Source organism: Pseudomonas sp. PS01298 (genome assembly GCF_029959745.1).
Classification (GTDB): Bacteria; Pseudomonadota; Gammaproteobacteria; order Pseudomonadales; family Pseudomonadaceae; genus Aquipseudomonas; species Aquipseudomonas aylmerensis.
The window spans coordinates 1-115,343 of record NZ_JASCPP010000001.1 but is presented as its reverse complement, the minus strand read 5'-3'; the positions used below and the strand labels follow the sequence as shown (position 1 = coordinate 115,343).

Below are 115,343 nucleotides of genomic sequence, written 5' to 3'. Positions count from 1 at the left end.
CGTCATCAATATGCCGCACATCCACGACACTCTGTCGCCGATTCTCTACACCATCCCGTTACAGCTGCTGTCGTACTACGTCGCCGTGCTCAAGGGCACCGACGTCGACCAGCCGCGCAACCTGGCGAAATCGGTGACCGTGGAGTAAGCCGCCATACCCTGGAGGCCCGCCCGGGTCTCCAGGTCCCCGCGAAAGGATGCGACCTCGATGCACACGCCCTCCCAGATCCATCCACGTCTGCACAACCGCCGATTCACTGTCGCCAACAACGCCCAAGGGCTGTCGGGTACGGGTACGGTGTTTCATTACCTTGTCGAAGGTGATGCCATCTCCAGCACCTACCAAGGCGGTCGCATCCGGCTGGGTACGCAAGTGGGACGCGTGACAGGCCCCGATACCATCGAGTTGCTGTATCAGTGCCTGACGCTGGACGGTCAGCTGCTGTCCGGTTGGTCGCGTGGGACGGTCGCTGTAGACCCTGTCGGACGCACTACGCTGAGCTTCGAGTGGGGCTGGTTGTCAGGTGCCGCTGGCGGTGGCGAGTCGAGCTACGTGGAGCTTTCCTCGGGTTAAGCACCTCTTGTCGGTTCTGTGGGCCAGTGCCCGTCGCGTGACGCCGTTTTCCCCCTAGAATGCGACCCTGTGGATAACTCAGCCAGGGAACGCCTTCACCATGAATATCGAACTGCTAATCGCCGGCATCGTTGCGCTGATCATTGTCGTGGGCGTCGTCGGCTGGATGGTGGGGGTCTACAACGGGCTGGTGATGCGGCGTAACGATGTGGACAAGGCTTTCGCCAACATCGACGTATTGCTCAAGCAGCGGGCCGATCAGATCCCGGACCTGATGCGCGTGGTCCAGACCGCCATGAACCATGAGAACGCGCTGTTCACCCGCTTGAGCGACGCGCGTACGCAATACCTCAACGCCAGCAGCCTCAACGACAAGGTCGACGCCTCCAACCAGCTCAATGCTGCGCTGAAGTCGGTGATTGCGGTGGCGGAGAACTACCCCGCGCTGATCTCGGGGCCCAACATGGTCGCGTTGCAGCAGGCGATTTCGGCGGTGGAGGAGCGGATTGCCGACCGGCGTGAATTCTTCAATGAGTCGGTCAACCTCTACAACATCGCGATTGCGGTGTTTCCCGACCTGTTCTTTGCGCGAATGCTCAGTTATCAGCGTATTCCGTTGCTGGCCATCAGTGCTGAAGAAACCCGCTACGAAGGCGTGAAGCTCGAAGTGCCGGGCACATGAAGACCACCCAGGCTGGCGCCATCAAGAAAAAGCAGGCATGGAAAACCCTGCTGGCGCTGCTGATGCTCGCAGGCTTTATTGGCTTGATGGTCTATGCGCCGAACATCCTGATCGCGTTGTTTTTCCCGACGTTGATCCTGCTCGGCCTGTTGGCCAGCTTCGGCCCCAATTTCTACAAGACGGAACAGCGGCTGGCCACCAGCCAGATCCGCTCGCTGGCGATGGGGTTGGTGGAACTGCGCGGCAAGGTGGTTGTGGATAAGCCGCTGCTGTCGCCGGTGTATGGCAAGCCCTGCGCGGGCTACGTGTTGATCATCGAAGACGGCAAGAAGGACGACGACGGGCATTGGAGCTGGAGCCGGGCTTCGGGCGAGGCGCGCTGCAATGACTTCAGCCTGCAGGACGCCAGCGGCGAAATCCGGGTGATTGCCGAGGGTATTGATCTGTTCGGCAACAAGTCGCCTGACGATTACCAGCCGATGGGCAGCTCCCGCCGCCAGGGTGAAATACTGCTCAGCCAGGACCTTGATGTGATGCTTATCGGCGATGCCTGCGAACGCGACGGCCTGCGCGTGATTGCCCAGGGCAAACAGCCCAAGGCGGTGTTCGGTGTAGCGCTGACTGAGGATGTGGAAAACCGTCGGGTCCTCGCGCCGCTGTGGCGCGCCGCTGGCTTCTACGCGGCCTGCGTGGGGCTGATCGGCGTGGGCATCATGGCCCTCACGCCCGAACACATTGCCCAACTGCATTTGCCGGGGCCGGACACTTATCAACAGATGGTCGAGCTTGGCCCTGTGTATAAATTGCTGGCCTGGTTATATCGCGAGGGCGGTTTCCAGATTCCGTTCATGGCGGCCTTTGGCTTCTTCCTGGCGATGATCGTGGTGCTGATGGCGACCCGCCTGGTGCTGCCCAAGGGCATCCGCATGGCCGTGGCCCGGGTGTTGGGTGCGTGGACCGGGCTGGGCATGGTGATTGGCGGCGTGGTCACCTTGCTGCTGTTCGTGGCCCAGGTGGATACGCTGAAGTTGTTTCTGGTGTGGATGCTGATCTTGGTCGGCACCCTGGTGTTCTCGATCTTCGAGCAGCGCAAGCTGGGCGCGGCGTACAACCATTTTGCCAAACGCGTGGGCAAAGCCAGTTTCGGCGACGAAGACGCCTGATCAGGGCACAAACTCCACTTTTAGCCCGCGACTCGCGCTGCGGCCCTGATCATCACTGACCCGCAGCCGGTATTCCCCCGACTTGCCCGGTCGCCAATTCAGTGTGGTTTGCGGCGGGCCCTGGCCGATCAGGGTCTGGTCGACGAACCAGTACAGGGTCGCCGCATCGCTGGCGGCGTTGGCGTTCAGTGGGATGCTTTCCTGAGGCTGTGACAGGCGTAACTGGTAGCTTACCTGGGTCAGGGGCGAGCGAATCTGCGGCGCTTCGCTCTGGTCGCTGAGGCGGTTGGGCTGGCAGTTTTTCATCACCGTGGGCGGCGTGCGGCGCGGCAGGCCGGCGGCGTGGTACAGGCGTTGTATGTCGCTGGGCCAGAACTCGAAGACTTCCTCGCGGGTGTACTGTGCCTCGAACGGCGGGCACGCGGCCTTGCCGGTGCGGGTGTCGATCAGCACCGGGCGGTGCAGGTTGGAGACGCGTATCGGTGAGACGCCGGGGATGTACCAGGTCTTGCGGGTCTGTGGACACCAGCGGTTGGGCAGCTCGCCGGAGGCTGCGCACACGTCGATACGCACCAGCCCGGCGGGCGGCTTGTCAGGCTTGATCAGCACATTGGGCAAGGCCAGGGGCAGGGCGTCGGCGATACGGAAGAACAGTGGCGCGGCGGTTTTGGCGCCGATGAACGCCGGGTTCGGCCGCCCATCGAAGTTGCCCACCCACACCACCAGCACATACGGGCCGACCAAACCGGCACTCCAGGCATCGTGAAAGCCCCAGGAGGTGCCGGTTTTCCAGGCGGTGCGCCAATGGCGGCCGGGCAAGCCATCCGGACGCGGATTGCGGCGCAGCATGTCGCGCACCATAAACGCGGCCTGGGGGGTAAGCAGTTGCGCACCGGTGGTCTGTGGTTGCTCCTGCAGATAGCGCAATGGCCGTAGATGCCCATCGCCGGCCAGCATTACATACAGCCCCGCGAGTTCTTCCGGGGTCATCTCACCGCCACCCAGGGCCAGGGCCAGGCCGTAATGGCTTTCACCCCGCAGGCCCTTGATACCGGCCCGTTGCAACAAGCCATACAGCGAAGGCGACCTCACCTGGCTGGCCAGCCACACCGCCGGAATATTGCGACTACGGATCAAGGCATCCCGCGCCGTCAGCGGCCCGACAAAACTGCCGTCGAAATTTTCCGGCTGGAAGTAGCCAAAATTACTCGGCAGATCTTTGAGGATACTCATCGGATGAATCACCCCCTGATCCAGCGCCAGCCCATACAGGAACGGCTTGAGGGTCGAGCCCGGCGAGCGCCGCGCCAGCACGCCGTTGACCTGGCCATGCAGGCTTGTGGATAAGTAATCCGCCGAGCCCACCAGGGCCTTGACGCTCTGGTCGCGGCTATCGATCAGGATCGCGGTGGCGTTCTCCACCCCGGTGCTGCGGCGCTCGGCGATAAAGCCGGTGATCAAGCGTTCCAGCAATTGCTGAAGTGGCAGGTTAAGGGTGCTGTTCAGCTCATTACCGGTCTGGGATGCCAGCAGTTGCTCGCTCAGGTGCGGTGCCAGAAACGGGATCTGCTGGCGGTTGCGCGCTTCCAGGGGCAGGTCGAGCAAACTGGCGTTGCGCGCGTCCTGTGGATAAGTTTCACGCCAGTCGGCCATCAGCCTCAGCCGCGCGTTTTGCAGCGACGGCCCGAAGCGCGCACGCCGCCCCGGTTGCTGGGGGATCACCGCCAACGCCAGGGCTTCGGACAGCGACAACTGCGCCGCCGACTTGCCGAAATAAATCCGGCTGGCCGCCTCGGCGCCTTCAATATTGCCGCCCATCGGTGCCAGGTTCAGGTACGCCTCGAGGATGTCGTGCTTGCTGTAGCGTGCTTCCAGCCACAGGGCCAGGGCGATCTGCTGCAGTTTGCCCGGTACTTGCCGGGTGTTGAGATCCCACAGGCGCCGCGCCAGTTGCATGCTCAGGGTCGAGCCGCCCTGGCGCTGGCCACCGGTGTAGGTCGCCATGGCTGCGCGCAGCAACGCCGGAGGATTGACCCCCAGGTGCCAGTAGAAATTACGGTCTTCCTTGAGCAGCAGGGCCTCGACCAGTGATGGCGACATGCGCTCCAGCGGCAGCCATAAACGGTATTGGCCGTCCTGCGCGAGGGTCATGCGCAACAGCGAGCCGTCGTCGGCCAATACCACCCGTGATGAGGTCACGGCCTGCTCCAGCGGGGCATGGGGCCACAGCCGCAACCCCGCCAGCACCAGCGCCGCTGCCAGCAGCGGCGTCAGGCGTTTAAGGCTTGGTAATTTCAAGCTGGCCTACTTTGCCGCGCCCTTGCAGGGTGGTTTCGTACATGCCTTCGGCGTAGGCCGGAGGTGTATTGAAGGTGCCTGCGTTGGTGGCGCGCACGCGGTAAACGAAAGTACCTACGTCGCGCAGCGCAGTGCCGTACAACACCACCCGATCATCGCGGACATCCACGTACTCCGGCTGCCAGTTACTAAGCTCGGTTTCGCCGATCGGCGCCTGCCAGATGTCGGCCTCTTCGTCGCTGGCTTCCACGTACTCGGATTCCTCTCCTTCACTTTCCTCGGCACTGGCGGCTTCCGGCTCCGGCGGCAAGTTATACACAGGCTCGACGCCACCCGGCAGCAAGTCGACCACGGCGACTTGCTGCACTTGGTCACGGTCGGTGGCGCGCAGGCGCAAGCGCACCAGGAACTCGTCGCCCACCGCCACTTTACTTACCGGCTCGCCCTTGAGGTCGAGGTATTCGTGGATGATCTCCAGGCCATTGGTGATTGGCTTGAGCTTGGCGCCCTTGTCGAAACCGGCCTCGCTGAGCATGTAGAACGCCGCCGGGCCGTCAGATTTTTCCATCACCAGCTTTTGCGTGGCACCCGGCACGGCAGCGCGTGGCGGCTGGCCGGCCATTTCCAGCAATTGTTGCTGTTTGTCGCCCAGCCAGGCGGTGGCCTTCAGGGTCATGTCGCTTTGCGCGCGCTGGCCATAGTTGTCCAGAGCGCGCAGCAACAGGGCGGCCGACAGCGAGTTGTAACGTTGCTCGTTGAGGCGCTTACCGAGTTTATCCAGCAACGCTACCGGCACATCGTCCAGCAGTTCGGGGAAGTGCCGCGCCAGCAGGTGCAGATGCTCGGCGTCATGCACCAGCGGGTCGTAGTACAGGCCATCGCTTTCCCACTTATCCACAAGCGAACGCCATGGGATCTCGCGGAACAACGTATCGGCCTGGCGATCCTGCTTGAGCAGCTTGTAACTGGCGGCCAGGTAAGCGGCGCCGAGGTCGTTCTGCCAGGTGTCCTTGAAGTAGCTTTCGTAGCGTTCGCGGATATCGCTCAAGGCGCCGCTGACGAGAATCCCCTGACGGCTCAGCAGGTAACTGGCGTAGGCACGGTTGCGCAATTCCGACAGGCCTTCGCTCGGGCCGTTGGCCAGGTCTGTCAGATAGGCATTCGAGCGCACCAGCAGGTCTTCGGGAACCGGCAGCCCACGTTCCCGGGCTTCAATCAGGAAGTCGGTGGCGTACAGGCTGGCATACGGCGCCACGTCCGGGTTGGCCGCCCACAAACCGAAGCCGCCGGCCTGGTTCTGGCGCTGGCGCAGCATGCGTACCGCGCTGCCGAAGGCCTGTTCGGCCTCTGGTGCATTGCCGCCCCAGATCAATGCCGGCATGGCCTTGGACACCAGTTGCTCGGTGCAGGCATAGCCGTAGTCATCCAGGTAATGCTTGAGGCCGTTGGCCCACACCAATGGCGAGGCCGCCACACCCAGTTGCACGTCGCGCAATTGACTGAACAGTTCGCGGGTGGGCTTGAGCTCTTTGCTGGCGCTGTCGAAGCGGCCCAGGCTCAGGGCCACGCGATGCTCGCTCAATGGGCGGATCGAGGTAGTTTCGGCGACCTGGATACGTTTGCCATCCGGCAGCACCGCGACAAAACGCAGGTCCGCCGAACCGAGGGTGTCGCCGACCTTGATCTTGAACTCGGCGGTGCCTTCCTTGCGCGGTTGCAGGGACAAGGTGCTGCCCTTGTCGCCCTGTACCACCAGGCCGGCGCTGGTCTGCACTTCAAACTTCACGTCCGCCGCCGCGTCGAGGTTACTGAACACCCCGGCACTGACGTTGAACACATCGCCCGGGGCCACGAAGGCCGGCACGTTCGGGGTGATCACAATCGGCCCGCGCACCTCGGTGTTGGCCTCGCTGACGCCGACGCTGTCGGCATCCACCGCCACCGCAAACAGGTGCAACTTGCCGTTGAAGCTGTCCGGCACCTGGTAATGCAGCACGGTTTCACCCGCCGGCAGGTCCACCAGGCCCGACCACCAGGCCACTGGCGGCTGGTGTTTGCGCTTGAAGGGGTTGAGGTGGTTGGCCAGGGCGCCTTCGGTATCGCCACCCGGCGCTGCCCCACTGAGCAGGCGGCTGAATTCCGGCAGGATCAGGTCAAGGATCTGACTGGTGCCGACCTCCAGCGCCCGCTTCTGGAAGAAGAAGCCCAGCGGGTCCGGCGTCTGGTAGCGCGCCACTTGCAGGATGCCTTCGTCCACCACGTACACCACCGCGCGGCCCGGACGGTCGGCGTTGACCTTGATGTCCAGGGTCTGCCCCGGTTCGATCTTCGCCGGGCCTTCGACCTTCAGTGCCATGCGCCGCGCATCCAGGTTGATGCTGAAGGGCACCACACCGTAGGACAGCGGGCTCATATAGACCTCGGACGAACCGATGTCCCGCACGAACTGCACGTTGACGTAGGCATTGCCCTCAAGCCCTGCCGGAACGCGGATATGTTGCACGCTGTTGGTGCTGTCGGCCTTGAACCACTGCTGGGTGTAGACCTTGTCGCGCTCGATGGTGATCAAGCCGGCGCCGGTGTACGGCGCGCGGATGCTGATCGCGATCTCCTCGCCGGTGGCGTAGCTGCGTTTATCCAGGCGCAATTGCAGCTCGGCGTTGCGTTCCAGCGAGCGCGAAGTGTTGCCACGGCCGGCCACGCTGTAGTCGATCTGGTTGAGCAGGTTGCCGTTGGCGTCTTTGAGTTGCAGGGTGAAATCACCCGGCGTGCCGGTGTTCAGCGTCTGCTTGGCGCCTTCCTGGGTCATCACCAGCGGTGAGGCGGGTTGGCTGATGTTCTTGATGCGCGACTCGTATTTGTAGGTGCCGTTGGACTGTTTCACCAGTACCGACACGTAGCGGTGCTCGACCACTTCGCTGGTCAGGCCGTCCACTGCCAGTGGCGTGAGGTCCGGCGCGACGGCCAGCCATTGCACCTGGCGTGGGGCGTCCTTGGCGACGTACGACAGCGAATCCTGACTTTTCACACCCACCAGGTAGGGCGCGGATGACACCAGCACGGCACTTTGCGCGGCCACGTTGCGGCCGCCTTCAGCCTCGAACACCTGGGTCATCACCTGCAGGCGATAGGTGCTGTTGGCGAAGCGTTGCAGGTTGAGGTCGAGCACGGCCTGGCCGTTGTCGTCGACGGTGGTCTCGGCCAGGTCTTCGGTGCTGGCTTCCTCCAAGGCATCGTTGAGGCGGAAGCGGTAATCGGGGTAACGGTCGAAGGCCGCGAGCGTGGGGCTCAGGGACATTTTTGCGGTGACACGCCGACCGGATGCCGGGGCACCGAACAAGTGCATCGCAGTGACTTTGGCCACCACCTGGTCAGGTGGGATCCAGCCCTGCACCGGGGTGTCGTGCAGGCTCAGGCTGACCTTCATGCGGTCCGGCTCGAAGTCGCGGACTTTGAAACTGACACTGCCCAGGTCGGTGCGGGTCTGCTTCTCGCCGATCAACTGCAAGGTCGCGGTGTAGTCGCCGGCGGGGGCTACTTCGCTGCTGGGGAAATCAAAGGTTTCAAAACCGCTGGCGGACAGCTTCAGCGGCTGGCGAATCACTTCCAGGCCACGTGGGTCGGTGATTTGCAGCTCCACCGGCAGGCCTTGCAGGGCGCCTTTCCAGTTGCCGCTGCGCACGATCATGCCCAGGTGCGCGGTTTCGCCGGGCCGGTACAGCCCACGGTCGGTGAACAGGTAGGCGCTGAGACGATCAACCGCACCGTCTTCTTCCAGACCGCCGACGTCGAAGCGCGATAAATCCAGTTGTTGGGACTGACGGGCAATCGGCAGGAACGACTGGTCATTGCCGCGAGTGACCACATACATCAGCGGCGTTTTCTCACGGCGCAGTTCATCCAGCTTGGCGAAATGCACGTGGCCTTCGGCGTCGGTATGGCCGCTGCTCACCGGCAAACCGTTGCGGCCAATGATGTCGACTTGCGCATCCGCCACCGGCGAACCGCTGCCGATGGACTGCACGTACACATCATGGCTGCCGTCGCTGGAGCGCTTGGCGATGATCCCAAGGTCGGTCACCACGATAAAACGCAGATCGCTGGTGCTGCTGCGCTCGTACTCGAATGTGCGCGTTGCGGGGTCATCCTGCGGGCTGAGCTTGAGTACGAAAATGCCGCGACGGCCGCCATTGGCGGTGAGGTAGTGACTGAGATCGACGTTGTCGTAGACAGTTTTCGCAGGGTCCGAGGACGACAGCGGAATATCCAGTGCCTGACGCTCGACCATACGGTCGAAGTATTCGTTGCCGAAGTTAGGCCGCGCAAAGCTGCCGCTGCTCTGGTCCACCAGGTGTTGCAATTGGTTGGGCAGCAGGCGGGCGATTTCCACATGCGCGCCGGGCACGCCGCGAGCCATGAAGCCCAGGCGTTTTTCGCCATTGAGGCTGAGCAGCGCGCCGTCGGACAGGAACTGCAAGGTGCGCGGATACGCGGGCATGCTGAGCAGCGACGCTGTCGGATTTTTCGCCAGGTAGCCACCGATGGCTTCGAGGTTGGCGGGCACGCGCACATACACGGCGCGACCGGCCGGGGCCTTGAATTTGAAGGCGTGCAGGGTGTTCAACGGTTCGACGCTGGGCACGTGGGTCAAGGTGATTTTGCTGCTGCGGGCGAGCAGGGCGTCGTCGATGTCGTTGCTGTTGTAGGGGCGCGTGTCGTCCTGGGCTTTTTCCGGCAACAGCCAGGCCTGCACCTTACCGGCGATGGTGTCATCGGCTACGGCGCTGGAGCTGCTGAACATCAGCACCGGCTCGGGCTCGCCGCGCGCGTTATCCACAAAGCTGACGTCGGCGCCGGTAAAGGTCAGGCGGTAGCGGCCGGGCACGGTGACTTCCGCCACCAGCGCTGCGGCGCTGGCGTTACCGCCGTCGCGCGCCTTGATGCCTTCGTCGAGCTTGGCGCTGACCGGCGTGCTTTCCAGCGGTGTGGCCAGGGCGGCGGAGCGTACGTAGGCGTTGAGTTTTTTCTCGTCGAAGGTGATTTCCGGGCGGTTGGGCAATTGGGCGTCGCGGTAGGCCAGGCCTTTGCCGAGGGTCACCGAGACACGCTTGCGCAGGCTGTCTTCATCAACGGGGTGGGAAAAATGGAAGGTTGCCACCAGCTGTTTCAGCGTCGGGTTGGACGGGTCCTGGTACAGCTCGTTTTGCGCCAGGGTGGCGCGGAACGGTTGGGTGGAAAACTGGCTGCTGTATTGGCTGAGGAGCACGCCATCGGCCAGCAGGTTTTTCTTGGCCAGGTCGAGGGTGTAATGGGCGTCTACCGGCCAGTCCTTTTCCGGCACGAACAGCAAGGTGCGGTCATCGGACCAGCGCCAGGCACCGGCCACGGAGGGGTTCAGGGTGATGCCTTCGGTCACCGGCTTGCCAATGGCGGCCAGCGGGGCCACGGATTCGGCGAAGCGTACTTGCAGGTTATCCACAACCGGCGGCTGCTGGGTGTAGTCGGTCAGGTTGGGCTTGTGCAGCGAATACCCCACGGTGTGGGGCTGCGGCAGGTTGGAATACCAGTGCCAGCCGTAGAACCCCGCGGCCGCCAGCAACACCAGGCCCACTACGCCGGCGCCAGCCTGACGCGGATAGGCACGGGCCTTGTGCCCCAGGTTCGCCACGCCACGGCCGATCGCACGGAGCCAGAGCGGCGGATGCCATTGGCCGAAAACGGCCCCCACCACAGTCAACAACACAGCGCTGATACGGCGGCTGATCGCTTTGAACGAATCGAACATGGTGAGCATCCCTGGCTAAGTGCGGCGTATCTTACACGCGTCTTTGATACAAAAGATGACGCCGATACGCCGTACCGCTAGGCGTGTTGCACAAAAGTGAGGCGCACCGCAAAACCGATCAGAAGACTGCCGAACAACCACTGCTGCATACGCTGCGCCGAGCGATTACGCGCCAGCCAATGGCCGATGCGCGCACCCGTCAGGGCATAACAACAGTCGAAGGCGAAACCGACGCTCACCAGCATCACCCCCAACCACGCAAACTGCATTGCCACCGGCCCAGCCTGCGGGTTGATGAATTGCGGCAGCAATACCGAGCAGAACAACAGCGCCTTGGGGTTGAGCAGGTTGGTGAGCAGGCCGCGTTGAAACGCCGTGCGCCAGGCATGCAGCGTTGGCGGCGTGTTCGCGTTGGCGAGGGACGGCAGCATATTCGCGCGCAAGCATTGAACCCCCAGCCATAGCAGATAGGCCGCGCCGCCCAGGCGCACCACATCGAATGTCCACGGCGCCACTTTGAACAAGGTCGCCAGGCCCATGCCTGCCAGCGCCACATGGCACGCCCGGGCAATCCCCAGCCCGATCGCCGTGGTCAGCGCGAGGGCCTTGCCCTGGCGTGCGCCGGTCTGCAGCAACAGGATCATGTCCGGCCCCGGCAACAGATACGCCACCGACAGGGCCATCAAAAACAACCAGAGTTCCGCCATGTTCCACCCCCGTATTTGGTCGACTGATTCTAGGGCGCGAGGGCGGGGCAGGTGCTTGCGTAATACGCCAGAAAAGCGTCTAGTCTTGGCATTCTCTGCCACTGAATAAGCTACCGGCCATTCACTTATGCCAACTCTCAAACTCGATACGTTTGATCGCAAGATTCTCGAGGCCCTGCAACGCGACGGCCGCCTGAGCAACGTGCAACTGGCCGACGAAATCGGCCTGTCTGCCTCACCGTGTCTGCGGCGTGTGCGCCTGCTCGAAGAGGCCGGCGTGATTCGCGGCTACCAGGCCACGCTCGACCGCGATGAAGTGGGGCTGGGCATGATGGTATTTGTCGGGGTGAAAGTGGAGCGGCATAACGACACCGAGGCCAACGCCTTTCGCGAGGCGGTCACTGCGCTGCCCGAGGTGATCTCGGCATTCCTGGTCTCGGGCGAGTCGGACTTTCTGCTGCAGGTGGTGGTACCGGACTTGCGTGGCTATGAGCGGTTCGTCACCGGCAGCCTGCTGAAGCTGCCGGGCGTGAGGGATATCCGCAGCAACTTCGCGATCCAGACCGTGAAAACGCCGGGGGCGTTGCCGCTCGGGCATTTGCCAGGCTAATGATCCGTAGGCGTCGGGGTGCCAGCGATGAGGCCTGCGAATTTCATGCAGTGTTCAAGACCGTCATCGCCGGCAAGCCGGCTCCTTAGGATTTTTCAGGTCCACCAGTAGCGCACGAGGTGGAAGAAGATCGGCGCGGCAAAACACACCGAATCCAGCCGATCCAGCATGCCGCCGTGCCCTTCGATCATGTGCCCCCAGTCTTTCACGCCGCGGTCGCGCTTGATCGCCGACATCACGATGCCGCCGGCAAAGCCCAGCAGGTTGATCAGCAATGCGATCAAAAACGACTGCCACGGGTTGAACGGCGTGGTCCACCACAGCGCGGCGCCGATCAGCGAGGAGAGCAAAACCCCGCCGATAAACCCTTCAACGGTCTTGGACGGCGACAGGTTGGGCGCGATCTTGTGCTTGCCGAACAGCTTGCCGCACACGTACTGCAGCACGTCCGAGAGTTGCACCACGATCACCAGGTAGGCGATCAGCAAGAGGTTGCGGCCCTCATAGCCAGGGATGTCGAGGGTCAGCAGGGCCGGAACGAACGACACGCAGAACACCGCGATCATCAGGCCCCACTGCACCTTCGAGGCGCGCTCCAGGAAGTGCGTGGTGTCGCCGCCAAGGGAGGCGAGGATCGGCAGCAGCAGGAACACGTACACCGGGATGAAGATCGAGAACAGCCCGTACCAGTCCGAGTAGATCAACAGGTATTGCAGCGGCAGGGCCAGGTAGAACGCGGCCACCAGGGCCGGGTAGTCGCTGCGGCGGGTAGGCGTGAGGGTGAGGAATTCGCGCAGGGCGTAGAACGAGACCGCGTAGAACAGCAGGATCACCGCGCCGGTACCGAGCCAGAAGGCGATGCCGATCACGACCACCATCACCCACCAGGCGTTGATGCGCGCGTTGAGGTTCTCGATCACCGCATTCGGCGTGCCACGCGTGCGCAGTTTGAGGACCAGGCCGATCAGCGAGGCGAGTACCAGGATCGCGCCGATCCCGCCGAACAACATCAGGGTTTGGCTATCCATCTCAGGAATGCTCCGGGGCAAGGGCGAGCAGAGCATCGCGGGTACGGGCGAGGAACGCGGCTTTGTCTTCGCCTTCGGCCAATTGCAGCGGGGCGCCGAAGCTGGTGGTGCACAGCAGAGGCAGCGGCAGCACGCGGCCCTTGGGCATGACGCGGTTGAGGTTGGCGATCCACACCGGGATCAACTCGGCCTGTGGGTAACTTTTCGCCAAGTGATACAGGCCGCTTTTGAACGGCAACAGGCCGTCTTCCAGATTGCGTGTGCCTTCGGGGAAGATGATCAACGAGTCTCCACCCTCCAGCGCATCGAGCATGGGCTGCAAGGGGTTATCCACAGGGTCCTTGCGCTCGCGGTCGATCAGCACGCCATTGAACACGCGGTTGATGATGTAGCGGCGTACTGCGCTTTTGTTCCAGTAATCGCTGCCGGCTACCGGGCGCGTGAATTTGCGCAGGTTTTGCGGCAACGACGCCCACAACAGCACGAAATCGCCGTGGCTGCTGTGGTTGGCGAAGTAAATGCGCTGCACCGGCACCGGCGCGCAGCCCAGCCACAGGCTGCGGGCGCCGGTGACGGTGCGGGCCATGGAGGTAATCAGCGTGGCGACCACGGGTTCGAACATGGGGATTCCTTATCCGGCGAAGGGCAGCCAGGGGCTGGCGAGGATCACGGCGAGGGTCAGCAGCGCTTGCGCGCCCAGCAGCCAGGCTTGTTTGCGCAGCAGTTTGAGGGCGCCGCGACGGCGCTCGGTCCAGGGGCGGCCCGCGCGCTTGGCCGATTGCAGGCCAAGGGTTTGCAGGGCGTGGTCGAGGTCTGCGGTGCGATCGGTGTCGCGGGCGAGCAGCGCGAAGAGGTCGGCATCAAAGGCCACGCGCAGTGCCCAGTACTTTTGCAGCAGCCCGAGGATAATCATCCACAGGCTGAGCAGCAGGCAGATGGTCGAAATACTCGCCATCAACAACTGGGCCAAGCCGAATAACACACCGACCACGGTCAGGCCTGTGGATAACTGATCCAGCGAACGACCACGGCGTAGCAGGCTGGCGACGACCTGCAATTCCATATCAGCGGGCATGGGGCAAACCCTCCAGAGCTTTACGGTGAGCGGGGTGCAGGACTACACGGGTACGCGCTGCACGAATAATAGCCAGCGCGTCATCCACCGTGGCCGCGCGGCCGCTGTGCAGCAGCCAGGCAGCGACGGCGGTGGCGCTGCGTGAGTAGCCGAGGGCGCAGCACACCAGCAGCGGCCCGTTCTGGCGCAGACGTTCGATGGCGTGTGCGGCTTGCAGGCATTGTTCGGGCGTCGGTGCGATCAGGTCCAGCACGGGCACATTCTGATAAGCGCGGCTCTGTGGATTAATCGGCAATTCGGCGCACAGGTCGACAATGGCCTTGAACGACTCTTGCTCGTCGGTGCTGGGAATCCTGCCGAGCCAGACGTTATCCACAATCAGATCAGGCTGTGGATGTTTGCGTGTCCACAGTCGTGAATTGACCCACGCGCCCGCGAGGTAAGGCGCGTACAGCCAGCGGGCGGCGGGTGTGAGCCGGCCATCGGCGCGTTTCTGGAAGCCTGCAGCACCGAGCACGAAGTAATTGGCCTTGACCAGGGCTAATGAAACCGCTGGCCACAGCAGCCACAACCAACCGCCGCCCAGCCCAAAGGCCAGGATGACCAACACCAGGGCGCCGAGGCCGTAGCGCGCGCCCAACCGCCAGCGCTTCGGGTCTCGCGTCAGCCGCGCATTCAATAGCGGGCTGGGGTGCTCCAGCGGCCACAACCACACGCACAGCCAACCGGCGAGGGCGCCTGTGGGTAAGTCGATAAAGTGGTGTTGATAAGTGGTCAGCACTGAAATCCCGATCAACGCGAACCAGCCATGCACCACCCAGCGCCAGAAGCCCTGCGTATGGCGTTGGTACATGACCCACAGGATCACCAGCAGCGCGATGTGCAGCGAGGGCGCCTGGTTGAACGGCTTGTCGAACCCCGCCAGCACGGCGAACAGCCAGCCAAACACGCCGTCCAGTTCCGGGCGTTCGAAGGTGAAGCGCAGCGGCCAGATCAGGAAGCAACTCACCGCGATGACCTGCGCCGTCAACAGGCGCAGGGCATGTTGCTTGAGTTCGTGACGGCTGTTGGGCAGCAACAGCGAGAAACCGTAGAGCAGGTCGATGGACCAGTAGGGCACGATGGTCCAGGCCCAGAAGGGCATATGGGTTTCCCAGTCGAACACCAGCGTGCCGACGTCGCTGCGCTGGCTGGTGACCCAGGTGGCGAAGCCATAGGTACTGAAAAACAGCGGCGCCAACAGCAGCAGCCATAGCACCGCTGGCTTTAACAGGCCGGGTTCGCGCATGTTCAGATCTTCTGTGCCAGGGACACGGTAAAGATGCCCCACTCGTCCACACGCTGGGTGATCTTGCGGAAACCGGCGGCTTCCACCAATTGGTCCATTTCCGCCTGGCTGCGGCGGCGCATCACCCAGGCCTGGCCCTGGCGATGGCTGGTCAGCGCACGGGCGATCAGTTCCAGCTGCGGGTGCCACGGCTGGCCGGTGTAGACCAGATAACCGCCAGGCTCCACGGCCTCGGCGAGGCCCGCCAGTGAGCCGCCGACCATGCCGTTGTCGGCAAACAATTCATACAGCCCGGACACCACCGCCAGCGTCGGCTTGGGGTCCAGTGCGGCCAGGTCCAGTCGGTCGAACGCATCGCCTTTGATGAACTGCGCGATATCTCCCAGGCCCTTCTCGCGGATCAGGGCGCCACCGTCGCGCACGTTGATGTCGCTGTAGTCGCGCAGCAGGATCGACTCCGGCAGCGGCGACACACCCTGCAAGGCTTCCAGGATGTAGCGGCCGTGGCCGGCGGCGATGTCGACGATGCGCACTTCGCGCTGCTGATCGCGTAGCCGGGTCATGGCCAGGCGCAGCAGTTCTTCGACATTCAACTTGCGCTGGCGAATGCCACGCCAGCCGATGGAGTTGAGGTAATTGGTGTCGATCATCCGCCCCAGCCCGCCTTTGCCGGTGGGCTTATTGCGGTACACGTAATCCAGGGTACTGCCGGAGTCGAAGCCGGTGTCGAAACCGAGTTTCACCCCGTCCGACAGGTTCTTGCCCAGACCCATGCTGGCGCGGGTCAGGCGCCAGTACAGGTCGCGCAGGGAATTGCGCGGCAGCGGCGCGGCGAGGGCTTCGGACTCGGCGCAGGTGGCACCCAGCTTGTCGGCGTCCAGCAGGCAAGCGCGGTCCAGCGGCTGGGTGAAATTCTGCAGGATAAAGCGCCGGGCACTGCTCACGGCCACCGCGCGGTCGCGTTCGCCAAGGGTGTCGTGGAAGAAACCGGGAAGGATATGCAGCTCTTTTTTCAGGCTGCCAAGGCGGTCGAAAAACTGCTGCTGGGGTTTGCGGTGCACCACAAAGTCGGAGCCGGAGATCAACAGTTGGGTCGGCACCTGGATCGCCTGGGCATCGGCCACGACGCGGTCGGCCGCTTCGTACAGGCCAAGCAGCACATTGACCGAGATGGCCTTGGTGATCAGCGGGTCGCTGTCGTAGGACGCCACGCGCTCAGGGTCATGGCTGAGGAACTTGGCCTTGACGTAGCTGTTGACGAAAAAGTTGCCGCGAAACTTGCGCATCAGCGCCAGCCCTGGCCGTGCGAACGGCACGTACAGCTTGACCTTGAACGCCGGCGAGGCGAGTACCAGCGCGCGGATTTTCGGCGCGTAGTCATGCACCCAAGTGGCTGCGATAACCGCGCCGACGCTTTGCGCGACCACCGCGAAGTTTTCTTCCTCGATGCTGTAAGCCGCGCCGATATGCTCGCAGAAGGTCTGCACGTCGCGGGCGCTGGTGGCGAAGCTCGGGCTGTCGCCGCGCGCGCCCGGTGATTGACCGTGGCCGCGGGCGTCCCAGGCGAAGAAGTCGAATTGCGGCAGGTCGAGTTCATCCACCAGGTGCGCGATGCGCCCCGAATGTTCATGACCGCGATGGAACAGCAGGATCGCCTTGCGCGGCTTATCGCCCGCAGGCGCAGTAGCCGGCCAGTGCCGATAGAAAAGCTCGACGCCATCATGGGTACTGAAGGTGTGCTCTTGCTGTTCGCGCATCGCAAAAATCCTTATGCAATCGGTGGAGTATCTGAGTGTTCCTTGAGGCCCTGGCGCACCCGGTTGACCAGGGTGTAGGCGAGCAGGGCGGCGACCAGCCACATCACGGTGTCGACCCAGCCCGCGCCGAGCCAACCCAGTGCAACACCGGTGGCCAACACGCCGAGGACGAAGGCCCGGTCACTCTTGCCCATCGGCCCGTCATAGCGGCGCGACGCACCGACCATGGGCCCGAGCACGCCGGCGTATTCGCTGAATACCGCCAGCAGCGCCACCAGCAGCACCGGCGCCAGGCTCACGCCGGGGATCAGCGCGAAGGGGAGGATCAGCGCGCTGTCGGCGATGACGTCGCACAGTTCATTGAGGTAGGCGCCCAGGCGAGACTGCTGGCCAAATTCACGCGCGAGCATGCCGTCGATGGCGTTGAGGGCCATGCGCAGGATCATCCACAACGGGATCAGCGCAAACAGCCACCGGTGTTGAGCGAAGCTGGCGATCAGCAGGCCGACCAACAGGGAAACCACGCCGGCCAGGACGGTGATCTGGTTGGCGGTGGTGCCGTTGTCGTAGAGGCGCTGCACGAGGGGGCGCAGCAGGTTTTGAAAACGCGGCTTGAGCTGATAGATCGAAATCATGGGGAGTGACGCTTCCTTGTCCGTGAGCCCGCGAAAAACTGGTTTGGAGTGTGCCGATTATTCATGGCCTGCACCAGTGATGGCGCGTGTTTATGGGGGGGGTGTCACGCTATCGAAGGCGTCGCCGGACAAATCAGCGAGCGGGCCGGTCCGCGAATGCGGTGGGTAAGGGTGAACAGCGATAACTGACAGACCGCCATCGTGGGCAAGCCCACTCCCGCAGGGGGTTTACACGGGTTTCGAACAAAAATTTCACGCTGCGTGTTATATCGTAACGAATTGTGTACAACTGGGCGTTAAGTAGATGCAAGTGGATCTAGAGGCTGACGGCGCTTCGGTGGAAGGCCTGCCGCGTTTTCAGCAAGGGCTGTTCCATGCCCGTCGATTGCGCCAAGCCGGCATCAGCCTGACGGCCCTGGCCGTTGCCGGTTGGGTGCTGGCGCTGTTTGTCGCGCTGTTTGCGCCGCTATCGATCTGGCCGGTGGTGTTGATCAACTGTGCGTCGGCGCTGCTGGTGCTGGTGGCCGGGTTGCAGTCGGCGTGGTGGGTCGCCGATTGGCGTGCCCAGGCGCTGGAAGAACCGGTGGCGGCGTTAACCGAACAGCCCGACGAGCCCGTCACCTGGCATCGAAGCCTGGCCAACCGCCTGGGCAGTGGCCTGCTGGCCCAGATCGGTGCGCCGGTGTTGTGGCTGTGCGGTTGGGCGCTGCTGGCGCTGGTGAGTGTTATCGAGTTCTGGAACCTGGCGCTGCCCGCCGCGGCGGTGGGGCAGTCGGCCAGTGTCGGTGCCGCGCTCGGCTTGGCACTGGCGTTTGGTCTGCTGGTGTTCGAGCGGCGCCTGGCTCAGGAAACCGCCACGCAATGGCCGGAAGCCGCGCAATTGGCACAGTTGAGCCGGGTGGCGATTGTGTGCCTGGTGGTCAGCGCGATCTGCCTGCTGTTTGCCGGCGCAGCGTCTGTCTGGCCGCTGCGCCTCGCCACACTGATCGGACTGTTGCCCGCCCTGGTGGCGCTGGAGTTTCTGCTTCGGGCCGTGCTGTCGCTGTTCAGCCCGCGCCAACCGCGCCTTGAACCGCGCTTGATGGCGCAGAACTTTATTGCCGATCTGCTGCGCTGGCCGCCGCAACCGTTACTCGCCTTGCAGCATGAACTGCACAACCGCTTCGGCATCGACCTGCGCCAGATCTGGGCGTTTACCTACATGCGCCGTGCATTCTTCCCGGTGCTGCTGGTGGTGCTGGCTGTCGGCTGGATACTGACCGGCGTGCATGAAGTGCCGCTGCAGGGGCGTGGGATTTATGAACGCTTTGGCAAGCCCGTCGAGGTGTTCGGGCCCGGCCTGCATGCCGGTCTACCCTGGCCGTTAGGCCGTGTCATCAACGTGGAAAATGGCGTGGTGCATGAGTTGGCCACCAGCGTCAGCGAAGCGGCTGCGCCGGAACTGGCGCCTGCCGAGGGCCCGGCGCCGTTGATCGCCAATCGGTTGTGGGACGCCAGCCATGTGAATGACAAATCCCAGGTGATCGCCAGCAGCAGCGGCGACAAGCAGAGCTTCCAGATCGTCAATATGGATGTGCGGTTTGTCTACCGCATCGGCCTCACCGACCAGGCCGCGCTGGCCGCCACCTACCACAGCGCGGACGTGCCGACCCTGATTCGCAGCACCGCCAGCCGTATCCTGGTCCACGACTTTACCTCGCGCACTCTCGACGAATTGCTCGGCGAGCAACGCACTCGCCTCGCTGACGAAATTGGCAGCGCGGTGCAGGCGGACCTGCAAAAACTCGACAGCGGCGTGGAAATCCTCGCCACGGTCGTGGAAGCCATCCACCCACCGGCCGGTGCCGCCAATGCCTACCACGGCGTGCAAGCCGCGCAGATTGGCGCCCAGGCCCTGATCTCTCGCGAGCGCGGTGCCGCCAGCGAACAGACCAACCAGGCCTTGCTGCAAGCCAGTACTGCGCACGACCAGGCGCTGGCCAGCGCGCGTGAAGTGAATGCCGGGGCCCAGGCGGCCGACCTGCGCTTCGCCGCCGAGCAAAAGGCCTACGCCACGGCCGGCCAGGCCTTTGTGCTGGAGCAGTACCTCGGCCAACTCAGCCAGGGCCTGGCCCACGCCAAGCTGCTTATTCTGGATCACCGCCTGGGTGCCGATGGCGCGCCGACGATCGATCTGCGTTCTTTTACCTTACCGGCCGATCCTTCGGTGCCGCGTAAAGCCGTTCAATAAGGAGTCTGTCTGTTGAGCGCTCATTCTCACGATCATCATCATGGCCATCATCACCACGCTCATCATGGTGATGAACACGCGGCAGGCCCGTTCCCCTGGCGGCGCATGGCCTGGGCGGTGCTGCTGGTGCTGTTTGCCGTAGCGGCGGCCAGCCTGGTGCAGGTGCGTTCCGGTGAAGCCACGGTGATTACCCGCTTCGGCAACCCGTCGCGGGTATTGCTGGAGCCGGGCCTGGGCTGGCGCTGGCCGGCGCCGTTCGAAGCGGCGATCCCGGTGGACCTGCGCCTGCGCACCACGTCCAGTGGCTTGCAGGATGTAGGCACCCGCGACGGCCTGCGCATCATCGTGCAGGCCTATGTGGCGTGGCAGGTGCAGGGCGATGCCGACAATGTGCAGCGCTTCATGCGCGCGGTGCAGAACCAGCCGGATGAAGCGGCGCGGCAGATTCGCACCTTTGTCGGCTCGGCGCTGGAGACCACGGCCGCCAGTTTTGACTTGTCGAGCCTGATCAATACGGATGCCAGCCAGGTGCGCATTGCCGATTTCGAGGCTCAGTTGCGCCAGCAGATTGATCAACAATTGCTCACTACTTATGGCGTGCGCGTGGCCCAGGTCGGCATCGAGCGGCTGACGTTGCCGTCGGTCACCCTCACCGCGACGGTCGACCGCATGCGTGCCGAACGCGAAACCATCGCGACCGAACGCACCGCCGTGGGCAAGCGTGAAGCGGCGCAGATCCGTTCCGCCGCCGAGCGTGATGCGCGCATCGTGCAAGCCGATGCCACGGTGAAAGCGGCTGACATCGAAGCACAGTCGCGCGTCGAAGCGGCGCAGATCTATGGGCGTGCCTACGCCGGCAACCCGCAGCTGTACAACTTGCTGCGCTCGCTGGATACCTTGGGCACCGTCGTGACGCCGGGTACCAGGATCATCCTGCGCACCGACGCGGCGCCGTTCCGTGCATTGGTGGACGGGCCGAAGGACGTCCAGCCATGATCGAGCGTGGCAGCCCGGACAGCCCGTGGATCCAGGCTGGGCGCCTGACCTTTCTGGCGCTGTACGCGGTGACGGTATTGGCGGCATTGGCCTGGGCGTTTTCCAATGTGCGGCAGATCGACCCGCAGAACCGAGCCGTGGTGTTGCACTTCGGCGCGCTGGATCGCATCCAGAATGCCGGCTTGTTGCTGGCCTGGCCGCAGCCGTTCGAGCAAGTGGTGCTGTTGCCGGCGGCGGATCGCGTGATCGAGCGGCGCGTGGAGAATCTGCTGCGTTCCGATGCTGCGATCCAGGCCGACCGCGTGGCCAGTTTCGCCACCCCGTTGAGCGACGCACTGGCCGGCTCCGGCTACCTGCTGACCGGCGATGCCGGCGTGGTGCAGCTGGATGTGCGGGTGTTCTACAAAGTCACCGAGCCCTATGCGTTTGTGTTGCAGGGCGAGCATGTGCTGCCGGCGCTGGACCGCCTGGTGACCCGCAGCGCGGTGGCCCTGACCGCCGCGCGTGACTTGGACACGATCCTGGTGGCGCGCCCGGAACTGATCGGCACCGACAACGGCGCCGCGCAACGGCGCGAAAGGCTGCGTGGAGACCTGGTGCAAGGCATCAACAAGCGCCTCGCGGAGTTGACTTCCACTGGCCTGGGATTGGGCATCCAGGTCACCCGCGTCGACGTGCAATCAAGCCTGCCGGGCCCGGCGGTAAATGCCTTCAACGCCGTGCTCACCGCCAGCCAGCAGGCCGACAAAGCCGTGGCCAATGCGCGTACCGACGCGGAAAAACTCACCCAGACCGCCAACCAGGAGGCCGACCGCCTGGTGCAGGTCGCCCATGCCCAGGCCAGCGAACGCCTGGCCAATGCGCAGGCGCAGACTGCTACTGTCGCGAGCCTGGCCCAGGTGAAAGACCCCGGCTTGCTGCTGCGTTTGTACCGCGAGCGGCTGCCGAAGATTCTCGGCCAGGCCGGCGCTGTGACCACCGTCGATCCTAAAGACGACTCCCGCTTGATCATCCAGGGAGCCGAACAATGAGCGCACCCATGTTGACCTCCGCCGAGCAGCGCAGCGCCGCCCGGCAATTGACCCTGGCGATGCTCGCCCTGGGTTTGCTGGTGCTGGGCCTGGTCTGGCGCTGGCTGGCGCCGGACCAGGGTGGCGTCAGTCAATTGCTGCTCGGCGCGGCGTCCTTGCTGGTCGCTGTGCCGGTAATGCGTTCGGCCTGGTACAGCCTGCGCTTCCCCAGCCTGCATGGCATCACCGACCAGTTGATCGCCCTCGCGATGATGGGGGCGTGGGCCACCGGTGACCTGCTGACCGCCGCACTGCTGCCGATCATCATGATTTTCGGGCACGTGCTGGAGGAGCGCAGTGTGATCGGCTCCCAGGAGGCGATCCACGCCCTGGGTAAATTGACGCGCAGCCATGCACGTCGGGTGCACGCCGATGGCAGCATCCATGAGGTGGATAACGGCACGCTGAACCCCGGCGATATCGTTGAAGTGCGCGCCGGTGACCGCGTGCCGGCCGATGGCGTGGTGCTGTCGGGCCAGGCCAGCCTGGACACGGCGCCGATCACTGGCGAGTCGGTGCCGCTGGAGGCCCATGTCGGCGTCCAAGTGTTTGGTGGCGCGATCAACCTCGACGGCCTGTTGCGTTTGCAAGTGACCCGCACCGGCAATGAGTCGACGCTGGGCAAGGTCATTGCGCTGATGCAGAACGCCGAGCGTTCCAAGCCGCCGATCACGCGGCTGCTGGAGCGTTACGCCGGCAGCTACATGGTGCTGGTGCTATTGCTGGCGGCGGTGACCTGGTTTGTGACCAATGACGCCCAGGCGATGTTGGCTGTGCTGGTGGCGGCGTGCCCGTGTGCGTTGGTGTTGTCGGCCCCCGCCACGGCGATTGCCGGGATTGCCGTGGCGGCACGGCATGGGATTCTGATTCGCAGCTCGGCCTTCCTCGAAGAGTTGGCGGACCTGACCTCGCTGGTGGTCGACAAGACCGGCACCCTGACCTTTGGCACCTTGCGCTTGCAGTCCATCGAGAGCGCATCGATGGATCGCCAGGCGCTGCTCAACCTGGCGGCCAGCCTCGGCTCGGCCAGCAGCCACCCGGTCAGCCGCGCGTTGGCGGAACTGGCGACGCCGGAACAACGGCTGGCGCTCAGCGATATCCGCGAGCGCCAGGGCCTGGGCGTGGTGGCACAGACCGAACAGGGCGAGGCGGCGCTGGGGCGTCCGGAGTTGTTCGAGCAATTGGGTATCGTCGCGACGCCTGTTCCTGACCACGACGGCCCGATTGCCGGGCTGGCGCTGAAGGGGCAATTCGTCGCCTGGCTGTTGCTCGCCGACAGCGTCAAGCCCGAAGCCCGCCAGGCGCTGCAGGAACTGCGCGACCTCGGCCTGGGCCGCCAACTGCTGCTGACCGGCGACCGCCAAAGTGTGGCCGACAGCCTGGCGCTGGACGTGGGCATCAGTGATGTCGAAGCCCAGGCCCTGCCGGAAGACAAGCTCAACCGCGTGCTCGGCGAGATCGACAGCGGCTTTCGGCCCATGGTGGTGGGCGACGGCATCAACGATTCCCTGGCGCTCAAGGCCGGTGTGGTCGGCGTGGCCATGGGCGCGGGCGGCGCGGATATCGCGCTGGCCTCGGCGGATGTGGTGTTGATCGGCAGCGACCTGCGGCGGCTGGGCACCTGCGTGCGCTTGAGTCGCCAGTGCCGGTACACGTTGCAGGTCAACGTGATCATCGGCCTGGGCTGGACGCTGGCCATCGTGGTGTTTGCCGCCTTCGGCTGGCTGGGCGCCGCCGGGGCCATGATTGCGGCGGTGCTGCACAACCTCAGCACCTTGCTGGTACTGGGCAATGCCGGGCGTTTGCTGCGGTTTCAGGAGCCGCTGCTGAAGCTTGAGGAATAATTTCCGAATTATTTTCGTAGCGCTGTAACGCCGGCAGGGGGCCTCACTCTAGTGGTGTGTCGAGACTGAACAATCCGTTCAGACCGACTCCACTACCGATCATGAGGACTACAAAATGAACATTAAATCCGCTGCTGCCGGTGCCGCTCTCGCCATGGCCGCCGCTACGATGTTTGCCGGTGTTGCTACCCAGGTCCAAGCCGCAGACGCCTCGGTTCATTGCTATGGCGTCAACGCCTGCAAAGGCCAGAACGACTGCAAAACCAAGGACCATGCGTGCAAAGGCCAGGGTTCTTGCAAAGGCCAGGGCTTCCTCTCCATGAGCAAGGCCATGTGCGACCAGAAAGGCGGCACCGTCGGCGAGTAACCGGCAACCGAGTGCAACCGCAGCGGCTGCCTCCCACCGCTGCGGACACTTTTACCTTGGAGTGTCCTATGCCCACTTCTCTTGCGAGCCTCGGTTACGGCCTGGGCTTACGCAGCGAGTACTACCAGCAGATCCTCGAACAATCGCCGCCGGTGGATTGGTTCGAAGTGATCTCCGAAAATTACCTGGTGCAGGGCGGCAAAGCCCTGTACTACCTGGACGCAATCGCCGAGCGTTATCCGCTGGTGATGCACGGCGTGTCCCTGTCCATCGGCGGGCCGCATGCCCTTGATATCGATTACCTGAAGCAGCTCCACGCCCTCGCCGAACGCATCCAGCCGGCGTGGATTTCCGATCATCTGTGCTGGAGCCGCGGCAGCGCGCACCAACTGCATGACCTGCTGCCGTTGCCCTACACCGAAGAAAGCCTTTACCACGTGGCCGCCCGCGTGCGGCAGGTGCAGGATGTTCTGCAGCGCCCGCTGGTGCTGGAAAACGTCTCCAGCTATGTGCGCTCGAAGGCCGATGAATTTACCGAGTGGGAATTCCTCAACGCGCTGACGCACTTGTCGGGGTGCCAATTGCTGCTGGACGTCAACAACGTCTACGTCAGCTCGCGCAACCACGGGTTCGACGCCTGGACCTTCATCCGCAACCTGCCGCCTGCGAGCATTCGCCAACTGCACCTGGCCGGGCATATGGACTACGGCGATTATGTCGTCGATACCCATGACCAACCGGTATGTGATCCGGTGTGGGCGCTGTACCAGCAGACGTTGGAGCACCTGGGGCCGGTCTCGACGCTGTTGGAGCGCGATGATCATTTCCCGCCGTTCGACGTGTTGCTCACCGAGTTGGACAAGGCTCGCGCGTTGGGTGCTAGCGCCCTGGCCCGGAGATCGTTATGCGCCTGACCGATTGGCAGCTGGCGTTTGAACAGCATGTGTTATCTGAAGCCCCGCTGGCCAACAGCAGCTTTGCCGCCACTTTGCTGGGTGGGCCGACGCTGGACGTGGACACGGGCCTGGCGATTTATCACAACGCCTACCTGTCACGACTGCAGGACGTGTTGCGGCATGACTTCGGCGCCATCCGATATTGGCTTGGGGACGATGAGTTCGCCGCGCTGACCGAGGCCTACGTGCGGCGTTATCCGTCGGCCCATTACAGTTTGCGTTGGCTGGGCGAGCGGTTCCCGGCGTTTATCCTCGAGCACCTGGTGGCCGAACAGAGTGCGCCGCTGGCCGAGCTGGCGCGCTTGGAATGGGCATTCACCCTCGCATTCGATGCGCCATCAGGGCTGCCGCTGACCCTCGACGACATGGCATCGTTGCCGCCTGAAGCCTGGCCGGCGCTGCAGGTCAGTCTGGCGCCCTCGGTGCAGCAGTTGCTCTGCCACTTCAATACGCTGGCGCTCTGGCGGGCCAGCAAGGAGGAGTCCGCCTTCCCGCCCAGCCAGGCGTTGGCGTTGGCGCACATCTGCCTGGTGTGGCGTCATCAGAATGTGTGCCATTACCGCAGCCTGGAGCCGGCAGAAGCCTGCGCGCTGGCCGGTATGGTGACCACCGGCTGGAATTTTTCAGAACTGTGCGAGCAGCTGCAGGTCACTTATGCAGAGGGAGCCCCATTGCAAGCGGTCACGTGGCTTAAACAGTGGATCCAGGACGGTTTGCTCGAGCGCCGAGCCCCATAGAAGAACGCTATCAAATCGATAGCCTCCTACTTTGTCTTCGGATGGTCTACCCTCACACCAGACGTCTGAAACAAGGGGGGACTACTCATGCTCGCGCAACTTCCACCGGCCTTACAGAATCTTCAGCTACCGCTGCGTCTTCGACTCTGGGATGGCCATGAATTCAACCTGGGTCCCGATCCCAGTGTGACCATCGTGGTGAAGGACCCCACGGTTGTCTCCAAGCTCACCCATCCCACGCTCGATTCATTGGGCGCAGCCTTTGTCGAGGGCAAACTGGAGCTGGAAGGCTCCATCAGCGAAGTGATCCGGGTGTGTGATGAATTGAGTCACGCCCTGATCGATGACGACGAGGGGAGTCGTCCGGTGCGCTCGATCCACGACAAGGCTACTGACGCAGCGGCGATTTCCTACCACTACGACCTGTCCAACGAGTTCTACCAGCTGTGGCTGGATCAGGACATGGCGTATTCCTGCGGTTATTTCGAAACCGGCAGCGAGTCCATCGACCAGGCCCAACAAGACAAATTTCGCCATCTGTGCCGCAAGCTACGCCTGCAGCCGGGCGAGTATCTGCTCGACGTCGGCTGCGGTTGGGGCGGGTTGGCGCGGTATGCCGCGCGGGAGTTCGGCGTCAAAGTATTTGGCATTACCCTGAGCAAGGAGCAGTTGGCGCTGGCCCGGGAACGGGTCAAGGCCGAGGGGCTGGAAGAGCAGGTCGACCTGCAACTCCTGGATTACCGCGACCTGCCCCAGGATGGCCGTTTCGACAAAGTGGTCAGCGTGGGGATGTTTGAACACGTCGGCCATGCCAACCTGGCGGAATACTGCAAGACCCTGTTCGGCGCGGTGCGCGAAGGCGGCCTGGTGATGAACCACGGCATTACCGCCAAGCACACCGACGGTCGACCTGTGGGCCGTGGCGCCGGTGATTTTATCGAACGTTATGTCTTCCCCAACGGCGAGTTGCCGCACCTGGCGATGATGACCGCCGAAATCAGTGAGGTCGGGCTGGAAGTGGTCGATGTGGAAAGCCTGCGCCTGCATTACGCGCGCACGCTGGACCACTGGAGCGAGCGGTTGGAAGACAACCTGGAAGCAGCGGCGAAGATGGTGCCGGACCAGGCGCTGCGTATCTGGCGGCTGTACCTGGCCGGTTGCGCCTATGCGTTCGCACGCGGCTGGATCAACCTGCACCAGATCCTCGCGGTCAAGCCGCACGCCGATGGCAGCCATGAACTGCCGTGGACGCGGGAAGATATCTACCGCTGAAATACAATCACGACAACTGCGGTGATCTAAATGTGAGAGCGGGCTTGCTCGCGAAAGCGCTTTATCAGTGACTCATCGAGGACTGATGTACCGCCTTCGCGGGCAAGCCCGCTCTCACATGGATCGCGTATTGATCGCTAGAGAATCGGTGAAATAAGCCGCGCCACTCGCATGCCCAGTTGTTGCAGGCGGCGGGTTTCGCGGCTTTCTTCCTGGCTGACTTCATGGGCCAGGGCGAAGTCGTCGAGCAGCATCTGTTCCACTTGCTGGGCGAAGGCTTCGTCGACCGTGAGCAACATCACTTCGAAATTCAACCGGAACGAGCGGTTGTCCATGTTCGCACTGCCGATGGCGCTGATCTCGCTGTCGACCAACACCACCTTCTGATGCAAAAAGCCTGGCGTGTAGCGGAATACACGAACCCCGGCGCGTACCGCTTCGATCGCATACAGGCTGGACGCTGCGTAGACGATGCGGTGGTCGGGGCGCGACGGCAGCAGCAGGCGCACATCCACCCCACGCAGCACCGCCAGGCGCAACGCGGCAAACACGGCTTCGTCGGGGATGAAATACGGGCTGGTGATCCACACGCGCTCGGTCGCCGCATGGATGGCCTCGACGAAAAACAGCGAGCAGGTTTCATACGGGTCGGCCGGGCCGCTGGCGAGCAATTGGCAGAGCACACCGTCTTCCGGGTAGGCGTCCGGCAGGATCAGCGGCGGCAACTCGCGCGCGGCCCAGAACCAGTCTTCGGCAAACGACTCCTGCAGGCATGCAACCACCGGCCCGGTGACCTGCACATGGGTATCGCGCCACGGCGCCAGCGGCGGCTTTTTGCCGAGGTATTCGTCGCCGACGTTATGCCCGCCGACAAACCCGGTGACGCCATCCACCACGACGATCTTGCGGTGGTTGCGGAAGTTGACCTGGAAGCGATTGAGCCAGCCGCTGCGGGTGGCGAAGGCCTTGACCTTGACACCGGCGTCGCGCAGCGATTGCACATAGTGATGGGGCAGGGCGTGGCTGCCGATGCGGTCGTAGAGCACGTGAATATCCACGCCCTCGGCGGCCTTGGCTGTCAGCAAGATGTGCAGTTGGCGGCCCAACTCATCGTCGTGAATGATGAAGAACTGGAACAGCACGGCCGTCTTCGCGCGGCGGATGGCGTCGAAGATCGCGCTGAACGTAGCCTCGCCATTGATCAGCAAGCGCACCTCGTTGTTTGCCAGGCACGGCATGCGGCCCAACTTGGGCATGGCGCGCAGCGAGGCGTAGGCGCTGGAGTTGCGCGCGGCCAGGGCTTCCTCGACCCACGGGCGCCAGTTCAGCTCAGTGATCGCGGTGTGCATTTCCTGGTTGGCCTGGCGCCGCGCCTGGATGTAGGCGTCGAAGGTGCTGCGGCCGAAAATCAGGTAGGGAATCAGCGTCAGGTAGGGCATGAACATCAGCGACAAGGCCCAGGCGATCGAGCCTTGGGCGGTCCTGACGGTCAGCACCGCGTGGATCGCGGCGAGGGTCCCGAGAAAGTGCAGCGTGGCGATGAAGTAGGCGAGCAGGTGCGGGCCAAAAAAATCCATGGACGACATGACTCCAGACAATCCAGTGCCTAACAGACCATGAACGGCTGCGAATGTCGCTATTTTATTTGCCGTGCAACACTGGCACTTTTGCGGCGTCTAACGCCCACAATTGCCCAGGAGTTACCCGATGAATGCTCGTCTGCTTGGTTTGGCCATGGTTATTGGTGTGTCGCTGCCCGTGGCGGCGCAGGCGCAGATGCTGGCGCCGGGCTTGTGGGAATTGACCACCAGCAACATGAAAGTCGATAACCAGGACCTGCCGGACCTGTCGTTGATCCTCGGTCAGCTCAAGCAACAGATGACCCCCGAACAACGCGCGATGCTGGAAAAACAAGGCATCACCATGGCCGGCAAAGGCGTGCAGGTGTGCCTCACGCCGGCGCAAGTCGCCTCTGACTCGATCCCCCTGACCGACCCGCAATCGGGCTGCAAACAGGAAGTGACCGACAAGACCGGCAACCAGTGGAAATTCCGCTTCAGCTGCCCGAAAGCCCAGGGCACTGGCGTCGCAACCTTCCAGAGCCAGAAAGAATTCACCACCACCGTCAACGGTACCTTCAATGCCACCGGCATCCAGCAGAAGGGCAGCCTGGACAGTCATGCGCAGTGGCTCGGCAACGATTGCGGTACGGTCAAGCCCCGCGCTTAACGCAGGAAATGCAGCGGCAAGCCCTGGCAGCTGTCGACCACCTGGCCTTTGTGCCAGGCCAGGTGGCCAGACACCAACGTGGTGCTGACGCTGTGGCGAAAGCGCCGCTCGGCAAACGGCGTCCAGCCGCAGCGGGCCAGGATCGGCTCGTCGCTGACCGGCTTGCCTGCAGGTTCGGGTTTGATCAGCACCAGGTCGGCCCAATACCCTTCACGTAAATAACCCCGATCCGGGATGGCGAACAAGTCGGCGACGCGGTGGCTGGTTTTCGCCACCAGGGTGGTCAACGGCAGCAGCCCGTCGGCGACCAATTCCAGCAGCGCCGGCAGCGCGTGCTGCACCAGCGGCAGACCCGCTGGCGCGTCCCGGTACCCCAGCTGCTTTTGCGCCCAGGTATGCGGCGCATGGTCAGTGCCAATCACATCCAGGCGATCACTCAACAAGGCCCGGCGCAGGGCGTCGCGGTCGGCGCGAGTCTTGATCGCCGGGTTGCATTTGATCTGGTGGCCAAGGCGGTGATAGTCGCGGTCATCGAACAGCAGGTGGTGCACGCAGACTTCCGCCGTGATGCGCTTTTGCGCGAGGGGCAGGTCTTCAAACAGTTCCAACTCTCGGGCGCTGGTCAGGTGCAGTACGTGCAAGCGCGTACCCAAGCGCCTGGCCAACTCCACGGCAAAGGAAGACGAGCGATAACACGCCTCGGCATCGCGGATCAGCGGGTGGGCAACCGCCGGGATCTTGTCCCCGAAGCGCTCGCGCAGGCGCTGTTCATTGGCCTGGATGCTCGGCGTGTGTTCGCAATGGGCGAGGAGCAGGGTGGGCACCTCGGCAAACAGTCGCTCCAGAACCTTCGGGTCGTCTACCAGCATGTTGCCGGTGGAGGCGCCCATGAACACTTTGACCCCGGCCACTTCGCGCGGATCGAGCGCGGCAACGGTGTCGAGATTGTCGTTGCTCACGCCGAAGTGAAAGCCGTAGTTGGCCACCGAGTGCAGGGCCGCGCGGCGCTTTTTATCGGCCAGGGCTTCCAGGGTCAGCGTGGCCGGGTTGGTGTTGGGCATGTCCATGAAACTGGTGATGCCACCGGCCACGGCTGCGCGGGACTCGCTGTAGAAACTGCCTTTGTCCGGTGCGCCAGGCTCGCGGAAATGCACTTGGTCATCGATCATGCCCGGCAGCAGCCACTGGCCTTGGGCGTCAATGGCCACCGGCGCATTGCAGCCCTCGATGCTGGCGGCGATCTTCTCGATGCGGCCGTTGGCAAGCAGCACGTCGGCGTCGAATTCCTGGCCCTCATTCACCAGGCGGGCGTTGCGGATCAGCAGGCGGCTCATGGTTCAGAACTCGTTTTGCAAGGCTTTATAGCCGCGCACCAGGTCGACGTTGGTACGCGCCACGTCTTCGGAAAACTCCGAGGCGCTGATGCTGACCGGCGGGAATTGCGACAGGTCGGTGTTGGGCCCGATGCGCGTGGTGGAGGGCACGTAAAACGCGGCGGGCAAGTCGCGGCCGTCGACCACCGAGTTGTGGCGCACTACGCAGCCGTCGCCCACGGCGCAATTGAACAGCACGCTGTTGAAGCCGATGAACACACGGTCGCCGACGGAGCAGGGGCCGTGGACGATGGAGCGGTGTGCAATCGAGGTGAACTCGCCGATGGTCACCGCCGCGCCGGACTTGGAGTGGATGACCACGCCGTCCTGGATGTTCGAGTTGGCGCCGATGGTGATCGGATCCATCGCGCCGCTGGCGTCGACTTCGTCGGCGCGGATCACGGCGTAGGGGCCGACGAACACGTTCTCACCGATGATGACCTTGCCGCAGATGATTGCGGTCTTGTCGACGTAGGCCGATTCGGCGATCACCGGCAGATCGCCGGAAGGGTTCTTGCGGATCATGCAGCGGGCTCCGTAATGATGTGAACGTAATGACCGTCGATGGCGTTGTAGAAACAGGTCGGGCGGCCGGTGTGGCAGGCCGGGCCTTGCTGGTCGACGATCAGCAGCACTGCGTCGCCGTCGCAATCGAGCCGCGCTTCCACCAGCTGCTGCCAGTGGCCGGACGACTCGCCTTTGCGCCACAGCTGCCGGCGCGAGCGCGACCAGTAGCAGACCTGCCCGGTGGCCAGGGTTTCGGTGAGGGCCTGGCGGTTCATCCAGGCCAGCATCAATACCTCGCCGCTGCCGTGTTGCTGGGCAATGGCGGCAATCAGCCCATCGCTGTTCCACGCCAAGGCATCGAGCACCGGATCGAGTGGAAAGCGGCTGCCGAGGGCAGCCTCTTCCAGTTCGAGCATGCTCACGGTCATGGCTTGCCCAGGGCGGCGCACAGGGTGTTGAGGTTGTATTCGAACAGCCCGGTGAAGGTGCTGGCCGGGCCTTCGGCGGCCAGGGCATCGGAGTACAGCGTGCCGCCGATCTGCGCGCCGCTTTCGTCAGCGATCTGCTTGAGCAGGCGCGAGTCCTTGATGTTTTCCATGAACACCGCCTTGACCTTGTCTTTGCGGATCTGGGTGATCAGCGCAGCGACTTCGGCAGCCGACGGTTCACGCTCGGTGGACAAGCCTTGGGGCGCGAGGAACTCGATGCCATAGGCCTGGCCCAGGTAACCGAAGGCGTCGTGGGAGGTGACGATGCGGCGGTTGCCCGGCGGCAGTGCGCCGAACTTGGTCTTGGCTTCGGCCAGCAGGCGGTAGATTTCTTTCAGGTAGGCCTGGCTGTTGCGCAGGTAGTCGGCCTTGTTGGCCGGGTCGGCCGCGACCAAGGCCTTGGTGATGTTGTTCACGTAGATTTCGGCGTTGGCCAGGTTGTGCCAGGCGTGCGGGTCGGGGATGGTTTCGCCGTCTTCTTCCATGGTGTGGGAAATCACGCCCTTGCTGGCGGTGACCACGGTGGCCTTGGTTTCGGTGCTGGTCACCAGGCGGTCCAGCCAGGGTTCGAAGCCCAGGCCGTTCTTGATGATCAGCCTGGCCTTGAGCAGCGCCTTGGCGTCGTCCGGAGTGGGCTCGTAGGTGTGGGCGTCGGAATCCGGGCCGACCATGTTGCTGATCTGGATGTGATCGCCACCGATCTGGTGGGTGATGTCATCGAGAATACTGAAACTGGTAACCACCTGGAGTTTGTCAGCGGCCTGGGCCGTCGATAACGACAGCACCAGACTGAACAGCACGAGTAGAGCGCGCATCGGGAAACACCTCATTGGGATGACAGCAAGGGCGGGCGGCGCAGCAAGCCGTGCACCGGACCGAAGACCACGGACAGCAAATACCCGACGCCAGCCACCAGCACGATCGCCGGGCCGCTGGGCAGCGAGTAGTAGAACGACAGCAGCAAGCCAAACCACACCGACAGGCATCCCAGCACCGCCGATACCGCGATCAGCACCGGCAGGCGCCGGCTCCAGAAACGTGAAGCAATGGCCGGCAACATCATCAAACCCACCACCATCAACGCGCCGATAGCCTGGAAGCCGATCACCAGGTTCAGTACCACCAGGGTCAGGAACAACCCGTGGGCGAGCGGGCCGAGGCGGCTGACGGTTTGCAGGAACAGCGGGTCGAGGGTGTCCAGCAGCAGCGGTTTGTAGATCAGCGCCATGGCGAGCAGGCTGAAACCGGAGACCCAGAGCATGCCGGTCAGGGTGGTTTCATCCACCGCCAGGGCGGAGCCGAACAGCAGGTGCAAAAGGTCCAGGCGCTTGCCGGCGATGCCCAGGATCAGCACCCCGGCGGCGAGCGAGATCGGGTAGATGGCGGCGAGGCTGGCATCTTCGCGCAGGCCGGTGCGGCGGGTGATCCACGCCGACAGGCCAGCCATGCCCAGGCCTGCGCCGAGGCCGCCGATGGTCAGCGCGGGCAGGCTCAGGCCAGCGAACCAGAAGCCCAGCGCGGCGCCGGGCAGGATGCCGTGGGCGACGGCGTCACCGATCAGGCTCATGCGCCGCAGGATCAGAAACACCCCCAGCGGCGCGGTGCTGCAAGCCAGTACCAGGCCGCCGATCAAGGCGCGACGCATGAACACGAAGTCGAGGAAGGGCATCCACAGGTGGGCAGCGAAGTGCATCAAGCCACCTGCATGTGCGGTTGCGGGCGGATCAGCTCTTTACTGGCCCCGAACACGCAGCCGGTGCTCTTGATCTGCACCACTTGCTGGGTGTGGTGGCGCACGGACGCGAGGTCGTGACAAACGATCACCACGGTGCGGCCTTCATCGTGCCAGGCGTGCACATGTTTCCAGCACAGCGCCTGGCCTTCTTCGTCGAGGGCAGCGTGGGGTTCGTCGAGCAGCAACACTGGCGCTTCGGCCAGGCTCATGCGGGCGAGCAGGGCGCGTTGCAGTTCGCCGCCGGACAAGGCCATCAACGGGCGATGTTCAAGGCCGCTGAGGCACCAGTCTTCGAGTACTGCTTGCAGGCGTTCGCTGCGTTGCGGCGGCGTGAGCCGGGTGCCCCAGAAACCGGCGGCAACCAACTCTTGCAGGCTGATGGGGAACTGGCGGTCGAGGTGCTGTTGCTGAGGCAGAAACGACAGGCCGCCGCGGCGTGGAACATCCACGGTGACTTTACCGGCGAGCGGTTTTTGCAGGCCGGCGATGACTTTGAGCAAGCTGCTCTTGCCGGTGCCGTTGGCGCCGATGATGCCGGTGAGGCTGCCTTTTTCCAGGGTGAAATCCACCGCCGGCGTCAGCGGTTGGCCGGGGGCGCCCCAGCGCAAAGCGGTGCAGGTGATCATGCAGAGGGTCTCGTCCAGCGGCTTTCAGCCACGGCATCGTGCGCGTGCAGGCTTTCGGCGTGGATCACTTTCAGGTGGAAGGCGTTGATGGCATCCGAGCGCTTCATGGTCAGGTTCAGGCGGCGGGCAGCGTCTTCGCAGAACATCAGGTTCTGCCCATTGGCCAGGGCGAAGGCTTGTTCGTCCGCGCGTTTTACAGCGGTTTGTACGGCGGTGCCGAGGGCCGCCTCGACGTCGTCGATCAGCGCGGTGATGGGCAGGTCGGGCTGTTGGACGTCCAGCGCGATCAACAACTGCGCACTGCTGCGCTGACTGTGAGGCGTAGCAACAATGCCGTTGGCGCTGCCGAGCCAGGTGAGGACGTCTTCATGTTGCAAAGGCGTGTTGCCGAAATCTTCAACAAATTGCTGCTGAATCAATTGCCTGGCGAGGGCAGCCGAGCAAGGGCAAGTCGAGGAATAAGTAACGTCAATTTTTAGTTCCACGTGGAACATCTGGTTTTGCAGACGCGCTTCGATGCTCACCGGATAGCTTTTCCAGCCGGCCAGCGGGCTGACCAACGCCGGGCGTTTGAGCAGCAAATCGGTGTGGATCCGCAGGTAGGCGTTCTTAGATAAACCTTCATGACTGTCGAGAAAACGCTGCAGTACATTACGCAGAAGTGCCGGCGTAAGGGGTTGCTGGTCAAGCATTTCCAGTGCCAGGTACAGGCGTGACATATGAATGCCACGGGCGGCGCCATCGTCCAGGCTGACGCCGGCATCGGCGGTGGCGGCCAGGCGATGGCCGTCGATGAGGATCGGCAAGGCGATACCGCACATACCGACCCATTCGAGTGGCAAGGCTTGGCGTGAAGCCTGCGCGGCGATATCCGGCAGAGTCAGCGCATTCATGAGCAGGTCCATCGTTGGAAATAAAAAGACATGTTATATTATAACTATTGAGTCGACGATGATTTTTCTGCTCCAGCCTTTTTTCAGTCATGTCGAGCAGGGACGCTCCTTTATTTGCGGTATTTGTCATGCACAGACGTCAGCTCCTAAACCTGCTTCTGGCCAGCCCGCTGTTCACCTTGCCTTTCACCGCGTCGGCCACGCAGATTCGCAATGCGCGCCTGTGGCGCTCGGACGACAAGCTACGGCTGGTGTTCGACCTCAGCGGGCCGGTGCAATACAAGACCTTTTCGCTGAGCGCACCCGAGCGCCTGATCATTGACCTCAGCGGCGCGGGGCTCAGTGGGGATTTCTCCCAGTTGATGCTCAAGGGCAGCGGGATCACGTCGATTCGCTCCGGGCATTTCGGCAAGGGCGATACGCGGATCGTGCTCGACCTGGCCGCGCCGATGCAGCTCAACAGCTTTTTGTTGCCGCCCCAGGACGGCCAAGGGCACCGGCTGGTGCTGGACCTGACCGGCGCCACCCATGCGCCCCGCCAGATCGCGGCGCAGCCTGCGCCGTTGGTGGCGCCGGTGGACAAGGCTCATCCCAAGCGCGACATCATCGTGGTGGTCGACCCCGGCCACGGCGGCAAGGACCCCGGCGCCGTCGGCTCCAAAGGCCAGCGTGAGAAAGACGTGGTGCTGTCCATCGCCCAGCTGTTGGCCAAGCGGCTGAAGCGCGAGAAGGGCTTCGATGTGAAGCTGGTGCGCAATGACGACTTTTTCGTGCCGCTGCGCAAGCGCGTGGAAATTGCCCACAAGCACAACGCCGACATGTTCATCTCGGTGCACGCGGATGCCGCACCGCGGATTACCGCGTCGGGCGCTTCGGTGTATGCCTTGTCCGAAGGCGGCGCCACGTCCGCGACCGCGCGCTTCATGGCGCAACGTGAAAACGGCGCCGACCTGCTCGGCGCCACCAGCCTGCTGAACCTCAAGGACAAGGACCCGATGCTGGCCGGGGTGATTCTGGACATGTCGATGAACGCCACCATCGCTTCCAGCCTGCAACTGGGCAACTCGATCCTGGGCAGCCTGGAAGGCATCACCTCGTTGCATCAGAAACGCGTAGAGCAGGCCGGCTTCGCGGTGCTCAAGTCACCGGACGTGCCGTCGATCCTGGTGGAAACCGGGTTCATCTCGAATGCGCGGGACAGTGCGCGACTGGTCACCGCGCGTCATCAACAGGCGGTTGCCGATGGCCTGTTCGAAGGTTTGAAGAAGTACTTCCAGAAGAACCCGCCGATGAACAGCTACATGGCCTGGGTGCAGGAACAGAAGGATGCCCAGGCCTAGCAGCCGGTTATCCGGCTGCAGGTGAACTTGGCGCTGGCGCCACCCGAACTGGAGAACCGGTTGAGGGTGGTCCAGCCCACGCGCCGTGTGTAGCCGACCCACGCCTCACCGTCCGAGGCCAGTCCGGTAAAGAACGTCAGCTGCCCATAGCGGCTGTTGGTCTGTGCCCAATAGCGTTTGCCGATCACCTCGAAGCCGCGCAGGTACGTGGTGCTGCCGACCGTTGCCACGCTGTAGGCATTGCCCAGCGGGTCGACACATGCCAGCAGGTTGGCGCTGCGCGTGCAGTTGGCCAGCAGGCTCGGTGTCTGCGCGCAGGCCGAGCCTGCCGCTGCCAATAACAGGGCGCACCACAGATATTTCATAGGGCTTCTCGGGGCAGGGAGGGTTCCAGCATTGCGCCCTTCGTCGTGACGAGCAAGGGGGATTGGCTTATTTGCATTGTTATACTATAACATTAAACTACAGCCTGACCCGTGAACCGCTCCCCATGACTGAACAAGACCTCCTGGCCCAGCCACCCGCCGACTACATGAATGAAGCCCAGCAAGGCTTCTTCCGTGCGCTGTTGCTGGCCCAGCGCAATGAACTGCAAGTGCGTATCGACGCCGAGTTCCAGCAGCTGCGCGAGCAGGAAACCAACAGCGATCCCGCCGATGTGGGCAGCGCCGAAGAGCAGCGCCAGTGGCAACTGCGCCTGCTGGAGCGGGAAAAAAAGCTCCTGGACAAGATCGACGACGCCCTCGAACTGCTGGCCCGTGGCGAATACGGCTGGTGCCGCGAAACGGGCGAGCCCATCGGCCTGCAACGCCTGCTGCTGCGTCCTACCGCCACGCTGTGTATCGAAGCCAAAGAACGTGAAGAGCTGCGCGAACGCCATAAACGGGCGATTTGACCGGCCACCCTGATGAGGAATACCTGATGCCCAATCGTCTCCCCGTTACCGTGTTGTCCGGTTTTCTCGGCGCCGGTAAAAGCACGCTGCTCAACTACGTCCTGCGCAACCGCGACAACCTGCGCGTGGCGGTGATCGTCAATGACATGAGCGAAATCAATATCGACGGCAGCGAGGTGCAGCGCGACGTCACTCTCAACCGGTCCGAAGAAAAACTGGTGGAGATGAGCAACGGCTGCATCTGCTGCACCTTGAGGGAAGACTTGCTCGAGGAGGTCGGAAAACTCGCCAAGGAAGGTCGGTTCGATTACCTGCTGATCGAATCCACCGGCATTTCCGAACCGTTGCCCGTGGCCGAAACGTTCACCTTCCGCGACGAAAACGAGCAAAGCCTGGCCGACATCGCGCGCCTGGACACCATGGTCACCGTGGTTGATGGCATGAATTTCCTGCTCGACTACCAGGCCGCCGAAAGCCTGGCTTCACGCGGCGAAACCCTTGGCGAGGAAGACGAGCGCTCGATCACCGACCTGCTGATCGAGCAGATCGAATTCGCCGACGTGATCCTGATCAGCAAGATCGACCTGATCAGCAGCCGTGAGCGCGAGGAGCTGATGGCGATTCTCGAGCGCCTGAACGCCCAGGCGGAAATCATCCCGATGGTCATGGGCGAAGTGCCGCTGCACAAGATCCTCAATACCGGCCGTTTCGACTTCGAACGTGCAGCGCAGGCCCCGGGGTGGCTGCAGGAACTGCGCGGTGAGCATGTGCCGGAAACCGAAGAGTACGGCATCGCCTCCACCGCCTATCGCGCGCGCCGTCCGTTGCATCCGCAGCGCTTTTTCGACTTTATCGACCGCCCATGGGTCAACGGCAAACTGCTGCGCTCCAAGGGCTTCTTCTGGCTGGCCAGCAAGCACCAGGACGCGGGCAGTTGGTCCCAGGCCGGCGGCCTGATGCGGCACGGCTTTGCCGGTCGCTGGTGGCGTTTCGTGCCAAAAAGCCAGTGGCCCCAGGACGAAGAGAGCGTCGCGGCGATCATGGGTAACTGGCAATTGAGCACTGGCGATTGCCGTCAGGAACTGGTGTTTATCGGGCAGAACATCGACTTCGCGCGCCTGCGTGCCGAGCTCGATGCCTGCTTGCTCACCGACGAAGAAATGGCCTTGGGCGTCGACGGTTGGCGCTTGCTGGACGATCCCTTTGGCCCTTGGTATGACGAGGCGGCCGCCTGATGCTGGCCCCGGTTATTCCCCTGCGCCCGGTGATCCGCCAGACCCGCGGCGAAACCCCGCTGGCGCTGTCCGACATCCTCGAAGACGGCGTCAACCTGGCGCTGTGGCAGCGCCAGTTGCCGCTGCACATTGCCGAGTTCGGCGCGTTGCTGGTGGCGCTCAATGAGCCGTTGGCCGATTCGCTGGTCGTGGAGTTGAGCCGCGAAGACGCCGCGCCGAACTTGCAGGGCCTGGCGTCCAGTTGTCGCGATCTTGAAGGCTATGAAGGCTTTATCGCTGATGTGGCGTGGCTGGTCAGCGCGTTTGCCTGCCTGCTGGGTGCCAAGCGTATCGGTGTGCGCCTGCGCTTGTTGGACAAGGCCATGTGTCCGCGCTTTCACGTGGACCATGTGCCGGTGCGGCTGATCACCACCTATGCCGGGATCGGCAGCCAATGGTTGCGCGAAGGTGTGATGGACCGTCGCCTGCTGAGCCGGCCGGAGGCCGAGCCTACCGAGCGAATCGAGCAGATTCACTGCGGCGAGGTGGCCTTGCTCAAGGGCACGAAATGGCATGGCAATGAAGGTCATGGCCTGATCCATCGCTCGCCCGCCCTGAAGATGGATGAACGCCGCTTGATCCTGACGCTGGATTGGCTGGCATAACCGCGTAGGATCTAGCGTTCTACACGGTCTGAATGAAGCGTCTCATGCTGCAGAACATTCCCACCCACGTGATTGCCGGGCCCTTGGGCGCCGGCAAGACCAGCCTGATCAAGCACCTGCTCGCGCAACGCCCGGCCAACGAGCGTTGGGCGGTATTGATCAACGAGTTCGGGCAGATCGGCCTGGACGCTGCGCTGCTGACCCAGGATGACGACGGCATTGCCTTGGGCGAAGTCGCCGGTGGCTGCTTGTGCTGTGTGAATGGTGCACCGTTCCAGGTAGGCCTGGGCCGTCTGCTGCGGAAGGCCAAGCCGGATCGGCTGTTTATCGAGCCCTCGGGCCTGGGGCACCCGGCGCAGTTGCTCAAGCAGTTGCGCCAGGCGCCCTGGCAGAACGTGCTGGCGGTTCAGCCCTGCGTACTGGTACTCGATGCCCAAGCCCTGGCGGCGGGTAAACCGTTGCCACCGGCGCAGCAGGAAACGCTGGCCAGTGCCGGGCTATTGGTATTGAACAAGGATGAGACGCTGGATGCCGTGCAGCGCCAGGCTGTCGAACGGCAGTTGCCGGATTGCCCGGTGTACTGGACCCGCCAGGCCCAGTTGCCACTGCAGCAGCTACCCGGATTAAGCGCACAGGCCGCCGCCGCGGTGGATAACTTCGCCGTGCCCAAGGGAGTCGCGCAACTGCCGGCGATCTGGAACGATCCCTCGCTGCCGATTTGCTTGAGCCAGGCCCAGGAAGGCGGTTGGAGTATTGGCTGGCGCTGGCACCCGAGTCAGCAATTCGATGCCGTGCGGGTATCCGGATGGCTGGAAAGCCTGGAATGGCGCCGCGCCAAGCTGGTTATCCACAGCGCCGAAGGTTGGATGTCCGCCAACGCCGTGGATAACGCTTCGCTTGCCTGGCAACCCAGTGAATGGCGCCGCGACTCGCGGATCGAATTGATTTTCAGCGCACCACAGGACGTGGCCGCGTTGCAGATGGCGCTCGCGGCCTGCCGTCAGTGACGATTCTTGGCCGCGTGGTCCTCGCGCCATTGGCTCAGCTCGATCACATTGGCACTGGGCAGTGGGGTCTTGATCTCGAACGGGTAGGGCGCCAGTTCGATCTGCGCGCTGTGGGCGCCGAACTGGGTGATCGTCCCCGGATGGCGGGTCTCGCCGGTCACGGTGAATTCGAAATTGTAGATGCGCGCCAGGCGTCGCCGACCACTGGCATCCTTCACAAAACCGATGCGCTTGAGCGCCACCGCACCGTCGAGCAGCTCGATATCGAGCTTGGCGCAATGCTGCTTGACCCGTTCCAGCGCCCGCTCGCGCAGACCGTGGTTGTGCCACACCCAGGCGGCAGCGGTCGCCAGCAGCATCAACACGAAGATGTTTCCCAGGGTCAGCATGCAAAGAACTCCAACAAAGTGAGAGCAGCTTAACTGTGTCGCCGGTCTGTCGTACAGGCTGCGTTTAGTCGCATACTGCGCGGCCAGAATTTCAATGGCTTTACGGAAATCTCCCGCATGAAACGCACACCTCATCTGCTTGCGATCCAGTCTCATGTGGTCTTTGGCCACGCCGGAAACAGCGCTGCCGTGTTCCCCATGCAGCGGGTCGGGGTGAATGTCTGGCCGCTGAACACCGTGCAGTTCTCCAACCACACCCAGTATGGCCAATGGGCGGGAGAAGTGTTGGCGCCGCAGCAGATTCCGGCGCTGGTGGAAGGCATTGCCGCGATCGGCGAGCTGGGCAACTGCGACGCGGTATTGTCCGGTTACCTGGGCAGTGCGGACCAGGGGCGTGCGATCCTCACCGGTGTGGCGCGCATCAAGGCCATCAACCCCAAGGCCCTGTACCTGTGCGACCCGGTGATGGGGCATCCGGAAAAAGGCTGCATCGTGCCGCAGGAAGTCAGCGATTTCCTGCTGGAGGAGGCCGCGGCGATGGCCGACTTCCTGTGCCCCAACCAGCTGGAGCTGGACAGTTTTGCCGGGCGCAAGCCGCAATCACTGTTCGATTGCCTGGCCATGGCCAAGGCGTTGCTGGCGCGCGGGCCGAAGGCAGTACTGGTCAAGCACCTGGATTACCCCGGCAAGTTGCCGGATGGCTTCGAGATGCTGCTGGTGACCGCTGATGGCAGCTGGCACCTACGCCGGCCGCTGCTGGCGTTTCCGCGCCAGCCGGTGGGCGTCGGCGACCTGACCTCCGGGCTGTTCCTGGCGCGTGTGCTGCTCGGCGACAGCCTGCTGGCGGCCTTCGAATTCACGGCGGCGGCAGTGCATGAAGTGCTGCTCGAAACCCAGGCCTGTGCCAGTTACGAACTGGAACTGGTACGCGCCCAGGACCGCATCGCCCATCCGCGTGTACGTTTCGAGGCCACGCCCATCGGGTTGTAGGCCTCTGCCGGATTGAGCCAGGCCAAGAGCGTCCGGTACTATCGGGCGCTTCTTGTCCCCCTGTGCTTTTCAAGGAAGATCCATGTCGCCATCCCTTAGGGTTTTCTCCGCGCTGAGCCTGGCCTCGCTGCTCAGTGCCTGCAGTGTCAACGGCAGCTACCCGGACGCCACCGAACCTGATGCGGCGAAGCTGCGCTTTATCTCCAACACACAGAATTCCACGCTCGACCTCTTCGATGCGCAGCACTGCGCAGGCCGTACCACCGGCATGCTCAACAACTTCATGATGGCCGATACCCGCCGCCGCGCCGACATGAGCGTGCCGCCGCCAGCGAAAACCCGTGGCCTGCTGGAAGTGAAGTTGCCCGCCGGCCAGCCGCTTTTCGTGCGACTCAATACCAACGGCGGCTCCTACGTATGCGCCAAGGCGTTCAATTTCACGCCCGAAGCCGGCAAGGAATATGAAGTGGCCTTCGACGTCGACGGGAGCAACTGCATTACCACGTTCCGGCGCCTGTCACGGTTCAATGGCAAAGACGCGCGTACGCCACTGCCAATGTTCGAAACCCCGTTGCTGGCATGCGCCGGCAGCACGCCGATGTTCCCCAGGCAGCTGCCCGAAACCGCCCAGCGCACAGCGTTGATCAACACCATCGTCGACACCAACGTGCAGCTGTTCAAAATGATGAACCCTGATACCCCGGCCGAAGCACCGACGACCGCCAAAGCCCTTGAGGAGCAGATTGCCAAGCGCAAGGTGGCGATGGGATCGTTTACGTTGCCGCAGGATTACTGGGCTCAATATCGCCAGAACTACGCACTGTTGAATGAAGAGGCTGCAGCCCAGCAGACACGCACGCTGGGGTTCTACAAGGAGGTTTATCGCTTCCGGCTCACGCTTATCGAGGACGCTGTGCTGCAACAGTGGCTGAACCCGACGGACCTCGCCACGCGCGAGCGGGTCAAGGCCAACGACAAGATGATGACCACGTACTACACCAATACACGCACGTCAGTGATGATCGAGGTGCTCAACCATCACATGGAGCGCATGAGTCAGTTGGACCAGCGCTTTGATGTCTGTGCCCACTACGACAAGTGCTGGCACCTGTAGGCGTGGGCGCGCTCGCGCTTACTAGGCGTCTGCCTTGATCTCCTGGTAGCGCTTCTCCAGCTCCTGGCGAATCTGCCGACGCTGCTGGGCCTGCACGAACCGGCGCTTGTCTTCGCTGTTGTGGGGCTGCAGTGGCGGCACGGCGGCGGGTTTGCGCTGGTCGTCCACGGCCACCATGGTGAAGAAGCAGCTGTTGGTATGGCGCACCGAGCGTTCGCGGATGTTCTCGGTGACCACCTTGATGCCCACTTCCATCGACGTGTTGCCGGTGTAGTTGACCGATGCGAGGAAGGTCACCAATTCGCCGACATGGATCGGCTCGCGAAAAATCACCTGGTCGACCGACAACGTGACCACATAGCGACCGGCATAACGGCTCGCGCAGGCGTAGGCCACTTCGTCGAGGTACTTGAGCAGGGTGCCGCCGTGGACATTGCCTGAGAAGTTGGCCATGTCAGGGGTCATCAATACCGTCATCGACAGCTGGGCGTTTCCGGGTTCCATAGCACACTCACGGGTTGTAGGCATTGGTTGGGGGGCACCTCTGCGGGTGCTGGAATCTTTGCAGCGCCATCCTTTACGGGACGCCGGTGGGCGGCTTGCCGTCACGCGTGCACCGATCTGTTTCCATATATTGCACCGGCTTTCCGGCGGAAGTCGCGGTGTTAACCTTCAAAAGCCCATCTCAGGGCATTTCTTACGATCAAGGCAGACTCTTCCTCTCGCTCTTTGCGACCGTTCAAAGGCGCGGACGGATGCAGGAAGAGCGCCAGTACCCTCAAGGAGCCCCTCGCCATGCACGCCATCAGCTTTATCCAGGACCTGGCCGTGATCATGTTGGTGGCCGGGGTTGTCACCATCCTGTTTCACCGCCTCAAGCAACCCGTGGTGCTGGGGTACATCGTCGCCGGCTTCATCATCGGCCCTCATACGCCGCCCTTCGGCCTGATCCACGACGAAGACACCATCAAGACCCTCGCCGAGCTGGGGGTGATCTTCCTGATGTTCTGCCTGGGCCTGGAATTCAGTCTGCGCAAGCTGTTCAAGGTCGGTGCCACGGCGTTTATCGCGGCGTTCCTGGAAATCATCCTGATGATCTGGATCGGCTACGAGATCGGCCGCTGGTTCGACTGGAATACCATGGACTCGCTGTTCCTCGGCGCAATCCTGGCGATCTCCTCGACCACCATCATCGTCAAGGCGCTCAATGACCTGAAGATGAAGAACCAGCGCTTCGCCCAGCTGATTTTTGGCGTGCTGATCGTGGAAGACATCCTCGGTATCGGCATCATTGCCTTGCTGTCGAGCATCGCCGTCAGTGGCACGGTCAGCTCCGGCGAGGTGTTCTCCACGGTCGGCAAGCTCTCGCTGTTCATGATCGTCGCACTGGTCATCGGCATTTTGCTGGTGCCGCGCCTGCTGGCCTACGTGGCCAAGTTTGAAAGCAACGAAATGCTGCTGATCACCGTACTCGGCCTGTGCTTCGGTTTCTGCCTGCTGGTGGTCAAGCTGGAATACAGCATGGTGCTGGGCGCGTTCCTGATTGGCGCGATCATGGCCGAATCGCGCCAGTTGATTAAGATCGAACGCCTGATCGAGCCGGTTCGCGACATGTTCAGCGCCATCTTCTTCGTCGCCATTGGCTTGATGATCGACCCGCAGATCCTGCTGCAATACGCCTGGCCGATTGCGGTAATCACCGTGGCGGTGGTGCTGGGCAAGATGCTGTCCTGCGGCCTGGGCGCGTTTATCGCCGGCAATGATGGCCGGACCTCACTGCGCGTAGGCATGGGCCTGTCACAGATTGGCGAGTTTTCCTTCATCATCGCCGCGCTTGGGATGACCTTGCAGGTGACCAGCGACTTCCTGTACCCGGTGGCGGTTGCCGTTTCGGCGATCACCACGTTGCTCACGCCGTACCTGATTCGCGGTGCCGACCCGTTGTCGTTGAAGATTGCCGCCGTGATGCCCAAGCGCCTGAGCCGGGTGTTTGGCCTGTATGGCGAGTGGCTGCGCAGTATCCAGCCGCAGGGTGAGGGCGCGATGCTGGCGTCGATGATTCGCAAGATTATCCTGCAAGTGGGGGTGAACCTGGCGCTGGTGGTGGCGATCTTCTTCGCCGGCAGTTACTTCGCGGCGCGCATTGGCGGGTATCTGGAGGGGTGGATCAGTGATCCAAGCTGGCAGAAGGCATTGATCTGGGGTGGGGCGCTGCTGTTGTCGCTGCCGTTCCTGATTGCGGCTTACCGCAAGCTCAAGGCGTTGTCGATGTTGCTGGCAGAGATGAGCGTGAAGCCGGAAATGGCCGGGCGGCACACCCAGCGTGTACGACGCGTGATCGCCGAGCTGATCCCTCTGTTGTCGCTGCTGGTGATCTTCCTGCTATTGGCGGCCTTGTCGGCCAGCATTCTGCCGACCAACAAGTTGCTGGTGCTGATCGCCGTCGTCACGGCCGCAGTGGCGGCCGTGCTCTGGCGGTGGTTCATCCGCGTGCATACGCGCATGCAGGTCGCCTTGCTGGAGACCCTGGATAACCACAAGGACACGCCGGAGCATTGAGAGCAACGGTGGCGAGCTTGCTTGCGCTGGGCTGCGCAGCAGCCCTGAACAGTGATCTCGCCACACAAGCCTTGTGGGATCAGCTTTCCAGCCAGACGTCCCGCGCCCAGTGCCACACCGATTCCCAGGTTTCTTCGGTGACGAGTTCTTCTTCGCCGGACCACAGCACCACGGTGCCGTCTTCTTCGACGCAGTAGTAGTCGTCACCGTCCTGGCAGATCGGGATCATGCTGCGATCAACGCCGGCATCCCAGGCGTTGGCGGCCACGTCGGGCAGGTAGGTGTGGGACTGCGGGTCGGTGACGGTCACCGGCTCCAGGCTGCCGTAGACCACGTCGCTGACGGTCAGCAGGAATTCGCGGAACACAAACGGGATGTCGATGAACAGTTGTTCCTCGATTTCCACCAGTTGGTCTTCGTCAGGCAGTTCCAGAGGAACCGGGACCGGTTCGTTGGCTTCACGCAATTGTTCGATGATTTCTTCCACGGCCGGGATCCTCTTGCTAGATGGCGCGGTTTATAGGGGCGTTTTATACAGTAGCTCGCTATAAGTGCAACCGTGAAATAGAAAACCCCGGACAGGTCCGGGGTTTTTTGTTACGGCTTGCTCAAGCGCGCGGGTATCAGCCGTTCTGGCGGATACCGGCGACCAGCCAAGGCTGGTTGTCGCCTTGGGCGCGTTCCATGTTCCAGCTTTCGCTGAACACTTCGCCCTGGTCGAAACGCGAGGTCTTCGACACACCGCTGAAGGTCAGGGTGGCGATGGTCTTGTCGGCGCGGTCATCCACACCTTCCAGCTGTACGCGCAGGTCGTCGATGTAGGTCGACTGGAAAGCGTCGCCCAGGTCGGCGCGTTCGCGCTTGAGGAACTCCAGCAGTTGTGGGGTCACGAACTCGGAGATCTTGTCCATTTCGTTGGCGTCCCAGTGCTGCTGCAGGGACTGGAAGTGGCTGCGGGCCGCTTCGACGAAACGCTCTTCGTTGAACCACGCCGGTGCGTTGATCACCGGACGGGCGGCGGCAGGCGCGGCCGAACCACCGAAGATCGAACCCATGGCTGGCTTCTGCTCGAACACTTCACGCTGCATCGGCGCGCCGGCTGGAGCCAGGTGCTCCTGCTGCTTGCGTCGACGGGCGGCGATGAAGCGGAAGATCACAAAAGCGATGACCGCCAGGATCAGGATGTCGAAGATCTGCATGCCCTGGAAACCGCCGCCCATGAACATGGAAGCGAGCAGGCCACCGGCCGCGATACCGGCCAGAGGGCCCAACCAGCGCGAAGCACCGCCGGCCTTGGCCGCGGCGCCAGCAGCACCGGCTGCGCCTGCGGTGGCGGCTGCACCGCCCATGCCGCCGGCGGAAGGAGCCATTTGGCTGGTCTGGTGAGTCGGTGCCGAGCCCATGCTTTTGCCGCCACCGAAGCGCTTGGCGTTGGCGTCGAGGCTCATCGTCAGGCCGATGCACAACGCCATGGCGATGCTAAGAAAACGTTTCATAAAGGGAATTCCCATTTGTGGATTGCACGCGCGCCATGTTGCACAGGTGTAGTGACAGTGGCTAGCGACATAATGTTTCGGGCTTTTGCGTAAGACCGAATCAGAATGGTCTGTAGGACTTAATACAGATATTGGCCCGTGCAGGTGAAAAACAAGGGAGGGTCACAATTCTTCACATTGTAGGAGCCGGCTTGTCGAGTCGTCGCCCCGCAGCGATGGCGTACTTGAGTACGCCATCGCCAGCAAGCCGGCTCCTACAAAGGGGAGGGTGTCAGATGGCCTCGAGCTTCGCGTAGCCCATCATCAGCCATTTGCTGCCTTCAGCGAAGTTCACCTGTACCCGTGCCTGGGCACCGGCGCCTTCGAAGTTGAGGATCACGCCTTCGCCGAAAATCGCATGTTTGACCTGTTGGCCCAGGCTGAACGGGGTTTCGGGGATTTCGGAACCGGCAAACAGACTGCTGGAATTCTGCTGCTGGCCACCACCGAACGGGCGGCTGACGCTGTTGGACAGGCGCACTTCCTGGATCAGCCCCTTCGGCACCTCACGGACGAAACGCGACACCTTGTTGTAGGTCTCGCTGCCGTACAGGCGTCGGGTCTCGGCGTAGGTCATCACCAGGTTTTGCATCGCCCGGGTAATGCCCACGTAGGCCAGGCGGCGTTCTTCCTCAAGGCGGCCAGGCTCTTCCAGGCTCATCTTGTGCGGGAACAGGCCTTCTTCCATGCCCACCAGGAACACGTAGGGGAATTCCAGGCCCTTGGCGCTGTGCAGGGTCATCAGCTGGATGCTGTCTTCATGCTCATCGGCCTGGGTATCGCCGGCTTCCAGCGAGGCATGGCCGAGGAAGGCCGCGAGCGGGGTCAGCTCTTCGTCTTCCTCGGTGTTCTCGAACGCACGCGCGGCGCTGACCAGTTCCTCAAGGTTTTCTACCCGGGCCTGGCCTTTCTCGCCTTTTTCCGCTTCGTGGTAGGCGATCAGCCCGGATTGCTCGATTACAGTCTGGGTCATCAAGTGCAGGGGCATTTCCGAGCACTTGGCGGCGAGGTTCTCGATCAGTTCGACAAACACGCCCAGTGCCCCGGCAGCGCGGCCGGTCAGGCCTTTATTGGCGATGAGCAGGCGCATGGCTTCCCACATCGACACATCGGCGTGGCGGGCGTGGTCGCGGATCGCTTCCACGGTTTTTTCGCCGATGCCGCGGGCCGGGATGTTGATCACCCGCTCCAGCGCCGCGTCGTTGCCACGGCCTTCGAGCAGGCGCAGGTAGGCCATGGCGTTCTTGATTTCGGCCCGCTCGAAGAAGCGCTGGCCGCCATAGATGCGGTACGGGATGCGTTCGCGCAGCAAGGCTTCTTCCAGCACCCGCGACTGGGCGTTGGAGCGGTACAGAATCGCGATATCGCTGCGCGCCAGGCCGGTCTTCAGTGCGCTTTCAATGGTTTCCACCACGTAGCGCGCTTCATCGTGCTCGTTGAACGCGGCGTACAGGTTGATCGCCTCGCCTTCGCCGCCGTCGGTCCACAGCTCTTTGCCCAGGCGCCCGGTGTTATTGGCGATCAGGGCGTTGGCGGCCTTGAGGATGCCGGCGGTGGAGCGGTAGTTCTGCTCCAGGCGGATGGTGACCGCGTCCGGGAAATCTTCGGAATACTGGTAGATGTTCTCGATTTTCGCGCCACGCCAGCCATAGATCGACTGGTCGTCATCGCCCACCACCATCAAGCTGTCGCCGCCCTTGGCCAGCAGGCGCAACCAGGCGTACTGCACGGCGTTGGTGTCCTGGAACTCGTCCACCAGGATATGCCGGAAGCGTTTCTGGTAATGGGCCAGCAAGCCTGGGTTGTCGCGCCACAGGTCGAGGGCGCGCAGCAGTAGTTCGGAGAAGTCGATGACGCCGGCCCGCGCACAGGCGGCCTCGTAGGCTTCATAGATGCTGCGCATGGTGGCCAGGAACAGGTCGCCGCTGGCCTGGATATGTTGCGGGCGCAGGCCTTCGTCTTTCTGGCCGTTGATGAACCATTGCGCCTGGCGCGCCGGCCACCGCTGCTCGTCGAGGCCCAGCTCGCGGATCACGCGCTTGACCAGGCGTTGCTGGTCATCGCTGTCGAGGATCTGGAAGGTCTGGACCAGGCCCGCTTCCTGCCAGTGCGCCCGCAACAGGCGGTGCGCCAGGCCGTGGAAGGTGCCCACCCACATGCCGGCCGGGCTGATGCCCATCAACTGCTCGATGCGATGGCGCATCTCGGCAGCGGCCTTGTTGGTGAACGTCACCGACAGGATGGAGTGCGGCGACGCGTTCTCGACCTGGATCAACCAGGCGATACGGTGCACCAGCACTCGGGTTTTACCGGAGCCAGCACCGGCCAGGACCAACTGACGGCCAACGGGGGCGGCTACGGCCTGGCGTTGGGCGTCGTTGAGGGAGTTCAGCAAAAGGGAGAGATCATCGCGCATCGGCGCATTCTAGGGTGCCGGGGGGGCTCGGGCAAATCCCAATGCCGGGCGGGCGACGGAAAACATCCAGGCTGATCCGCGCCGGGCAAACATTCTGCATCGGGTGATGACTGGTCGGTCAATGGCCGCAGCCCCCGCCGTGTCTCGCTCAAGCCGTCTGGCGCCTAGGTTTGCGCTGGATAAACGTGAGGTTTTTATGACGTGGAGCAGTTTGGCCCAAGCGCGTGCTTGTGTATGCTCCGTCGACGTTTCGGGCTCACCATTATAAGAACACTGCCTATGACCCTCAGCACCGACCTGTTCGGCCCCACGATGGCGCCCGCGCAGGTCATCCACAAACATTACGCCACCGAGATGGCGGTCGAGCGCACGCGCCTGCTCTACCAGGGCTCGTTGCTGCCTACCTTATTAATGCTGGTCAACGGCCTGGTCTGTGCCTGGCTGCTGTGGAACCCCAAGCAATACCTGCTGGACAGCATCTGGCTGGTCTGGCTGCTGGCGTTGGTGGCGATGCGCGTGATCCAGGTGGCGGCGTTTGACTCGGCCATGCCCAGCCGCCAGGCCCAGCCGATCTGGCGCCGCATGTTCATGCTGGGTTCAGCGGTCAGCGGGCTGACCCTGGCCGTCGCCGCCATCGCGCTGGTACCGGTGGACAGCTTTATGCAGCAGGCCTGGGTCTTTGGCCTGATCGGCGCCGCGACGCTGTCGGCCAGCGTGGCCTATGCCGTGAGTCTGCCGGCGTTCCTGTCCTTTTCCCTGCCGTGCCTGGTGCCGGCCATCGCGTACCTGTTCTGGAACGGCGCCCCGCAGCAACAAGGCTGGGGTGTGCTCGGCCTGATCCTGCTGGCGTCCTTGAGTGTGGTGGCGTGGCAGGTCAATCGCTTGATCCAGCGCGGGCTGCTGCGACGCTTCCAGAACCAGGCGCTGATCGAGCATCTGCAACAGGCGCAGCAGCGCAGCGAGCAGTTGAATCAGGAACTGGTGCGCGAAGTCGAGCAGCGTCGCCAGGTCGAACAGGAACTGCGTGAAGCGCAGATCGGCCTGCAGGACCGCGTGGCGCAGCGCAGCCAGGAACTCGACGCCGCCAGCCTGGCCCTGAATAAAAGCGAGGCGCGCCTGGCCATGGCCCTGCAAGCCAGCGAACTGGGCCTGTGGGACTGGAACCTGCAGACCGACGAGGTCCACCACACCCAGCTCAAAGAGTTGTTCGGCCTGGAACCTGAGTACGTCACGGCGATGCTCAGCCACCTCAAGCCGCGCCTGCACCCCGAGGACCTGCCGTTGCTCAAGCGCGCGCTGGTGGAGCACCTCAAGGGGCGCAGCGAGGACTATCAGGTCGAATACCGCGTGCGCCATGGCGATGGCCATTGGGTGTGGATCGAAGACCGTGGCCGCGCCGTCGAGCGCACGCCCAGCGGGCGCGTCACGCGCATGCTCGGTACGCGCCGCGACATCAGCGCCGGCAAGGCCCTGGAAGAACAGCAGCGCCTGGCTTCGACGGTATTCGAGGCCGCCAGCGAAGGCATCGTGATCCTCGACCCGGATTACGCGTTGATTGCGGTCAACCAGGCCTTCAGCCGCGTCACCGGCTTCGACATCGACGACATGCTCGGCCGCAATGTGGTGGAACTGCCCAGCAGCCGCGATGCGCGGCGCCACTTCCCGGTGATCCGCCAGGCGCTGCTCAGCCATGGCACCTGGCAGGGCGAACTGGTGGAGACGCGCAAGAACGGCGAGCTGTACCCGCAGTGGCTGCAACTGAACGTGGTGCGCGATATTCGCGGAAAAGTCAGCCATATCGTGGGGTTCTTCGCCGATTTGTCCGCGCGGCGCGAATCCGAGGAGCGCATGCGCTACCTCACGCATTACGATGAATTGACCGGCCTGGCCAATCGTTCGCTGTTCCGCGAACGGTTGCGCGAAGCCCACCAGCGCGTGCGCCTGGGCGGGCGGAGCCTGGCGCTGCTGCACATCAACCTCGACCGTTTCAAATTGCTCAATGACAGCCTCGGCCATGAAGTCGCCGACCAGCTGTTGCAGAAAATGGCGCGGCGCTTGATCAACGCCTTGCCGGAAGCCGACACCATTGCGCGGCTGTCCGGTGATGAATTCGCCGTGCTGTTCGATGCCTATGGCAACCTCTCGAGCCTGGCGCGGGTGGCGACGCGGCTGCTGGCCAAGTTGCGGGTACCGGTGACGGTGGAAGGGCATGAGCTGGTGGTCAGTGCTTCGATGGGGGTCAGCCTGTTGCCGGACAACGCGCGGGAAATTTCCGCGCTGGTCAGCCAGTCGAACATGGCCATGCAACATGCCAAGCATTTGGGCGGCAACAATTTCCAGTTCTACACCGACAGCCTGCAAGCCAGCACCCTGGAGCGCCTGCAGCTGGAAAACCACCTGCGCAAGGCCATCGAGGAGTGCCAACTGACGGTGTTCTACCAGCCGAAACTGTGCCTGGCCACCGGCAAGCTGAATGCCGCCGAAGCGCTGATTCGCTGGGAGCATCCGCAATGGGGCATGGTGCCGCCGGGGGACTTTATCGGCCTCGCCGAAGAGACCGGCCTGATCGTGCCGCTGGGCGAGTTCGTGCTGCGCCAGGCCTGTTGGCAGGCGTGCGAGTGGCAGCGCCAGGGGCTGGCGCCGATCCGGGTGTCGGTGAACCTGTCGGTGCATCAGTTGCGCCAGGGCAAGCTGGTCAGCCTGGTACGCCAGGTGTTGGAAGAGACCGGGCTGGACCCGCAATACCTTGAGCTGGAGCTGACCGAGAGCCAACTGCTCGACAGCGTCGAACACATCATCGCGACCTTCCAGCAGCTGCGCGACCTGGGTGTGAAGCTGGCCATCGACGACTTTGGCACCGGTTATTCATCCCTCAGTTACCTCAAGCGCATCCCCGTGGACTACGTGAAGATCGACCAGACCTTCATCCGGGGCCTCGGGCAGGGTCGGGAGGACGCAGCGATTACCCGGGCGATCATCGCCATGGCGCATGGGCTGGCGCTCAAGGTGGTGGCCGAAGGCGTGGAAGATCAGCAGCAGCTGGATTTCCTGCGCGGCGAGCGTTGCGACGAGGTGCAGGGCTACCTGATCAGTCGGCCGATGGCGGCCGAAGGGCTGGCCGATTTGTTACGGAAAAATGCAGTTTTTCCTTAGCCGCACGGCTTCAACCCCAGCGGCTACAACTTGGCCGCCCTTAGATTCAAAGGCGGACAGGGCGATTTAGTGATGCATCGGACGGGCAAAACGACAATTCTTGTAGTATAACTACAAGCTTGCTACATCCCTGGCACCTGCCAATAACAAGAGTCCTGCCCTTTGAACCTGTTGCAACATATCGCCCAGTCGCGCCACCTGTTACGCAAATCGGAACTCAAGGTTGCCGATCACGTGCTGCTTGACCCTGCGGCAGTGATGCACAGTTCCATGGCCGACCTGGCCCACAGCGTGGGCATCAGCGAGCCGACCATCGTGCGCTTCTGCCGCGCCATCGGTTGCTCCGGGTTCCAGGACTTGAAACTCAAGCTGGCGCAAAGCCTGGCCGCCGGTGCGAGCTTCGGCCAGTTTGCGATTCATGAAGACGATTCCGTCGCCGACTACAGCCTGAAGATCTTCGACACCACCCTGCACACCCTGATGGAAGTGCGCGAGAAGCTCGACCCGGTGGAGCTGCAAAAGGCCGTGACCGCCATGTCCCAGGCCCAGCGCGTCGAGTTCTACGGCTTCGGTGCGTCTGGTGCGGTGGCCGCCGATGCCCAGCACAAATTCTTCCGGCTGCTGCTCACCGCTGCGGCCTACAGTGATCCGCACATGCAGGCCATGTCGGCGGTGACCTTGAAGCCCACCGACGTGGCGATCTGCATTTCCCAGTCGGGCCGTTCCAAGGACCTGCTGATCACCGCCAACCTGGTGCGTGAAAGCGGCGCGACCCTGATTACGTTGTGCCCGAGCCAGACGCCGTTGGCGGAGCTGTCCACGGTCAACCTGGCGATCGATGTGCACGAAGACACCGAGATCTACACCCCGCTGACCTCGCGCATCGCCCACCTGGTGGTGATCGACGTGCTGGCGATGGGCGTGGCAATGGCGCGCGGCCCGAGCCTGGTCAACCACCTCAAGAGTGTGAAGCGCAGCTTGCGCAGCCTGCGTCTCTCGCCCAAATCAGTCAAAGCCCTCGACGATTAATCGGGTGTACAAAGATCAATGTGCGAGCTGGCTTGCCTGCGATGGCGGTCTGTCAGCTCGCACATTCATTGACTGAGCTGCCACACAGGATGTGCACAGCGCCTGAAGATTCATCGTCCTGTAACCCCCGCGCCGCCAAACCGTCATCCCCCAGGGCCATCCTGAACTCCCCGTACTCGCATTGGGAGACTGAAAATGGCCCGGCACTACGAAGACAGCAACAGCTCCGTCAAAACCCGTCGTCAGCAGGAAGACCAGCGCCGCATGGCGTTCCGTCGTGCAATCGAAGACCGCTGCGACGAGCGTCAACTGCAGCAGAGCATCACTGACTACCCGGAACTCCACTGGCAGGCACCCTTGGCTGCCCAGCGAAACGCTCAGCCAACGCGCTGATCTGCACCCGTTCGCTGCGGATAAAGCCCAGGAACGCATGGGCCACCGGTGACAGGCGCTTGGCCTTGGCCTGCACCAGGCACCAGCTGCGGTACAGCGGCAGTTCTTCCACCGGCAGCTCCTTGAGCCCGCCGGTGGCCAGCTCCAGGTTGACCGCGTGGCGCGTCAGCAAGGCCACGCCCAACCCGGCGTTCACGCATTCACGCTGCGCCTCGGCCGAGGCCACTTCCACCGTCTGGGTGAAGTGCACGCGTTTCTCCTTGAAGTATTCCTCGCACGCCAGCCGCGTACCGGAACCCGGTTCGCGCAGCAGCAGTGTGTAGGGCTCCAGGTCCTGCAGGCGCAGCGGGCCTTGCAGGCTCAACGGATGTTCAGGTGGGGCCACGGCCACGATCGGGTTGTTGAGGAACGGCAGGAATTCCAGGCCCATGTCCTGGGGCACCATGGACATGATCACCAGGTCGTCGCGGTTGTCCGAAAGCCGGCGAATCACCTGGGCGCGGTTGACCACCGTCAGGTGCAACTGCACCTCCGGGTGCTGGCGCTTGAAGGCCGCAAACAGGTGCGGCACGAAGTATTTGGCGCTGGATTCCACCGCCAGTTTCAACTGGCCCTGCAGCGAGCCTTGCATGTCCGACAGCTGCATATCGAGGTTTTCCAGGCGCCCGAAAATGTCCCGGCTGGCGCGTTGCAGGGCTTCGGCGGCTTCGGTCATGTAGAGCTTCTTGCCGACGTAATCGAACAGCGGCTGGCCGATCAGCTCTTCCAGCTGACGAATCTGTAGGCTAACGGCCGGTTGAGTAAGCGACATTTCCTCGGCTGCACGGCTGTAGGAACGCAAATCGCACACTTCATTGAAGATCTGCAATTGACGCAATGTCATACGCATCAATGACTTACGCATTATTTAGTGATCCCGGCCTGCCCCTGATGCATCGACTATAAGTCTTTACTTATACACAACCCAATAATTATTGATTTTTGTTAATCCCTGTTGGGGCTTAGTGTGTGTCTCGCGACTGTCATGAAACATTTGGTCACGCGCCGACCCGGATCCAGTGGGTTGAAGACGCAGCAATCGGCTCAAGGGAATTTCCAAGTGATAAAAAAGATCCTGATCGCCAACCGTGGTGAAATTGCCGTACGAATCGTGCGTGCCTGCGCCGAGATGGGCATTCGCTCGGTCGCGGTCTATTCCGACGCCGACCGTCACGCGTTGCACGTCAAGCGTGCCGACGAAGCCCACAGCATCGGGGCCGAGCCCCTGGCCGGCTACCTGAACCCGCGCAAGCTGGTGAACCTGGCCGTGGAAACCGGCTGTGATGCGCTGCACCCCGGCTACGGTTTCCTCTCGGAAAACGCCGAACTGGCAGACATTTGCGCTGAACGCGGGATCAAGTTCATCGGCCCGTCGGCTGAAGTGATCCGTCGCATGGGCGACAAGACTGAAGCGCGCCGCAGCATGATCAAGGCCGGCGTGCCGGTCACGCCGGGGACTGAAGGCAACGTTGCCGACATCCATGAAGCCCTGACCGAAGGCGACCGCATCGGCTACCCGGTGATGCTCAAGGCGACGTCCGGTGGTGGTGGTCGTGGTATCCGCCGCTGCAACAGCCGTGAAGAACTCGAACAAGCCTTCCCCCGCGTGATTTCCGAGGCCACCAAGGCCTTCGGTTCGGCGGAAGTGTTCCTGGAAAAATGCATCGTCAATCCCAAGCACATCGAGGCGCAGATCCTCGGTGACAGTTTCGGCAACGTGGTGCACCTGTTCGAGCGTGACTGCTCGATCCAGCGCCGCAACCAGAAGCTGATCGAAATTGCCCCCAGCCCCCAACTGACCCCGGAACAGCGCGCCTACATCGGCGACCTGTCGGTGCGCGCGGCCAAGGCGGTGGGCTACGAGAATGCCGGTACCGTGGAGTTCCTGCTCGCCGAGGGCGAGGTGTACTTCATGGAGATGAACACCCGGGTGCAGGTGGAACACACCATCACTGAAGAAATCACCGGGATCGACATTGTCCGCGAGCAGATCCGCATCGCCTCGGGCCTGCCGCTGTCGGTCAAGCAGGAAGACATCCAGCACCGTGGCTTCGCGTTGCAGTTTCGTATCAACGCCGAAGACCCGAAGAACAACTTCCTCCCCAGCTTCGGCAAGATCACCCGTTACTACGCGCCCGGCGGTCCCGGCGTGCGCACTGACACGGCGATCTATACCGGCTACACCATTCCACCGTTCTACGACTCCATGTGCTTGAAACTGGTGGTCTGGGCGTTGACCTGGGAAGAAGCCATGGACCGCGGCCTGCGTGCCCTGGACGACATGCGCCTGCAAGGCGTGAAGACCACCGCCGCCTACTACCAGGAAATCCTGCGCAACCCGGAATTCCGCAGCGGCCAGTTCAACACCAGTTTTGTCGAAAGCCATCCTGAACTGACCAACTACTCGATCAAGCGCAAACCCGAAGAGCTGGCCCTGGCCATCGCCGCCGCCATCGCCGCCCACGCAGGCTTATAAATAAGCAGCTGCAAGTTGCAAGCGGCAAGCTACAAGTTAAAGCGGATCAGCGTTTACTTGCAGCTTGTAGCTTGAAACTTGCCGCTATGAGGAGATCCGAATATGACTAAGAAAATCTTCGTAACCGACACCATCCTGCGCGACGCCCACCAATCGTTGCTGGCGACCCGCATGCGCACCGACGACATGCTGCCGATCTGCGACAAGCTCGACAAAGTCGGCTACTGGTCGCTGGAAGTCTGGGGCGGCGCGACCTTCGACGCCTGCGTACGCTTTTTGAAAGAAGACCCATGGGAGCGCCTGCGCAAGCTGCGCGCCGCGTTGCCTAACACGCGCCTGCAAATGCTCCTGCGCGGCCAGAACCTGCTGGGCTACCGCCACTACAGCGACGACGTGGTCAAAGCCTTCGTCGCCAAGGCCGCCGTGAACGGCATCGACGTGTTCCGCATCTTCGACGCCATGAACGATGTGCGTAACCTGCGCGTGGCCATCGAAGCGGTGAAAGCTGCCGGCAAACATGCCCAGGGCACCATCGCCTACACCACCAGCCCGGTGCACACCATCGAAGCGTTTGTGGCCCAGGCCAAGCAAATGGAATCCATGGGCTGCGACTCGGTGGCAATCAAGGACATGGCCGGCTTGCTGACCCCGTACGCCACCGGCGAACTGGTCAAGGCGCTGAAGGCCGAGCAGAGCCTGCCCGTGTTCATCCACTCGCATGACACCGCCGGCCTGGCCGCGATGTGCCAACTCAAAGCCATCGAGAACGGTGCCGACCATATCGACACCGCGATTTCCAGCTTCGCCTGGGGCACCAGCCACCCGGGGACCGAGTCGATGGTTGCCGCGCTCAAAGGCAGCGAATTCGACACCGGCCTGAGCCTGGAGCTGCTGCAGGAAATCGGCCTGTACTTCTACGCCGTGCGCAAGAAGTACCACCAGTTCGAAAGCGAATTCACCGCAGTCGACACCCGCGTGCAAGTCAACCAGGTGCCGGGTGGGATGATTTCCAACCTCGCCAACCAGCTGAAAGAGCAGGGCGCACTCAACCGCATGGGCGAAGTGCTGGCCGAAATCCCGCGGGTGCGTGAAGACCTTGGCTTCCCGCCGCTGGTCACGCCGACCTCGCAGATCGTCGGCACCCAGGCGTTCTTCAACGTGCTGGCCGGGGAGCGCTACAAGACCATCACCAACGAAGTGAAGCTCTACCTGCAAGGCGGCTACGGCAAGGCGCCGGGTACCGTGAACGAGAAACTGCGCCGTCAGGCCATCGGCAGCGAAGAGGTGATCGACGTGCGTCCGGCCGATTTGCTCAAGCCGGAAATGACCAAGCTGCGCGGCGAGATCGGTGCGTTGGCCAAGTCTGAAGAAGACGTGCTGACCTACGCGATGTTCCCGGACATCGGGCGCAAGTTCCTCGAGGAACGTGACGCCGGCACCCTGGCCCCTGAAGTGCTGCTCCCGATCCCTGAAGCCGGCGGTGTGGCGCGTGCTGGCGGCGAAGGCGTGCCGACCGAGTTCGTCATCGACGTGCACGGCGAAAGCTACCGCGTGGACATCACCGGCGTCGGCGTGAAGGCCGAAGGCAAGCGCCATTTCTACCTGTCCATCGACGGCATGCCGGAAGAAGTGGTGTTCGAACCGCTCAACGAATTTGTCAGCAGCGGCGGCAGCAAGCGCAAGCACGCCACTGAGCCGGGCCACGTCAGCACGGCAATGCCGGGCAACATCGTCGACGTGCTGGTCAAGGAAGGTGATGTGGTCAAGGCTGGCCAGGCCGTGCTGATCACCGAGGCCATGAAGATGGAAACCGAAGTGCAGGCGTCGATCGCCGGCAAGGTCACCGCTGTGCATGTGGCCAAGGGCGACCGGGTCAACCCGGGCGAGATCCTGATTGAGATCGAAGGCTGATACAGCCTTCGACATAACCGTTTAATCCTCGGGGGAGCAGGTGCTCCCCTTTTTTTTGCCTGTCGATCGGGCTTCCCGGTGACTTAGAACGCCATCGCCCATTGGCCCATCAACCCCTGGTTGCGACTGTGGCTGCCAAACTCGGCGCTGTAGGCCAGGCCTACGCTGTGCTCGTCCGACAGCGCCAGCTCCACGCCGGTGCGCAGCGCCAGGCTGTCACGGTCCAGGGACGTGCCGCCGACGGTGAACGCGCTGTTGAAGTCCTCACGTTTTTCCCAGGCGAAGGACTGACGTACGCGGCTGCTGGTGTCGCCATAAAGATGCTTCCAGCTTGTGCTCAGGTGCGGCTTGAGGATCATCTGGTTGCCCAGCGTCACGTCATGGGTCACGCGCAGGCCGAAGGTGCTGCTGAGGTTCTGCTGGGTCTGCGTACCCACATTCAAGGCGCTGTAGCCGCCTTTTTCCTGGAAGCGTTCGCGGTGATAGCGCTGGAAACCCACGCCGGCAAAGGGCTCGGCGCGCCAGTCAGCGGTCTGCAGCTGATAGCCCAGCTCGGCAAACGCGTTTTGGCTCCGCGCCTTGTACTTGCCCGAGAGGTGATCGCGGTGATTGATGAAGTCGAAGTCGACCGTGCGTTTGTTTTGCCCGGTATGGCTGCTGTACAGCGCGCCGAGGCGCAGCGCGAGTGGCCCGTCCAGGCGGACGGCGTAGGCGCCGAGGTGCCAGCTGTCCACTTCACCCTTGAAGCGCCTGGCGCTCAGGTCGCTGCCGGATTTGCCGCCCACCACACCCACCCGCCATGCATCGTCGATTGCGCCGTCGGCCCCCAGTAACAGGCCTTGGCTGCTCTGTTTCAAGCCGGCACTGCCGTGTTGCGCATCAAGGCTGCCGCCCTTGCCCAGGCCTTGCAGCCATACGCGACCGGTGTCGCCGGTGTCTTTATCCAGCTGGCGTATGGCTGCCAACAGGTTGGCGTTCAAGGCTTTCTGGCTGTTCTGGGTGGCAGTGCCGAGGTTGGCGTTCTGGCTTCCCGCCAGTTGCTCGAGCACTGCACCTATTCGGCTCGGCTCCAGGGTGCTCAGGTACAGGCCGTAACGTTCGAGCCGGCTTTTTTCCCACTCGTTGAACTCATCCGACGCGAGCAATCCATCCACGGCGGCGTCCAGCACCCGAGCGACGCTCAGGGCGTTTCGGCTGGTCGCCCGGTCGGCAAAGTAGAAGTCTTCAGGCGCCGGCAGCGCCGGCGCGGAATGACCCTTGTTGCCGGGCTGTTCGAACCATTCACTGTCTGGCTCCATATCGCCCCTGGCCTGTGCGTATTGAGCGCCGAGGGCACCCAGCGCCAGGGTGATGGCGAGCGCGAGTTGTTTGTGTATGCGCGGCATGTAATCCCACCTCTTGATGTATGAGGCGGGGAATTTAGCGAGGCTGCGGGGGGATAAATGTCAGGCCGGGCGACCCTTGCTTGCGGGAGATGTCGCTAGTCTGCAGCGATAATTGCGGCTATCGCCAATGCATTGGGCCGACGCGCATTGCGCCGCCGGCCCAGCGGTTGAACCACGTCTCAGAGCGCCTGCTGGCGACACTCCGCAAGGCTCTTCAACTGCCCAGGGCCCGACTGGTTGGCCGCTGACAACCAGGCCTCGAAACCCGCGCCAATCGCGGGCCATTCCGAATCCAGGATCGAGTACCACGCGGTATCGCGGTTTTGCCCCTTTACCACCATGTGCTGGCGGAACACCCCTTCAAAACTGAACCCCAGCCGCTCGGCCGCGTATTTGGAGCGGGCGTTGCCGTTGTTGCACTTCCATTCCAGGCGGCGATAGCCCTGTTCGAACGCATGCTTGGCGAGCAGGTACACCGCTTCGGTGCTTTTCGGCGAGCGTTGCATCGGTGCGCCGAAGGTCACGTGGCCGATTTCGATGCGGCCCTGGGCCGGGACGATGGACATCAGGCTGAGGATGCCTTGCACCTGGCCGCTCGCCCGGTCGATCACGCTGAAGAAATACGGATCGCTGTGTTGCGCATGGTTGTTGAGCCAGTCATTGAAGGCACCGCGCTCGGGGAGCGGGCCATAAGGCAGGTAATCCCACAGTTTCGGGTCGGCGCCGGGGCCTTGCAGGGCTTGGAACAGGTCGTCGCCATGGCGTGCCGGGTCGAGTTTTTCCAGGCGGATAAAGCGCCCTTCGAGCAGTTGGACCGTAGGCGCCGGGACGCCCTTCCAGTCGGCGGGTGAGATAGGCATGCTGCGCTCCTTAAAGACCTTTGCGAAATTGAATGAAACCCGGACGTTCGGCGATGCGCTCGTACAGTTGGATCGCCGTGGCGTTGGTCTCGTGGGTCAACCAGTGCACCTTGGCACAACCATCAGCCTTGGCGGTGGCATAGACGAACTCGATCAGTTTGCGGCCAACGCCGGTGCCGCGCTGGGCCGGGTCCACCAACAGGTCCTGCAGGTAGCACGAGTTCTCGATGCTCCAGTTGGAACGGTGGTAGATGAAGTTGACCATGCCCACGGCCTTGCCATCCTGCCAGGCCAGCGCGGAATGGGTCGGCTCCTGTGCATCGAGCAGGCGTTGCCAGGTGCTCTGGGTCACGGCGTCCGGCAGCTCGGTGTTGTAGAACTTCAGGTACGCCTGCCACAGCGGCAGCCAGGCGGCGTGGTCGGCAGCAGTGACCGGGCGGATGTCGATCTGGCTCATTCTGGAACTCCTTGGGGAATAAAGCGGGCGAGGGTCTGGTCGCGCACATCGGCGCTGGCGGCCAGCCCTTTACGAACACCGTCGATATCGGCCTGGCTGCGGTTCTGGCTGAGCTTGCGCTTGCCGATCAGGCGCTCGATCGGCAGGGCGAAGCCGACGATGGCCTTGAGCATGCCGTCGATGTAATCGACCGGGGCGTCGCTGACCTTCCACGGCTGGGCACGGTTGCCTTCATGGCGATCAGTCAGGGCGCTGACCAGCGCAAGCAGGCGCTCGGCGTCGGTAAACACTTCGGCCTTGCCGTAGGCATGCACCGCCAGGTAGTTCCAGGTCGGGACCACCTTGCCGTGCTCGGCCTTGGCCGGGTAGAACGCCGGGCTGATGTAGGCTTCGGCGCCGGCAAAGATCACCAGGGCCTCGCTGCCGTTTTGCAGGTCGCGCCATTGCGGATTGGCCTTGGCCAGGTGCCCGTAGAGGGTGCCATTGGGGCCTTCATCGGGGTTAAGCAGCAGCGGCAGGTGGCTGGCTTGCAGGCCTTGCTCGCCAACGGTCACCAACTGCGCCAGGCGCGTGTGCTGAATCAGTTGCTGCAATTCGGGCAAGTCTTCGAGGGCAAAGGCGCGAGGTGTGTACATGAATATTTTCCTTGGCGAATGCCTGCATCGTAGGCAGGCTAATGGTCTGTTGTAAGAGCCATCTCAGGCCAATTTCATAGGTCCAATATGCCGCCGCTTTCGCCGCCTCTGTCATTCAACCCTGCCGGCATCGAGCTGGACCGTCGCCAAGGCCTGACGCGCCAGCTGTATGAGGCCCTGCGCCAGCGGGTGCTGGACGGACGCCTGGCCAGCGGCACGCGCTTACCCGCCAGTCGTGACTTGGCGGCGGCCCTGGCGATTTCGCGCAACAGCGTGGTGCGTGCCTACGATCAACTGTACGCCGAAGGGTTTATCGAAGGCCGAGTCGGTGATGGCACCTATGTGGCCCAACTGCCCCAGCCGAAAAAACTATCCACAAAAGTGTCCACAGGGTTACCCACAGGCTTATCCCCAGCCTTATCCACAAAATGGACAGATTTGCCCGAAGATCTCGATAACGAAGTTATCCACAGACCGGGCCTGGCCCGGGTGAAAAACAACCATCTTTCACAGCCGCCTGCGGGCCCGCCCAGGGCGTTTCGCGTGGGTGTACCGGCCTTTGATCTGTTTCCGTTTGAGGTATGGGCCAAGCTGAACGGGGCATTCTGGCGCAAGCCGGACCTGGAGCAGTTGTGCTACGGCGACCCGGCGGGCGATGCTCGCCTGCGTGGCCTGATTGCCGCTTACCTGCGCAGCTCGCGGGGCATGCAGTGCGCGGCTGAGCAAATAGTGATCACCTGTGGCGCACAGCAGGCAATCAGCCTTTGTGCACAGTTGCTGGTGGAGCCGGGCGACGGCGTTGCGGTGGAAAACCCGGGTTACCGCGCTGCCGGCCATGCATTCGCCCTGGCCGGTGCGAACCTGCAGGGCGTGCCGGTGGACCACGAAGGCATCGACTGCCACACCCTCAACAGCCTGAAAGATTGCCGCCTGGCCTATGTCACGCCGTCCCACCAATACCCGTTGGGCGTGGTCATGAGCCTGGCGCGGCGCCTGGAACTGCTGGCGTGGGCCGAGCGCACCGGCGGCTGGATCATCGAGGACGACTATGACGGCGAGTACCGCTACAGCGGCGCACCGCTGGCGCCCCTGGCCGCGCTGGACCGCAGTGGTCGCGTGCTCTACGTCGGCACCTTCGGCAAAGTCGCGTTCCCGGCCCTGCGCCTGGGGCATCTGGTATTGCCGCCGGGGCTGGTGGATGCGTTCTCGCGGCGCCGTGCGGTGGACATGCGCCACTCGGAAGTCAGCACCCAGGCGGTGATGGCCGAGTTCATGGCGGCCGGGCACTTCCAGCGCCATATTCGCCGCATGCGGCGGGCGGCGTTGAGTCGCCGCAATGCGGTGCTGGCCGGTTGGCCGGGCGGCTTGCCGGGCGTCGGCGAATTGCCCAGTGTGGCGGCGGGGCTGCACATGACGGTACGCGTGGACAGCCTGGCCCGCGAGCAGCAATTGGTTGAGCAGGCCCAGGGCGTGCGGGTCGAGGTAAATGGGCTGAGCAGTTATTGGCTGGCGCACTCCACCACGCCGGCGGACCAGCGCGCCGGCCTGGTGCTGGGCTTTGCCGCCGTGCCCGAAGCGGCCATCGCCGAGGCCCTGGCTAAGCTGCGCAGGGCCTGGCAGGCCAGTTGACCTCAGCTCTGGAAGAACAGTGAACGAGCCAGCTGCGGGCTGATTTCGCTGCGATAAATCGCAATCTGATCGCCGTCGCTCAGGCCGGTGCGATGGATCGCGCCGCCGAGTCGCTGCTGTTCACGGGTCTTGAGGTGGCCGGCGGTGAAATGGTCGAGCTCGGCGTGCGGCGAATCGTAATGAAAGTGCGCATACCACAGCACTTCCTGGGTGTTGTGATCGCTGATCGCGTACTCATCCAGGTAGTCCTTGCCGGGGCCCTTGAGGCGCCGGCGGGTGATCACCTTGGCAATGTTCACCGCCCCCTGGCTGTGCAGCCACTGCACCCGCGCGGCAGTCGGCAGTTGCTGTTTGGTCATGCTGATGCGGGTACTGGTGCCCAACGCATAGAGCCGTTGCGTGGCCTCGTTGAGTTGGCGGTTGAGGGTGGCGGCAGACGGGCGATCGCTCTCCGTGAGGTTGCGTTGGGTCAGCGCCTCTTCGATGTTGCTCGCTGCCAGCTCCATGCGGGCGGCGTGCTGGTGCAGCATCTCTTCGATTTCCACCGGGATTCGCCCGGCTTTCCTTGACTGCACCAGGAGGCGCTGGGTCGCGGAGGGCTCTTCATCCAGCAGGTTTTGCGCGTTGCTCATGCTGATATTGAGGTCCACCGCCACCGGCCGTTGTGGCCTTGGGGTCGGCGTCGTGCGCTCGACCCACACCCCGGGGCTTTTTTCGTGGAAAGTCGCAATGACCTTGCCCGTGACCGGCGCCTTTACGTCCAGGAGCCCCTCGTCAGAGGGGCGTGGCTCGCCTACTACCACCGCGTTGAAGCGGGTCTTGATGACCTTCTTCTTCGGCGCCTGCTGCGTTTTTGACGGGCCGGCCTTGGTCTCCCGCGGCTTGCGTTCTTTCAACAGTCGGGCCAGTTCATGCACGGCTTGCCTGTTGAAATCGTCGATGCGCTGGCGAAGGCTCTCCAGCGGTTCCCTCTGCACGTAGTCCGGGTGTTCGGCGTGCAGGTCCAGCAGGCGTTGGTCCACCAGGGAGAATTGTTCGACCAGGCTGTTGAGCACCTCAATCCGCTCGCCCGGGTCGCTGACAGCGGCGTCGGGCATGGCCTCGATCCATGTTTGTATGTTGAGGTCGGCGATGTTCACGATTTCATTGAGCTGGGTGTGGGCATCGACGAAGGCTTCACCGCTGCCTTCCCTGATGCACAGGTAGCGATTCAAAGTGATTTGCAGGGCCTTGAGGTCGTGAAGCTTGAAGTCAGGCAAGGCATGGAGGGTGTTCTGGATGACTTTCATGCCGTCGATGCCCAGTTCCTGCAGGTGCAGGTAACGGGTTTGCGCGTATTCGAGGCGGCTGATCATGTCCAGGTTCAGCTGCGACATTTTCTCGGCGAGTGCGGTCTGTCTCTCGGTTTGCATCGGCGCGAGGGCTTCCATCTCATCGAGCGTCGACAACAGTTCTGTCCGGAACGTTGGCAGGGTTTCAGAGACGGCGAAGCGCGTGAGCAGCAGTTGCTGGTTCAAGTAGTCGATCATGTCGCCCTGGTAGTTGGGCACCGTATCGATGACGTTCAGTGCCCGAAGCTGGCGGATGGGCACGTCATACTCGGCCAGGCGCGTGTCCAGTTTTTCGATGAATGCCCGGCGTTGTTGGTTGGTGGAGGGGCCGGGTTGCGGGTCTATTGCCGCGTGTGCCATGGCAACCTCGGCTTGCCCGCGCTTCTGGCCTGCATTGAAGGTGGTGAGCTGGCCCCTGAGCTCGGCGATCCGCGATGGTTTTTTGGCCTGGGCGGCCTTGCGCCGATTCCTGAACCCGGCGCCACGCAGGCGTAGTCGCGTGTCGACAAACCATTGGCCGGCCAGGTTACTGACCAGCAACGGGCCGACGTGGGAGGGGCGCTGCGGATCGACAATCATGACGTTGTCGTTCTCATCCAGCATGACCTCGAACCAGCGCTCCTTGACCGGTGCGTACCATTTTTCACCCAGGGCAGAGAGATTCAGGTGGGGACCGGGTTCTTGGCTTGGCTCCCTAAGCCCTGCGGGTTTATCGACTTTGAAGCGATCCAGTGTTGCCGCGAGGCTCGCGGGTAAGCGATTGAGTGCGCCACTGTTGTGCAGCGGCCCCAGATGGCGTGCCGGCAGTTCGGCATCGGGTAATTTGGGTTGCTGCGTCACCACGATCTTGCGCGGCAGCGGCGTGGGGCGATGGGCGCTCGCTGGCGGTTCAAGCCTTGGCGGCTGTGCCTTGAGTGGCCGGGGCTGCGGCGGATGGCGCAGGGCAACATGCAGCACCAGGGACATGCCCAGGTTGAGCAACAGGTCGACCTGCGCCGTCCAGGAGGTCTTGCCGTCAGGCCCGGGCTCGGCTTGGGTGGCTTCCTGCAGGTCGTCCATGATTTGCCAGATCCAGGCGGCAATCCCGACCGTGCGCCCCAGAAATGGCAACGCCGCGCTGAAAATCAGCCAGCCGGCCTGCCGGTAGGTGGCCCAGCGTTTCTTCACGTTGGATACCGATTGCCGGTTGGCCAGTTCAACCATCGCATGGGCGTTGTCCTTGAACAGGGTCGCCAGGTGATCGTTGCCCAGCACCTCATCACTCAAGGCAATGGGGCCGCTCATTTGCACCACTACCTGCGGTTCCACCAACCCGCGCACGACGGTCCATGGCGAGGGCAGGGCGGCAGGGAAGACGTATTGCTCGTAATTGAAGCGGCTGTCGTTGGGTAACCAGGCCAGCACCGAATCGCGCAAGCTGCGGTGATGCTTGATGGCATACAACAGGTTTTCGCGTGATGGGAACTGCACCAGCACCGGGTCCAACAGGGGGCGATACAGCAGGCAGGGACCTTGGGTGTGATCGCGGGGGCCGATCACGAACATATTCGCCACCGCATCCGGTTCCCGGCCGGGTCGCAGGGTGGGGATAAATGCCAGGCGACGGATGACAATCTCTTCCCCCTCGACCTGTCGGTCGTGCGCTTGCGCCTGCACGGCGGCGGCGACATAACGGTAACCGCGATCATCGATGCCATGCTCGCCCTGGATTTTCCACTGCAGGGCCAGCAGCGGCAGTTGCGTCCGCAGGTGCGAGGTGTAGAGGGTTTGCCGGCTACGGGATTGCTCCGGGTCATCGAGCAGGGTTGTCTTGATCAGCGTGGGGTAGTGTTCGCCGATGTCGAGGGTTTCGATCACGCCCTTGAGGTAGTCGTACGTCAGCCATGCGGGACCTGTGCCGCCGTTGTAGTGCACGGTGGGCGTGCCGGTGGGCAGGCCGGTGAGGTTTTCCAGGGCCAGGTCGATCAGGCTGCGCCGGGTGATGTCGCTGGCGCCGGGCAGCACAAACGTGCCCCAGACCACAGGGCTCTCGATGCTGATCTCGACCTTGTCCAGGCTCAGGCTCGCGCCATTCCTCTGCCGATTGATCTGTTTTTGCAGTTGCTCGCGTGCGTAATCGCGGATCGGAGGAATGCCGTCCTGGAACGTTCGACCGAGGTTGTGGGTATGCACCTCGGCCAGTTCGATCACGTACCGGCTGTAGATCGACACGTCGAGGTCCGAGGCGTTGGCGAGCCAGTCGGGGAGCTGTTCATGAATCTGGCGGATGCTCGACAGCGAGTGCTCGCTCAGGTCCTCGATCACCGGCAGGATCCGCGCGACAGCCTGGCCGGTCGTGACCGCCACGGGAGCGACCTCGAAGCCGGCCGGGCCAATCGAACCGATCGCCTGCAGTTGCAGGGCGATCAGGTTGCACGCCAGGCTGTCGAAGAAATCTGCGCTGGGTTCGTACAGCCGCCATTGCACGCCGACATCCAGTTGATATTGGACCAGGCTGGCGGGCAGCGACTCACCGAGCTTTTCCAGCGACTCGAACTTCTCATAACCGTTGAGCAGCGAGTAGGCCAGAATCCGCTCGCTCTGCTCGTGTTTGCCGATCAACACCGCCATGTCCGACAGGCCGATATGCGTGGATTGGTTGTGGTGATGGCCATCCATGTCGATCAGGTAGGCGTGGGTCTGGTACGTATCGAAGGCCTTGCGCTTGGCCTGCTCCGGAAAATGGAACAGCAACCTGGCCATGGCGCAGTCGTGCTCATCCCAGCCCTCCTGCGTGGTGACGTTCCACACGTTGCGCAAGGAATGTGAGAGCAGCTGCCAGCGCGGGCCAGACATACCGTTGGAGGTATTCCAGTAGTCGAGTTGCTGCTCCTGGTAGGCGGTGAAAATCAGGGCTGCCAGCTCATTGATCAACCGCGCGATGGCATCGATCTTCACCGGCAGGTGTTCGGCGCGCGGTGCCTGTGGCTGCGCCGTGAGGAAATGCTCGCCGTCGATATAAATCACCGGCTCCGGCGACAGGGCCTGGTTGGCCAGCACCGAGGTCAGCGACTCCATGGCGGGGGGCGTTGACTGAATGAGGTCGTCGGCGATGCGCCAGTGTGGCGTGACGACGGTGGCCAGGTCCGGGTCGATATTCAGTGTCGGGTATTGCTCCTTGAGGGCGGCGCGCAACAGGTTGGCGGCGACTTCGCGGATGGACGGGCCGGTACTCAGTTGCGTCAGCAGATCGTAGGTGCTGGGCGGGCGGTTACTGGTGGGGATCGAGTCGGTGGGCATTTGCAGCTCCTTGGCCGGTATCAGGCGTGAAGAGCTGCAAGGTAGAGTCTGGCAAGGCGGGCGAGACGGTAGATAAGTAGTAACGGCCGGGGCCTGCACGCCCCGGCCGTGGCCGATCAGGTCCCGGACTTGATCTTGGTCCAGGCGCGGGTCCTGGCGCGTTCGGCGTCTCGGCCCAGAGGTTTCAAGGTGTAGAGCGTGGCCATTGCCGCTTCGGTGGGGTACAGGTTGGGGTTGTTGCGGATCGCCGGGTCAACCTGTTCAGTCGCGTCCTTGTTGGGATTGGGGTAGCCGACGAAGTCACTGATCGGCGCGATCACACCGGGTTGCAGCAGGTAGTTGATAAAGGTGTAGGCGTCCTGCGGATTCTTCGCGCCTTTGGGGATGGCAAGCATGTCGAACCAGATCGGCGCGCCTTCCTTGGGCAGGCGCATGTCCACTGTCACGCCGTTCTTGGCTTCCTTGGCGCGGTTGGCGGCCTGGGAAAAGCTGCCGGAATAGCCGACGGCGACGCAGATGTCTCCGTTGGCAATGTCGGCCATGTACTTGGAAGAGTGGAAGTAGGTGATGTACGGGCGGATCTTCATCAGCAGCGCTTCGGCTTTTTCATAATCCTTGGGGTTGCTGCTGTTGGGGTCCAGGCCCAGGTGCTGCAGGGCCAGGGGCAGGATCTCCGACGGCGAGTCCAGCAGGGCGACGCCGCACTGCTTGAGTTTGCTGATGTTTTCTTCCTTGAAGATCAGGTCCCAGCTGTCCACCGGCGCGTTGTCGCCCAGCGCCGCCTTGACCTTGGCCGGGTTGAAGCCGATCAGGATGGTGCCGTACATGTAGGGCACGGCGAATTTATTGCCGGGATCGTTGGCCTCGATCAGCTTCATCAGCTTGGGATCAAGGTGGTTCCAGTTCGGCAACTGGCTGCGGTCCAGGGGCTGGAACACGCCGGCCTCGATCTGCTTGGCCAGGAACACATTGGAAGGCACCACCACGTCATAGCCGGAGTTGCCGGTGAGCAACTTGGCCTCCAGGGCTTCGTTGGTGTCGAAGATGTCGTAGACCAGTTTGATCGCCGGGTTCTGCGCCTTGAAGTCATCCAGGGCCTTGGGCGTGATGTAGTCGAACCAGTTGTAGACGCGCAGGGTTTTTTCTTCGGCGTGGGCGGCAGTGCTGAGCACCGCCGCGCAGAGTACAAGCGACTTGAGCATGTTCATTCGGCTGACCCCTCAAAACCTTCGAGAACGTTGACGGCATTGATGCCGATTTCTTCCACGGCGTAGCCGCCTTCCATCACGAACAGCGTGGGCGTGCCGAGCTGCGCGATGCGTTTGCCCATGGCCAGGTAGTCCGGGCTGTCGAGCTTGAACTGCGAGATGGGATCGTCCTTGAACGTGTCCACACCCAGGGAGACCACAATGATGTCGGCGCCGTAGCGCTCGATTTCCCCGCAGGCCTGCTCCAGGGCCGCGCTCCAGGTGTCCCAGCCGGAACCGGCTGGCAGCGGGTAATTGAAGTTGAAGCCTTCCCCGGCGCCCTCGCCCAGCTCATCGGCGTAGCCGAGGAAGAACGGAAACTCCGCTTCCGGATGCCCGTGGATCGAGGTGAACAGCACATCGCTGCGTGCATAGAAAATCGACTGGGTGCCGTTGCCGTGGTGGTAATCCACGTCCAGGATCGCGACTTTCTTATGGCCCTGATCGAGAAAGGCCTGGGCGGCGATGGCGGCGTTGTTGAGGTAGCAATAGCCGCCCATCAAGTCGCTGGCGGCGTGATGTCCCGGTGGCCGGCACAGGGCGAAGGCGCTGCGGGCGCCGTGTTGGATCGCCTGTTGCGCGGTGAGCGCGACCTGCGCCGCGCTGTAGGCCGCTTGCCAGGTGCCGGCGGTAATCGGCGCGCCGCCGTCGAAGCTGTAATAACCGAGCTGGCCGTGCAGGCTGGTGGGCAACACGCGGCGCAAAGTGCGCGCGGGCCAGGTGTAGGGCAGCAGGTCGCCGTCCTGGTTGAATTCGGTCCAGCGTGCCCAGGCGCCTTTGAAAAAGTCGAGGTAGTCGTGGCTGTGAACGCGTTGCAGCGGTGCCAGGCCAAAGTCCTGCGGCGCTTGCACGGGGCCCAGTTCGCGGTCCTTGACCCGCTGCAGCACGTGGTCGGCGCGCGAGGGCATTTCGAAGCAGGGCATCAGTTGCCCGTCCATCAGTTCGCAACGGCCATGGTGCAGGTGGTGATCGTCCGAGTAGATCGTCAGCATATTGTTGTTCTCCGCAGGCGGTATCGGTGCATGCAGTCTTGCGGGCGACGGCGATTATGAGAACGGCAGGAGCGGCCAAAAGGGGATAAATGTGGCCAGATTGTCTGTCCGAAATTCGCCCCTCAATGGGGCGTCATGGTCGAAATTGGCTCGGCGTCACGCCGCTCCAGCGCACGAACGCATGGCGAAAACTGGCGGTCTCGCTGAACCCCAGGGCCTCGGCGATCCTATAGATCGGCCACTGATCTTCAGCCAGCAACTGTTTGGCGCGTTCAAAGCGCAGCTCGTCGAGCAGTTCCTGGTAGCTGCAGCCCAGGTCATGCAGGTGTCGGCGCAGGGTACGCGCCGAGCACTTCATCTGCTCGGCCAGGCCTTCGAGGCCAGGTGCGGCGTGCAGTTGTGCCGCGAGCAGCTGGCGGATCCGTCCCAGCCAGGCTTCGCGCCCGGTGAATTCGGTGTTCTGTTTGCGGCAGCGCTCGGCCATGGCCTGGTGGGTCACGGTATCGGCGAGGGGCAAAGGCTGGGAGAGCCAGCGTTGGTCGAAGGCGAACGCATTGGCGGTGGCCTGGAACTGCAACGGGCAGTCGAAAGACTCGGTGTAGCGCGCCTGATAATCCGGCGCATCATGCTCAAAGCGCGCGCCCAGCAAGGGCAGCGGATGGCCGAGCAGGTCGTCGCAGATGACCTTCAGCGATCCCAGGCACAGCTCGACGTTGAAGGCGGTCAGCGCCGGGTTCTCGCGATAATCGCCGGCGGTGAACCAGATACGCTCGCCGTCCTCCTCCAGGTTCAGTTCGAACAGTGTTCCCAATAGCGCCGGATACCGCAGGGCCAGGCGCAAAGCGTCACCGAAAGTGGCACTGGTGAGCAGGGCATAACCGAGCATGCCGTAGGACGAAACGTGCATGCGCCGCCCCACGATCAGGCCGATATCGCGCTGCAACGCCACGGCATTGGCGCACACCTGCATCTCCTGGTGGGTGGCAATACGCGTGTCGGCGCGGCTCAAGTCCGCCGCGCAGATACCGCTGCCGGCCAGCAGCGCCTCGGCGGGCAGGCCTTCGGCCTTGAAGGTGCTGAGCACCAGGGAGACAGCATTGAGGGTGGTGAGGTGGGAGTGCAGCATGCGGTCTTCCAGCCAGGTGATGGCTGGAAGTGGAGCAAGTTATATGCCGGTCAGCTCAGTTCGCCACACAGGTCGAGTTCCACCAGGCGGCGGACGTGTGCGGTGGCGAGGCCGGCACCGAGCAGCGCTTGCAGCTTGCCGAATGCCGCTTCGCGGGTCATGCCGCCCCCGGACAACACACCGACACCGCGCAAGCGGCTACCGGCTTCATACACGTCCAGTTCTACGCCGCCTTCATGGCATTGAGTGATTGCCACCACTACCACGTCCCGATCCTGCGCGCGCTGGAGGCTGGCCAGGAACGCCGGGTTATCGCTGGGCCCGGTGCCGCTGCCGAAGCATTCGAGCACCAGTGCCTGGATCCCGCTGTCGATCAGTGCATCCACCTGCACGGCGGCAATGCCCGGCACCAGCGGCAATACGCCGACATTGACCAGGGCCTTGGGCTGGCGGTAGTCCAGGGCGGCGGGGAGCGTCTCGGCCTTGGCCACGCCACCGTTACGCTGCAACGCAGCAAACGGATGGCGACCAAAACTGCGGATTTTCGCGCAGCGGGTCGGGGCCATCAGCGCGCCGTGGAAATACAGGTGCACACCCGGGGCCAGGCCTGCGCCCAGCGCTGCCAGCGAACCGCTGACGTTTTCCCAGGCGTCGCTGTCAGGCACGCCGGCGGGCAGCATCGAGCCGGTAAATACCACGGGCACCGGCAAACCCAGCAGTTGGAAGCTCATGGCCGCCGCGCTGTAGGCCAGGGTATCGGTGCCGTGCAGGACCAGCACCGCGTCGCAGCCTGCGTCCACGGCTTCAATCACCGCGACACGCAGGCGCTGCCAGTAGGCGGGAGTCATGTTGGCGCTGTCGATCAGCGGCGCCATTTCCCGGAAGCGCCAGGCGGGCACGGGCTCGTTGGCGAGTTGTTCGCGCATGCGGGCTTCGAAACCGGATGCGGGCGCCAGGCCGTTGGCGCTGGCCTGCATGCCGATGGTGCCGCCGGTGTAGAGCACCATGATGTTGTTAGCTGGGGACATCGAAGAATCTCCTGAACGAAAAACGCCGCCGGGCCCAGAGCATGCCCAAGGCCGGGCGGCGTGTCATCTATCTAGGCTTACGACGCTCAGCGTTGCGCTTGAGCGTTCAGTTCAGCCGATGCTTGAGCCGCTGGCTGCGACTTCACCGGATTCGCCGGCCAGGCCTTGCGATCCAGGTCCAGGTCAGGGAACTGGCTGGAGTCGAACACCGGGGTCTTGATGCCCGCTGCGCGCTGGTTGTCGTAGTCATTCAGGATGCGCATGGCGATCTTGAACAGGAACGCCAGGGCGAACAGGTTGACGAACGCGAGCATGGTCATGGTGATGTCGGCGAAGGCGAACACGGTGCTCAGGTTCTCGATCGAACCCCAGAAAATCAGCACCAGCACCAGCGCGCGGTAGCCCATCAACACTTTGCGGTTGTCGCCCACGATGAAGCGCAGGTTGCTCTCGCCGAGGTAGTAGTTGTACATGATCGAGGTGAACACGAACAACGCCAGGGCCACCGAGATGAACATCCGGCCCCAGTCACCGACCACGGCTGCCAGGGAGTTCTGGGTCAGGGCAATGCCGTCGCCTTCAAAGCCCGGGGTGTAGAAACCGGAGAGCAGGATCAGCAGCGCCGTACAGGTGCAGATCACGAAGGTGTCGAGGAACACGCTGAACGCCTGCACCACGCCTTGGGCGATCGGGTGTTCTACCGACGCTACCGCTGCCACGTTAGGCGCACTGCCCAGGCCGGCTTCGTTGGCGAACACGCCGCGCTTCACACCCATGATGATCGCGCTGCCCACCAGGCCACCGAAGGCCTGGTCCAGGCCGAAGGCGCTCTTGACGATAGTCGCGAGCATGGCCGGCACGTGGTCGAATTGCAGCACGATCACGTACAGGGTCACGGCGATGTAGACGAGGGTCTTGACCGGTACCAGCAGGTCGGCGATCGAGGCAATACGCTTGATCCCGCCGATGAACACCAGGCCCAGCAATACCGCCAGCGCCAGGCCGGTGTAGGTGGTGTCCAGGCCGAAGGCGTTGTTCAGCGAGTGAGTCACGGCGTGGGCTTGCAGGCCGTTGAAGGCAAAGCCGAAGGTCACCAGCAGCAGGAAGGCCATGACCATGCCCAGCCAGCGTTTCTTCAAGCCATGCTGGATGTAGTAGGCCGGGCCGCCACGGTAGGTGCCTTCGGCGTCGGTGCGCTTGTACAGCTGGCCGAGGGAGCATTCGATGAAGCTCGAGGACATGCCCACCAGTGCGGTGACCCACATCCAGAACACGGCACCCGGGCCGCCCAGGGTCACGGCAATGCCGACGCCTGCGATGTTACCGGCGCCGACGCGACCGGCGAGGCTGAGCATCAGCGCCTGGAACGAGCTGAGCTGGCCGGAGCTGCTTTTCAGGCTGTCGCGAAACACCGAAAACATGTGGAAAAAGTGACGCAATTGAACGAAACGCGAGCGGATCGTGAAGTAGCCACCGAGCCCGACAATGAGCACGATCAATACTTTCCCTGAGAGGAAGTCGTTGATGACTTCTAGCATGGAGTGTTCCTCGCTGATTTTTCTAATGGCAAACGCAGGACGGTCCGACACGTCGCATGGCACCAGGCAGTGCACGACGGTTCGACCCCAATCCTTTTGCGGGTGTTGTTATTCATGCGGTTTCGCGCTTCCAGGGTCTCGTTACCGACGACCGCTGACGCGAAGAGGGGCGGCACTATACCTAGGAGTGTGTGATCCGTCTGCACGAGGCGATTAAAGGTTTCAGCAGGCCGGAGTCGGGCAAGGCGGGTTTGCAGGGCGATATTGGAGTTTTTATGGACGTCATTTCACAACCTTGAGGCAAAAAAAAGGGCCTGAAGAACGAGCCTTCAGGCCCTCAAAAGGTGAGAGGTGTCTAGTCCCTCAACCTGGTGAGCGGTGCAACAAACGCTTAGGCCTTCAACGGGACCAAACGTGGGGCAATCATGTTTTCGGGGCGCAGGATGTCGTCGAGCATGGCGTCGTCGAGCAAGCCTTCTTCGCGCACCAGTTCCAGCACGCCGCGGCCGCTTTCGAGGGCGATGCGCGCGATGCGGGTGGCGTTTTCATAGCCGATGTACGGGTTCAGCGCGGTGACCAGGCCGATGGAGTGCTCCACCAGTTCGCGGCAGCGGGCTTCGTTGGCGGTGATGCCGACGATGCAGTGCTCGCGCAGCATGTCCATCGCGCGTTGCAGCAGGCGGATCGAGTCGAAGATCTTGAAGGCGATCAGCGGCTCCATCACGTTCAACTGCAGTTGACCGCCTTCGGCTGCCATGGTCAGGGCCAGGTCGTTGCCGATGACCTGGAACGCCACCTGGTTGACGGCTTCCGGGATGACCGGGTTGACCTTGCCGGGCATGATCGAGCTGCCTGGCTGACGCGCCGGCAGGTTGATCTCGTTGATGCCGGTACGTGGGCCGCTGGACAGCAGGCGCAGGTCGTTGCAGATCTTCGAGAGCTTCACCGCGGTGCGCTTGAGCATGCCGGAGAACAGCACGAAGGCGCCCATGTCGGAGGTGGCTTCGATCAAGTCGGCAGCCGGTACCAGCGGCTGCCCGCTGATCAGGGCCAGGCGCTGTACGGCCAGGGCCTGGTAACGCGGGTCGGCGTTGATGCCGGTACCGATCGCGGTGCCGCCCAGGTTCACTTCGGTCAGCAGCTCCGGCGCCAGGGTTTTCAGGCGCGCCAGGTCTTCACCGAGGGTAGTGGCGAAGGCGCGGAATTCCTGGCCGAGGGTCATCGGCACGGCGTCTTGCAATTGGGTGCGGCCCATTTTCAACACGTGACCGAACTCGACGCCTTTGGCAGCGAAGGCCTGGATCAGGCTGTCGAGGCTGGCCAGCAGCGCGTCGTGACCCAGCAGCAGACCCAGGCGGATCGCGGTCGGGTAGGCGTCGTTGGTCGACTGCGCCATGTTCACGTCGTTGTTGGGGTGCAGGTACTGGTATTCGCCCTTGTTGTGGCCCATGGCCTCCAACGCGATGTTGGCGATGACTTCGTTGGCATTCATGTTGGTTGAAGTGCCAGCGCCGCCTTGAATCATGTCCACCACGAACTCTTCGTGGAAATCGCCGCGGATCAGACGGGCACAGGCTTCGCTGATGGCAGCGTGCTTGGCTTCGCTGAGCTGGCCCAACTCGCGGTTGGCGTCAGCGGCTGCTTGCTTGACCATTGCCAGGCCGACCACCAATTTCGGGTAATGCGAAATCGGAACGCCCGAGAGGCGGAAGTTATTCACCGCTCGCAGGGTCTGGATGCCGTAATACGCTTGGGCAGGTACTTCGAGTACGCCAAGCAGGTCTTTTTCTGTGCGGAATGATGCAGCGGAGGACATGACGGAAATCATCTCGATATGGACCCGGAACAGGCCGGAACGCTGCGAATGCTAGGCTTGTAGAAGTTTTTGGGCCAATGCTGTTAAACACTGGCCTATGCACAAACGGCATAATGTCGGTGTGACCCGGTTATCATGGCGGGCGTGTGTGCCAAAATGGTGCGTACCCGTGGGAGGAAGTGATGAACCTTGAGAGCAAATGGCTGGAAGACTTCAGCGCCCTGGCGGCAACCCGCAGCTTTTCCCAGGCGGCGGAGCGGCGCTTTGTCACCCAGCCGGCGTTCAGTCGGCGTATTCGCAGCCTGGAAGCTGCGCTGGGCCTGACCCTGGTCAATCGCTCGCGCACGCCGGTTGAACTGACAGCAGCGGGGCAGTTGTTTCTGGTGACCGCGCGCACGGTGGTCGAGCAGCTCGGTGAAGTGCTGCGCCATTTGCATCACCTGGAAGGCGGGCAGGGCGAGGTTATGCAAGTAGCCGCTGCCCACTCCCTGGCACTGGGATTCTTCCCGCGCTGGATCGCGCAACTGCGCAACGAAGGCCTGAACATCGCCACGCGGCTGGTGGCCACCAACGTCGGCGACGCCGTGCATGCCCTGCGCGAAGGCGGCTGCGACCTGATGCTGGCGTTCTACGACCCGGATGCGGCGATGCAGATGGACGCCGAGATCTTCCCGTCGCTGCACCTGGGCAATACCGAGATGCTCCCGGTGTGCGCCGCCGATGCGGATGGCAAGCCGCTGTTCGACCTGGAAGGCGAGGGCAGTGTGCCGTTGCTGGCGTACAGCGCCGGTGCGTTCCTGGGGCGTTCGGTACATCTGCTGCTGCGCCAGCGCGCATTGCGCTTTACCACCGTGTACGAAACCGCCATGGCCGACAGCCTCAAAAGCATGGCCCTCGAAGGCCTGGGCATTGCCTGGGTACCGCAGTTGAGCGTGCGCGCTGAACTGGCACGGGGCGAACTGGTGGTGTGCGGCGGGCCGCAATGGCATGTGCCGTTGGAGATTCGCCTGTATCGCTGCGCGCTGGTGCGCAAGGCGAACGTGCGGTTGTTGTGGCGTAAGTTGGAAGGTGGGGCGGCGCAGAATACTTGAGCCAACACAGATCAAATGTGGGAGCTGGCTTGCCTGCGATAGCGGTGTATCAGCCGACATTCAGGCACTGACCCTCCGCCATCGCAGGCAAGCCAGCTCCCACAGTATTTTGTGGTGCTTTCGCTGACCTGGAAGTCAATAAAACCGCCTGTTTGAGGTGTAAGACAGATGGTCATCCAAGGGGCTGTTTATCTGGATTATTACGGTATACTGCGCGGCCTTCGGCCGGTCCAACCGGCCAAATTTCGTACAACAAGCCACGCCGGATTTCCCGCGTGGCTTGTTGTTTTTTGACGCGCCTGCGGGCGCCCAGAGAGAAGAGGCACGACGATGAGTGCATTGGTTGGCGTGATCATGGGCTCCAAGTCCGATTGGTCCACCCTTAGCCACACCGCCGATATGCTGGAAAAACTCGGCATTCCGTATGAAGTGAAAGTGGTCTCTGCCCACCGCACCCCGGATTTGCTGTTCCAGTATGCCGATGAAGCAGAATCCCGTGGCATCGAGGTGATCATCGCCGGTGCCGGCGGGGCGGCGCACCTGCCAGGCATGTGTGCGGCCAAGACTCACCTGCCAGTGCTTGGCGTACCGGTGCAGTCGTCGATGCTCTCGGGCGTGGATTCGCTGTTGTCCATCGTGCAGATGCCGGCCGGTATCCCGGTGGCGACCCTGGCGATCGGCAAGGCCGGCGCGATCAACGCCGCGTTGTTGTCCGCCAGCATCCTGGGCGCCAAGCACCCGCAGTTTCACGCGGTGCTGAAAAAATTCCGTGCTGAGCAGACAGACAGCGTGCTGGACAATCCAGACCCACGTATCGCCTGAGGTTGTTGACGATGAAAATCGGTGTAATCGGTGGCGGCCAACTGGGCCGCATGCTGGCCCTGGCGGGTACCCCGCTGGGGATGAACTTCGCTTTCCTGGACCCGGCGCCGGACGCGTGCGCGGCTGCACTGGGTGAACACCTGCGTGCGGACTACAGCGACCCGGACCATCTGCGCCAACTGGCCGACGAAGTCGACCTGGTGACCTTCGAGTTCGAAAGCGTCCCGGCCGAAACCGTGGCATTCCTCTCGCAGTTCGTGCCGGTGTACCCGAGCGCCGAAGCCCTGCGCATCGCTCGCGATCGCTGGTTCGAGAAGAGCATGTTCAAGGACCTGGGCATCCCGACCCCGGCCTTCGCCGATATCCAGTCCCAGGCCGACCTCGACGCTGCGGTGGCCAGCATCGGCCTGCCGGCCGTGTTGAAAACCCGCACCCTGGGTTACGACGGCAAGGGCCAGAAAGTCCTGCGCACCGCCGCCGATGTGGTCGGTACCTTCGCCGAGTTGGGCAGCGTTGCCTGCCTGCTGGAAGGCTTCGTGCCGTTCACCGGCGAAGTCTCGTTGATCGCCGTGCGTGCCCGTGATGGCGAAACGCGCTTCTACCCGCTGGTGCACAACACCCACGACAGCGGCATCCTCAAGCTGTCCGTGGCCAGCACCGACCACCCGTTGCAGGCCCTTGCGGAAGACTATTCCAGCCGGGTGCTCAAGCAGCTGGATTATGTCGGCGTGATGGCATTCGAGTTCTTTGAAGTCGACGGTGGCCTCAAGGCCAACGAAATCGCGCCGCGTGTGCACAACTCCGGGCACTGGACCACCGAAGGCGCCGAGTGCAGCCAGTTCGAGAACCACCTGCGGGCAGTGGCCGGCTTGCCGCTGGGCTCCACGGCCAAGGTCGGCGAGAGCGCCATGCTCAACTTCATCGGCGTGGTGCCGCCGGTTGACCGCGTGATCGCCATCGATGACTGCCACCTGCATCACTACGGCAAGGCCTTCAAGGCCGGGCGCAAGGTCGGCCACGCCAACCTGCGCTGCAAGGACCGTGCGACGCTGCAAGCGCAGATCCTCAAGGTCGAAGCGCTGATCGCCGAGCAATAACCCAAGGATCGGCGGGAACCATTGGTTGCCGCCGTCTCTCTGATTGCAGGATGGCGAAGCCTGACTAGGCTTTGACATGACTCACATTCAATCAGAGGGAAATGCCATGGGTATCATCGGAACCATCTTCATCGGCTTGATCGTCGGCCTGCTGGCGCGTTTCCTCAAGCCAGGCGATGACAGCATGGGCTGGATCATGACCATCCTGCTGGGTATCGCAGGTTCGCTGGTCGCCACCTACGGTGGTCAGGCCCTGGGCATCTACCAGGCGGGCCAGGGCGCAGGCTTCATTGGCGCGCTGATCGGTGCCATCGTGTTGCTGGTGATCTACGGCCTGCTGCGAAAAAAATGATTTAGCTTCATGGCCCTCTGCGCTGCGCAGGCGCGGAGGGCTAGAATGCCGACACTGTTAACCTTGTCGAGCCTCTCCATGCGCCGTCTTCTGTTCACTCTTCTGTTACTGGGCTCCGGCCTGGCCCACGCCGGCGAACTGCCGGAAACCGACTGGCTCGACCTGATGCCGCTGTCGGACCAGAAAGCCCTCGAAGCGATGCCCGAGATCGATCACAACTCCCCCGAAGCCCAAGGCACGTTCACCGACAAAGGTGGCTTGAAGCAGAGCAAGGGCTTGCCGGCTGTGATGTATTCGACCAAGACCGTGGCCGCCATGAATGGCAAGAACATCCGCATCGGCGGTTACCCAGTGCCGCTGGAGACCGACGCCAAGGGTCGCAGCACGCTGTTTTTCCTGGTGCCCTACCCAGGCGCCTGCATCCACGTGCCGCCACCGCCACCCAACCAACTGGTGCTGGTGCGGTATCCCAAGGGCTTGAAGCTGGATGATATCTACACGCCGCTGTGGGTCACGGGCACGTTGAAGGTGGAGAAGGTCAACAATGACCTGGCCGATGCGGCCTATGCACTGGATGCGGGGAAGGTGCGGGTGGTGAAGGAATCCGACCTCTAGACACCGCGAAACCCGTAGGCGCTGGCAAGCCAGCTCCTACGGGTTCGGGTTTACAGGGCTAGCGCTTTGATGCTCACACCCAGGGTATGACTTTCGCCCGGCGCCAGGCTCACCACATCATCCAGCACATTCGCCGTCTCGATGCACAGCATGCCTGTCCACCCATCATCGGCCATGTCATCAAACGCCTTGGCGCGTTCGGTCCAGGGGTTCCAGATCACCGTCGACTTCGAGCCCTCGGCGGTGAGTTGGATGCGGCGCTGCCAGTCTTTGTCGACAATAGTCAGCTGGGGCGGCGTGTCGAGGTAGATGCGATCCGTCTCGGCGGTGAAGTGCAGCAGGCCCGATTGCGTCTTCTCGGTCCAGCCGTCGGCGGTATCGATGTACGCCAGACCGTCCAGGCCTTCGACCTGCACGTTGCGCACATCGCTCACGGCGAAGTAGGTGTGCAGCGCCTGGCTGAGCGTCACGGTATCAGTGCCGCGGTTGTGGCTGGTCAGGTGGATATGCAGTTGGTCGTCCAGCCGCAGGCTCAGTTTCAGGTCGACCTGATGCGGCCAGCCGGGGAAGCCTCCCGCAGGCACCGGCAACACCAGGTCGACCCGCAGCGTTTCGCCTTCGAGTTCCGTCGCGGCCAGTTCCCACAGGGCGGTGCGCACAAAACCGTGGGCGCCGGCGGGCTGGTCACTCTGGCGCATTGCCTTGACGCTTTGCGGATTGCGGTCAAACACGCCAAACCATGGCCAGCACACCGGAACGCCGGTGCGAATGCCTTTGCCTTGCTTGAACACCGCCTCAGGATTCGGCCAGATCAGCGGCTGCTCGCCTGCGCGTTGGTAACTGAAGATGTGCGCGCCTTGTCGGGCGACTTTCAATTCGGCGCCGTTGTGGCGAATGTGCCAGCAATCCAGCTCGTCGATTTTCACGGTTTCAACGTGGGGCGTAGGCATACACAGCACTCTTTATGGCAGGCAATGGGGCAATTGACCGTCAAAACCCGATGAGGTTTAACGCGCGCGCGACGGGACCGAACGCGTGCGGCCGCTGCCATCGATGGCGACGAACACGAACACCGCCTCGGTGACCTTGCGCCATTCGCTGGACAGCGGGTCATCGCTCCACACTTCGACCATCATCTGGATCGAGCTGCGGCCGATTTCCAGGGCCTGGGTATAGAAGGAAAGCTGCGCGCCCACCGCCACCGGGACCAGGAACGCCATGCGATCAATCGCCACGGTGGCCACGCGGCCACCCGCGACCTTGCTGGCCATGGCGGTACCCGCCAGGTCCATCTGCGCGACCAGCCAGCCGCCGAAGATGTCGCCGAAACCGTTGGTTTCACGCGGGAGGGCGGTGATTTGCAAGGCGAGATCGCCTTGCGGGATAGGATCTTCTTGTTCGAGTTCGATCATGCCGAGGGTGCCTCTGACCCGTGACGCTTCATGGGTATTTCAAGTGGATAGCCGTCTTCTGGAAAAACGTTTCAGCACCAACATACACCGCGTGATGCGTTTCTCGTAAGGCGTACTAAAAGGGAAACTCTGCCAAATCGGCTGGATGGCACCCAACGACGTTTTGGCACAGCAGCCCCTCAAGACTGGGGTTCTGCGCTTGCAAGGGCCGAGTATATCGAGACACATGCGCCACGACGACCTCTGGGCACTCATTTGGTCGGCAATTCGCGGCTGTATCGCGGCTTTTTCCGGCAACTGTGCTTCTGATTGCGGTTAATGTGCGGTCACCGGGGATAATTTGCCCACTGGAACTGTTATCAGCTCACCGCTGTGCTTTTCCAAGCGATTTGCTATCTTGCCGAACCCGCCCTGGCGCAGCCAGCACCCCGGATCTGCCGTCCTGACTAATAAGAGAAGCCTTGCCATGTCCTCCGTGCCCGCAAGCAGTGCGCAACCTTCGCGCCCGCTGACCCGCAACGACTACAAAACCCTGTCGCTGTCTGCCTTGGGCGGGGCGCTGGAATTTTACGATTTCATTATTTTCGTGTTTTTCGCCACCGTGGTCGGAAAACTGTTCTTCCCCGTGGACATGCCCGAATGGCTGCGCATGATGCAGACCTTTGGCATCTTCGCCGCCGGCTACCTGGCGCGTCCGTTGGGCGGCATCATCATGGCGCACTTCGGTGACCTGCTGGGCCGCAAGAAGATGTTCACCCTGAGCATCTTCATGATGGCCGTGCCGACCCTGATCATGGGCCTGCTGCCGACGTACGCGCAGATCGGCCTGTGGGCGCCGATCCTGTTGCTGCTGATGCGCGTCATCCAGGGCGCGGCGATTGGCGGCGAAGTACCGGGCGCCTGGGTGTTCGTTTCCGAGCACGTGCCACCGCGCCATATCGGCTACGCCTGCGGCACCCTGACCAGCGGCCTGACCGCCGGGATCCTGCTGGGCTCGCTGGTGGCCACCGCAATCAACACTATCTATAGCCCGGAGCAGGTCTCGGATTACGCCTGGCGCATCCCGTTCCTGCTCGGCGGTGTGTTCGGCCTGCTGTCGGTGTACCTGCGCCGCTGGCTGCATGAAACGCCGATCTTCGCCGAGATGCAGCAACGCAAGACCCTGGCCGCCGAGCTGCCGTTGCGCGCCGTGCTGCGTGATCACCGCAGTGCCATCGTGTTGTCGATGCTGCTGACCTGGCTGCTCTCGGCCGGCATCGTCGTGGTTATCCTGATGACCCCGACCGTGTTGCAGACCGTCTATCACTTCAGCGCGACCGTGGCGCTGCAGGCCAACAGCCTGGCAATCGTCACATTGAGCCTGGGCTGCATCGCCTCCGGCGCGCTGGCCGACCGTTTCGGCGCCGGGCGTGTGTTGATCTTCGGTTGTGCCCTGCTGCTGGCGACCTCCTGGACGCTGTACCACAGCCTCATCGCCCACCCCGACTGGCTGTTCCCGCTGTACGCCTTGACCGGTTTGTTCGTCGGCACCATCGGCGTGGTGCCGTATGTCATGGTCAAGGCCTTCCCGCCGGTGGTGCGTTTCAGTGGGTTGTCGTTCTCCTATAACGTCGCCTACGCCATATTCGGCGGCCTGACGCCGCTGGCGGTGTCGCTGCTGATGAAGGAAAGCCCGATGGGCCCGGCCTACTATGTTGCTGTCCTGTGCGTGATGGGGATGGTTGTGGGTGGGTTCCTGTGGAAGCGCGGGCGCTAAGACCCGCCCGATCACCCAGTGTGGCGAGGAAGCTGGCTCGCGCAGCGGCCCTGAAAAAGGCAGTGCTGCGCAGTCCTGCGGGAGCAGGCTGCCTCGTCACAATTCAATGTTTCTGCCTTCGTAGCCTGCGCTCCTCTCGATAGTGGCCTTTCATCTAATTGTCACATTGCAGACATAGAGTGTTCACACGGCCTCTCGATACTTGGCCCCGATCCAACTATCCCTATCTGCTAGGAGCAAGGCATGAAACTGAAGCGTTTGATGGCGGCAATGACTTTTGTCGCTGCTGGCGTTGCGACCGCCCACGCGGTGGCCGCTGGTGTTGACCCGGCAATTCCGGCTTACGCCAAGACCACTGGCGTATCGGGCAACTTGTCCAGCGTTGGTTCCGACACTCTGGCGAACCTGATGACTTTGTGGGCTGAGTCCTACAAAAAGGAATACCCGAACGTCAACATCCAGATTCAAGCTGCCGGCTCCGCTACTGCGCCACCTGCGCTGACTGAAGGCACCTCCAACCTGGGCCCGATGAGCCGCAAGATGAAGGACACCGAACTGGCGGCCTTCGAGCAGAAGTACGGCTACAAGCCAACCGCTATCCCGGTTGCCGTGGATGCCCTGGCGGTATTCGTGCACAAGGACAACCCGATCCAGCACCTGACCATGGAACAAGTCGATGCGATTTTCTCCTCGACGCGTCTGTGCGGTGGCAAAGCCGACGTGAAAACCTGGGGTGACCTGGGTGTGACTGGCGACCTGGCCAACAAGCCAGTGCAATTGTTCGGTCGTAACTCGGTATCCGGCACCTACGGCTACTTCAAGGAAGAAGCCCTGTGCAAAGGCGACTACAAGCCAAACGTGAACGAACAACCGGGCTCGGCGTCGGTCGTGCAGTCGATCAGCTCCTCGCTGAACGGCATCGGTTACTCGGGCATCGGCTACAAGACCGCCAGCGTGAAGACCGTGGCCCTGGCCAAGAAAGGCAGCACTGACTACATCGAAGACAGCGAAGAAAACGCCCTGAACGGCAAATACCCGCTGTCGCGTTTCCTCTACGTTTACGTCAACAAAGCCCCGAACAAGCCTCTGGCCCCGCTGGAAGCCGAGTTCGTGAAGCTGGTTCTGTCCAAACAGGGCCAGGAAGTTGTAGTGAAAGACGGCTACATCCCACTGCCAGCCAAAGTTGCCGCCAAGGCCCTGGCTGACCTGGGTCTGAAAGAAGGCAACTGATTGCCTCTGCGGGGCCGGCCTGCCGGCTCCGCATCCGAATTTTCTAGTCCGCTGCCAGCTTTGCTTCGCGGCGGACTTGTTGCGTCACTGCACTGTCATCTTTCTGTCATACAGGATCGCTAGGGTGTGCGCATGAATGATCTGGCCAATTCCACCATGACGACGACTTCCCCTCCCAAGCGCATTGATTTCAATACGCCTGAGCTGCAACGCAAGCGCCGCATCCGCGCCCTCAAGGATCGCCTGACCCGTTGGTACGTGCTGGTAGGCGGCCTCGCCGTCCTCGGCGCCATTACCCTGATCTTCTTCTTTCTGGCCTATGTCGTCGCGCCACTGTTCCAGGGCGCCTCGCTGACCAAGGAAGACGCCCTGACCCCGGCCTGGATCCAGGACGCCGGCAAGCCGCTGATGATCTCCCTGGAAGAACAGAACCAAGTCGCCATGCGGGTTTCCGACAAGGGCCAGGCGCTGTTCTTCAACGTCGAGACCGGTGCCGAGCTCAAGCGTGTCGACCTGCCACTGCCCGCCGGCACCCGTGTTGCCTCCATCGGTGAAGACCAGCCCGGCAGCCCGCTGGTGATCCTCGGTTTGTCCAATGGCCAGTCCCTGGTGTTCCGCCACACTTATAAGGTGTCCTACCCGGACGGCAAGAAAACCATCACCCCGGCGATTGAATACCCTTACGGCGAAAACCCGATCGTGCTCGACGACGCCGGTCGCGCGCTGGAGCATGTGGCCCTCAACGCCACCGACTCCTCCCTGGTCGTTGCAGGCTCCGCCGGTTCGCACTTGAACGTGCTGACCCTGAGCCGTGAAGAAAACATGATGACTGGCGAAGTCACCAGCGAGCAGAAGCGCATCGAGCTGCCGCAGATGACCGAGCCGGTGAAGGCAATTTTCATCGATCCGCGCCAGCAGTGGCTGTACGTGATCAACGGTCGCGCGCTTGCGGATGTCTTCAGCCTGCGCGACAACAGCCTCAACGGGCGCTACAAATTGTCGGAAGATGGCACTGCCGAAATTACCGCCAGCACCCAGTTGGTGGGCGGCATCTCGCTGATCATCGGTAACTCCAAGGGCGGCCTGGCCCAGTGGTTCATGGCCCGTGACCCGGATGGCGAGCAGCGCTTCAAGCAGATCCGCACGTTCCAGATGGGCACGGCGCCTATCGTCGAGATTACCGCCGAACAACGTCGCAAAGGCTTCACCGCCCTGGATGCGTCCGGCAAATTCGGCGTGTTCCACAGCACCGCGCACCGCACCTTGCTGGTGGACCCGGTGGTCGACGGCCAGGGCGTGTTCGGCATGTCGCCACGCGCCAACCGCGTGATCGTCGAAGCCGGCGGCAAGTTGCAGCCGCTGGTGCTGGACAACCCGCACCCGGAAGTGTCCTGGAGCGCGTTGTGGAGCAAGGTCTGGTACGAAAACTACGACGAGCCTAAATACGTCTGGCAATCGACCGCCGCCAACACCGATTTCGAACCCAAGATGAGCCTTGCGCCGCTGACCTTCGGCACCCTGAAGGCCGCGTTCTACGCGATGCTCCTGGCCGCGCCACTGGCGGTTGCCGCCGCGATCTACACCGCCTACTTCATGGCCCCGAGCCTGCGCCGCAAGGTCAAGCCGGTGATCGAGCTGATGGAAGCGATGCCGACGGTGATCCTTGGCTTCTTCGCTGGCCTGTTCCTGGCGCCGTATGTGGAAGGGCACCTGCCGGGGATTTTCAGCCTGCTGATGCTGCTGCCGATTGGCATCCTGGTGGCCGGTTTTGTCTTCAGCCGCCTGCCTGAGTCGCTGCGCCTGCGGGTGCCGGACGGCTGGGAAAGCGCGATCCTGATCCCGGTGATCCTGTTTGTGGGCTGGCTCTCGCTGTACATGAGCCCGTACCTGGAGACCTGGTTCTTCGGCGGCGACATGCGCATGTGGATCTCCCACGACCTGGGCATCACCTACGACCAGCGCAACGCCCTGGTGGTCGGCCTGGCCATGGGCTTTGCGGTGATCCCGAACATCTACTCGATCGCCGAAGACGCCGTGTTCAGCGTGCCGCGCGGCCTGACCCTGGGCTCGCTGGCCCTGGGTGCCACGCCGTGGCAGACCATGACCCGCGTGGTGATCCTGACCGCCAGCCCGGGCATCTTCTCGGCCCTGATGATCGGCATGGGCCGCGCCGTCGGCGAGACCATGATCGTGCTGATGGCCACCGGTAACACGCCGGTGATGGAGATGAACCTGTTCGAAGGCCTGCGCACACTCGCAGCCAACGTCGCGGTGGAGATGCCCGAGTCGGAAGTCGGCGGCAGTCATTACCGCGTGCTGTTCCTCTCGGCGCTGGTGCTGCTGTTGTTCACGTTCGTCATGAACACCCTCGCCGAGCTGATTCGTCAGCGTCTGCGCAAGAAATACTCGTCGCTTTAAGAAAGGTAGAAGTCTGTGAAACAGAACTCCCTGAATGGATGGTTCAAGAGCGGCGCCCCCGGCGTCTGGATCAGCGGTGGCGCAGTGTCCATCGCGGTCATCATGACCATTGGTTTGCTGGCCGTGATTGCAGTGCGTGGCTTGGGCCACTTCTGGCCGGCCGACCTGATCCAGGCCAACTACGACGTGCCGGGCCAGGCTAACCATATCGTCATCGGCGAAGTGGTGCAGAAAGAAGAAGTGCCGCGCGAGCGCCTGAAAAGCGCGGGCCTGCCGGTGCCGGATGCGGGTCCGGAATTCATGACCCGCGAGCTGATCAAGGTCGGCAACCGCGACCTGAACGGCAATGACTTCACCTGGATTGTCGGCGAGTGGCTCAAGGACCAGACCACGCCGGCGAACTTGATGACCATCGAGCGTCGTGAATGGGGCAACTTCTACGGCACCCTGGTCAACGTCAAGCAGGATGGCAAGGTCATCGCCGAAGGCGACGCCGCTTGGCCGGAGCTGCAGGCGCGGGTCGACCGCGTCAACAAGCTCGCTGCCCAGCTCAAGACACTCGAAAAATCTGACATCGGCGCGATCAACGCCGGGCTTGAACGCATCCGCCTGCATGGCCGCAAACTGGAACTGGAAGGCAAGCTCGACGCCGCCGCCCAGGCCGACATGGACTCCGGTCGCGCCGAGCTGAATGCCCGTTACCAGGACATCGAAGCACGCCTGGCCGACCTGCACGCCCAGTTCAATCGCGATGCCCTGACGGCGCGTGATGCGAACGGCAAGGAAGTCGAAATCGGCATCGGCAAAGTCGTTCACGCCTACCAGCCGAACGCCATGGGTACACTGACCAAGATCGGCTTCTACTTCAGCAAGGTCTGGGAATTCCTCAGCGATGACCCACGGGAAGCCAACACCGAGGGCGGGATTTTCCCGGCTATCTTCGGCACCGTGATGATGACCCTGATCATGGCAATGATCGTCACCCCGTTCGGCGTGCTGGCAGCGGTGTACCTGCGTGAATACGCCAAGCAGAACACCCTGACCCGCGTTATCCGGATCGCCGTGAACAACCTGGCCGGCGTACCGGCCATCGTCTACGGCGTGTTCGGCCTGGGCTTCTTCGTGTATGTACTGGGTGGCTCGGTTGACCGTCTGTTCTTCGCCGAAGCCCTGCCGGCCCCGACCTTCGGTACGCCGGGCCTGCTGTGGGCCTCGCTGACCCTGGCGCTGCTGGCGGTGCCGGTGGTGATCGTGGCCACCGAAGAGGGCCTGGCGCGGATTCCTCGCACTGTGCGCGAAGGGTCCCTGGCACTCGGCGCGACCAAGGCGGAAACGCTGTGGAAGATCGTACTGCCGATGGCCAGCCCGGCGATGATGACCGGCATGATCCTCGCCGTGGCCCGTGCCGCCGGTGAAGTGGCGCCGCTGATGCTGGTGGGCGTGGTGAAACTGGCGCCGTCGCTGCCGCTGGATGGCAACTACCCCTACCTGCACCTGGACCAGAAGATCATGCACTTGGGCTTCCATATTTATGACGTCGGCTTCCAGAGCCCCAACGTCGAAGCCGCGCGGCCGCTGGTGTACGCCACCGCCTTGCTGCTGGTGCTGGTGATTGCCACGCTCAACTTGTCGGCGGTGTGGATTCGCAACCACCTGCGCGAAAAATACAAAGCGTTGGACAGCTAAAGCTATTAGCCACAAGCGGCAAGCTACGAGCCGCTTTTGCCCAAATCTTGCAGCTTGCAGCTAGAAGCTGGCAGCTACGAACGGAGTGAGACCATGCAACACGACACCCATTCCCACGGCATCAACATGTCTGCCCTGGGTCGCGACAAGCAGGGCCTGAACCTGGCCCAGGAAACCGTGGCCATTGAAGTGCCGGGCCTGAGCCTGTACTACGGTGAAAAGCAGGCGCTGTTCGACGTCAGCATGAACATCCCCAAGCAGCGCGTGACGGCGTTCATCGGCCCCTCGGGCTGCGGCAAGTCGACGCTTCTGCGCACCTTCAACCGCATGAACGACCTGGTCGACGGTTGCCGCGTGGACGGCGCCATCAACCTCTACGGCACCAATATCTACCGCAAGGGCGAAGACGTCGCCGAGCTGCGTCGCCGGGTAGGCATGGTGTTCCAGAAGCCCAACCCGTTCCCCAAGACCATCTACGAAAACGTGGTCTACGGCCTGCGCATCCAGGGCATCAACAAGAAGCGCATCCTCGACGAAGCGGTTGAGTGGGCCCTCAAGGGCGCGGCGCTGTGGGACGAGGTCAAGGACCGCCTGCACGACTCGGCACTCGGCTTGTCCGGTGGTCAGCAGCAGCGCCTGGTGATCGCCCGTACCATCGCGGTGGAGCCGGAAGTGCTGCTGCTCGACGAGCCGTGCTCGGCACTCGACCCGATTTCGACGCTGAAAGTCGAAGAGCTGATCTACGAGCTCAAGTCCAAGTTCACCATCGTCATCGTGACCCACAACATGCAACAGGCGGCGCGGGTTTCCGACTACACCGCGTTCATGTACATGGGCAAGCTGGTGGAATTCGGCGACACCGATACGCTGTTCACCAATCCGGCGAAGAAGCAGACCGAAGACTACATTACCGGTCGTTATGGCTAGTAGCGGCAGTTGCAAGCCGCAGGTTTCAAGCGGCAAGTAAAAGCAGCTCAATGGAACGACACACATCAGCTTGCAGCTTCTAGCTTGCGGCTTACAGCTTTTGCGGAGCAAACGCATGATTAGCAAAGAAGGCCTTACCCACCACATCTCCGCGCAGTTCAACGCCGAGCTTGAGGAAGTGCGCAGCCACCTCCTGGCGATGGGCGGGCTGGTGGAGAAGCAAGTCAACGACGCAGTCACCGCGCTGATCGAGGCTGACTCGGGCCTGGCCCAGCAAGTGCGCGAGATCGACGACCAGATCAACCAGATGGAACGCAACATCGACGAAGAATGCCTGCGGATTCTGGCCCGTCGCCAGCCGGCGGCGTCCGACCTGCGTTTGATCATCAGCATTTCCAAGTCGGTGATCGACCTGGAGCGCATCGGCGACGAAGCCACCAAGATCGCCCGGCGCGCCATCCAGCTGTGCGAAGAAGGCGAAGCGCCACGCGGTTACGTGGAAGTGCGCCACATTGGCGACCAGGTGCGCAACATGGTGCGCGATGCCCTCGACGCATTCGCCCGCTTCGACGCCGAGCTGGCGTTGTCGGTGGCCCAGTACGACAAGATCATCGACCGCGAATACAAGACCGCGCTGCGCGAGCTGGCCACCTACATGATGGAAGACCCGCGCTCTATCTCGCGGGTCTTGAGCATCATCTGGGTCCTGCGTTCGCTGGAGCGCATCGGCGACCACGCACGCAATATCTCCGAGCTGGTGATTTACCTGGTTCGCGGGACCGACGTGCGGCACATGGGCCTCAAGCGCATGAAGGCTGAAGTTGAAGGGTCAGCCGATCTAATCCCTAATGTTCCGGGCGAAACTGACGATAAGTAAGGTTGCCCGAGAAATTAACGCCCGGCCCTTGGCCGGGCGTTTTTGTTTGTGGCAGCTGGATTTTTTGCGCGTCGGGTCAAAGAAAGTCCCGCCGTGACTACAGAGTTTTGGCAAAATGCCATCAGTCAGGCGTTCTGCGTGCCGCGGTTTTTATAGGAAATAGGGTCGATGAGTAAAGTCAGTGTATTGGTGGTGGATGACGCCTCGTTTATTCGCGACCTGGTGAAGAAGTGCCTGCGCAACTACTTCCCCGGGATCAAGATCGAAGATGCGGTGAACGGCAAAAAGGCCCAGGCCATCCTGATGCGCGAGACCTTCGACCTGGTGCTGTGCGACTGGGAAATGCCCGAGATGTCCGGGCTTGAGCTACTGACCTGGTGCCGCGAGCAAGCGCACCTCAAGGCCATGCCGTTCGTGATGGTGACCAGCCGCGGCGACAAGGAAAACGTGGTCCAGGCCATCCAGGCCGGGGTTTCCGGCTATGTCAGCAAACCGTTCACCAACGAGCAGTTGCTGAACAAGGTCAAGCAGGCGCTGCACAAGATCGGGCGTCTCGACGCATTGATCGCCAGTGCGCCGACCAAGATGAACTCGGCCTTTGGCAACGACTCCCTCAGCGCCCTGACCGGCGGCAAGCCCGAAGCCGTGCGCGCGGCCCCGGTTGCAGCGGCTGCCCCGGTGCCCAGCAAAGGCCTGCTCAACAGCCCACCGGTGCAAGCGCCTGCCGCCTCGCCGGCGGGTGGTCGTGGCCAGGGCCAATTGCGCCTGTCCAGTGGCAACCAGCAATGTGTGATCAAGGCGCTGAGCATCAAGGAAGCGCTGCTGGTGGTGCGTCGCGGTGAAGTGCTGCCGCAGGTATTGGAAAGTGCCGTGCTCGACCTTGAACAAGGCGACAACGCTGAAATCGCCCGCCTCAATGGCTACCTGCACGCCGTCGTCGCCTTCGAACCCAAGCCTGATAGCGACTGGCTGCAACTGACCTTCCGGTTTATCGACCAGGACGCGCAGAAGCTCGATTACATCTCCCGCCTGATCGCCCGCGGCACCGCGCAGAAGCACTTCGTGCCGGGCGCGTGACCCCCTGAATACCGGAGTCGACCGGTTGTCTGATTCGCGCTCGATGCCCGACGGACAGTCGGTTTTCAGTCGGCGCTCTTGCAGGCTGCACTAAGACTTCGGATCAGCCAGCCCCGTCTTAACCACGTCCTCACTGGCAAGATCGACAAACTGTCTCTGGATGCGCGGGTCAATTTGTCGGCGGCGGCCCGGATAAACGTGGGTATCGGTTTCAACGGACTGCCAGCCTAAAGCTGTCATCAAGCCTTGCTAGCCTGCCGTTCAGTCATCCTGGCAGGTTTGCGTCATGCTCCTTCGCCTATTGCTGTTCTGCATGCTGGCCACGGTCGCCACCTCGACCCTGGCCATGACCCTCTATCAATCCACCGATGCCAATGGCGCGGTGTTTTTCAGCGATCGACATACACCGGGGTCCCAGGCGTTCGTGATCCAGGAACGCAGGGTCGAGCCTGTGCGAAGGCCGCTTTTGCAAAGGCCACGCGCAGTTTACCCACGACCAGCCTACCGCTACCCCTTGCCCTGGCGTGGCGGTCCGTTCCGCCTGACCCAAGGCCCCAACGGCGGCTTCAGCCACACCGACGCCAAGAGCCGCTACGCCATGGACATCGCCATGCCCGAAGGCACGCCAATCATTGCGGCGCGCAGCGGTACGGTAGTGAAGACCGAGAACAGCCAGATCGGGCGCGGTAACGATGCGTCCGGCAATTTCGTGCGCGTGCAGCACGATGACGGCACCCAGGGCGTGTACCTGCACCTCAAGCAAGGGTCGGTCAGCGTGCGGGTGGGGCAGCGTGTCGCGGTGGGAAGCCTGCTGGCGCTGTCGGGCAATACCGGCAACAGCAGCGGCCCGCATCTGCACTTCGTGGTGCAGCAGGGCACCGAGGCCGGGCTGGTGTCGATCCCGTATGAGTTCAACCAGCCCGTCGGTACATTGCCCAACTTCGCCGCGGGACTGTAGAAGCCGGGCTCCTACAGGGGTTTGGGGTGGCTCAGTCCAGCAGCAGGACTTTGGCCAAGACGATCTTCGGCCCTTTCATCTTCTTGATGATGATCCGCAGGCCTTCAACCTCCAGCACTTCTTCCTCTTCCGGCACCCGCTTGAGGGTGTCGTAGATCAGCCCGGCGAGGGTTTCGGCTTCGATGTGGTCGAGGTCGACACCCAGCAGGCGCTCCACCTTGAACAACGGCGTGTCGCCACGCACCAGCAGTTTGCCGGGCTGGTAGGCGAGGATGCCGCGCTCGGCCTTGCGGTGTTCGTCCTGGATATCGCCGACCAGCACTTCAAGCACGTCCTCCATGGTCAGGTAGCCGATGATCTTGCCATCGGCTTCTTCGACCAGGGCGAAGTGCGCGCCGCCTTTGCGGAACTGCTCCAGCAGTTGTGATAGCGGCATGTGCCGCGACACACGCTCCAGCGGACGAGTCAGCTCGGCCAGGTTGAACGATTCGGGAATGTGGTCCAAGGCTGCCAGTTCGAGCAGCAGGTCCTTGATGTGCAGCAGGCCCACGAACTCGTTGCGCACCGCGTCATACACCGGGTAGCGGCTGAATTTGTGGCGACGGAACAGCGCGAGGATTTCCTTCAACGGCGCGTTGAAGTCCAGGGTGACCAGGTCTTCCCGGGAGTTGGCCCAGTCGACCACTTCCAGTTCGCCCATTTCCACGGCCGAGGCCAGCACGCGCATGCCTTGGTCGCTCGGGTCCTGGCCACGGCTGGAGTGCAGGATCAGCTTGAGTTCTTCACGGCTGTAATGGTGTTCGTGATGCGGGCCAGGCTCGCCTTGGCCGGCGATGCGCAGGATGGCGTTGGCGCTGGCGTTGAGCAGGTAGATGGCCGGGTACATGGCCCAGTAGAACAGGTACAGCGGCACTGCCGTCCACAGCGACAGCAGCTCGGGCTTGCGAATCGCCCAGGACTTGGGCGCCAGCTCGCCGACCACGATGTGCAGGTAGGAAATCACGAAGAACGCAGCAAAGAACGACACGCCCTTGATCACTTCCGGCGACTCGACGCCCACGGCGCCCAGCAGCGGCTCGAGGATGTGTGCAAAGGCCGGCTCACCGACCCAGCCCAGGCCCAGGGAGGCGAGGGTGATACCCAGCTGGCAGGCCGACAGGTAGGCGTCGAGCTGGCTGTGCACGGTGCGCAGGATCTGCCCGCGCCAGCCGTTCTTGTGGGCGATGGCCTCGACCCGAGTGGCGCGCAGTTTGACCATGGCAAACTCCGCCGCAACGAAGAAACCGTTGAGCAGTACCAGGATCAGTGCAAAAAGAATCATGCCGAAGTCGGCGAAGAGTGTAGCGAGGGTGATACCAGGGGAAGGGTCCATGATGGGGTTTTGCAGGTTCCGTGTGTTCAATTAGGGGTGGCAGGTGGGCCTGAAAGACAGGCGCAAGTCGGCCAATGTAGCGGCTGACGGGGCGCTTGCCTAGTGCCCACTGCCCGGCGGGACTTGGAATGCCCTCTCCACAACAACACAAATCCAACGTGGGGGCGGGCTTGCTCGCGAATGCAGTGGGTCAGTCAACCCATGTGTCGCTGGCCGACCGCATTCGCGAGCAAGCCCGCTCCCACATTTAGGGGTGTGTCGTTTTCAAGTTACTCATCTGTTCCAACCCCCCGCGAACGGGTTACCTGCGCCGGCGGAAAATGGCAGGTGAACGTACTGCCATGGCCCAGCACGCTGCTGATTTCCAGGCGCGCGCGGTGGCGCAGCAGCACGTGCTTGACGATCGCCAGGCCAAGCCCGGTGCCGCCGGTGTTGGAGTTGCGGCTGGAGTCGACGCGGTAGAAACGTTCGGTCAGGCGCGGCAGGTGCTTGGCGTCGATGCCGATGCCGGAGTCCTGCACGCTCAAGTGCGCGCCGTGCTCGTCGGCCCACCAACGGATGCGGATATTGCCCTTGTCCTGGGTGTACTTCACGGCGTTGAACACCAGGTTGGAAAACGCGCTGCGCAATTCGCCTTCGCTGCCCTTGAGCAGCACGGCCGGATCGGCTTCCAGGGTGATCTGCTGCCCGCGTTGGCCGGAGAGCGCCTGGGCGTCATTCTTGATGGTCTGCAACAGGCTCTGTACGGCCACCGGATGGTTATCCGAGGGGTAGTCGGTGGCTTCGAGCTTGGCCAGCAACAGCAGGTCGTTGAGCAGTGTCTGCATGCGTGAACCCTGCTGCTGCATCTGCTGCAGGGCACGGCTCCAGCGCGGGTTGATCTCGTCGACATTGTCCAGCAGCGTCTCCAGGTACCCGCAGATCACCGTCAAGGGCGTGCGCAGTTCGTGGGAGACGTTGGCGACGAAGTCTTTGCGCATCTGTTCCAACTGGTGGATACGCGTCACGTCGCGCACCAGCATCAAGTGCTCGTTGTTGCCGTAGCGCGTCAGGTACAGCTGGATCCGTACGCGGTCATTGGTGGGCGAGGGGATTTCCAGGGCTTCTTCGTAGTTCTCCTGCTCGAAGTACTCCTTGAAGCGCGGGTGACGCACCAGGTTGGTCACCGGCTGGCCGCTGTCCTGGGGCGTCTTGAGGCCCAGCAGGGTTTCGGCGGCGCGGTTCCACCATTCCAGGTTGCCGTCGCTGTCGAGCATGATCACCGCGTCTTTGAGCGCGGCGGTGGACTCCTGCACCCGGTCGATCACCGCTTGCAGGCGTCCGCGCACCCGTTGGTCGCGGCGTTGCAGGTGGTAGATGCTGTCGAACACCTCGCCCCACAAGCCGTAGCCGTCGGGTGGCGCTTCGTCGGGTTTGTGCTGGCGCAGCCATTCATGCAGGCGCAGCAATTGCTTGAGGGTCCAGCCCAGGTACAAGGCAATGCCGACTGCCAGGCTCCAGCCGTAATAACCACTCACCAGGCCCACCAACAGGCAGCCGGTGATCAGCAAAAGCATGTGGCGGATCAGGGTGCCATGCCAGTTTTGGTTCACAATCGGTCCTTCGGACAGTGAAAATTTTCAAGCTGCAAGCTTCAAGTCAGAGCAGATCAGCTTCTACTTGCCGCTTGTAGCTGAGAGCTTGCAGCTGCTTTCAACCCTTGGTGGAAAACCGATAACCGGTGCCGCGCACGGTTTGTACCAGATTCTCGTAGGCATCGCCCAAGGCTTTGCGCAGGCGGCGGATATGCACGTCCACAGTGCGCTCTTCGACATACACGTTGCCGCCCCACACCTGGTCGAGCAACTGGCCACGGGTGTAGGCACGCTCCTGGTGGGTCATGAAGAATTGCAGCAGGCGGTATTCAGTCGGGCCCATCTCGGCTGGCTTGCCGTCGATGGTCACGCGGTGGCTGATCGGGTCCAGCAGCAGGCCGCCGACTTCGATTGGCGCTTCGCCATCGGTAGGACCGGCGCGCCGCAGTACAGCTTTGAGGCGAGCGACCAGTTCGCGGGGGGAAAACGGCTTGGTGATGTAGTCGTCGGCGCCGACTTCCAGGCCCTGGATCTTGTTGTCTTCCTCGCCCTTGGCCGTGAGCATGATGATCGGGATGTCCCCGGTCAGCTCATCGCGCTTGAGGCGGCGGGCCAGTTCGATACCGGAGGTGCCGGGCAGCATCCAGTCCAGCAGGATCAGGTCCGGCTTGCGGTCGACGATAATGGCATGGGCCTGCTGGGAGTTCTCCGCCTCCAGGCAGTCATAGCCGGCCATTTCCAACGCAACGGCGATCATCTCGCGAATGGGCGCTTCGTCGTCAACGATCAGAATGCTCCTGCCAACCATGCCTAAAATCCTCTTGTCATTTAACTGTCTTGCGCCGCATTAGATAACGGAATTATTGCAGTCGTGTGACAGTAATTTAGTCGCTTGGGCAATTCGCGCCTCTCTGGACTACGCTTTGGGTCCGAATCCTTACAACCAGAAAAGGAAGGTTCCGATGACTTACAGCACAATTTCCTGGAAAGCCCTGCTGGTCACGGCGGCGTTGACGCTGCCGACCCTGGCATTCGCGGCGGAGCCGGCGATGACTAAAGACGGGATGCTTGTCGACCACAAGGGCTTGACCCTCTACACCTTCGACAAGGATGCCGACGGCAAATCCGTGTGCAAGGATCAATGCGCGACCAACTGGCCGCCGCTGAAGGCGGATTCCACCGACAAGTCGACTGGTGATTGGACGGTCATCACCCGTGACGACCAGACCAGCCAATGGGCCTACAAAGGCAAGCCGGTGTACACCTACAAGGATGACAAAAAGGCCGGTGACAAGACCGGTGATGGCAAGGGCGGTGCATGGCACATCATCAAGCCGTAAGGTAATCCTGTCGCGGGCGGGCCTGTTGTGGTGAGCGGGCTTGCCCCGCGTTGGGGCGCGAAGCGGCCCCAGTAGAAACTACTGCGGTATTTCAGAAATAACGCGTCGCCAGGTTTTGGGGGTGCTTCGCGCCCCAACGCGGGGCAAGCCCGCTCGCCACATCAAGCCCCATCGCCCTGACAGCCCGGCTCACCGCAATGCGTAATCCGCCACAATCCCGACAAATATCGCCAACCCGGCCCAGTGGTTGTGCAAGAACGCCTTGAAGCATTTGAGGCGGTCCCTGTCGCGGGTGTACCAGAACTCCCAGGCAAAACAGCCCGCTGCCGCCAACAATCCCAAGTGGAACCAGCCACCCAGCTCAAACCTTGCGCCGGCGAGCAACAGGCACACCAGTGCCAGGCCCTGCAGGGTCAGGATGATCACGCGGTCCGCATCGCCAAACAGAATGGCGGTGGATTTCACGCCGATCTTCAAGTCGTCGTCACGGTCCGTCATTGCGTAATAGGTGTCGTAACCCACCGTCCACAGCAGGTTGGCGATATACAGCAGCCACGCCGTGGCCGGCAGGTGGCCGGTCTCGGCGGTGAACGCCATCGGCATGCCCCAGGAAAACGCCGCGCCCAGCACCACCTGCGGGTAATAGGTGTAGCGCTTCATGAACGGGTAGCTCGCCGCCAAGGCCAGGCCGCCCAGGGACAGCAGGATGGTGGTGGCGTTGGTCAGCAGTACCAGCAGGAAACTGATGCCCATCAGCACCGCGAAAAACACCAGCGCCTCTTTCGAGCTGATCTTGCCGCTGACCAGCGGGCGTTGCTCGGTGCGCTTCACATGGCCGTCGACCTTGCGGTCGGCCCAGTCATTGATCACGCAGCCGCCGGCCCGGGTCAGCACCACGCCCAGCACGAAAATCACGATATTGCCCAAGGACGGCGAGCCCTTGCCGGCGATCCACAGCGCCCACAGTGTCGGCCACAGCAGCAGGTAGATGCCGATGGGCTTGTCCATGCGCGTCAACTGAATGAAATCCCAGGCCCTGGGGTTCAGGCGGTTCAGGGACTTGAGCAGACGTTGGTACATCAGCAGTTCTCCGGATGATCATGCAGCGCCTGCCAGAAGCTCGGCAGGAAGATTTCCGCCACCAACACGCTCAACGGCCCGCGATCAAAGCGCGAGCGACGTGCCCACAGCCCGTCGACCTGGTCCGCGGTGGGCAGCCATGGGCGAGGGTAGCGGCATACTTCGATGGCCTGGCGGGTGAACGCATGGTCGCAGAACAACAGTTCGCCCAGCGAGCGGCTGCCGAGTTCGTCCATGTGCAGCCCGTCGCCCTGCAGTGCGCTGCGGGCCGCGACGCTGCGGGCGAACACCCACGGCTGGCCGTGTCCGCGCAAATACACTTCGCGTACCCAGCCGATCGTGGCCGGGGCCAGGCCCAATGCGGCACATTCATCGTCGCGCAGCGGCTGCCAGCCTTCGAACAGCGGTGTCACGCTGAAGCCGTCGTCGGACAGCCACGTCAGCCTGCGCGTGAGTGAGCCTTCGTCGAACAGCCAATCGAGGGTCAAGGGTGCAGGCGCTGGGACCAGAAGGCTCTGGGTCAGCCATTGGCAAGCATCGGGAAGGGCGGTTGAGTGCGGCACAGTGAGTCAGTATTGGCAGCAAAAGAGGCGGCGAGCTTACCATGGCATCCTGAGCTTTTGCCGGGCGGAACCCGCCGTTTGCGTCGATCATGCTTGCATCTGCCGGCCCCGATCAGTACAAAACGCCCTGAGCCGCACGGCAACGTTGGTCTATCGACCGTCGGCCAAGATGCCTGGACCCTGAGGAAGCAAGTAATGAAGAAGTGGCAATGTGTAGTCTGCGGCCTGATCTATGACGAGAAAGACGGCTGGCCGGATGACGGAATTCTGCCTGGCACCCGTTGGGAAGACGTCCCGGAAGATTGGCTGTGCCCGGACTGCGGCGTGGGCAAGATGGATTTCGAAATGATCGAAATCGGCTGATCTGAACATTTAAGAAACGTACTACAAGGAGAAAGGAATGAACGCACCTGTCGTGATCATCGGCACAGGATTGGCCGGTTACAACGTGGCCCGGGAGTTTCGCAAGCTCGACAGCGAGACCCCGTTGCTGCTGATCACTGCGGATGACGGCCGCTCCTACTCCAAGCCCATGCTCTCCACCGGCTTTGGCAAGAACAAGGAAGCCGATGGCCTGAGCATGGCCGAACCGGGTGCCATGGCCGAGCAACTCAAGGCCGAGGTGCGCACTCACACCCGCGTCAGCGGCATCGACCCCGGCCACAAGCGCCTGTGGATCGGCGAGGAAGCCGTGGCCTATCGCGACCTGATCCTGGCCTGGGGCGCCGAAACCGTGCGCGTGCCGGTCGAAGGCGATGCGGGCGAGTTGGTGTTCCCGATCAACGACCTCGAGGACTACGCGCGCTTTCGGGCTGCCGCTGCCGGCAAGCGCCGCGTGCTGCTGCTTGGCGCCGGGTTGATCGGTTGCGAATTCGCCAACGACCTGATCCTTGGCGGCTATGAAATCGACCTGGTGGCGCCGTGCGAGCAAGTCATGCCGACCTTGCTGCACCCGGCGGCAGCCGCGGCCGTGCAGGCCGGGCTCGAGAGCCTGGGCGCACGCTTCCATCTCGGCCCGGTGCTCAATCGCCTGCAGCGCAGCGCGGACGGCCTGGAAGCGCACCTGTCCGACGGTGAAGTGATCCACTGCGACCTAGTGGTCTCGGCCATCGGCCTGCGCCCGCGCGTCGACCTGGCGGCGGCTGCCGGCTTGCAGATCAATCGCGGGATCATGGTCGACCGCCACCTCAAGACCTCCCACGCCAATATCTACGCCTTGGGCGACTGCGCCGAAGTCGACGGTCTCAACCTGCTGTACGTGATGCCACTGATGAGCTGCGCCCGTGCCCTGGCCCAGACCTTGGCCGGCAACGCCACGGCGGTCAGCTACGGCCCGATGCCGGTCACCGTCAAGACGCCGGTCTGCCCGCTGGTGGTGTCGCCACCGCCACGCGGCACCGAAGGCGTGTGGAGCGTTGAAGGGCAGGGGGCCGACATCAAGGCCTTGTGCCGCGACGCCAGTGGCCGCCTGCTGGGTTATGCCCTGACCGGCAGCGCCGTGATGGACAAACTGGCCCTCAACAAAGAACTTCCGCCTTTGCTGGCGTAAATACCGGTCGTTCTGTCGGAATAAGCACGTTTTTGTGCCCAGAAAGGTCGCCGCGAGACTGGCGGAGCGTGCGAGGGCATGCCATCCTCACTCCCGTCTGCCGCAGAGTAGAGCCTGCGGCGCCTTGGGCGCTGCTCCAGAAGAGAGCAGCACGGACATAACAACAAAAAACCGTCAAAGAGGCTTCACTTATGCGTAAACCAGAACTCGCAGCCGCTATTGCAGAAAAAGCAGACCTGACCAAAGAACAGGCCAACCGCGTACTCAACGCCGTACTCGAAGAAATCACCGGCGCGCTGCATCGCAAGGACAGCGTCACCCTGGTTGGCTTCGGCACCTTCCTGCAACGCCACCGCGGCGCCCGCACCGGCAAGAACCCGCAAACCGGTGAGCCGGTGAAGATCAAGGCGAGCAACACCGTTGCGTTCAAGCCGGGCAAGTCGCTCAAAGACAGCGTCAACCCGTAATAGCGATACCGTCTCGTAGGGAGGCGGGGCGGTAAAAAAGATGGGCACGCCGACTGGGTCGGGTGCCCATTTTTTATTGGATTAAACAAGACGGTAATGCAATCTGCCCCGTCCGCCTTGTCATAGACAGCTTTTTATCTGGAGCTTTCTGATGAGTCTTCATTTGAATGGCGTGAGCTTTTCTAATCCGATCTTGCCAATGATTTCATTGATTCTGGCGACGTTTTCTTCGATATCGGCTTTTATCTTTTCGCGCGGGTAATGTTCGGGTTTATCAAAGAACTGAATTTTTAACAGGCTCATCAGGTAAGTGACACGTTGATTGCCCTCTGTCACAAAGTCGCCCTCGTTCTCCGCGTCCTGGATTTTGTCCAGGCTCAAGGTCTCGCCTCTTACAAAGCGTTCATGGGTGTTGCGCTTCACCGTGACTTGCAGCTCGTTTCCGGTGTTCAGCGCCGCCAATACACGAGCAAGCGCATCAGCGTACACGGGCTCATCACCGCGCGCCCTCGCCAGGGTGCCGTTGAGTACCAGTGACGCCTCGATCCAGACCCAATAGTCATAGTTATTTTCAAAAGGGATTTTGCTCAGCGGTGCAGTGAGCTGCTCGGCCAGGTCTTTTTCATTGATGACGTACAACAGGTAAGCCAGACGGGTCAGCGATTCGATACGTGACTTCTGGGTTTTATTGTATTTGGCTGCCACTTTCGACACGCGGTCTGCCAATGGGCCGCTGGCAGCAGAGAGTGAATCAAGTGCTTCTGTGATCTGCATGGAAATCTCCAATCGGTTACTTCACGACTATTTTTACTCGGGTCCCGTCGTCATAGCCGCTCAGGGCATGCGCGATCGAGGAGCCTGCGCCTCGGTTGTCGCTAGGGTCGATGTACCTGACGCTAGCCCCTTTGCCACCTTCTGTCTGTCGCAGAGTAGAGCCTGCGGCCCCTTGGGCGCTGCTCCAGAAGAGAGCAGCACGGACATAAAAAACCCGTCAAAGAGGCTTCACTTATGCGTAAACCAGACCTCGCAGCCGCTATTGCAGAAAAGCAGACCTGACCAAAGAGCAGGCCAACCGCGTACTCAACGCCGTGCTCGAAGAAATCACCGGCGCGCTGCATCGCAAGGACAGCGTCACCCTGGTTGGCTTCGGCACCTTCCTGCAACGCCACCGCGGCGCCCGCACCGGCAAGAACCCGCAAACCGGTGAGCCGGTGAAGATCAAGGCGAGCAACACCGTTGCGTTCAAGCCGGGCAAGTCGCTCAAAGACAGCGTCAACCCGTAATAGCGATACCGTCTCGTAGGGAGGCGGGGCGGTAAAAAAGATGGGCACGCCGACTGGGTCGGGTGCCCATTTTTTGTAGGCTGGAGAATGTAAAGGTCCAGTAGTAGGCACCCCGGTTATAGCTCCCCCCAAGGATCGAATTTATAACTGGCATCCAACGGTATGAACTCAAGCCCAAAGAGCGCCTTGGATTCGAACATCGCCTTGAACTCAGCGGAGCAGACGGTTTCGTTAATATCCGTGCATAGAAACAAGTGTTGATGAATACCTGGTTTTATTTTGAATGATTCGATGGATTCAAAAACTATTGCGGGTACATCACTTTCTTCTGGAGTCTTGAGTTTGCCGGTGTATTTATCGCGGTCGATGGTAAATATCGAATGCTCAAGGTCAAGCAGGCTGAGTCGGGTGGTCGGAACAAACAGGTTGTAGTGCTTTTCGGGTGCCTTTTTGCCTTTTAATTCTATCTCGACCGTGCGCGTGATATGAGGAACCTCAAGTGTTTCGCAGATGTTCAAGACTGCATCTGTCGCCAGCAACTCCTCAATCATGAGGTCCGCCTTCAACTCCTTGATCTTGACTTTGACTTTATAAGCGCTAGCAAACTCACGTTCATCCGGTGTTTCTGAAGGGTAATGAAACTCCGGAACGGGAGGGATCCAGTCCGACTCAAAGAAACTGGGAGCATCCGCCCCGTTGGTGTGGTAATTCACGATGAAGAAATCAGCGCTGGCGCCGGTCATAAAAGTCGTCCTGTCACTGCATCAGTTTTGAAGAGGCCATTCTGCAGCCCGCCGCTCGCCCATTTCTGGATGTTCGAGACTTCCAGTGCAAGGTCCATGTCAGATAGCCCGGCTTGTTGTTTGTTCAAACCCCTGAGTCTATCCCTGACGGCATCGGTGTAATTGTTATGGTTCGACCAATGCCCAGGAAGCTGCGTTTTAGCGGCAAGGTCCTTTGATCCTGGCAGGAAAACACCATTGGAGGCGCCATCTGGGTCCCAACCTATCTTTTTCAGCCTGGAGAACATTTTGCCGAACTCTTTGTGCTTGATCAGCTCTTCGGGTATCAAGTGATGGTTGGCCATACCGTCACCTTTGCGAGCCCCCATATTTTTGCCCAGCTTCGTCGAGCACCAGCCTAGTGGGTCACTCCAGCCCAGAGGATTGGTGGCGTACTGGTAGAGGTTAATGCCGCCCAGTAATCCAACCGGGTCTTCTGTGGTGAATCTGCCGACATCGGGGTCATAAAAGCGGAACGTGTTGTAGTGCAGTCCGGTTTCCCGGTCGAGATACTGGCCTTGGAAGCGAATATTCTGATCTTCCAGATAATAGGGCTCGCGTTCTTCACTCACGGTATTGCCCCATACCTGATAGATCGCTTTCCAGACGATGCTGCCATCGCTCTCGGTCAATTGCTCAGGCAAGCCATTGAGGTCGTTGTGGTAATAACGGATCTTTTTGTGCGCGCCCAGTCCATCGACTCGCGCCAAAGGCTCGTGTCCTTGATTGAGATATACATAGAGGCTACTGCGCCCATTTTGTCGCTCTGAGAGCAGCCGCAGACCGTCCCAGGTGAAGCTGACTTGGCTCAAGGTATAACCATTGCGATCTTGTTCGGTTTTTTCAATACGCCGGTCTAGCGGGTCGTAGGCCATCCGAACCACATGGCCCTTTTCATTGCGTACTTCTATCAGGCGGCTTTCGGCGTCATAGCTGAATCTTTGTACACCGTATCGTCCGCTACGCTTTTCGATTATTCGGCCGAAGCCGTCATAGCGATAACGCTTGTCTTGAAAGCTGACCAATCTGTTGTGGAGCACCTTTTCCTGGCTTGAATGGGCGCTGTCGAGCAAGTTGGCTGCTGCGTCATAGGCAAAGGTCTCACGGGTGCCGTACAAAGGGTCTTGGCTCGCGATAAGGCGGTCAGTTGCGTCGTAATGAAACAGTTTTTGATGGCGTACAGAGGGCCTCTGGTCCAGCTTTCCGATCAAATTGTCAGCAGGGTCGTAGTCAAACTGTCTTTGCGTATCGGGTGGCAACAAGGCGGGCTGGCTGTCATGACGGCGTGTGCGAGCACGTAAGCGGCCCACGGGATCGTAGTCGCTGTGCGTACTGAGCTGGCCCTGAGTGCGCAATACTTCACGATGGAGTCGGTCACGCTCGAAGTCACTGATCAACTCGCCGTCAAGATTGATCTGGTGCAAATGACCGCTGCCGTAGTAGAGGCGGTTGAGCCAGCGTCCATCAGGCAACTGGGTTTGTATCAGATTGCCGAGTTCATCATAGCGATGGTGAAGACTGCCAGAGGCACTGTGTTCCTCAAGCAGATGGCCGAGCGCGTTGTAGGCAAAACCAAGGCTCTGTTCAACGCCCGACGCATCCTTGAACGTGACGGCGCTGAGTTGGCTCAGTGGGTCGTACTGGTATTCGGTGCGGCCGTCATCTGTGACTTTTGCGATTAACCGGCCAACAGCGTCGCGTTCCAATTGGTGAATGATCGGTGCTTCAGGTGCTTGGGCGACAATTGCGAGCCCGGTGCCATAAGGCGCTGGCGTGGATGTCACTCGGATCAGGTTGTCCAGCCCATCGTAGGCGTAGGATTTTGTGCCACCGTCGAGGCCTTGTTGTTGGATCATCCGATCGCACGCATCCCAGGTGAACCGATAGCGCTCACCATTTTCGTTGCTCAACGACTGTAGCCGGCCGAACGTGTCGTAGCCCAGGCTAACTTGGCGACCCTGTGCATCAGTACGTAGGCAGACCTGGCCCCTGCGATTGTGTTGGTAAAGGGTACTGTGCCCAGCAGGGTCTGTATGACCCAACAGTAGGCCGGAACTGTCGCGCTGAAAATATTCGGTTCGCCCGTCCGGAAATTGCTTGCTGATCAGCCGACCCTGGCGGTCATGCTGGAACTGCGTCCGTTCGCCCATTGCATTGGTGATCACCTGCAAGTACCCATGTCGGTCGTAGCCAAAGCGAGTCGGGAATCCCGAGCAATCCAAGTGGTCGGTCAGTTGCCCGAGCGTATTCCATTTCAACTGTTTGCTTTTGCCGGTCGCATCAGTGACCTCCACCACCAGGCCTTGTGCGTTGTAGCGATACCGGGTCGTATGACCCAGCGGGTCGGTCTCGGCGACACAGTTACCGCGCTGATCATAGCGATACTGCCAGGTGTTGCCGGCGGCGTCGGTTTGTGTGCGCGGCAGCGACCAATGCTCCAGCCAACGCGTGGATACGCTACGCCCGAGTGGATCCGTCTCAGCCGTGAGGTTGCCGGACTCATCGTAGCTGTATTGGTAGCGCCCCCCTTGAGGGTCCGTGGCGCTCAGTAACTGACGCTCTTCGTTCCACTCAAAAAGCCAGGTTTTATCCAGATTGTCGGTGAACGCGATTATCTGATGCTGAGCATTCCACTGACGAGTACTGATACGTTGCAGGCTGTCTGTGACGCGTGTGATGCCCTTTTGCAAGTCATAATCGAATTGGTAGGCGTCGCCCTCGTCAGTCCAGTGCCGTACCACTCGCCATTCAGTGTTGTCGACGAGCCCCCACTCATAAAAGCAGCGCAGGCCGGTAGGCAGCTGGTGTTCAATCATCCTGCGCCCGGCGTCGTAGGCAAAGCGGCGCTGAACCTCGCCGGACGCGTTGCTCACTTGCACCAATTCACCTATCGCGTCGTAGCGGTAGCTGACGAGGACCTCGCGCGACTGGTCGGTGTACAGGCGTTCGATTCGCTCCAGGCGACTCTGGGCGTAAACCAGCTCAACCTGGACCTGACTTGATGTGTCCACGAGGCGCGCAATGCGACCATCCTCGTGGTAGTCAACGAAAATCCGGTTGTCATTGCGATCCCCCAACTGACTCAACCGAAGGTGCGTGGTCGAACCTGGCGTGAGATCGAACAGGCGATACAATCCGTCATCGCTCTCGATCAATAACTGACCGTTGTGATGACGCCTGAAGCTAAGCACTTCTGCAGGGCTGAACATTGCGCTGCCTGGCGCAAGCGAGCCCAGGCTGATACGCCGTCCTTGCTCATCTGTGTAGATCAGCTCCTCGCCGCCTTCAGGGTGCATCAAAATTTCGACGCTCACCTCATAGGCAACGCTCCAGCCCGCGCCGAAGAGCCCTGTCTTGCGCATATCGTGGCTGTTATAGACGCGCTGCCAGGCCATGGGTAACGCACCTGGCAGTACAAAATCCAGTTCATTCTGGCCGCCCAGTATTTTGGCGCCTGTCGCGGCATGCACAGGGTTAAGTGAAGACATTGCGGCATTAGTCATGGCGCCGATGGCCTGGCTTACGGCAAAGGAACTGACACCGCCGAGCAACATGCACGGCAAATTACTCAGCGTCTTGCCCTTGGCTCCTTTAAGCATCATCAATGCTTCAATTGCCAACCCCACTCCTGGGGTTTTCCCGCTGCGGATCTCCTGCACCACCACCGTGCCGCCGCCAATCGTGACATTCGGCGAGATCAGCCCCGACGACACCACAGTCGCCTCGCACATGCTGCGATCACCGCTGCGCACGGCGGGTTGCCCATTGATGGTGACCTTGTCCGAACCCTCGGCCAGGAGCTGCGGCGGCATCGGTGGGTGGCGGGCACACAGGACCATGTCGGTAAGCGCCGGTACCACGCCCGGTGCAGGCGTGGCGACGGTGGGCCGCCATAGCTGGGAGAAGAAACCCTCGGCCATGTCCAGGAAGCCAGGCTCGGGTTGTGGCTCGGGGTCGGGCTCAGGCGGTGCCTGCTCAAGCTCCGTGCCTGCGGGAGCCACGTGCGAGGGGATCGACCCTGCAGCACGCGCAGCCGGAATGCTGTTGACGAAAGTGTCGGTCGAACCCACCGCAATCGTGGCTTCCACCACGGGCGGGAACAGCGCGTTGGCGAAACTCTCGCACATCTTACTGAGGCCCTTGTCGGCCCCTGTCTTGCTCATGGCCATACCGACCACGATGCCCACCACTGCACCGAGGATGCAGCCACCGATACCTGCGGTGGCGACGGTGACGCCAATCGCCGCCGCCACCGCCGCAGTCGCCAGTGCCGTGATCGCCACGTTGGCCGCCACCTCCAGCACCCCACCCAGGATATCCGCCATCATCGAGGTGTGGGTCAGCGCATCGCCCATCCGGGCTGCCCATAACGCGTCAGACATGCAGGCAACTCATCAGGAAACAGCGTCGAACGACAGCGAGTTTTTGATCAATGCCCAGTGCGCCGCCTCGGCATCCCCAAGCGTGTCTGCCTTCACATAGCTCAAGGCGAGCATCTTGCGCGTGCCCGGTATCACCAATGCCAGCTGATACTGGAAAACCTTGTCATTGCCCTTGTTGAACTGGCTGCGCAGCTCGATGCCTTGCACCTCTTGGGCGGCGCCCAGACGCACATCGACCCCCGGTTGGTAGCGCAGATCCTGCACCTGTTTTTCCAGGCGCTGGAGTTGGTCATTGAAGTTGCTGTGCAGGGTTTCACCCTCGGCGAGCAGGCTGCGGCTGACGATCAGGGAGGTCCCCAATTCAGGGAACTTGAGGATGTTGATGGTCGCGTCCTGCAGATCGCTGGCGGGCAGTTGAAACTGGAATTCGTTAATTCGATACGTCATGAAAACAGGTCTCGTCAGGAGCTTTTAGGCGCGGGGAACGCGGCTTTGATGTTGGCGTCGATGGCGCTTTTCTGGCCTTGGCCATCGGGTGTGGCGCCGGGGCCGCCGCCGTTGTTCAGGTGCAGCACGCCGCCGGTGTTGAATTCGGCATCACCGCTGGCGTAGAAGCTGATTTGCACGCCGGTCAGGTTGATCTGCCCGCTCGCGTTCAGCTCCAGGATGCTTTCACCGCAGACCAGGCGCAGGTTTTCGCCCACTTCAATCACGTAGCTCTGGCTGATGCTGTCGGTCTTTCTCTGGCCTACCGAGAGGATGTCTTGCTGCTTGACGATGCGCAGGCGGTTATTGCCAATCGTCACCGTCTCGTTGTGGCCAATACTTTTGTTACGGTCATGCCCCACCGAGTGGCTTTCATCCACCTCCACCACGATGTCCTGGTTACGCTCGGCATGGATGTACAGCTGCTCCAGGCCCTTCTTGTCCTCCATACGGATTTCATTGAAGTTCGCCGGCGTGCCGCCCTTGCTCGAGCGGCTTTTCATGCCGCTCTGGGTCGCGTTTTCCGGCAGGTCGTAGGGCACCGTCTGCTCGGCGTTGTAGACGCGTCCGGTAATGATCGGCCGGTCCGGGTCACCTTCCAGAAAGCTCACAATCACTTCCTGGCCGATCCTTGGGATCTGCATCGAGCCCCAATTCTTGCCGGCCCAGGATTGCGACACGCGAATCCAGCACGAGCTGTTTTCGTTGGATTGGTCGTGGCGGTCCCAGTAGAAATGCACCTTCACGCGGCCGTACTGGTCGGTCCAGATTTCTTCGCCTTTGGGGCCGACCACCAGCGCGGTTTGCGGGCCCTTGACGATTGGGCGGTGGGTGTTGGCCAGTGGCCGGAAGCTTTGTTGCGCGTCGATGCAAGTCAGGCTGCTTTCGAACTGTGCAGACCCCGAGCCGCCGCCGCTTTCCAGGCTTTCCTGGACGATGTAGTAACGGCAGCCGACGATCAGGTATTCGCGGTTCTGGTCCTGGCGGCTGAAGCCGGTAAGGCTGAACAGGTGACCCGAACCCAGGCCGCGGGCATTGCCGCTGAACTCGATCTGCTCATGCAGGGTTTGCAGGGCTTCGATCCGGGTGCGGGCGTAGTGTTCGCCGTCTGCGCTTTGCACGTAGGTGCCGGGATAGTCATACAACGGGTAGTCGCCGGCGGTGTGCGGGCGCGGCATTGCCGAGCGCACGTCGATGCTGGCGCTGGGGCGTTGGAAGTCGTAGTCGTTGAGCTCCAGCGAGCCCGGTTGTACTTCCTGCGCCAGGTGCCAGTTGTGCATATGGTCGCGTTCGCGCTGCTGCTCGTCCTTGGGGTAGTACGGGATCGACGCGTAGCCGGGCACCGTGGCGTGGGCGCCGTAGGCGTCGGCCAGCACCAGTACGTGGCGATCCTGTTCGTGGCGGAAGAAGTAGTAGATGCCTTCCTGTTCCATCAGGCGACTGACGAAATCGAAACTGGTCTCGCGGTACTGCACGCAGTATTCCCACTCGCGGTACGGCCGGCTCAGGGCGTCCTCGAAGTCGGAAAAACCCAGGTCGCGAAACACCTGCTTGATGATCTGCGGGATGCTCAGGTTCTGGAAAATCCGGCAGTCCGAAGTGCGGCTCAGCAGCCACAGCCATGGGCGCAACGTCACCTGGTAGCTGGCGAACTGGCCCTGGTCGATATTCTGGCTGCAGCGCGCGACGATGCCGTGAAAGTGTCGCTCGCCACCGTCCGCCAGCTGCAGGCCGACGCTCATCGGCTTGCCCAGCAACTGGTTGAGGTCGATGTTGGCGTCCAGCGAGGTCAGTTGCAGCTCGTAGTTGAACAACCGGCCTAACTCTTCACCGCCGCCCATTTCATTGAGCAGCAGCACATCCGGCCCGAGGGGGCTGGTGATCTTGGCCAGGCGTGTGGCTTGGTTGAATAGCATCGGTTAACCCGTAAATGACTTAATAACTGAAGAAACCGAATCCAATGTGGGAGTTGCCTTGTGTGGGAGCAGGCAAGCCAGCTCCCACACAAGGCAACTCCCACAGTTTTTATCGCATTCCGTCAGGTCAATCGTTGAAGTCGTAGTGCAATTCGTTATCCCGCGTGCTGATACGCACGCCCGCCAGCGCCTTGCCTTCGAGCATGCGCGTGAGGAATTCACGGCTCATGTCCGGCAGCAGGCTGTTGGTCAGAATGGTGTCGATCATGCGCCCGCCGCTTTCGGTTTCGGTGCAGCGCGAGACGATCAGGTCGACCACCGCATCGTCGTAGTCGAAGGCGACCTTGTGGGTGCTCTCCACGCGCTTCTTGATGCGGTCCAGTTGCAGGCGAGTGATCGCCTTGAGCATCGTGTCGCTCAGCGGGTAGTAAGGAATGGTCACCAGGCGGCCGAGCAGCGCCGGCGGGAAAATCTCCAGCAACGGCTGGCGCAGGGCCTTGGCGATTTCTTCCGGCTCGGGCGTGTTCGCAGGGTCTTTGCAGACTTGCGAAATCAGCTCGGTGCCGGCGTTGGTGGTCAGCAGGATCAGGGTGTTCTTGAAGTCGATCACCCGGCCTTCGCCGTCTTCCATCACGCCCTTGTCGAACACTTGGAAGAAGATCTCGTGCACGTCCGGGTGGGCTTTTTCCACCTCGTCCAGCAGCACCACGCTGTAGGGTTTGCGCCGCACCGCCTCGGTCAGCACGCCGCCTTCGCCGTAGCCGATGTAGCCCGGTGGCGCGCCCTTGAGGGTCGACACCGTGTGGGCTTCCTGGAACTCGCTCATGTTGATGGTGATCACGTTCTGCTCGCCGCCGTACATGGCTTCGGCCAGGGCCAGGGCGGTTTCGGTCTTGCCCACGCCCGACGTGCCGGCGAGCATGAACACGCCAATCGGCTTGCTCGGGTTGTCGAGGCCGGCGCGGGAGGTCTGGATGCGCTTGGCGATCATCTGCAACGCGTGGTCCTGGCCAATGATGCGCTTCTTCAGGTGCTGGTCGAGGTTGAGCACGGTCTCCAGCTCATTGCGCGCCATACGGCCCACCGGGATGCCGGTCCAGTCGGCGACCACCGAGGCCACGGCCTGGTAATCCACGGTCGGCAGGATCAGCGGGGTTTCGCCTTGCAGGGCCGTGAGGCGCTGTTGCAGGTCGACCAATTGGGCGCGCAGCTCATCGTTGCCGCTGTCGACCACGCCGGCTTTTTCACGCAAGGTTGCGCGGGTCGCCAGCAGTTCGTCGACCAAGGTTTTCTCTTCGGCCCAGCGGCTTTCCAAGGTGGCCAGGCGTTCACGCTCGGCACTCAGCAAGGCTTCGCTGTTGGCCTGGCGTGTACCGATGGCGATGCCGATCGCGTGTTCGCGGGCGATGATCTGCAACTCGGTTTCCAGCGCTTCGATGCGGCGGCGGCTGTCATCGACTTCAGCCGGCACGGCATGCAGGCTGATGGCGACACGAGCGCAGGCGGTGTCCAGCAAACTCACGGATTTGTCCGGCAGCTGGCGCGCAGGAATGTAGCGGTGCGACAACTTCACCGAGGCTTCCAGGGCTTCGTCGAGAATCTGCACCTGATGGTGTTTTTCCATGGTCGAGGCCACGCCGCGCATCATCAGCAGTGCCTTGTCTTCCGACGGCTCGGCCACTTGCACGACCTGGAAACGCCGGGTCAGCGCCGGGTCCTTCTCGATGTGCTTCTTGTACTCGGCCCACGTCGTCGCGGCCACGGTACGCAAGGTGCCACGGGCGAGGGCAGGCTTGAGCAGGTTGGCGGCGTCACCGGTGCCGGCGGCGCCACCGGCACCTACCAGCGTGTGGGCTTCGTCGATGAAGAGGATGATCGGCTTGGGCGAAGCCTGGACGTCTTCGATGACCTGGCGCAGGCGCTGTTCGAACTCGCCTTTCATGCTCGCGCCGGCTTGCAGCAGGCCCACGTCGAGGCTGCGCAGTTCCACGTCTTTGAGCGCAGGCGGCACATCGCCGGCGACGATGCGCAGGGCGAAACCTTCGACCACGGCGGTCTTGCCCACCCCGGCTTCACCGGTGAGGATCGGGTTGTTCTGGCGCCGACGCATCAGGATATCCACCAACTGGCGGATCTCTTCGTCACGGCCCACGATCGGGTCGAGCTTGCCGCTGCGGGCCTGTTCGGTGAGGTCGACGGTGAAGCGCTTGAGGGCTTCCTGCTTGCCCATCGCACTCGGCGCCATCGCGCCGCTGGCTTCGCCTGGTACCGCACCGGCATTGAAACCGTCGCTGGCGCTCAAGGCATTTTCGGGCGAGTCGCCGACGTATTCGTCAAAACGTTCGCTCAGGGCTTCGGCCTTGATCTTGTCGAACTCCGAAGACAAGCCCAGCAACGCGTGGCGCAGGCTCGGGGTCTTGAGAATACCGAGCACCAGGTAACCGGTGCGCACCTGGCTTTCGCCGAACATCAGGCTGCCGTAGACCCAGCCGCGTTCTACGGCCTCTTCGACGTGAGATGACAGGTCAGTGATCGAGGTCGAGCCGCGCGGCAGGCGGTCCAGGGCTTCGGTCAGGTCGCGGGCCAGGCGTGCCGGCTCGACGTTGAACTGGCGAATGATGCGGTGCAGGTCCGAGTCCTGCAGCTGCAGCAACTGGTGAAACCAGTGGGCCAGTTCCACGTACGGGTTGCCCCGCAGTTTGCAGAACACGGTGGCGGCTTCGATGGCCTTGTAGGCCACGCTGTTGAGTTTGCCGAACAGTGCGGCGCGACTGATTTCACCCATGCTCTGGATTCCTTGAGGTGGTGGCGTGATCGGCGTAGTGCCGGGCCAGGATTAGGTCGTTGGCGTCTTGTGCAGGTTTGCCGAGCCAGGTGTTGAAGCCCAGGCGGAACTGGCCGTTGAGTTGCAGCGTCGGCACTTCGGGTTGTTGCAAAACCAGGTTCAGGTCCCAGTCCAGTTCATGGCCCAGGTACTCGGCCACCCACGCCACCAGCTCATTGAACGGCTGGCTGCCGGGCAGCATGCCCATGTAGTCATCGAGCTTGAGCGGCCCGAGGCGGATGCGAAATTTATGCTGGCGGTCCCACACGTGGCTGCCCAGGCAAAAGTCCACGCCCAGTTGATTGGCGCTCACGCTGATGCGGCTGCGCTCGGGCAGTTCCAGCCATTGACCGACGTATTCCTCGATCTCCACGGGCAGGCCGAAGTACTCGCCGAGGATCGCCTTCAAGCCGTCCGGGTAGCGGGTTTGCGCCGACAGGTGACCGCTGTAGTGCAGCTTCGCGGTGTCCGGAATCAGGCCCTGGTTGAGCAGGCTCGGCATGCCGCGGCCACTCAAGGCCGCCAGGCGTGCGGACCAGTAGTCGTCGTCCGGACGGTCGTGGCTGACGGTCGGCCGCGCCTCGGCCCAGGCCCGGTAGAACAGGCTCAGCAGGCGGTGGTGGAAAATATCCAGGAACTGTTTGCTGGTGCTGTCGGCGTTGTTGCGCTGACGCTCGCGCACGTACTCGGTGATGTGCAGCGGCAACGGGCCGTTGGGGCCGCCGAGGCCGAAGAAGAACTGCTCCAGCCGCGCCGGCTTGCCGTCGCCACCCGGATCGACCGAGGCCAGGGTCGCCGGGGCGAAGGTGCAGTCGGCCTGTTGCCCGAGGCGCAGCGGGTCATCCGCCAGGCGCAGGGAATGGCCCAGGCGTGGCAGCTCCGGCGATTCGCACTCGATACGCCGCAATGCCTGGAAAAAATCGTATTCCCAGGGCTCCTGATGCATCGCATCCAGTGTATTCACAGGGTCGGACGCCGCCCGGGCTTGGCTTTCCATCGCATGATCTCGCCGCGTTCGGTGGTACGGATCACCGTCTCGGTAAAACTGTTGATCGACACGTAGCGTGCCAGGAAGCGCTCCAGCACTGCACCGAGCAGGAACACGCCAGTGCCGCGAAACGCGTTTTCATCGAATTCCAAGGTAATTTCCAGGCCGCGACCAAACACGATCGGGCCGGGCATCGGCAAGCGTCGAGTCACCGCTTTGCTGCTGACTTCGCGCAGGCCTTCGATCTGCAATTGCAGGGCGGCATCGTTGCTGTCGCCGTACAGGCGCAGCAGTTCGCGCAAGGCGCCGGCGCCTTGGCCTTGTTCGCTCAGCGACAGGTAGTTGAGCGACAACTGGCTGATCAGGCGCCAAGCCTTGGCATCATGGGCGTGGCTGGCGCGCGGGCGGCTCGGGCCGGCAATGCAACGCACGGCCAATACCGGGGCGCTGTCGGCCAGGGTGAAGTCGGTCTTGCCGTTGCCCACACTCATGAACAGTGGCAAATCGCGGTTGGTGCACAGCGCGGTCACGCCGAGTTGGCGCAGGTCGTGGCGGTACGGGGCCTGCTGGCTATCGACCAGGCTGACGAAGGTTTCACTGCCCACATACGTGGAGCGCGGGCCGTTGCGGCGCTGATCGCTGGACAGCACACGCGGCTCGCGGCGCACGGTGTAGTAGGCCTGGTCACGACCATACCGCGACGGATCGCGTACCGCGTAGAACGGCAAAAACGGCTGTTCCGGCCCCGTGCCGTGGCCGGTGATGCCGCTCAACGAATGAATCTCGAAGTCCATCGGCCGGGTGCGGTCGGCGATCACATGGTGTTCGTTGACCCGGTCGGACAAGTGGATGCGGTCCACCCGTTTCGCAAACAGGTTGATGGCCGGCGTGCAGAACGGCATGAACTGCGCGGCGCCGACACTGCCTTCCAGGCTCGGCTCGTGACGGTCGAACAGGACGATCAGCTCCAGTTCCTGGCCGTCGCAGCGTTTGACCGCGCGGCCCAGCTCGGCGAATTCGACGAACAGGAAACGGTGGGGCAGGGCGAAGTATTCCTGCAGCAGGCGATAGCCCTGGAATGCGCGCGCGACCACGGGCATCGCCGCGTCGGCGTCGTCAAACCCCCGCGAGCGCAACGCGCCTTGAGGCAGGCGTTCGACCCAGTCGCCACCGGGCTTGCGCGCGAACACCGCGCAGGCGTTGCCGAGCAATTGCTCGTAGAGACGGAACGGTTGCTCGTCGGCGCCGCTCAGGTACAGCGGCAGGTTATCGAGGTCGAGGCTGTTGAACGGCAATTCGGCGCCGGTGCGCAGGGTCAGGCGCAGGCCGGCCTTGGCTTTCGGCTCGCTGGCGGCCAGGCGGCCGAGCACGGCGGCGGGGTTGCCGAAGTACTCGGCGCCGCTGACTTGCAACGGCCACAACGTCACCGGGTGTGCGGTGCGGTACTCGCAGCAGGTCTGGGTCTCGCGGCCCAGCGCGGCACGCAACACCGTGTCGCGCGGCAGCGGGAAGCCACTGGCCAGGGAGCCTTCATCGGGATCGGTCTGCAATTGCACCACGGTCATCGACGGTGTCGGTGCCAGGTAGTGCGGGTAGGCGATTTCCAGCAGGTTGTGGGTGAAGGTCGGGTACTCGGCGTCGAGCTTGAGCTGTACGCGGGCCGTCAGGTAGGCAAAGCCTTCGAGCAGGCGTTCGACGTACGGGTCGGCGCAGTCCATGCCGGACAGGGTCAGCCGACTGGCGATCTTCGGGTATTCCTTGGCGAACTCGGCGGCGCTTTCGCGCACGTGGTGCAGTTCCTGGTTGTACAGCTCCAGCAGGCGCGGGTTCATGGGCGCCTCCGCTGGTCGGCATTCACCACGCGCACGTGGCCAGACTCCAGGTCGAGGTCGGTTTGCAGCAGCAGGCGCAACGGCACCGGTTGTGCCCATAGGTCGCCTTCGATCTCGAAACTCAGCGCGTTGTGGTTCATCTCGCCATGGCCGACGCGGGCTTTGACCCGCAAGGTGTGGCGCAGGATACGCGGCTCAAACGTGGCGATCGCCTGGTAGATCAGGGCTTCCAGGGCCTTGATATCGACGCTGGACACACTGTTGCCCGCCAGTGCCGGCAGGCCGTAGTTGACCACCGAAGTACCGGCCGGGGTGTGCAGGGTGGCATCGGCATCCAGCAACGACGTGGTGTTGAGCAGCCACGCCAGGTCGCGCAGAACCGAGGCTTTCAATTGGGTCAGGGACAGCACGCGTTTGTCGGCGCTTTCCTTGGGATTGGTCGGGTCGTCGTCGGTCAACCGGTCCAGCAGGGACGGTTGCAGACGGTCGCGGGAAGCGATTTCAGTTACCACCAAAGCAGCTCCACGGACGGGTTGCGAGAGGAACACAAAGCCTTGGGCCGTGGCGCCGGGCCACGGCCACAAGGGCTATCAGCGCTTGGTGTTGGAACGGATGTTCCAGCCAAACTTGATCGCGCCGCCGTCTTTGGTGCCGTCGGCTTTCTGCGGCTGGTAGTCGACCATCACTTGGGCGAAGTTCAGGGTGACGTTTTCGGTCAGGCGGTCATCGGTGCCCGAACCGCCGGTGCTCAGCGAGGTGACCAGCACTTCTTCCAGGTTGATCACCATGTACTCGACCTGGCTCTCGCCACCGGCCTTGCGCACGGTCAGCTTGACCTTGTCGATGTGCTTGCCGCTGGCGCAGTGCATCATCAGGTTCGGCGACGCCTTGTCGACGTACTTGGTCAGCGACAGGTCCTGGATATTCACCTTGCCCGCACCGCCGCCACCGCCCACGTGCATGTTGCCGGACTGGGCCATGCCCCAGCTCCAGTTCAGCACGTCGATTTCGTCCTTGTGGGCCTTGTCCATGGACTCGCCCTTGATGTCGCCGATCTTGATGAAAATATCAACAGCCATGTTTTCTCCCTGTGTGGCGTGCGCCACTCGATTTGGTTTGTGTGGGAGCCCGCTTGTGTGGGAGCGGGCTTGCTCGCGAAAGCGGTGTATCAGCCTGAGATGTTTCGACTGACCCACCGTATTCGCGAGCAAGCC

98 protein-coding genes and 2 pseudogenes (1 of these 100 running past the window's edge) are annotated in these 115,343 nt (G+C 62.4%); 47 read left to right on the top strand and 53 right to left on the bottom strand.

Annotated elements, in window-relative coordinates; genetic code table 11:
• The 4 genes from glmS to QMX97_RS00485 all read left to right on the top strand — a co-directional run.
• Positions 1–148, top strand: the final stretch of a protein-coding gene (gene glmS, locus QMX97_RS00500) for a glutamine--fructose-6-phosphate transaminase (isomerizing) (RefSeq protein WP_065902670.1). Its footprint begins 1,685 nt before the window's first position; 148 of the gene's 1,833 nt are visible here — the last part of the coding sequence; the start codon falls outside the window, past its left edge; its stop codon occupies positions 146–148.
• 60 nt (positions 149–208) lie between these two features.
• A complete protein-coding gene (locus tag QMX97_RS00495; RefSeq protein ID WP_282395565.1) occupies positions 209–574 on the top strand; it encodes a hypothetical protein in 366 nt (121 codons plus the stop codon).
• Between the two features lie 100 nt (positions 575–674).
• A complete protein-coding gene (locus QMX97_RS00490; RefSeq protein ID WP_106805580.1) occupies positions 675–1,256 on the top strand; it encodes a LemA family protein in 582 nt (193 codons plus the stop codon).
• Entirely contained in the window at positions 1,253–2,419 is a 1,167-nt protein-coding gene (locus tag QMX97_RS00485) for a hypothetical protein (protein WP_282395564.1), read from the top strand. The genes QMX97_RS00490 and QMX97_RS00485 overlap by 4 nt, the downstream gene beginning before the upstream one ends.
• Here QMX97_RS00485 and pbpC read toward each other — a convergent pair whose 3' ends face one another.
• The 3 genes from pbpC to QMX97_RS00470 all read right to left on the bottom strand — a co-directional run bounded on the left by pbpC (position 2,420) and on the right by QMX97_RS00470 (position 11,209).
• Positions 2,420–4,717 (bottom strand): penicillin-binding protein 1C, encoded by a 2,298-nt coding sequence (gene pbpC, locus QMX97_RS00480; RefSeq protein WP_282395563.1) that lies wholly within the window; start codon positions 4,715–4,717, stop codon positions 2,420–2,422.
• Complete coding sequence (locus tag QMX97_RS00475) at positions 4,698–10,502, bottom strand: alpha-2-macroglobulin (RefSeq protein WP_282395562.1); 5,805 nt, start codon at positions 10,500–10,502, stop codon at positions 4,698–4,700. The genes pbpC and QMX97_RS00475 overlap by 20 nt, the downstream gene beginning before the upstream one ends.
• Before the next feature lie 77 nt (positions 10,503–10,579).
• Complete coding sequence (locus QMX97_RS00470) at positions 10,580–11,209, bottom strand: LysE family translocator (RefSeq protein WP_065902661.1); 630 nt, start codon at positions 11,207–11,209, stop codon at positions 10,580–10,582.
• 127 nt (positions 11,210–11,336) lie between these two features.
• Here QMX97_RS00470 and QMX97_RS00465 point away from each other — a divergent pair, with 127 nt between their 5' ends.
• Complete coding sequence (locus tag QMX97_RS00465; RefSeq protein WP_065902660.1) at positions 11,337–11,819, top strand: Lrp/AsnC family transcriptional regulator; 483 nt, start codon at positions 11,337–11,339, stop codon at positions 11,817–11,819.
• 95 nt (positions 11,820–11,914) lie between these two features.
• Here QMX97_RS00465 and QMX97_RS00460 read toward each other — a convergent pair whose 3' ends face one another.
• The 6 genes from QMX97_RS00460 to QMX97_RS00435 are packed head-to-tail and all read right to left on the bottom strand — an operon-like array spanning position 11,915 to position 17,602.
• The gene (locus QMX97_RS00460) at positions 11,915–12,847 is read right to left on the bottom strand and encodes a phosphatidate cytidylyltransferase (protein WP_065902659.1); all 933 of its coding nucleotides are present in this window, start codon (positions 12,845–12,847) and stop codon (positions 11,915–11,917) included.
• 1 nt (position 12,848) lies between these two features.
• Positions 12,849–13,469 carry a lysophospholipid acyltransferase family protein gene (locus tag QMX97_RS00455; RefSeq protein WP_065902657.1) on the bottom strand — a complete coding sequence of 207 codons (621 nt, stop codon included), beginning with the start codon at positions 13,467–13,469 and terminating at the stop codon, positions 12,849–12,851.
• A gap of 9 nt (positions 13,470–13,478) precedes the next feature.
• Positions 13,479–13,922 (bottom strand): hypothetical protein, encoded by a 444-nt coding sequence (locus QMX97_RS00450; RefSeq protein WP_282395558.1) that lies wholly within the window; start codon positions 13,920–13,922, stop codon positions 13,479–13,481.
• Positions 13,912–15,210 (bottom strand): phosphatase PAP2/dual specificity phosphatase family protein, encoded by a 1,299-nt coding sequence (locus QMX97_RS00445; RefSeq protein ID WP_282395557.1) that lies wholly within the window; start codon positions 15,208–15,210, stop codon positions 13,912–13,914. The genes QMX97_RS00450 and QMX97_RS00445 overlap by 11 nt, the downstream gene beginning before the upstream one ends.
• A 2-nt stretch (positions 15,211–15,212) precedes the next feature.
• Positions 15,213–16,967, bottom strand: coding sequence for a bifunctional alpha/beta hydrolase/class I SAM-dependent methyltransferase (locus QMX97_RS00440; RefSeq protein ID WP_282395556.1), 1,755 nt, complete (start codon positions 16,965–16,967; stop codon positions 15,213–15,215).
• An 11-nt stretch (positions 16,968–16,978) separates the two neighbouring features.
• Positions 16,979–17,602, bottom strand: coding sequence for a CDP-alcohol phosphatidyltransferase family protein (locus QMX97_RS00435; protein ID WP_282395555.1), 624 nt, complete (start codon positions 17,600–17,602; stop codon positions 16,979–16,981).
• 304 nt (positions 17,603–17,906) lie between these two features.
• On the opposite strand from QMX97_RS00435, the gene QMX97_RS00430 reads away from it, so the two are divergent.
• From QMX97_RS00430 to cfaB, 8 genes are all read left to right on the top strand, one after another.
• Positions 17,907–19,832, top strand: a complete 1,926-nt coding sequence (locus tag QMX97_RS00430; RefSeq protein WP_282395554.1) for a protease modulator HflK — start codon at positions 17,907–17,909, stop codon at positions 19,830–19,832.
• 12 nt (positions 19,833–19,844) lie between these two features.
• Positions 19,845–20,828 (top strand): protease modulator HflC, encoded by a 984-nt coding sequence (locus QMX97_RS00425; RefSeq protein ID WP_065902646.1) that lies wholly within the window; start codon positions 19,845–19,847, stop codon positions 20,826–20,828.
• Positions 20,825–21,859, top strand: a complete 1,035-nt coding sequence (locus tag QMX97_RS00420) for a protease modulator HflK (RefSeq protein ID WP_106805591.1) — start codon at positions 20,825–20,827, stop codon at positions 21,857–21,859. The genes QMX97_RS00425 and QMX97_RS00420 overlap by 4 nt, the downstream gene beginning before the upstream one ends.
• Positions 21,856–23,742 (top strand): cation-translocating P-type ATPase, encoded by a 1,887-nt coding sequence (locus QMX97_RS00415; protein ID WP_282395551.1) that lies wholly within the window; start codon positions 21,856–21,858, stop codon positions 23,740–23,742. The genes QMX97_RS00420 and QMX97_RS00415 overlap by 4 nt, the downstream gene beginning before the upstream one ends.
• Positions 23,743–23,857: 115 nt before the next feature.
• A complete protein-coding gene (locus QMX97_RS00410) occupies positions 23,858–24,109 on the top strand; it encodes a hypothetical protein (protein ID WP_065902641.1) in 252 nt (83 codons plus the stop codon).
• A 68-nt stretch (positions 24,110–24,177) separates the two neighbouring features.
• Positions 24,178–25,023, top strand: a complete 846-nt coding sequence (locus QMX97_RS00405; RefSeq protein WP_282395550.1) for a DUF692 domain-containing protein — start codon at positions 24,178–24,180, stop codon at positions 25,021–25,023.
• The gene (locus tag QMX97_RS00400) at positions 25,014–25,802 is read left to right on the top strand and encodes a DNA-binding domain-containing protein (protein WP_282395549.1); all 789 of its coding nucleotides are present in this window, start codon (positions 25,014–25,016) and stop codon (positions 25,800–25,802) included. Before QMX97_RS00405 ends, QMX97_RS00400 begins: the two co-directional genes overlap by 10 nt.
• 87 nt (positions 25,803–25,889) lie before the next feature.
• Positions 25,890–27,074, top strand: coding sequence for a C17 cyclopropane fatty acid synthase CfaB (cfaB, locus tag QMX97_RS00395; RefSeq protein WP_282395548.1), 1,185 nt, complete (start codon positions 25,890–25,892; stop codon positions 27,072–27,074).
• Between the two features lie 137 nt (positions 27,075–27,211).
• Here the strand turns inward: cfaB and cls are convergent, their stop codons facing one another.
• Positions 27,212–28,651, bottom strand: coding sequence for a cardiolipin synthase (gene cls, locus QMX97_RS00390; protein WP_282395547.1), 1,440 nt, complete (start codon positions 28,649–28,651; stop codon positions 27,212–27,214).
• A 130-nt stretch (positions 28,652–28,781) separates the two neighbouring features.
• Here cls and QMX97_RS00385 point away from each other — a divergent pair, with 130 nt between their 5' ends.
• On the top strand, positions 28,782–29,303 hold the full coding sequence (locus QMX97_RS00385) for a DUF3617 domain-containing protein (RefSeq protein WP_065902631.1): 522 nt from the start codon (positions 28,782–28,784) through the stop codon (positions 29,301–29,303).
• Here the strand turns inward: QMX97_RS00385 and QMX97_RS00380 are convergent.
• From QMX97_RS00380 to folE2, 7 genes are read right to left on the bottom strand one after another with little or no spacing between them, the layout of a single operon-like run.
• Positions 29,300–30,637, bottom strand: coding sequence for a dihydroorotase (locus QMX97_RS00380; RefSeq protein WP_282395545.1), 1,338 nt, complete (start codon positions 30,635–30,637; stop codon positions 29,300–29,302). The genes QMX97_RS00385 and QMX97_RS00380 overlap by 4 nt on opposite strands.
• A 3-nt stretch (positions 30,638–30,640) precedes the next feature.
• Complete coding sequence (locus QMX97_RS00375) at positions 30,641–31,201, bottom strand: DapH/DapD/GlmU-related protein (RefSeq protein WP_201146195.1); 561 nt, start codon at positions 31,199–31,201, stop codon at positions 30,641–30,643.
• The gene (hisI, locus tag QMX97_RS00370; protein WP_065902628.1) at positions 31,198–31,611 is read right to left on the bottom strand and encodes a phosphoribosyl-AMP cyclohydrolase; all 414 of its coding nucleotides are present in this window, start codon (positions 31,609–31,611) and stop codon (positions 31,198–31,200) included. Before hisI ends, QMX97_RS00375 begins: the two co-directional genes overlap by 4 nt.
• Entirely contained in the window at positions 31,608–32,486 is an 879-nt protein-coding gene (locus QMX97_RS00365; RefSeq protein WP_120450584.1) for a metal ABC transporter substrate-binding protein, read from the bottom strand. Before QMX97_RS00365 ends, hisI begins: the two co-directional genes overlap by 4 nt.
• A gap of 11 nt (positions 32,487–32,497) precedes the next feature.
• The gene (locus QMX97_RS00360; protein WP_065902624.1) at positions 32,498–33,364 is read right to left on the bottom strand and encodes a metal ABC transporter permease; all 867 of its coding nucleotides are present in this window, start codon (positions 33,362–33,364) and stop codon (positions 32,498–32,500) included.
• Positions 33,364–34,032, bottom strand: a complete 669-nt coding sequence (locus tag QMX97_RS00355) for an ATP-binding cassette domain-containing protein (RefSeq protein ID WP_106802246.1) — start codon at positions 34,030–34,032, stop codon at positions 33,364–33,366. Before QMX97_RS00355 ends, QMX97_RS00360 begins: the two co-directional genes overlap by 1 nt.
• On the bottom strand, positions 34,029–34,925 hold the full coding sequence (gene folE2, locus QMX97_RS00350; protein WP_282395541.1) for a GTP cyclohydrolase FolE2: 897 nt from the start codon (positions 34,923–34,925) through the stop codon (positions 34,029–34,031). The genes QMX97_RS00355 and folE2 overlap by 4 nt, the downstream gene beginning before the upstream one ends.
• A gap of 128 nt (positions 34,926–35,053) precedes the next feature.
• Here folE2 and QMX97_RS00345 point away from each other — a divergent pair, with 128 nt between their 5' ends.
• The gene (locus QMX97_RS00345; RefSeq protein ID WP_106802248.1) at positions 35,054–36,265 is read left to right on the top strand and encodes an N-acetylmuramoyl-L-alanine amidase; all 1,212 of its coding nucleotides are present in this window, start codon (positions 35,054–35,056) and stop codon (positions 36,263–36,265) included.
• On the opposite strand, the gene QMX97_RS00340 is transcribed toward QMX97_RS00345, so the two are convergent.
• Positions 36,262–36,630 carry a glutamine synthetase gene (locus tag QMX97_RS00340; protein WP_120450577.1) on the bottom strand — a complete coding sequence of 123 codons (369 nt, stop codon included), beginning with the start codon at positions 36,628–36,630 and terminating at the stop codon, positions 36,262–36,264. The two genes, QMX97_RS00345 and QMX97_RS00340, sit on opposite strands and share 4 nt — an antisense overlap.
• Positions 36,631–36,755: 125 nt before the next feature.
• On the opposite strand from QMX97_RS00340, the gene dksA reads away from it, so the two are divergent.
• The 4 genes from dksA to QMX97_RS00320 are packed head-to-tail and all read left to right on the top strand — an operon-like array spanning position 36,756 to position 40,046.
• Positions 36,756–37,160 (top strand): RNA polymerase-binding protein DksA, encoded by a 405-nt coding sequence (gene dksA, locus QMX97_RS00335; RefSeq protein WP_282395540.1) that lies wholly within the window; start codon positions 36,756–36,758, stop codon positions 37,158–37,160.
• A 26-nt stretch (positions 37,161–37,186) separates the two neighbouring features.
• Positions 37,187–38,395 carry a zinc metallochaperone GTPase ZigA gene (gene zigA / locus QMX97_RS00330; RefSeq protein WP_065902896.1) on the top strand — a complete coding sequence of 403 codons (1,209 nt, stop codon included), beginning with the start codon at positions 37,187–37,189 and terminating at the stop codon, positions 38,393–38,395.
• Entirely contained in the window at positions 38,395–39,039 is a 645-nt protein-coding gene (locus QMX97_RS00325) for a DUF1826 domain-containing protein (protein WP_106802251.1), read from the top strand. Before zigA ends, QMX97_RS00325 begins: the two co-directional genes overlap by 1 nt.
• A gap of 44 nt (positions 39,040–39,083) precedes the next feature.
• Positions 39,084–40,046, top strand: a complete 963-nt coding sequence (locus QMX97_RS00320) for a CobW family GTP-binding protein (protein WP_282395539.1) — start codon at positions 39,084–39,086, stop codon at positions 40,044–40,046.
• Here QMX97_RS00320 and QMX97_RS00315 read toward each other — a convergent pair.
• Positions 40,040–40,435 carry a DUF3301 domain-containing protein gene (locus QMX97_RS00315; protein ID WP_065902609.1) on the bottom strand — a complete coding sequence of 132 codons (396 nt, stop codon included), beginning with the start codon at positions 40,433–40,435 and terminating at the stop codon, positions 40,040–40,042. The genes QMX97_RS00320 and QMX97_RS00315 overlap by 7 nt on opposite strands.
• A gap of 117 nt (positions 40,436–40,552) precedes the next feature.
• Between QMX97_RS00315 and pdxY the strand changes: the two genes are divergently transcribed.
• Both pdxY and QMX97_RS00305 read left to right on the top strand, forming a co-directional pair.
• Entirely contained in the window at positions 40,553–41,425 is an 873-nt protein-coding gene (gene pdxY, locus QMX97_RS00310) for a pyridoxal kinase PdxY (protein WP_106802254.1), read from the top strand.
• A gap of 82 nt (positions 41,426–41,507) precedes the next feature.
• On the top strand, positions 41,508–42,539 hold the full coding sequence (locus QMX97_RS00305) for a hypothetical protein (protein WP_282395537.1): 1,032 nt from the start codon (positions 41,508–41,510) through the stop codon (positions 42,537–42,539).
• Between the two features lie 21 nt (positions 42,540–42,560).
• Here QMX97_RS00305 and QMX97_RS00300 read toward each other — a convergent pair whose 3' ends face one another.
• Positions 42,561–43,043 (bottom strand): acyl-CoA thioesterase, encoded by a 483-nt coding sequence (locus QMX97_RS00300; RefSeq protein ID WP_065902603.1) that lies wholly within the window; start codon positions 43,041–43,043, stop codon positions 42,561–42,563.
• Positions 43,044–43,334: 291 nt separating this feature from the next.
• On the opposite strand from QMX97_RS00300, the gene QMX97_RS00295 reads away from it, so the two are divergent.
• The gene (locus QMX97_RS00295) at positions 43,335–45,098 is read left to right on the top strand and encodes a cation:proton antiporter (protein ID WP_065902601.1); all 1,764 of its coding nucleotides are present in this window, start codon (positions 43,335–43,337) and stop codon (positions 45,096–45,098) included.
• 79 nt (positions 45,099–45,177) lie between these two features.
• On the opposite strand, the gene QMX97_RS00290 is transcribed toward QMX97_RS00295, so the two are convergent.
• From QMX97_RS00290 to uvrD, 3 genes are all read right to left on the bottom strand, one after another.
• Entirely contained in the window at positions 45,178–45,585 is a 408-nt protein-coding gene (locus QMX97_RS00290) for an SMI1/KNR4 family protein (RefSeq protein WP_017739032.1), read from the bottom strand.
• Between the two features lie 136 nt (positions 45,586–45,721).
• Positions 45,722–46,594 carry a Tim44 domain-containing protein gene (locus QMX97_RS00285; RefSeq protein ID WP_065902599.1) on the bottom strand — a complete coding sequence of 291 codons (873 nt, stop codon included), beginning with the start codon at positions 46,592–46,594 and terminating at the stop codon, positions 45,722–45,724.
• A gap of 271 nt (positions 46,595–46,865) precedes the next feature.
• Positions 46,866–49,049: a DNA helicase II gene (uvrD, locus tag QMX97_RS00280; RefSeq protein ID WP_106802256.1), complete on the bottom strand. Its 2,184-nt coding sequence runs from the start codon at positions 49,047–49,049 to the stop codon at positions 46,866–46,868.
• A gap of 279 nt (positions 49,050–49,328) precedes the next feature.
• Here uvrD and QMX97_RS00275 point away from each other — a divergent pair, with 279 nt between their 5' ends.
• The 3 genes from QMX97_RS00275 to QMX97_RS00265 all read left to right on the top strand — a co-directional run bounded on the left by QMX97_RS00275 (position 49,329) and on the right by QMX97_RS00265 (position 53,624).
• A complete protein-coding gene (locus tag QMX97_RS00275) occupies positions 49,329–52,202 on the top strand; it encodes an EAL domain-containing protein (protein WP_282395534.1) in 2,874 nt (957 codons plus the stop codon).
• Positions 52,203–52,364: 162 nt separating this feature from the next.
• A complete protein-coding gene (gene hexR / locus QMX97_RS00270; RefSeq protein WP_010168370.1) occupies positions 52,365–53,231 on the top strand; it encodes a transcriptional regulator HexR in 867 nt (288 codons plus the stop codon).
• A 195-nt stretch (positions 53,232–53,426) separates the two neighbouring features.
• A complete protein-coding gene (locus QMX97_RS00265) occupies positions 53,427–53,624 on the top strand; it encodes a hypothetical protein (protein ID WP_106802257.1) in 198 nt (65 codons plus the stop codon).
• On the opposite strand, the gene QMX97_RS00260 is transcribed toward QMX97_RS00265, so the two are convergent.
• Positions 53,554–54,528, bottom strand: coding sequence for a LysR family transcriptional regulator (locus QMX97_RS00260; protein WP_065902594.1), 975 nt, complete (start codon positions 54,526–54,528; stop codon positions 53,554–53,556). The genes QMX97_RS00265 and QMX97_RS00260 overlap by 71 nt on opposite strands.
• Positions 54,529–54,723: 195 nt before the next feature.
• On the opposite strand from QMX97_RS00260, the gene QMX97_RS00255 reads away from it, so the two are divergent.
• Together QMX97_RS00255 and oadA are read left to right on the top strand one after the other, a co-directional pair.
• Entirely contained in the window at positions 54,724–56,139 is a 1,416-nt protein-coding gene (locus tag QMX97_RS00255) for an acetyl-CoA carboxylase biotin carboxylase subunit (RefSeq protein ID WP_003195732.1), read from the top strand.
• 102 nt (positions 56,140–56,241) lie between these two features.
• The gene (oadA, locus tag QMX97_RS00250) at positions 56,242–58,050 is read left to right on the top strand and encodes a sodium-extruding oxaloacetate decarboxylase subunit alpha (RefSeq protein WP_065902592.1); all 1,809 of its coding nucleotides are present in this window, start codon (positions 56,242–56,244) and stop codon (positions 58,048–58,050) included.
• Between the two features lie 83 nt (positions 58,051–58,133).
• Here the strand turns inward: oadA and QMX97_RS00245 are convergent, their stop codons facing one another.
• The 4 genes from QMX97_RS00245 to QMX97_RS00230 form a co-directional block, all read right to left on the bottom strand.
• On the bottom strand, positions 58,134–59,435 hold the full coding sequence (locus tag QMX97_RS00245; protein ID WP_282395529.1) for an autotransporter outer membrane beta-barrel domain-containing protein: 1,302 nt from the start codon (positions 59,433–59,435) through the stop codon (positions 58,134–58,136).
• Positions 59,436–59,614: 179 nt separating this feature from the next.
• Positions 59,615–60,295 (bottom strand): GNAT family protein, encoded by a 681-nt coding sequence (locus QMX97_RS00240; protein ID WP_282395528.1) that lies wholly within the window; start codon positions 60,293–60,295, stop codon positions 59,615–59,617.
• 10 nt (positions 60,296–60,305) lie between these two features.
• On the bottom strand, positions 60,306–60,752 hold the full coding sequence (locus QMX97_RS00235) for a GNAT family N-acetyltransferase (RefSeq protein ID WP_065902585.1): 447 nt from the start codon (positions 60,750–60,752) through the stop codon (positions 60,306–60,308).
• Positions 60,749–61,387, bottom strand: a complete 639-nt coding sequence (locus tag QMX97_RS00230) for an FMN-binding negative transcriptional regulator (protein WP_282395527.1) — start codon at positions 61,385–61,387, stop codon at positions 60,749–60,751. Before QMX97_RS00230 ends, QMX97_RS00235 begins: the two co-directional genes overlap by 4 nt.
• An 87-nt stretch (positions 61,388–61,474) precedes the next feature.
• On the opposite strand from QMX97_RS00230, the gene QMX97_RS00225 reads away from it, so the two are divergent.
• Entirely contained in the window at positions 61,475–63,016 is a 1,542-nt protein-coding gene (locus tag QMX97_RS00225; protein ID WP_282395526.1) for a PLP-dependent aminotransferase family protein, read from the top strand.
• Positions 63,017–63,018: 2 nt separating this feature from the next.
• Here the strand turns inward: QMX97_RS00225 and QMX97_RS00220 are convergent, their stop codons facing one another.
• The 7 genes from QMX97_RS00220 to aspA form a co-directional block, all read right to left on the bottom strand.
• Positions 63,019–67,626, bottom strand: coding sequence for a DUF6543 domain-containing protein (locus QMX97_RS00220; protein WP_282395525.1), 4,608 nt, complete (start codon positions 67,624–67,626; stop codon positions 63,019–63,021).
• Between the two features lie 116 nt (positions 67,627–67,742).
• Positions 67,743–68,834, bottom strand: a complete 1,092-nt coding sequence (locus tag QMX97_RS00215; protein ID WP_106802264.1) for a polyamine ABC transporter substrate-binding protein — start codon at positions 68,832–68,834, stop codon at positions 67,743–67,745.
• Positions 68,831–69,865 carry a histone deacetylase family protein gene (locus QMX97_RS00210; protein WP_065902575.1) on the bottom strand — a complete coding sequence of 345 codons (1,035 nt, stop codon included), beginning with the start codon at positions 69,863–69,865 and terminating at the stop codon, positions 68,831–68,833. Before QMX97_RS00210 ends, QMX97_RS00215 begins: the two co-directional genes overlap by 4 nt.
• Positions 69,866–69,998: 133 nt before the next feature.
• Positions 69,999–70,991 carry an AraC family transcriptional regulator gene (locus QMX97_RS00205; protein ID WP_282395524.1) on the bottom strand — a complete coding sequence of 331 codons (993 nt, stop codon included), beginning with the start codon at positions 70,989–70,991 and terminating at the stop codon, positions 69,999–70,001.
• 50 nt (positions 70,992–71,041) lie between these two features.
• Positions 71,042–72,019, bottom strand: coding sequence for an asparaginase (locus tag QMX97_RS00200; protein ID WP_282395523.1), 978 nt, complete (start codon positions 72,017–72,019; stop codon positions 71,042–71,044).
• Between the two features lie 86 nt (positions 72,020–72,105).
• A complete protein-coding gene (locus tag QMX97_RS00195; protein ID WP_262134225.1) occupies positions 72,106–73,557 on the bottom strand; it encodes an alanine/glycine:cation symporter family protein in 1,452 nt (483 codons plus the stop codon).
• A 391-nt stretch (positions 73,558–73,948) separates the two neighbouring features.
• Positions 73,949–75,373 (bottom strand): aspartate ammonia-lyase, encoded by a 1,425-nt coding sequence (gene aspA, locus QMX97_RS00190; RefSeq protein ID WP_017135792.1) that lies wholly within the window; start codon positions 75,371–75,373, stop codon positions 73,949–73,951.
• A gap of 182 nt (positions 75,374–75,555) precedes the next feature.
• On the opposite strand from aspA, the gene QMX97_RS00185 reads away from it, so the two are divergent.
• The 5 genes from QMX97_RS00185 to QMX97_RS00165 all read left to right on the top strand — a co-directional run bounded on the left by QMX97_RS00185 (position 75,556) and on the right by QMX97_RS00165 (position 79,350).
• Positions 75,556–76,464 carry a LysR substrate-binding domain-containing protein gene (locus QMX97_RS00185; protein WP_010566930.1) on the top strand — a complete coding sequence of 303 codons (909 nt, stop codon included), beginning with the start codon at positions 75,556–75,558 and terminating at the stop codon, positions 76,462–76,464.
• Between the two features lie 330 nt (positions 76,465–76,794).
• A complete protein-coding gene (gene purE / locus QMX97_RS00180) occupies positions 76,795–77,286 on the top strand; it encodes a 5-(carboxyamino)imidazole ribonucleotide mutase (RefSeq protein WP_003195648.1) in 492 nt (163 codons plus the stop codon).
• Positions 77,287–77,297: 11 nt separating this feature from the next.
• Positions 77,298–78,383: a 5-(carboxyamino)imidazole ribonucleotide synthase gene (locus QMX97_RS00175; protein WP_017476761.1), complete on the top strand. Its 1,086-nt coding sequence runs from the start codon at positions 77,298–77,300 to the stop codon at positions 78,381–78,383.
• Positions 78,384–78,489: 106 nt separating this feature from the next.
• A complete protein-coding gene (locus tag QMX97_RS00170; protein ID WP_010168336.1) occupies positions 78,490–78,735 on the top strand; it encodes a GlsB/YeaQ/YmgE family stress response membrane protein in 246 nt (81 codons plus the stop codon).
• Between the two features lie 78 nt (positions 78,736–78,813).
• A complete protein-coding gene (locus QMX97_RS00165) occupies positions 78,814–79,350 on the top strand; it encodes a DUF3299 domain-containing protein (RefSeq protein ID WP_017135795.1) in 537 nt (178 codons plus the stop codon).
• Between the two features lie 50 nt (positions 79,351–79,400).
• Here the strand turns inward: QMX97_RS00165 and QMX97_RS00160 are convergent, their stop codons facing one another.
• Positions 79,401–80,300 carry a D-hexose-6-phosphate mutarotase gene (locus tag QMX97_RS00160; protein WP_282395511.1) on the bottom strand — a complete coding sequence of 300 codons (900 nt, stop codon included), beginning with the start codon at positions 80,298–80,300 and terminating at the stop codon, positions 79,401–79,403.
• 57 nt (positions 80,301–80,357) lie between these two features.
• Positions 80,358–80,762, bottom strand: a complete 405-nt coding sequence (locus QMX97_RS00155; protein WP_003176975.1) for an acyl-CoA thioesterase — start codon at positions 80,760–80,762, stop codon at positions 80,358–80,360.
• A gap of 466 nt (positions 80,763–81,228) precedes the next feature.
• Here QMX97_RS00155 and QMX97_RS00150 point away from each other — a divergent pair, with 466 nt between their 5' ends.
• From QMX97_RS00150 to QMX97_RS00110, 9 genes and pseudogenes are all read left to right on the top strand, one after another.
• Entirely contained in the window at positions 81,229–82,518 is a 1,290-nt protein-coding gene (locus QMX97_RS00150) for an MFS transporter (RefSeq protein WP_065902562.1), read from the top strand.
• Between the two features lie 243 nt (positions 82,519–82,761).
• Positions 82,762–83,748 (top strand): phosphate ABC transporter substrate-binding protein PstS, encoded by a 987-nt coding sequence (locus QMX97_RS00145; protein WP_065902556.1) that lies wholly within the window; start codon positions 82,762–82,764, stop codon positions 83,746–83,748.
• 384 nt (positions 83,749–84,132) lie between these two features.
• Complete coding sequence (locus tag QMX97_RS00140) at positions 84,133–86,166, top strand: ABC transporter permease subunit (protein ID WP_177343931.1); 2,034 nt, start codon at positions 84,133–84,135, stop codon at positions 86,164–86,166.
• Between the two features lie 15 nt (positions 86,167–86,181).
• Positions 86,182–87,852: a phosphate ABC transporter permease PstA gene (gene pstA / locus QMX97_RS00135; protein ID WP_065902554.1), complete on the top strand. Its 1,671-nt coding sequence runs from the start codon at positions 86,182–86,184 to the stop codon at positions 87,850–87,852.
• A gap of 93 nt (positions 87,853–87,945) precedes the next feature.
• Positions 87,946–88,779, top strand: coding sequence for a phosphate ABC transporter ATP-binding protein PstB (gene pstB, locus QMX97_RS00130; protein ID WP_065902553.1), 834 nt, complete (start codon positions 87,946–87,948; stop codon positions 88,777–88,779).
• Between the two features lie 115 nt (positions 88,780–88,894).
• Complete coding sequence (gene phoU, locus QMX97_RS00125; RefSeq protein ID WP_025856390.1) at positions 88,895–89,656, top strand: phosphate signaling complex protein PhoU; 762 nt, start codon at positions 88,895–88,897, stop codon at positions 89,654–89,656.
• A gap of 168 nt (positions 89,657–89,824) precedes the next feature.
• Positions 89,825–90,733: a response regulator gene (locus tag QMX97_RS00120; protein WP_282395504.1), complete on the top strand. Its 909-nt coding sequence runs from the start codon at positions 89,825–89,827 to the stop codon at positions 90,731–90,733.
• 81 nt (positions 90,734–90,814) lie between these two features.
• Positions 90,815–90,964, top strand: a pseudogene (locus QMX97_RS00115) (XRE family transcriptional regulator); the annotation flags it as partial.
• Positions 90,965–91,019: 55 nt separating this feature from the next.
• Positions 91,020–91,691, top strand: coding sequence for a M23 family metallopeptidase (locus tag QMX97_RS00110; protein WP_282395502.1), 672 nt, complete (start codon positions 91,020–91,022; stop codon positions 91,689–91,691).
• Positions 91,692–91,722: 31 nt separating this feature from the next.
• On the opposite strand, the gene QMX97_RS00105 is transcribed toward QMX97_RS00110, so the two are convergent.
• The 3 genes from QMX97_RS00105 to phoB all read right to left on the bottom strand — a co-directional run bounded on the left by QMX97_RS00105 (position 91,723) and on the right by phoB (position 95,445).
• Complete coding sequence (locus tag QMX97_RS00105) at positions 91,723–93,063, bottom strand: hemolysin family protein (protein WP_010207573.1); 1,341 nt, start codon at positions 93,061–93,063, stop codon at positions 91,723–91,725.
• A 269-nt stretch (positions 93,064–93,332) separates the two neighbouring features.
• Complete coding sequence (gene phoR, locus QMX97_RS00100) at positions 93,333–94,619, bottom strand: phosphate regulon sensor histidine kinase PhoR (RefSeq protein ID WP_207200938.1); 1,287 nt, start codon at positions 94,617–94,619, stop codon at positions 93,333–93,335.
• A gap of 136 nt (positions 94,620–94,755) precedes the next feature.
• Entirely contained in the window at positions 94,756–95,445 is a 690-nt protein-coding gene (gene phoB / locus QMX97_RS00095; protein WP_003176964.1) for a phosphate regulon transcriptional regulator PhoB, read from the bottom strand.
• A 154-nt stretch (positions 95,446–95,599) separates the two neighbouring features.
• Between phoB and QMX97_RS00090 the strand changes: the two genes are divergently transcribed.
• Positions 95,600–95,977, top strand: a complete 378-nt coding sequence (locus QMX97_RS00090) for a hypothetical protein (RefSeq protein ID WP_065902547.1) — start codon at positions 95,600–95,602, stop codon at positions 95,975–95,977.
• A 189-nt stretch (positions 95,978–96,166) separates the two neighbouring features.
• Here QMX97_RS00090 and ubiA read toward each other — a convergent pair whose 3' ends face one another.
• Positions 96,167–97,057 (bottom strand): 4-hydroxybenzoate octaprenyltransferase, encoded by an 891-nt coding sequence (ubiA, locus tag QMX97_RS00085; protein WP_065902545.1) that lies wholly within the window; start codon positions 97,055–97,057, stop codon positions 96,167–96,169.
• Positions 97,057–97,620: a chorismate lyase gene (locus tag QMX97_RS00080; protein ID WP_106802274.1), complete on the bottom strand. Its 564-nt coding sequence runs from the start codon at positions 97,618–97,620 to the stop codon at positions 97,057–97,059. The genes ubiA and QMX97_RS00080 overlap by 1 nt, the downstream gene beginning before the upstream one ends.
• A gap of 195 nt (positions 97,621–97,815) precedes the next feature.
• Between QMX97_RS00080 and QMX97_RS00075 the strand changes: the two genes are divergently transcribed.
• From QMX97_RS00075 to QMX97_RS00065, 3 genes are all read left to right on the top strand, one after another.
• Entirely contained in the window at positions 97,816–97,983 is a 168-nt protein-coding gene (locus QMX97_RS00075; RefSeq protein WP_015886569.1) for a rubredoxin, read from the top strand.
• Between the two features lie 37 nt (positions 97,984–98,020).
• Positions 98,021–99,169 (top strand): FAD-dependent oxidoreductase, encoded by a 1,149-nt coding sequence (locus QMX97_RS00070; RefSeq protein ID WP_065902543.1) that lies wholly within the window; start codon positions 98,021–98,023, stop codon positions 99,167–99,169.
• A 191-nt stretch (positions 99,170–99,360) separates the two neighbouring features.
• Positions 99,361–99,636: an HU family DNA-binding protein gene (locus QMX97_RS00065; RefSeq protein WP_003213368.1), complete on the top strand. Its 276-nt coding sequence runs from the start codon at positions 99,361–99,363 to the stop codon at positions 99,634–99,636.
• A gap of 159 nt (positions 99,637–99,795) precedes the next feature.
• Here the strand turns inward: QMX97_RS00065 and QMX97_RS00060 are convergent, their stop codons facing one another.
• Both QMX97_RS00060 and QMX97_RS00055 read right to left on the bottom strand, forming a co-directional pair.
• Entirely contained in the window at positions 99,796–100,410 is a 615-nt protein-coding gene (locus tag QMX97_RS00060) for a DUF6707 family protein (protein WP_120450545.1), read from the bottom strand.
• 16 nt (positions 100,411–100,426) lie between these two features.
• Positions 100,427–100,564 carry a NucA/NucB deoxyribonuclease domain-containing protein gene (locus QMX97_RS00055; RefSeq protein WP_282395645.1) on the bottom strand — a complete coding sequence of 46 codons (138 nt, stop codon included), beginning with the start codon at positions 100,562–100,564 and terminating at the stop codon, positions 100,427–100,429.
• 80 nt (positions 100,565–100,644) lie between these two features.
• On the opposite strand from QMX97_RS00055, the pseudogene QMX97_RS00050 reads away from it, so the two are divergent.
• Positions 100,645–100,919: pseudogene (locus QMX97_RS00050) on the top strand (HU family DNA-binding protein).
• Between the two features lie 116 nt (positions 100,920–101,035).
• Here the strand turns inward: QMX97_RS00050 and QMX97_RS00045 are convergent.
• The 9 genes from QMX97_RS00045 to QMX97_RS00005 all read right to left on the bottom strand — a co-directional run bounded on the left by QMX97_RS00045 (position 101,036) and on the right by QMX97_RS00005 (position 115,208).
• Positions 101,036–101,662, bottom strand: coding sequence for a hypothetical protein (locus tag QMX97_RS00045; protein ID WP_213551345.1), 627 nt, complete (start codon positions 101,660–101,662; stop codon positions 101,036–101,038).
• Positions 101,659–106,083, bottom strand: coding sequence for an RHS repeat-associated core domain-containing protein (locus tag QMX97_RS00040; RefSeq protein WP_282395492.1), 4,425 nt, complete (start codon positions 106,081–106,083; stop codon positions 101,659–101,661). The genes QMX97_RS00045 and QMX97_RS00040 overlap by 4 nt, the downstream gene beginning before the upstream one ends.
• A 12-nt stretch (positions 106,084–106,095) precedes the next feature.
• Positions 106,096–106,530 (bottom strand): DcrB-related protein, encoded by a 435-nt coding sequence (locus QMX97_RS00035; protein WP_282395491.1) that lies wholly within the window; start codon positions 106,528–106,530, stop codon positions 106,096–106,098.
• Between the two features lie 14 nt (positions 106,531–106,544).
• The gene (locus tag QMX97_RS00030; protein ID WP_065902539.1) at positions 106,545–108,485 is read right to left on the bottom strand and encodes a type VI secretion system Vgr family protein; all 1,941 of its coding nucleotides are present in this window, start codon (positions 108,483–108,485) and stop codon (positions 106,545–106,547) included.
• 127 nt (positions 108,486–108,612) lie between these two features.
• A complete protein-coding gene (gene tssH, locus QMX97_RS00025; RefSeq protein WP_201146165.1) occupies positions 108,613–111,270 on the bottom strand; it encodes a type VI secretion system ATPase TssH in 2,658 nt (885 codons plus the stop codon).
• Complete coding sequence (gene tssG / locus QMX97_RS00020; RefSeq protein ID WP_282395485.1) at positions 111,263–112,306, bottom strand: type VI secretion system baseplate subunit TssG; 1,044 nt, start codon at positions 112,304–112,306, stop codon at positions 111,263–111,265. The genes tssH and tssG overlap by 8 nt, the downstream gene beginning before the upstream one ends.
• Positions 112,270–114,129 (bottom strand): type VI secretion system baseplate subunit TssF, encoded by a 1,860-nt coding sequence (tssF, locus tag QMX97_RS00015; protein WP_282395483.1) that lies wholly within the window; start codon positions 114,127–114,129, stop codon positions 112,270–112,272. The genes tssG and tssF overlap by 37 nt, the downstream gene beginning before the upstream one ends.
• Positions 114,126–114,641 carry a type VI secretion system baseplate subunit TssE gene (tssE, locus tag QMX97_RS00010; RefSeq protein WP_005792513.1) on the bottom strand — a complete coding sequence of 172 codons (516 nt, stop codon included), beginning with the start codon at positions 114,639–114,641 and terminating at the stop codon, positions 114,126–114,128. The genes tssF and tssE overlap by 4 nt, the downstream gene beginning before the upstream one ends.
• 78 nt (positions 114,642–114,719) lie before the next feature.
• Positions 114,720–115,208: a type VI secretion system tube protein Hcp gene (locus tag QMX97_RS00005; protein WP_005792512.1), complete on the bottom strand. Its 489-nt coding sequence runs from the start codon at positions 115,206–115,208 to the stop codon at positions 114,720–114,722.
• Positions 115,209–115,343 lie beyond the last annotated feature (135 nt).

Bases quoted from the DNA above. Each gene is read 5' to 3' on its own strand.
- QMX97_RS00090 (WP_065902547.1), top strand. From the start codon at position 95,600: ATGACTTACAGCACAATTTCCTGGAAAGCCCTGCTGGTCACGGCGGCG.
- QMX97_RS00355 (WP_106802246.1), bottom strand. From the start codon at position 34,032: ATGATCACCTGCACCGCTTTGCGCTGGGGCGCCCCCGGCCAACCGCTG.
- phoU (WP_025856390.1), top strand. From the start codon at position 88,895: ATGATTAGCAAAGAAGGCCTTACCCACCACATCTCCGCGCAGTTCAAC.
- QMX97_RS00195 (WP_262134225.1), bottom strand. From the start codon at position 73,557: ATGCTAGAAGTCATCAACGACTTCCTCTCAGGGAAAGTATTGATCGTG.
- cfaB (WP_282395548.1), top strand. From the start codon at position 25,890: ATGCTCGCGCAACTTCCACCGGCCTTACAGAATCTTCAGCTACCGCTG.
- QMX97_RS00200 (WP_282395523.1), bottom strand. From the start codon at position 72,019: ATGTCCCCAGCTAACAACATCATGGTGCTCTACACCGGCGGCACCATC.
- dksA (WP_282395540.1), top strand. From the start codon at position 36,756: ATGACTGAACAAGACCTCCTGGCCCAGCCACCCGCCGACTACATGAAT.
- QMX97_RS00005 (WP_005792512.1), bottom strand. From the start codon at position 115,208: ATGGCTGTTGATATTTTCATCAAGATCGGCGACATCAAGGGCGAGTCC.
- QMX97_RS00460 (WP_065902659.1), bottom strand. From the start codon at position 12,847: ATGGATAGCCAAACCCTGATGTTGTTCGGCGGGATCGGCGCGATCCTG.
- QMX97_RS00040 (WP_282395492.1), bottom strand. From the start codon at position 106,083: ATGTCTGACGCGTTATGGGCAGCCCGGATGGGCGATGCGCTGACCCAC.
- QMX97_RS00160 (WP_282395511.1), bottom strand. From the start codon at position 80,300: ATGCCTACGCCCCACGTTGAAACCGTGAAAATCGACGAGCTGGATTGC.
- QMX97_RS00340 (WP_120450577.1), bottom strand. From the start codon at position 36,630: ATGAAATATCTGTGGTGCGCCCTGTTATTGGCAGCGGCAGGCTCGGCC.
- hisI (WP_065902628.1), bottom strand. From the start codon at position 31,611: ATGACCGTGAGCATGCTCGAACTGGAAGAGGCTGCCCTCGGCAGCCGC.
- QMX97_RS00060 (WP_120450545.1), bottom strand. From the start codon at position 100,410: ATGCAGATCACAGAAGCACTTGATTCACTCTCTGCTGCCAGCGGCCCA.
- tssH (WP_201146165.1), bottom strand. From the start codon at position 111,270: ATGGGTGAAATCAGTCGCGCCGCACTGTTCGGCAAACTCAACAGCGTG.
- QMX97_RS00235 (WP_065902585.1), bottom strand. From the start codon at position 60,752: ATGAGCCAGATCGACATCCGCCCGGTCACTGCTGCCGACCACGCCGCC.
- QMX97_RS00345 (WP_106802248.1), top strand. From the start codon at position 35,054: ATGCACAGACGTCAGCTCCTAAACCTGCTTCTGGCCAGCCCGCTGTTC.
- QMX97_RS00245 (WP_282395529.1), bottom strand. From the start codon at position 59,435: ATGCCGCGCATACACAAACAACTCGCGCTCGCCATCACCCTGGCGCTG.
- QMX97_RS00240 (WP_282395528.1), bottom strand. From the start codon at position 60,295: ATGCCTATCTCACCCGCCGACTGGAAGGGCGTCCCGGCGCCTACGGTC.
- QMX97_RS00230 (WP_282395527.1), bottom strand. From the start codon at position 61,387: ATGTACACACCTCGCGCCTTTGCCCTCGAAGACTTGCCCGAATTGCAG.
- QMX97_RS00450 (WP_282395558.1), bottom strand. From the start codon at position 13,922: ATGCCCGCTGATATGGAATTGCAGGTCGTCGCCAGCCTGCTACGCCGT.
- QMX97_RS00065 (WP_003213368.1), top strand. From the start codon at position 99,361: ATGCGTAAACCAGAACTCGCAGCCGCTATTGCAGAAAAAGCAGACCTG.
- QMX97_RS00305 (WP_282395537.1), top strand. From the start codon at position 41,508: ATGTCGCCATCCCTTAGGGTTTTCTCCGCGCTGAGCCTGGCCTCGCTG.
- QMX97_RS00495 (WP_282395565.1), top strand. From the start codon at position 209: ATGCACACGCCCTCCCAGATCCATCCACGTCTGCACAACCGCCGATTC.
- QMX97_RS00400 (WP_282395549.1), top strand. From the start codon at position 25,014: ATGCGCCTGACCGATTGGCAGCTGGCGTTTGAACAGCATGTGTTATCT.
- QMX97_RS00170 (WP_010168336.1), top strand. From the start codon at position 78,490: ATGGGTATCATCGGAACCATCTTCATCGGCTTGATCGTCGGCCTGCTG.
- aspA (WP_017135792.1), bottom strand. From the start codon at position 75,373: ATGTCCTCCGCTGCATCATTCCGCACAGAAAAAGACCTGCTTGGCGTA.
- QMX97_RS00285 (WP_065902599.1), bottom strand. From the start codon at position 46,594: ATGAAACGTTTTCTTAGCATCGCCATGGCGTTGTGCATCGGCCTGACG.
- QMX97_RS00315 (WP_065902609.1), bottom strand. From the start codon at position 40,435: ATGCTGACCCTGGGAAACATCTTCGTGTTGATGCTGCTGGCGACCGCT.
- QMX97_RS00165 (WP_017135795.1), top strand. From the start codon at position 78,814: ATGCGCCGTCTTCTGTTCACTCTTCTGTTACTGGGCTCCGGCCTGGCC.
- QMX97_RS00215 (WP_106802264.1), bottom strand. From the start codon at position 68,834: ATGAACATGCTCAAGTCGCTTGTACTCTGCGCGGCGGTGCTCAGCACT.
- QMX97_RS00205 (WP_282395524.1), bottom strand. From the start codon at position 70,991: ATGCTGCACTCCCACCTCACCACCCTCAATGCTGTCTCCCTGGTGCTC.
- QMX97_RS00475 (WP_282395562.1), bottom strand. From the start codon at position 10,502: ATGTTCGATTCGTTCAAAGCGATCAGCCGCCGTATCAGCGCTGTGTTG.
- purE (WP_003195648.1), top strand. From the start codon at position 76,795: ATGAGTGCATTGGTTGGCGTGATCATGGGCTCCAAGTCCGATTGGTCC.
- QMX97_RS00420 (WP_106805591.1), top strand. From the start codon at position 20,825: ATGATCGAGCGTGGCAGCCCGGACAGCCCGTGGATCCAGGCTGGGCGC.
- QMX97_RS00145 (WP_065902556.1), top strand. From the start codon at position 82,762: ATGAAACTGAAGCGTTTGATGGCGGCAATGACTTTTGTCGCTGCTGGC.
- QMX97_RS00410 (WP_065902641.1), top strand. From the start codon at position 23,858: ATGAACATTAAATCCGCTGCTGCCGGTGCCGCTCTCGCCATGGCCGCC.
- QMX97_RS00360 (WP_065902624.1), bottom strand. From the start codon at position 33,364: ATGCACTTCGCTGCCCACCTGTGGATGCCCTTCCTCGACTTCGTGTTC.
- cls (WP_282395547.1), bottom strand. From the start codon at position 28,651: ATGGATTTTTTTGGCCCGCACCTGCTCGCCTACTTCATCGCCACGCTG.
- QMX97_RS00455 (WP_065902657.1), bottom strand. From the start codon at position 13,469: ATGTTCGAACCCGTGGTCGCCACGCTGATTACCTCCATGGCCCGCACC.
- QMX97_RS00375 (WP_201146195.1), bottom strand. From the start codon at position 31,201: ATGATCCGCAAGAACCCTTCCGGCGATCTGCCGGTGATCGCCGAATCG.
- QMX97_RS00430 (WP_282395554.1), top strand. From the start codon at position 17,907: ATGCAAGTGGATCTAGAGGCTGACGGCGCTTCGGTGGAAGGCCTGCCG.
- QMX97_RS00325 (WP_106802251.1), top strand. From the start codon at position 38,395: ATGCTGGCCCCGGTTATTCCCCTGCGCCCGGTGATCCGCCAGACCCGC.
- QMX97_RS00075 (WP_015886569.1), top strand. From the start codon at position 97,816: ATGAAGAAGTGGCAATGTGTAGTCTGCGGCCTGATCTATGACGAGAAA.
- tssG (WP_282395485.1), bottom strand. From the start codon at position 112,306: ATGGAAAGCCAAGCCCGGGCGGCGTCCGACCCTGTGAATACACTGGAT.
- QMX97_RS00465 (WP_065902660.1), top strand. From the start codon at position 11,337: ATGCCAACTCTCAAACTCGATACGTTTGATCGCAAGATTCTCGAGGCC.
- QMX97_RS00440 (WP_282395556.1), bottom strand. From the start codon at position 16,967: ATGCGCGAACAGCAAGAGCACACCTTCAGTACCCATGATGGCGTCGAG.
- QMX97_RS00260 (WP_065902594.1), bottom strand. From the start codon at position 54,528: ATGCGTAAGTCATTGATGCGTATGACATTGCGTCAATTGCAGATCTTC.
- QMX97_RS00155 (WP_003176975.1), bottom strand. From the start codon at position 80,762: ATGATCGAACTCGAACAAGAAGATCCTATCCCGCAAGGCGATCTCGCC.
- QMX97_RS00295 (WP_065902601.1), top strand. From the start codon at position 43,335: ATGCACGCCATCAGCTTTATCCAGGACCTGGCCGTGATCATGTTGGTG.
- QMX97_RS00380 (WP_282395545.1), bottom strand. From the start codon at position 30,637: ATGAGCCGCCTGCTGATCCGCAACGCCCGCCTGGTGAATGAGGGCCAG.
- zigA (WP_065902896.1), top strand. From the start codon at position 37,187: ATGCCCAATCGTCTCCCCGTTACCGTGTTGTCCGGTTTTCTCGGCGCC.
- QMX97_RS00030 (WP_065902539.1), bottom strand. From the start codon at position 108,485: ATGCTATTCAACCAAGCCACACGCCTGGCCAAGATCACCAGCCCCCTC.
- QMX97_RS00120 (WP_282395504.1), top strand. From the start codon at position 89,825: ATGAGTAAAGTCAGTGTATTGGTGGTGGATGACGCCTCGTTTATTCGC.
- QMX97_RS00070 (WP_065902543.1), top strand. From the start codon at position 98,021: ATGAACGCACCTGTCGTGATCATCGGCACAGGATTGGCCGGTTACAAC.
- QMX97_RS00265 (WP_106802257.1), top strand. From the start codon at position 53,427: ATGGCCCGGCACTACGAAGACAGCAACAGCTCCGTCAAAACCCGTCGT.
- phoR (WP_207200938.1), bottom strand. From the start codon at position 94,619: ATGCTTTTGCTGATCACCGGCTGCCTGTTGGTGGGCCTGGTGAGTGGT.
- QMX97_RS00405 (WP_282395550.1), top strand. From the start codon at position 24,178: ATGCCCACTTCTCTTGCGAGCCTCGGTTACGGCCTGGGCTTACGCAGC.
- QMX97_RS00470 (WP_065902661.1), bottom strand. From the start codon at position 11,209: ATGGCGGAACTCTGGTTGTTTTTGATGGCCCTGTCGGTGGCGTATCTG.
- QMX97_RS00320 (WP_282395539.1), top strand. From the start codon at position 39,084: ATGCTGCAGAACATTCCCACCCACGTGATTGCCGGGCCCTTGGGCGCC.
- QMX97_RS00415 (WP_282395551.1), top strand. From the start codon at position 21,856: ATGAGCGCACCCATGTTGACCTCCGCCGAGCAGCGCAGCGCCGCCCGG.
- QMX97_RS00275 (WP_282395534.1), top strand. From the start codon at position 49,329: ATGACCCTCAGCACCGACCTGTTCGGCCCCACGATGGCGCCCGCGCAG.
- uvrD (WP_106802256.1), bottom strand. From the start codon at position 49,049: ATGCGCGATGATCTCTCCCTTTTGCTGAACTCCCTCAACGACGCCCAA.
- oadA (WP_065902592.1), top strand. From the start codon at position 56,242: ATGACTAAGAAAATCTTCGTAACCGACACCATCCTGCGCGACGCCCAC.
- QMX97_RS00110 (WP_282395502.1), top strand. From the start codon at position 91,020: ATGCTCCTTCGCCTATTGCTGTTCTGCATGCTGGCCACGGTCGCCACC.
- QMX97_RS00035 (WP_282395491.1), bottom strand. From the start codon at position 106,530: ATGACGTATCGAATTAACGAATTCCAGTTTCAACTGCCCGCCAGCGAT.
- tssF (WP_282395483.1), bottom strand. From the start codon at position 114,129: ATGAACCCGCGCCTGCTGGAGCTGTACAACCAGGAACTGCACCACGTG.
- pdxY (WP_106802254.1), top strand. From the start codon at position 40,553: ATGAAACGCACACCTCATCTGCTTGCGATCCAGTCTCATGTGGTCTTT.
- QMX97_RS00385 (WP_065902631.1), top strand. From the start codon at position 28,782: ATGAATGCTCGTCTGCTTGGTTTGGCCATGGTTATTGGTGTGTCGCTG.
- phoB (WP_003176964.1), bottom strand. From the start codon at position 95,445: ATGGTTGGCAGGAGCATTCTGATCGTTGACGACGAAGCGCCCATTCGC.
- QMX97_RS00150 (WP_065902562.1), top strand. From the start codon at position 81,229: ATGTCCTCCGTGCCCGCAAGCAGTGCGCAACCTTCGCGCCCGCTGACC.
- QMX97_RS00210 (WP_065902575.1), bottom strand. From the start codon at position 69,865: ATGCTGACGATCTACTCGGACGATCACCACCTGCACCATGGCCGTTGC.
- QMX97_RS00225 (WP_282395526.1), top strand. From the start codon at position 61,475: ATGCCGCCGCTTTCGCCGCCTCTGTCATTCAACCCTGCCGGCATCGAG.
- folE2 (WP_282395541.1), bottom strand. From the start codon at position 34,925: ATGAATGCGCTGACTCTGCCGGATATCGCCGCGCAGGCTTCACGCCAA.
- QMX97_RS00490 (WP_106805580.1), top strand. From the start codon at position 675: ATGAATATCGAACTGCTAATCGCCGGCATCGTTGCGCTGATCATTGTC.
- ubiA (WP_065902545.1), bottom strand. From the start codon at position 97,057: ATGTACCAACGTCTGCTCAAGTCCCTGAACCGCCTGAACCCCAGGGCC.
- QMX97_RS00175 (WP_017476761.1), top strand. From the start codon at position 77,298: ATGAAAATCGGTGTAATCGGTGGCGGCCAACTGGGCCGCATGCTGGCC.
- QMX97_RS00220 (WP_282395525.1), bottom strand. From the start codon at position 67,626: ATGCCCACCGACTCGATCCCCACCAGTAACCGCCCGCCCAGCACCTAC.
- QMX97_RS00185 (WP_010566930.1), top strand. From the start codon at position 75,556: ATGAACCTTGAGAGCAAATGGCTGGAAGACTTCAGCGCCCTGGCGGCA.
- QMX97_RS00045 (WP_213551345.1), bottom strand. From the start codon at position 101,662: ATGACCGGCGCCAGCGCTGATTTCTTCATCGTGAATTACCACACCAAC.
- QMX97_RS00300 (WP_065902603.1), bottom strand. From the start codon at position 43,043: ATGGAACCCGGAAACGCCCAGCTGTCGATGACGGTATTGATGACCCCT.
- QMX97_RS00105 (WP_010207573.1), bottom strand. From the start codon at position 93,063: ATGGACCCTTCCCCTGGTATCACCCTCGCTACACTCTTCGCCGACTTC.
- QMX97_RS00435 (WP_282395555.1), bottom strand. From the start codon at position 17,602: ATGATTTCGATCTATCAGCTCAAGCCGCGTTTTCAAAACCTGCTGCGC.
- QMX97_RS00445 (WP_282395557.1), bottom strand. From the start codon at position 15,210: ATGCGCGAACCCGGCCTGTTAAAGCCAGCGGTGCTATGGCTGCTGCTG.
- QMX97_RS00485 (WP_282395564.1), top strand. From the start codon at position 1,253: ATGAAGACCACCCAGGCTGGCGCCATCAAGAAAAAGCAGGCATGGAAA.
- pstB (WP_065902553.1), top strand. From the start codon at position 87,946: ATGCAACACGACACCCATTCCCACGGCATCAACATGTCTGCCCTGGGT.
- QMX97_RS00365 (WP_120450584.1), bottom strand. From the start codon at position 32,486: ATGCGCGCTCTACTCGTGCTGTTCAGTCTGGTGCTGTCGTTATCGACG.